The following is a 115,343-nucleotide window of genomic DNA, read 5'->3' as shown; positions in this document are numbered from 1 at the left end:
AAATACGGCAGTGGCACTGAACAAACAAGAAGAAATTATTCAGGATATTGTAAGGAATGAATCGATTTTGGAAGAATCTTTGAAAACAGCAAAAGACAAAGCACTCAATATTCAAATCGGAAATCACTTCCTATTTAATACTTTAAACGCTATTGCTGGTCTGGCTGTTAAAGAGAAAGCAGATAAAACCTATGAAGCAATCATTGATTTATCAAAGCTAATGCGATATACATTGAAGAATAACAGTTATTTTGTATATCTCCAAGAGGAAGTAGAATACTTAAAAAATTATATCAATCTGCAGCAGCTTCGATATGGAAACCGATTGAAAGTATATTTTAATGTGAGCGGTGATACGTCCCGGAAGAAGATTCCTTTTAATTGCTTGCAGCCTATTGTGGAGAACTGCTTTATTCATGGCTTCAAGAATATGAAGGAAGGTATGGAAATTAGAATTACCGCTGAAATGCAGGAGGACAAGCTGACACTTCAAATCATGGATAACGGCAGAGGCATGGATTCAGATTTGCAGAATTACGTATATGATAAACTCCAAGAGGATAAAAAACAGGGTTTCAGCGGTTTGATGATGGTTTATGAAAAGCTGGATCTGCTCTTTGAAGGACAATTTACTTTTTTAATAGAAAGTGAGTTGGGATTAGGGACTAGGGTAACAATAAGCCTTCCAGATAAAGTATCTTCAATGGATTCGCAGTAAGAAACCGATAAGGGGGGATAGTAGATGCGACGTGCAATCATTGCGGATGATGAAAGCTTAGCAGCGGAATTGATAAAGCATTTGCTTGACAAATATGGTTTACCGGTGAAAATCGTTGGAGAAGCTTCAGCAGGAGATGATGCTGTGGAAATGATCTATCAGTTAAAGCCGGATATTGTTTTCTTAGATATACAAATGCCTGTGTTAAGCGGTATTGAGGTTATGGAAAATATCAATGCTTCTTACCAGGGAACCATCCTGTTTGTTGTTATTACTGCTTTTAGTTATTTTGAATATGCGCAGGCCGCCCTGCGGCTGGGAGCGAAGGACATTCTGCTAAAGCCAATTGAGCCAAAGCAGTTTTTAGATACCATGGAGCGTGTCATAGGATATCGGTATACAGAGAATGAGGCTTTTAATGAATTTTTAGAATATATCCATCAACATTATCATGAGGCCATAGAACTGAACACCTGTGCAAAGCGGCATCATACCAGTATGAGCCATATCTCAAGAATGTTTCAGAAATATTTTCAGACGAACTTTACTGCCTATGTGAATCATCTGCGGATCAAAAAAGCACAGGAGTTTCTAAAAGAGACGACCTTATCCATACAGGAAATTGCTGATAAGGTGGGTTACAACAATTTAAATTATTTTTATAAGAATTTCAAGAAAGTTACTGGGATGACGCCCAATCTATACAGAGGAAAAGGCAGTTGAGTTTGTTGATAGTAAAAAAACAAGATGGCGGTTACGGACACGACGGCCATCTTGTTTTTTCGTAATGACTTATGTTTTTATATTGTTCAATAAAAGGATAAAATGGTTCATATAAATTAACAGAATTTTATGAAATAATAGTAATAATTATTTCCCGTATAAGGGTTAGCCATCGAGCTGAACACAAAAACATATTTTGAACAGGGAGGAATCTCTATGCTAAAAACGGTAAAAGAAAAGGATATGGAATTATATCAGATTGTACAAGAGGAATATGCCCGCCAAAAAACAGGAATTGAAATGATTGCATCGGAAAGCTACGTGCCGACGCAGGTGCTGGAGCTTCAGGGAAGTATACTGACCAACAAAACCATGGAAGGTTTTCCGGGAAGAAGATATCATGCCGGCAGCAAGGTAATCGACAAAATGGAGACTTTGGGCATTGAAAGGGCGAAGACCCTTTATGGTGCTGAACATGCGAATATACAGCCCCATTCCGGCTCTAATGCCAATCATTGTGTGTATACCGCCATCCTCAATCCTGGAGACACGGTGCTAGGGATGCGTTTAGACCAAGGGGGCCATTTAACCCATGGTGCAAAAGCCAATTTTTCGGGAAAGGTATATAATTTTATATCTTATGGTTTGAACCAAGACACCGAGTTGATCGATTATGAGGAACTCGAAAAGTTAGCGAAAACACATAAGCCTAAGCTGATTGTAGCAGGTGCCAGTGCTTATCCACGGTTTATCGACTACGAGAGAATGGGTAAGGCTGCACAAGATGTAGGTGCGTACTTTATGGTAGACATGGCCCATGTAGCTGGATTGGTTGCGGCAGGTGTACACCCCAATCCAGTGCCTTATGCTGACTTCGTGACTTCTACCACCACCAAAACCCTGGCCGGTGCAAGGGGCGGCTTTGTTCTTTGCAAGGGAAAATATGCTCAGGCATTAGATAAAGCTACTTTTCCTGGTGCACAAGGCTCTATGCATCTTCATATCATGGCAGCCAAAGCCTACACTTTTTATTATGCCATGTCAGAGGAATTTAAGGTTTGTATGGCGCAAGTCGTTAAAAATGCACAGAGGCTGGGCGATGTATTGCAGCAAAAAGGGTTTCGTATTGTGTCGGGAGGGACAGACAATCACTTGTTGTTAGTGGATTTAAGACCTAAAGGGTTAACCGGTGCCCAGATGGAGGCTGCATTGGAAGGCGTAGGGATTACGGTTAATAAAAATATGATTCCTTTTGATCCTGAAAAGCCTATGATAACCAGTGGTGTTCGAATCGGTACTACGGCCATGACTACTAAGGGAATGAAAGAAGTAGAAATGGAACAGATTGGGAGTATTATCAATGAAGTGGCAGAATCCTTAGGGAATAAAGATAAATTGGAAGCGATTGAAAAACGTGTCTTAGAGCTTGGAGCAAAATTCCCTCTATACCCTGGATATTTTGAAACCATGTAATTTGTGAAAGGGGGCAGGATGTATGAAAATAACAGAAGCGCTGATGAACAAATATAAGGATCGACTGACTGCAATCAGAAGGGATCTGCATATGTATCCGGAGCTAAGCTTTAAAGAATTCAGGACTACAGAGAAGATCAAGGCACTGCTGGAAGAACTGGATATTGATGTATTGGACATGGGCATAGAAACCGGCGTAGTAGGACTGCTCAAGGGCGCTGAAAACGGACCTACCATTGCACTTCGGGGAGATATAGATGCACTGCCGATTCAGGAGGAAAATGAAGTACCTTACAAATCTAAAATAGCCGGTGTCATGCACGCTTGCGGCCATGACACGCATACGACTTCTTTACTGGGTGCAGCAATGATTTTAGCGGAACTTCGCCACCAGTTAAAGGGAAATGTCAAATTTATTTTCCAACCGGCAGAGGAAATTAACAAGGGGGCAAAGCTGCTGGTAGAAAAAGGGGTTATGGAAAATCCTACAGTAGATGCTATTTTTGGATTGCACAATCATCCGGATATACCTGTAGGAAAAGTTGGGTTGAAGCTGGGAGGCTTGATGGCTGCAGTAGATACCATTCGAATAGAAGTGGATGGTGTAGGCGGGCATGGGGCGATCCCCAACAAGACCATTGATCCGATCTTAGCAGGCAGTGCAATTGTAATGGGACTTCAGAGCATCGTCAGCAGAAATGTCAATCCACTGGAGGCTGCCGTTGTATCGATTGGGACGATGAATGCGGGAATTGCAAATAATGTAATTCCGGAGAAAGTCATTATGACCGGTACGGTACGTTCTTTCAAAAAAGAAATACAGGAAAAATTGCCGGAACTATTGCGTAGGAGTATAGAAAACACTGCAGCGGCCTATGGTGCTTCTGCACGCTTAGATTATTTGTTTGACCTGCCTGCTGTTTTCAATGAAAGGGAAATGTACGACATAGGCAAAACGGTAGTATCTGATATCTGTGGTGAAAATGGAATGGTGGACCCAACCCCATCTATGGGAGGAGAAGATTTTTCTATTTATACAGAACTGGCACCGGGTTGTTTCTATTGGCTGGGAGTAGGAAATCCGGAGAAGGGCTGTATGTATCAATGGCATAATCCGAGATTTGATGCGGATGAGGATGCTTTGATTATTGGAAGCGCTGTATTAGCCCAATCAGCTATAAATGCGATGGAGCATTTTATAGACATAAAACAAAAGTAAAGGAGTTGAAAAAATGAAAAATGAAAAACCTTTATGGAAAGACCTAAAGCTTCATGGGATTGTTCTGGGGCTGACTGTGCTTACAGAATTTATCGGTACCCATCGGATCCCTTTAGGCCCAGGGGTGATCATGCTGTTTCCCATGCTCTATGCAATGATACTCGGTTTAATTCTATTCTTAACAAAGGTCGTAAATGAAGAGCAAGCCCATACAGCAGAGCCGATTATTATTATTTCTATTACCCTATTAATTGCAAAGATTGGCGTACTGATGGGACCCTCCTTGGAAAAAATTATACAAGCAGGACCTGCACTCTTACTACAGGAATTTGGAAATTTAGGGACGATTTTCTTTGCACTGCCCCTTGCGCTGATATTGGGCTTTAAACGGGAAGCTGTGGGAATGACCCACTCGATCGGAAGAGAACCAAATGTAGGACTTATTATGAATAAATACGGATTTAATTCTCCGGAGGGTAGAGGTGTAATGATGGTATACATCGTTGGAACACTCTTTGGAACTGTTTTTTTAGGCCTTATCGCAGGATTTTTAGCAAGTGCAACACCATTGCATCCATTGGCCTTCGCTATGGCTACCGGTGTAGGCAGCGGAAGCTTAATGTCTGCAGCATCCGGTGCCCTCACCAATGTATTTCCGGAAATGGCTGATGATATTTTGGCCTTTGCGGGAGCCAGCAATTTACTATCAACAGCAACCGGTCTTTATATGTCTATCTTTGTTGCACTGCCCCTGACCAATAAACTCTACAGCCTGCTAGAACCTAAATTGGGAAGATTAGGGAAAAACAAAGGAAAAGATGAATCTGCAGGTGAAGGAGGCGTACCGCTATGAAGTTGAAAGAAGTGCAGGAATGGATACTTTTACTATTCATTGTAGGCATATGTGCACTGCTGGGTAATTTTATCGGATATAAGCAGGCGATTGCTGCATCCATACCGGGGATGCTGATCCTAATCGGAATCAGTCTAGCCGGTATGATTTTAGCAAAAGTGATTCCCTTGAATATACCAAGTATAGCTTATATTGGAATCATAGGAATGCTGATTACGGCTCCTGGATTCCCATTATCCGGTGTAATTGTAGATTATACACAAAAGGTTCAATTCATGGCACTGGCTACACCGGTATTGGCTTATGCAGGGATTGCCATTGGAAAAAGCTGGGCAGATTTTACAAAGCTTGGCTGGAGGAGTATCGTGGTATCTTTGTTTGTTATGTTTGGTACATTTATAGGATCTGCAGTGATTGCACAATTTATCTTAAAAGGCCAAGGGATTATTTAAGTTGATAAAGCTCTGGAAAGCATAATTGCTGCCAGAGCTTTATTCGTAGGCTATAGGAAGGTGATGACCTATGGGTGGTTCTGGAAACACAGCGGGCAGACACAAGGCCTGCCCCTACCGGGATCTGGGAATGGAATTTAAATGTCTCTATCATACATCTATGTTGTTTTTAGCCTGCAGAATAGATTATAATTAGAGAAAGAAATGCTTATTTTATATCTGCTGCTTTATCTTTTTATTTGTATTTACAAGATGCAAATCCAAGATGAAATCCAGCATAGGTAGGAGGTGCCCTATCTATGCTTTTTTTAATTATTTTCATTAAAAGGAGAGAGGATAAGGATGGATCAAAAAATGCTTTTAGAAAGAGTCGAATCGCTATATCCCTGGTTAAAACAGGTACGCAGGGATTTTCACCAAAATCCGGAGCTGGGGATGGAAGAGTATAGAACAAGAGATAAAATCGCAGCCTATTTAAAGGAGATGGACATAGAAGTTCAGACTGGGATCGCCAATACCGCCGTAGTTGGTTTGATACGAGGGGGAAGTCCGGGAAAAACTATTGCATTAAGGGCAGATATGGATGCCCTGCCGATGCAGGATGAGAAAAGTGTGTCTTATAAATCTGCAGTAGATGGAAAAATGCATGCTTGTGGTCATGATGCCCATATGGCCATATTATTAGGGGCAGCCAAGCTGCTCAGTGAAATAAAAGATCAGTTAAATGGAAATGTGAAGCTGCTTTTTCAGCCGGCGGAAGAAACCGTAGGAGGTGCTAAGCCCATGATTGAGCAGGGAGTTCTGGAAAATCCTGCAGTAGACGGAGTCCTGGGACTCCATGTATCTACAGAGGAATATACAGGTCAGATCGGTATTCGCTACGGGCAGATGAATGCATCTTCAGACGGAATAAAGATTATTCTTCACGGGGAAAGTACCCATGGTGCATACCCCCATTCCGGTGTAGATACGATTGTTATGGCCGGACAAATCATCACATCGCTGCAAAGCATTGTGAGCCGAAACGTAGATCCCCGGGATTCCGCCGTAGTAACGATTGGTACAATCCAGGGAGGAACCAAACAAAATATTATTGCCAATCGTGTTGAGATGATAGGGACCGTTAGAACCTTAGACCCTGAAGTCCGAAGCAAGGTTATTGACCGAATTGAAAAGCTGGTCACACAGGTAGCCTCTGCAATGGGAGGAAGAGGTGAAGTACTTCGTGAGGAAGGCTATACAGCCCTGGTCAATGATGATCGTATGGTAGACTTGGTCAGAAATACAGGGAGAGGGCTTTTGGGGGAAGAAAATGTATTAGAGGTAAAACATGCTACCCTAGGAGTAGAGGATTTTGCTTATTTTGCAGCTGCTGTACCTGGGGCCTTCTTTAGGTTGGGCTGCCGGAATGAGGAAAAGGAAATCATATACGATGGGCATACCACCCTTTTTGATATTGATGAAGAAGCCCTTAAGACAGGCGTAGCCATGCAGGTAAGTAATGTATTCAGCTTTTTAGGGGAAGGGCAATAACATTTTTTATAATATGAAAATTCAAATAAAAGCAGGATTTTTATATTTTGTGGCGAATAATAATACATACAGAAAATAAACAGATAGAATAATTTTCGCAGCAGGAGGAAAAAACAGGCATGGAACCCTACGAAAAAAATACAATATATGTAGTAGGAGATGCAAAAACTGCAGTAAACAATCCCATTACACTTCAATTCAGTGCATATTTTATTGCCTTTGTGATTGATGCCGAGAATGAAATTATCATTGATGCCGGAGCATCGACTACCATAATGGTAACCAACCAATTTGTTCGATCCCTGTTTACCGGGTATTCGATGAAATTGGGCGCAGAACCAATGATTGAGGAAATCAACCGGCGATATCACGGATCTTCTCAAAAAGCTATGATCGTTGCATGGAAGGATGCTTATAAAAAATATCAACAAATTAAAAATCCAGATAGTTTTAAACCGATTGATTAAAGCTGCTTTGTTTTTTTACTTGTATAAATATTACAAGACCAGAAACAAAATCCAGCATAGAGTACTCTGCTTGAGGGGATTCTATGCTGTTTTTTAATTTTAAGAAAGGTTAGTGGTATGGATGAAGGGTGTTTGAGCAATCAGCTCAGCCAATAGATTCTATTTATAGTTATGGGAGGGGAAATTATGGTGAAAAAAAGTTTAGCACTTTTACTTGTGCTGGCACTTGTATTGGGTACACTTGCAGGGTGTGGTCCAAAGCAGCCGGCGGCAGAAGAAACACCTGCTGCAGAGCCGATGGTACTGCGGTACAATCTTGGTGATGACGTTAAGACGTTAGATCCACAGCTGAACAGTGTAATCAATGCGGGTATTATTCAAGTAAATACCTTTGAAGGATTGATGCGGCTGGATAAAAATGACAAGGCAATACCAGGCATGGCAGAAAAGTATGAGATTTCAGCAGATGGGTTAACTTATACCTTCCATCTGAGAGACGCCCAGTGGTCTGACGGCCAGCCAGTAAAGGCGCAGGATTTTGAATACGCATGGAAGAGAGGCCTAGATCCCAATACGGCTTCAGAATATGCGTTCCAGTTGTATTACCTGAAAAACGGGCAGAAGGCAAATGAGGGAGAATTAAGTATTGAAGAGGTTGGGGTAAAAGCCAAGGATGATAAGACCCTAGAGGTAATTTTGGAGTCCCCTACACCTTATTTCCTTGAACTAACCGCATTCTTTACTTTATTCCCTGTTAGAAAGGATATGGTTGAAAAGGATCCCGAAACTTGGTCAATGAAGCCGGAAACCTTTATTGGCAATGGTCCATTTAAAATGGAAAGCTACATAATGGGAGACCGTATTATTCTTGTAAAGAACGAAAATTATTATGATAAGGGCAGAGTAAAGCTGGATAAAATAGAAATGCTGATGATTGGTGAAGCATCTACCGGTTTAACGGCTTTTGAATCCGGTGACATAGACTATATTGATGATGTTCCTACACAGGAAATCGAAAGATTAAAGGCATCAGAGCCGGCTTTCAGCGTAGCGCCGTCTTTGGCTACCTATTTTTATGCATTCCAAACCGAGAAGGCAGCGGTAAATGATCCGAAGGTAAGAAAGGCTTTATCTTTAGCCATTGATAGAAAAGCTATTACAGAGAAGATTCTTAGGGGCGGTGAAATGCCAGCGGCAGGTTTTGTTCCTCCAGGACTTTTTGATGCAGAAGGAAAAGACTTCAGAGCAGTTGGTGGCGATTATGGAATTGATGTGAATGCAGCAAGTATTGATGAAGCCAAGGCACTATTGACAGAAGCCGGATATCCAGATGGAAAGGGCTTCCCAGAATTAGAGGTTATGTACAATACCAGCGAGACTCATAAGGCAATTGCTGAGGCCATTCAAGAAATGTGGAAAAAGAATTTAAATATCAATGTAAAACTTGCAAATCAAGAGTGGGCAGTATTCCAGCAAACCAGAACCGAAGGAAACTTTGTTGTTGCGAGATCCAGCTGGTTTGGGGACTATGCAGATCCAATGACATTCTTAGATTTGTGGACTTCTTATTCAGGGAAGAATAATGCAAAGTGGAAGAATGCTGAATTTGATAAGCTGATTGAGGGGGCAAAGAGTACTTCCGGCCAAGAGCGATTCAACCTGCTCTATGAAGCAGAAAAACTTATGATGGAAGATATGATCCTAATGCCTATTTATTATTATGTGGATATCTCTTTGATTAAGGATTATGTAAAAAATACGAGAAAGTCGATCCTAGGATATATCTACTTTGATGAAGCTTATATAGAAAAATAAAAAGAGACCGGGCGTGCATGCCCGGTCTGTTCTCTCAAAATAATAAAATTTGCTAAAGACTTAACAGCAGGAATAGAAAGTGATATAATGTAAGTGCGTGCAGTAAGTGCAAATCCTTTTAAATGGGTCTGTAAAAAACATTGTTTTGCTGCTTTATCTTTGTACTTATATCTTACCGGTATGAGCTTTAAGATGAAATCCAGCATAGGCATAGAAATAAAAATGCCTATGTTGGATTTTTTGTTTTTGTAGTAAGCTGTGTACCGGGAAGGGGAAGGGGATTATAATGAAAATTCAAAGTATTGAATTGAAGCATGTGAGTATTCCATTGAAAAAGCCTTTTAAAACTGCTTTAAGAACCGTACTTTCGGCAGAGGATACAATTCTGTTGATCCATACCGATGACGGACAGACAGGGTATGGGGAAGCACCACCAACAGCCGTTATTACAGGCGATACAAACGGGTCTATTCGGGGCGCAGTTCAAGAGAATATAGAGCATGCTTTAATTGGGGAAGAGATTGAAAATATTGAAAGAATTATGGGTAAACTGGATAAGGCTGTCATTGGCAACAGCAGTGCAAGGGCAGCAGTAGATATGGCTGTTTATGATTTGTTTGGAAAACGATATCAGGCACCGGTGTATAAGTTATTAGGGGGATACAGAGACCGGATAGAATCAGATATTACGCTGAGTATTAATGAACCGGAAGAAATGCGGGAAGATGCACTTCAGGCAGTTGCTCAGGGCTTTACCGCCATAAAAGTAAAAGTAGGTTGTGATATTGAAAAAGACATCCAACGGGTAAAGGCCGTAAGGGAAGCAATCGGCTACAATATTAAAATCCGCCTGGATGCAAATCAAGGCTGGCAGCCGAAGGAAGCCGTAAGGGGAATCCGAAAGCTGGAGGATGCAGGCTTAGAAATGGAACTGGTGGAACAACCGGTAAAGGCTTGGGATTTAGAAGGGTTGAAGTTCGTTACCGATAATGTGGAGACACAAATTATGGCTGACGAAAGTATGTTTAGTCCTTATGATGCTTTTAAAATCCTAAGCATGCGGGCAGCGGACCTGATCAATATTAAGCTGATGAAATGCGGAGGTATTCATCATGCGCTGAAAATCGTGGGGATTGCAGAAGCTTGTGGTGTAGAATGCATGCTGGGCAGCATGGTTGAGAGTAAAGTGGCTGTTACTGCAGCTGCTCATTTGGCAGGGGCAAAGAAAAATATTACAAGATTTGATCTGGACACGGTTTATCTTTTAGGAGAAAATCCTGTAGCAGGAGGCGTAGAAACCCAAGGTCCCATGTTAATATTGCCAAAGGGACCTGGGCTTGGAATTGAAGGGGTAAAGGGATTAATGGATATATAAAAACGGAAAAATAGAAGGCTGTATCCGCTAACGGGATACAGCCTTCTATTTTATCTTAGTATTCTTTTTACTTTCCGGACTGGCAGGAATGCCTTCAATGCCGAGTGCTTCTGTATATTCGGTAGTATCCTCATAAAACCGGAAGGTATCGATATAGTCTACATCCCGCTGCATACCCTCCGGCATGAGATAAGCATTCTGCGTTTTTTCCATGATAGGATAATCCTTTGAATTGTAAGTGGCATCAATCATATTTTGGGCTTCATTGGCACCAAAGTATGGTTTTTTATTTTCGGGCACATGATCATCTCCTTTTTGGGTTGGAACCATCTATAGTATCCCAAATTAGGAGAGAATTTATGTGGATTGAAACCGTATTTTTTAGAAGGCCGATACCACCGCACCTTCATATTTGTCTAGAATAAATTGTTTCACTTCTTCAGATTGCAGTACTTCTATCAATTTTAAAATAGCTTCACTGTCTTTATTATCCGGTCTTACCGTTACGATATTGGCATAAGGAGATTCACTGCCTTCAATGATCAGCGCATCTGCAGATGGGTTCAGCTTTGCTTCCAGTGCATAATTGGTATTGATAACTGCCGCATCTACATCTTCCAGCGTTCTTGGCAGCTGAGCCGCATCAATGGCCTTAAACTTCAAATTCCTTGGATTTTCAACAATATCTCTTTCTGTAGCTTCTAAACCTGCATCGGGTTTTAACTTGATCAGACCTTCTGTATCCAATAGAATTAGTGCTCTGCCGCCGTTTGTAGGATCATTTGGGATCGCGATCAGAGAGCCCTCCCTTAAATCTTCAAGCGTGCTAATCTTTTTTGAATATAATCCCAGGGGTTCTACATGAACCTTTCCAGCACTGACAAATTCCATTTTTTGCTCTCTGCTGAAAGCTTCCATGTAAGGAACATGTTGAAAGAAGTTCGCATCTAAATCTTTGCTATTTAGCGCTAGGTTTGGGTTAACATAGTCAGTAAATTCAACAATTTCTAATTCGATGCCTTGAGCTTCCAGCTGTGGTTTGATGAAGTTTAATATTTCAGCGTGAGGTACTGGTGTAGCACCTATCTTTAATATTAGGGTATCATCAGCATCGGCTGCAACAGGAGCCGGAGCGGGCGCTTTAGCGCAGCCTGTAAAGAGTAGAGCTGCAGTTAGTGTTAGCAATAGTACTGTGGATAAGATTTTTTTCATTTGTATTCCTCCTATTTTTTGTTAATCTGTTTTGCAATTCTATTTCCAGCAGTCTGAATCAACTGCACGAGAACAATTAATACTACCACGGTAGCCAGCATTACATCGGTTTGGAAACGGTGATATCCGTATCGGACTGCTAAGTCTCCCAAACCACCGCCACCGACGACACCAGCCATGGCAGAAAAGCTTATAATATTGATGAGTGTAATGGTCACGCCCAGAACAAGGGAGGACATGGCTTCAGGGATTAATACCTTTACGATAATTTGCATCGGAGTAGCACCCATAGCAATGGCGGCTTCTACTACACCCCAGTCAACTTCACGAAGGGCGCTTTCCACAATCCTTGCGAAGAAGGGGGTTGCTGCCACGACTAAAGGAACAATGGCGGCTGTTGTACCGATGGAGGTTCCTACTACCATTCTTGTAAAGGGAATAATAAAAATCATCAGAATAATAAAAGGCAGAGAACGCATGGTATTAATGGCATAGGAAAGTACATTGTTCAACAGCGGATTCGGCATAATATGATCTTGGTTCGTAATAATTAGAATAACCCCTAAAGGAAGTCCAAACAGTACTGTAAAAATGATAGCGGTAAATACCATATAAAGGGTCTCAAACAAGGAGGGTGTCAGCAGTGCGATCAAATCATTAAAACTATTCATTTTTAAGTACCTCCACCTTCACGTGATTTTTTTCCAGATAATCAACGATATCTAAAAGCTGGCGGCAATCTACCCCTGCTTCTACGATTAATTTTCCAATGGGTTTTTCCTGAATATATTCAATGGTCCCAGAGAGAATGTTGATTTCTACGTTGAAGTGCTTAATGATTCTAGAAATCACCGGTTCGCCGGCACTGCCCTCCGTAAAGGACAGACTGAGAATTTTACCATTCATCAAATGATTTGGCAGCTGGTGAATTTGCTCGACAAAATGTTTTGTAGCCTCGGTTCCGGGCTTGGAAAAGATATCAATGGTATTGCCCATTTCTACAATCATACCGCCCTCCAGGATCGCTACCCGATTGCAGATTTCTTTGATAACCTCCATCTCATGAGTAATGATTACGATGGTTAACCCCATGGTTTGGTTGATATTCTTCAGTAAAGATAAAATTTGTTTTGTTGTTTTTGGGTCAAGGGCGGAGGTGGCTTCGTCACAAAGCAGCACGTCCGGTGCTGAAGCTAACGCTCTTGCGATACCTACCCGTTGTTTTTGACCGCCGCTTAATTGGCTGGGATAAACTTGAGCCTTTTCCGACAACTCTACCAAAGATAATAGTTCGTTGACCCGGTCCCGGATAACCTGTTCCGGCGTGTGGGTAAGCCGTAGAGGAAAGGCAATGTTTTCGAAAACCGTTTTACTGTGGAGCAGGTTAAAGTTTTGAAAAATCATGCCGATTTTTTTCCGTGTATCCCTAAGCTCCGAAGCCTTTAAGGTAACAAGGTTAATGCCATTTACCCAAATATCACCTTCAGAAGGTTCCTCAATGCGATTAATGCAGCGGATCAAAGACGATTTTCCTGCACCACTGAGCCCGATAATGCCGAAAATATCTCCCTTCTCAACTTTTAGATTAATATCTCGAAGGGCAGTTACTTCATTTCTGCCTTTTTTATAGACTTTTGTCAAATTTTCAATGCGAATCATAACTTCACTCCTTTATAACTGTATCTGTTTATAACTATATTGAACTAAAACACTTTTCATGCAAAATATCAACCTATAGAATCCTAGATAAGCGATTAAAGCAAATAAAAAAAGCCTCTTCCACAGCGAAAGAGGCATAGGTATCTATGCGCATCTCTCATCTGTCAGTACGTATGTACCGCAGGAATTGGCACCGCTGCTTTAAAAGCCGGTTGCCGGGTTTCATAGGGCCAGTCCCTCCACCTCTCTGGATAAGAGCATATCCGAGGTATTCAATTGTTTTAATCAATTAATATTGAGTATAAATAGTTTTGAGGATAAAGTCAATAGATATTTTTAAAATTTTATTATGGATAAAGAGGATATACTAAATCAATATAGAATATATCCAGATAAAAGATAAATTTGAGGTGAGCAGAATGACCTATGAATCAAAGCTGAAAAACCCATTTACCGATGAATTGTTCGAGGCTGTATTATCACTTAAGGATATAGAAGAATGCTACAGATTTTTTGAGGATATCTGTACGATCAAGGAGATCCAAGCGCTTTCCCAACGGCTAAAGGTGGCAAAACTGCTCCGGCAAAATAAAACCTACAACGAAATAGAAGAAACTACAGGAGCGAGTACGGCTACAATCAGTCGTATTAATCGATGCCTTCACTATGGGGCAGACGGGTACACTACCATCCTGAATCGATTAGAAGGAAAAGAAGAGTGATTCAAGACTTCGTCAGTATCGGTATACAATACTGGCGAAGTTTTTTTATGCTTGTAAATACAACGGTTTTTACGGCAAACCTTTTCATAATGCATAATAATCATTAAAGATATAAAATTTTTTTAAATATATTGAATTGTATAAAAATGTAATGTACAATTAGATATATTTCCATTAAATGAAAAATATTTCCACTGAGTGGAAGAACGGGGGATATTCTTGAGAATTGTAGATAGGATGTTGGAGCTTTTAGATTTACTAAGCGATAAGGATGAGGGATACATGATTACGGAGATTAGTGAAATGCTGGATATACCGATCAGCAGTATCCACAGAATGCTGTCATCCTTAAAAAAACACGGATATATTATCCAAGACCAACAGACAAGAAAGTATCGGATGGGATTGAAGGTTTTAAGATTGGCTGTGAATATGCTCAATCATATGGATGTACGCGTAGTGGCGAGACGTCATATGGAAGACCTGTCGAAAAAATATGGTGAAATTGTATTTCTTACAATATTAGATGTAGATACCAAAAGTGCTATCTGTATTGATACAGTAACGCCTTTCAGTGGCTATAGCTTTTACGTTAAAGTGGGAAGTGAAATGCCCATGAATGCAGCTGTTTCTGCTCAAGTAATTCTTGCTTATATGGATGAAGATACAATCGATACAGTCATTGGTGCAAGGGAGCATAAACCATTTACACCCAACAGTCTTCTCGATTCAGAATTAATTAAGGAAAAGCTTTATGTCATAAGGAAAAAGGGTTACGGGATTTGTGATGAAGAACTTGAAATGGGTGTAAGGGCAATAGCGGCACCTGTCATGAATCTGCATGGGCAGGTAACCGCCAGCATTACAATGGTTGGGATCAAACTGGGAGAGTACATAGAAGAGAAAAAGATACAAGATATACAGGAAACCGCTGTGAATATTTCTCAGGCATTAGGATTTCAAAGAAAAAAGCAGATTAGTGTCTGATATTTATAGGCACTAAAAATAAAAATCAAATAAAGGGGAGAAAAAGTATGAAAAAGAGTTTGGTAATATGTATGGTACTCATTCTAATTGTTGGACTGTTAGGAGGATGTGGTGCGAAACAAACACCGGCAGCAGGAGATACAGGGAAAAAAGAACTGCCGGCGATAACCGTAAAGGTAAGCCATAATCAGCCTGAAAGCAGCTCTGAACATGCAGGAGCCGTTGCTTTTAAAGAAAAATTGGAAGCCCTAAGTGAGGGAAAAATTACAGTAGAAATATTCCCTGCATTGCAGCTGGGATCTATGCGGGAGCAAGCAGAAGCTGTGCAAATGGGTTCTCATGAAATAACCATTCAGCCGATTTCTGTAATGACACCTTTCGTAGAAGAACTTCAAATCGTCGATTTTCCATTCCTGTGGCCTTCTGCTGAAGTAATGTGGAAGGTGCTTGATGAAGAAGCAGGGGACAAGCTGTTGGAAAAAGCAGAAGCAAAGGGTTTTAAAGGATTTGGTTTCTGGGGATCCGGATTCAAGAATTTTACAACGAAGGGTAAGGAAATCCATATGCCTGCTGATTTTTCAGGTGTAAAGATGAGAGTTATGCCTTCGCCGCTATTATTGGCCCAATACAAAGCCTGGGGAGCAAATCCGGTTCCAATAGAATATGCAGAATTATATAATGCACTTCAGCAAAAAATTGTTGATGGTCAGGAAAATCCTATTTCTACTATTGCCATGAATAAATTTTATGAAGTACAGGACAACATGGTGATTAGTAACCATGGATATTTGGCCTATGTATTTGTAGCAAATAAAGGATGGTTTGAAGGTCTGCCGGAAGAATATAAAGAAATGGTTACGGCATCAGAAGAAGAAGCGAGAAAGGTTCAAAGAAAAGCCCTTGAAGAGAAAGAAAAACAGTTCTTAGAAGAAATCAAGCAGTCTAAAATAAATATTTATGAGCTTACACAGGAAGAAAGAGCAGCTTTCGTAGAGGCCAGCAAGCCTGTACATACTGAGTTTGCAGATACAGCAGACAAGAAAGAGATCCTTGAGTTGATTTATAGCAAGATTAATTAGTATACATAACTGAATGAAAGAAAAGAAGCAGAACAGAAATCTGAAATAACAGAATTCATGGGGCAGGAAAGCTGATAAGTATGAGCGTATACTCGTCAGCTTATCTGCTGCATGTTAGTGGAGGTGAAGTCTTGAAATTTTTAGATCGAGTGGAAGAGTTTTTTTGCGGAATGGCACTGCTTACAACCACCCTCATACTTTTTTTAAATGTTGTACTGCGGTATGTATTCAAGTCCAGCGCCAGTTGGGCTGAAGAGGTGATAAAATACTTGATGATATGGATTGCATTTATAGGGGGAAGTATATGCGTGAGAAAAGGAAAACATGTTAGCATAGACTTCTTTTACGAATTTTTATCCGTCAAAAATAAAAAAGTGCTTTCTGTTGTAGTACACCTCATTGCTACTGTATTTTGCGGTGTGATGTTTTTTTATGGCGTAAAGATCATTGATTTTGTTATGAAATCAGGACAGGTTTCTCCCGCACTTCAAATTCCCATGTGGATTCCTTATTTAGCGATTCCTCTCGGATTTATTTTAATGTTCTTCCGGTTTATTCAAGATTTGATTCGTATTTTTAAAGAAAATCCAGAGTCTCTAGATACGAGTGAGGTGAATTGATATGACAGCTGTATTAATGGGTTCTCTTATAGCACTTTTACTAGGAAGTGTTCCTATATTTATTGCTTTGAACTTAGCTGTTCTACTGGCTTTGATGCTCTTTACAGATATGTCTCCAATGATTATGATACAAAAATCCTTTGGAGGTATCGATAAATTTGCATTGATGTCTATGCCTTTTTTTATTTTTGCTGCAAATGTCATGGATACAGGAGGGCTGTCAGAACGGATTTTAAAATGGACGAGAAGCTTGATTGGAAGTGTAAGAGGAGGACTTGCCTTAACTACACAACTGGCCTGTATGGTCTTTGGTGCATTATCCGGATCCAGCCCGGCTACTGTCATTGCTATGGGAAAGCTAATGTATCCTGAACTGGTTAAGCAAAAATATCCTAAGGGATTTGCCCTTGGCCTTATTACATCTTCAGGATCTGTAGCACTCTTGATTCCCCCAAGCATAACGCTGATCATATATGCTACAGCAACAGGAACATCTGTGGGTGAATTGTTTATGGCTGGGATCGGAGCCGGTATTGTATATGGTATTGCAACAGTTTTCTATATTTTATATTATGCAAGGAAAAACAATCTTCCCGTAGATGAAAAATCCAGTATGAAAGAAATCATAGAGAATACAAAGGAAGCCGTATGGTCATTGGCTGTTCCTGTTATTATCCTTGGAGGCATCTATTCCGGCATTTTTACACCTACAGAGGCTGCCGGAATATCTGCAGTATATGCCATCTTTGTCGGAATGTTTATCTATAAAGAAATCGATTTGAAAAAGCTTTATGGTGTGTGTGTGCAATCTGCCGTAACTTGTGCCCAGGTGCTTATTCTTGTGGCAGGCGCCCAGGCATTCGGATGGTTTTTGACAGTGGCAAGAGTTCCCCAGATGGTTACTGAAAGTATTATAGAAAATATATCCTCGCCCATCGCCTTTCTGCTAATGATTAATTTTATTCTATTAATTGTGGGGATGTTTATGGAAGGCATTGCTGCCATTATTATTTTAGCACCCCTGTTTTATCCAATTGCAGTGCAAATGGGAATTGACCCGGTGCATTTGGGGATTATCATGGTAGCAAACCTATGTATCGGTAATTTTACGCCGCCTTTTGGATTAAACTTATTTGTCGCCAATGGGGTAACCGGCGTTTCTATTTCGAAAATTATACCAACGGTTTTAACTTTTGTATTGGTTAGCATCTTGGCTCTTTTGGCCATTACCTACATTCCCGATATTTCTCTGATGCTCCCCCGGTACATCTACCGTTAAATAAGGAGAGAGGCTATTATGAAGCTGGATATATCTCGGCTACAAAGAACCATAGACCAGATTAATGGGATAGAGACAACGCAGGAAGAGGGGGTTAACCGATTGGCATTAACCGATGGCGATATGAAGGCCAGGAGGTTATTTAAGGAGATATGCAGCAGTATAGGATTAAAGATTTGGGAAGATGAGATTGGGAATATTTGGGCTAGAAAAGAAGGGCTAGATCCTACCTTGCCGGCAGTCCTATGCGGCTCTCACCTGGATACGGTTCCCAATGGCGGGAGATATGACGGTTTATTAGGGGTCATGACTGCCGTTGAAGTGCTGCAGCTTATTCAGGAAAGAGAATTGGAGCATGATCATCCTATCGAAGTGGTAGTCTTTTCAATTGAGGAATCCAGCCGTTTTAATTTGTCCACTGTTGGAAGTAAGGCACTGACCGGAGAATTAAATCCATCCAGTCTGAAAAATTGCATCGACCAGCAGGGAAAGTCACTTTACGATGTGCTTCTGAAAAAAGGTTATTTTCCGGATGAAGTAGAAAAAATAAAAATAGACCCATCTCAATATAAGGCCTTTGTTGAGATGCATATAGAACAAGGACCGGTTCTATATAGAGAATCCATCGATATTGGTGTGGTTGAAGCAATCGCTGCCCCCATCCGGTTTCAACTGAACTTATTGGGAGAAGAGGCTCATTCTGGAGCCTGCCCTATGAAAATGCGGAAAGATGCTTTGACAGCAGCTGCAGAAATTATTCTGGAAATTGAAAAAAAGGGGATAGAAGAATCTGTCCATCAAACCGTTACAACCACTGGAATTTGTAGAGTTTTTCCAGGAGCAATGAATGTTGTTCCCGGTGAAGTAGACCTCTATGTGGATATTCGAGGAATTGATATCATGAGTATGATGCGTGCTGTAACGGATATTGTCCAAAAAGTAGAGGAGATCTGTAAAAAAAGACAAGTACAGCAGATTGTAAAGATTATCAGCCAAGAAAAGCCTGTACTTTTAAATAAAAGAATGATGGAAGCGGTTAAGGAGAACTGCCGGCGATTGGGACTTAGTCATAAGCAAATGGCTAGCGGCGCGGGCCATGATGCCATGAATATAGCTAAAATTCTTCCCACCGCTTTAATATTTGTACCCTGCGTAGATGGAATCAGCCATAACAAAAAAGAACGTGTAGAAGCCAGGGATATTGAAAACGGGTTAAGTCTTCTATACGAAACAATCCTTACATTGGCACAAAAAGATGAGGACTTGAACTTAGAAAAGGAAGCGGACGTATAGAATTAGATGATGATAGAAAGGGGATTCACATGAGAAAATTAATTAAGGGAGGTTGGCTGGTAGATCCTTCCCAAAATATTGATGAACCCATGGATATATTCATAGAAGAGGGGAGAATTGAAAAACTGGAAAAGGATATAGATGAACCGGGATGTGATGTAATTGATGCCCGGGGAAAGTACGTGACACCAGGCCTGATTGATATGCATGTTCATTTTCGGGAACCGGGATTTGAACAGAAGGAAACCATAGAGACGGGGGCAATGGCTGCAGTAGCAGGAGGATTTAGCACCGTTGTATGTATGCCGAATACCAATCCCGTTATAGACAACCGCAAAACCGTAGAATTTATTAAAGGTAAGGCATTAGGAGCGGCCTGCAATGTTCTTATGATGGGGAGTATTACAAAAAACCTTGACGGCAAAGAAAAGAGCCCTTATGCGGCATTGAAAGATGGAGGAATTGTTGGGATTACCGATGATGGGAAAACGGTCATGGATGCCGGTGTGATGCTTGAGGCGATGGAAGCGGCCAAAGCATTAGACCTGTTGGTAAGTGTGCATTGTGAAGATATTCATTTGGTATATGACCGGTCGATACATAGGGGAGAGGTTTCTGAACAACTCAATTTGTTGGGAATCCCGGCTATTGCGGAAGAAATTATTATACAGAGAGATTTAATGCTGGCAGAAACCACTGGCGGGCGTCTTCATATTCAGCATATTTCGACGAAGAGGGGGGTAGAACTGGTTCGCGAAGCTAAAAAAAGAGGCGTTCAGGTTAGCTGTGAAGCTGCACCTCATCATTTCCTGCTATGGGATGAAGCCATCTTAAAATATGGAACCAAAGCGAAAATGAGTCCTCCTCTTCGAACCAGAGAAGATGCAGAAGCAATTATTATGGGCCTATTAGAAGGGACGATCGATGTGATTGCTACCGATCATGCTCCCCACACAGAAGCAGATAAGAATCAAGATCTGGTGCATGCTGCAAATGGAATTATCGGTTTGGAAACAGCACTGGGAATTGCATTAACCGTATTGGTCCATCAACGGGGGATGTCCTTAGCATCTTTAATAGAGCGAATGAGTTGTCTACCGGCAAAGCTGTTGAATATTCCCAGAGGCACTTTGGCAAAGGGAAGTACTGCAGATATTACAATTATAGACATGCATAAGGAGTGGATTGTAGACGAGAATAAAATGCATTCAAAAGCGCGGAATATGCCATTCCATGGCTTGAAGCTGCGTGGAAAAGCTGTTTGTACAATGGTTGATGGCGTAGAGCAATACGTACAAGACTGGTAGGAGGAAAAGGGAATATGCATTTGTATAGAGGAATCGTCTTGGCGAATGACTGTATTGCAGAAATGTACTATCATATAAAAATACAATGCGCAGGATTAGCAAAGGAAGTGAAGGAAGGACAGATTATCTATATCCGGTGCGGCACTCTGGCAGATCCGCTTCTAAGGAGACCCTTTAGTATTTACAGATTTGATGAAACCGAAGGAATCATAGAATTTGTATATATCGTAAAAGGTAAAGGAACGGAAATCATCAAAACACTAAGACCGGGAAATGAAATAGATTTATTAGGGCCAGGGGGCAGATGCTATGAGCTTGCAGCAGGAGTAAAGGCAATCTGTATTATCGGCAGAGGTGTGGGTATTGCATCTGTTGTCTCAATTGCTGAGAAGGCAAGGAAATTAGGCATCCATGTTACGGCTATCTTGAGTGGGCGTACAGACAATGCAATCATTTCCAGAAAGCTTTTATCAGATATTGGATGTGACGTTATTGGTGTGAATGATCAAGAAAATACCAGCGGTCCGGAGAATGTAACACAGCTTTTGGAAGAGGCAGTAAACCGCTATGGGATTGGACAAATCTTTACCTGTGGATCTAATCGAGTAGGGAGGCTGGTACGGGGTATAAGCAGAAAATACAATATACCGGCCTATGTTTCTCTAGAGGAGAGAATGGCATGTGGAATAGGGATTTGCTATGGATGTGTATGTGAAACAAAAAACGGATACAGGACAGTGTGCAAGGACGGCCCTGTTTTTGCCATTGAGGAGGTTGTATTATAATGCAGAAACCAGATTTGAGGGTAAAGCTTGGAAGTCTTACGTTGCAAAATCCGGTCATGCCGGCCTCCGGAACCTTTGGGGTGGAAACCTGCAAATTGTGTGATATAAAAAAAATCGGAGCGATCCTTCCAAAGAGTGTAACCCTGCATCCCAGACAGGGAAATAAACCGCCCCGGGTAGCGGAAACAACAGGTGGAATGCTAAATGCAGTAGGAATACAAAATAAAGGCCTGGATTATTTTATAGAGGAAATACTTCCCTTTTATATGCCTTATGCAATGCCTATGATTGTCAGTATATCCGCCTACAGTGTTGATGAATTTAAAAGAATGGTAGAACGGTTGGAGGGTTTGGATGGGATTGCGGCTATAGAGCTGAACATATCCTGCCCAAATCTAGAAGCCGGGGGAAAAGCTTTCGGAATGAACAGTGGAGCAACCTATCAAATTGTAAAAGAAGTTAAAGCTTTGACAGGGAAAGTTATTATACCTAAATTGACACCGAATGTGGAAGATATTACTGTGATTGCAAAAGCTGCCGAGGAAGCAGGGGCAGATGCGGTGGCTTTAACCAATACATTTTTAGGAATGGCCATTGATATAAAAAGCAAAAAGCCAAAGCTGGGCAATATCATTGGAGGGCTTTCAGGACCTGCCATAAAGCCTATATCCTTAAGAATGGTTTGGCAGACAGCCCAGAAGATAAAAATACCGGTTATAGGGGGTGGCGGTATCCAAAATTGGGAAGATGCGATAGAGTACCTGCTGGCAGGAGCCAGTGCCATCCAAGTGGGCACCGCCAATTTTACCAATCCTAATAGTATGGTGGAGATCGTAGAAGGTATTGAGCAATATATGCTGCAGCATTCGATTAAGTCTGTAGAGGAGATTATCGGCGGATTGATGATCGGATAGAGAAGGGACACAGCCTGGGAATTCAGGATGTGTCCCTTTATTTTAAGGTTTACTTAGAGAAGAAATGCCTGAAAGCAATGACCGGGTGATAAAAAATCATTCTGGGTCCGCTAAAGCGCATAACTCTTTTGATTTGCTCTTTGCGGAGTTTCTGATAACAATGGGTGGGACATTGATTGCAGAAAGATTTCCTTTCGCCGTATCTGCAGTGTTCCAACCGTTTTAGTGCGTAGTCCTGAAGCTCCTGACATTCTCCGCAAAGCTGCTTTTGATGATGATTTTTAGCGCAATACACTTTGATCATACACATCATGATACGCTTTTCCTGTGCAATTCGACCCATTTAAGATGCCCTCCTGTTTTCAAAGGAATAAATTTTGTCTGCGATGCTCATGGTAGAGGGTCTGTGGCTGACCAGGATAATGGTCTTATTTTGACTATGCTCTTTAAGGGACTTTAAAATAATATTCTCATTTAAGCTGTCGAGATTACTGGTGGGTTCATCCAATAGAATGATTTTGCTGGGATGCAAAAAAGCTCTTGCCAAACCAATTCTTTGACGTTCTCCCCCCGACAGATGATCGCCTAATTCTCCTACTTTACTGTGAAAGGTATTTGGAAGCTGCATAATAAAATCATAAATGTTTGCTTTTTTGCAGGCGGCTATGATTTCATCCATTGTGGCGCTTCGCTTTGCAATACGCAGGTTTTCAAGAATGGTATCATTAAACAAATAGGTATCCTGGGTTACGTAGGCAATGGTATTTCTTAGGCTGGAGGTATTAATCGTTTTGAGTGTTTTTTTACCCATTTCAATCATGCCGGCCTGAGGATCATAAAAACGCATCAGCAGTTTTAAAAGCGTAGATTTACCGCTGCCGCTTTTTCCTGATATACCAATGATTTGATTTTTATTTAATTCCATACTTAGATGATCTAAAATAAGTTCATCGTCATAAGCAAAGTCCACTTTCCGGATGGATATATGGGTGTCTCCAACGGAAGTTCCAGTGGTAACCTCTTTAATTGCCTCTTTTTCTTCTAACAATGATAAAACCCGTTCACCGCTGGCGAAAGTCTGAAGCAGGTTGTTGGATAAGCTGCTAAGTGCCACCACAGGTCCGTAGGAGCTCATCAGGCAAAGAAGAGAAATTAAAAAGCCGGAAAAGGGGATCAGGCCTTGACGCGTTAGCTCAACCCCTGAAAAAAGCATTAATGCAGAAAACACTAAAATGGCTGATTCTGTTATAGCCCGTGTACGGCCTTCGTGAGTTTTTAGGTTTTCGGCACTTTTATTGGCTTCCATGCTCTTCTGATGAATAACTTTTTGACGGTGTTCTCCCTCATCAAAAAGAATCACTTCCCGCATACCGCGCAAGGACTCCAGAAAGTAGGAATTCATATCGCCAACCTGCTCACGGTATATCCGTCCATGCTCCCGGGCGGACTTAGCGGTAAAGACAGGGATTATGAAACCAATTGTACTATAGGCGGCAGCTGCAACCAATGTAAGCAGCGGAGCAGCCTTATAGATGATGAATAACATGACCGTACAGGTACTGACCGCAATCACGATAGGAGAGATGGTATGGGCATAAAATACTTCTAAAAGTTCTATGTCTGAAGTAATAAGCGCCACCAGCTGACCGCTGTCCTTTCCATCCAGTTTAGCAGGGGAAAGCCTTCTAAGGGTTTTGAATACTTTATCCCGGATAAATGCAAGCAACTTAAAAGCAATATAGTGGCCTGCGGATTGCTCTAAATAACGCAAGATTCCCCGGGAAACAGCAAAAACTAAAAGTAAAAGGGCTATTTGTGAAAGGGAGAAGGACCACTTTGCCACAGAGAGATTGAGAATATTTATGACGCCTATAATCCCCAATAGGGTAATGCCCGTTGCCGCAAGAAATCCTAAGGTTCCCATCAAAATGGTAATCATCATGATACCGGTAAAAGGTTTTACGAAGATAATGAGTCTTGCCATAATGCTGATTCCGCTTCTACGCACAATGAGTCCCTCCCGTATAAAGATCTTCTAAAGCTTTTTGTTTTGTATATAATTTGCTGTAGGTTCCGGCCCGCTGCAGAAGTTCATGGTGGTCCCCCTGCTCTACAAGGCGCCCCTCTTTTAAGACAAAAATAGTGTCACTGGCTACAACATTTGCAAGACGATGGGAAATAAGGATAACGGTCTTGACGCCGGATAATTCCATGATAATTTTATGAATGGTATTTTCGCTTTCGATATCAATGTTTGAGGTGGCCTCGTCAAATATGTAGATGCTTGCATCGTGTAAAAGTGCCCTGGCGAGGGCAAGTCTTTGCACCTGGCCGCCTGAAAGGTTAGAGGCATTTTCATGCAATATAAAATCAAGACCTCCCCTGGTCATAATAAAATCATATAGATTTACTTTTTTTAAGACATGATAAAGGTCTGTATCCGTAGCTTCTTTATTGGCTATTAGGAGATTTTCCCTAACAGTACCCTTGAAAAGATAGTTTTGATGCCGGATGATGCACATGTTTTGCATAATAGATTTCTCGGTATAGGCTGTGACCGGTGTATGGTTGATTTTGATCGAACCATTAAAATTCTTATGAAATCCCATTAAAAGAGCAGCAATGGTGGACTTGCCGCATCCGGATTCCCCTACAATTGAAATAAAGGAGTTTTGAGGAATGTGAAGTGAAATATCTTTAAGCACTTCTATTTCTGGGGTATAGCCAAAGCTTAGATTTGAAATTTCAATATCTCCATTGATAAAAGCTTGATCCCTTCCTTTTTCCATACCTGTATCAAGGGCTAACAGATTCATGATTTTTTCGGCTGCAGCCATTCCGTTCATGGCAATATGAAAAAAAGAGCCAAGAAGGCGGAGTGGAATAAAAAATTCACTGGCCAGCAGAATAAAAGTGACAGCCTGGGATAAAGTAATTGCTTGGCGGCTAAAGGCCATGAGCGTAAAAATGATGCCTACGGCAGCCCCTCCATAGGCAATAAGGTCCATTAATGTTACAGAATTGAGCTGCATTCTTAGCACGCTCATGGTTATTTTTCTGAAATTTTCTGCGTTTTCGTTCATTTTGTCATTGTAATAGGCATCATCCTGATAGATCTTCAGCGTAACAAGACCGCCAAGATTATCGATAAAGCCATCGCCCAGATCCGTATAAGAGGACCAATATTTATGGAAGAGTCTCTTGCTGATTTTATTGACCGCAATAATTGAAAGCGGAATGAGGGGCACACAAACCAGTAAAACAAGAGAGACCCTGAGATGGATGAAAGATAAAATGGAAAAAAGTGTTAGGGGTGCCAGAATGCTGTAAAAAAGCTGCGGTAAGTACTTGCTGAAATAAACCTCAATTTGTTCAACCCCTTCACCGGATATTTGAACAATATGGGAGGTAGACAGCTTTTCATCATAACTGATTCCCAGGTTTAACAATTTATTATAGATCAGTGTGCGCAATTTATTTTTCACTTCACAGCTTGCAATATGGGAATAGGCAGTGGACTTGATAATTGCAGCATACCTGATGCCTATGGACACAGCGATGAGTGTGAAAACAACCAGCATATCCACAGCAGTAATGGTGCCATGGAATAAACTTTCAATCAAATAAGCGATCGAAAAAACAGATGCGATATGAAACAATAAACTGATCCAATTTGCCAATACCGTAAGCACAATAAATTTCATACTGTCAGGTACCAGACTGATAAGCTTTTTATTCATCATGGGAAATGGAATACCTCCTTAGTCCTTGGCTAGTACCCCATCGCAATTAAATTCTAGGTTATCCCTGGTTAAATTTCCATATAGCTGCGTTGTCGTCGGTCGTAATATTGCTCGATATTGCTTCCTCCTCCGCCTTGCTCTATGAAAATTTTCCTCAGGGAATAACTCAAGTTTTAGCTGCGACGGGGTACTAGATTGTTTTAATTTTGAAAATAAAATAATAATACTTGCAAAGATATAAGAAACCGATAAACAATCGCATGGCTGTATGATCCACTAAAATCAGAGGGAAAAGCAGCATAAGGGATGCGGGAATCAGTATGGAAAATTTTGTCCGCAAGGACATTGCTCTGTTCTGTACGAAGTCATCCAAATGGTTTTTGTAAATCGAAGTACCGGTAAACCAGCGATGAAACCTTTCAGATCCCTTTGCAAAGCAAAAAGAGGTAAGGAGTAAAAAAGGAGTTGTGGGAAGAATCGGCAGAAAAATACCTATAACACCCAATGTAAGAGATATCATTCCTATGATCAAATAAATGATTTTCATAAAAAATCCTCCGAGTTTTATCTTGATTTTTTTAGGGTAAAGCCCCCGCCTCTAAGCGTTAGCGCAGGTGGGAATTTTAAATCAGGTGGAGTAGACTCTCCACCTGATTCCTCGATGTTTCAGCTTGCCGGAACGAGTTCACTGTTTTGATAATCTATCGACATCGCAGATTTTAAAAGAGTTTCTATAGTAATCAATCATACCCTCTTTTTTAAATTCTGCAAGTATTTTTGAGACGGCAGGGCGTGTGGCATTGAGATATTTTGCCATTTCAGCTCTGCTGAATTCAATGGTGAACAAATTTTGACCATTGTTATAGTAGTGATCGAGCAACAAAACGGCAACACGCTTGCGAAGGGAAAGGATACGGATGTAATCTACCTGGGCATTCAGCAAAAAACTTCGGTTTGCTACGGTTTTAATAATATTTTTAAAGAATTTGCCCCTGTAGCTGCTATTCTGTTTATCCATAATAAAAAGCCTTGTACCGTCAATATACAACAGCGTAGATTCCTCAACCGCCTCAATGCTGTAAGGGGTAGCTGTACGGCCTGAACATATAATATCTTCACCGAAAGTATCAAAGGTATCCAGTGTATGTATGGAGGCGATATCATCGGTTATGTGCCTTCTAATTACTTGTACTTTTCCCTTCAGAATAATGCCGATTCTGGAGAAGGCCTCGTTTTGAAGACATATACAATCTCTTTTACCATGTTTCTTGATGAAGGTATCCATACTGGATAAGGTTAAGGAGATTTCATCTATGGACATCTCATCGAACAAAGAAACATTTTGAAGGGCTTGGATATATTTCATCACAATACATTCACCTCATTAAAATATGTTTTATGTAAAGTTTTATATCTTTATCATATCTTTAATAAATTGAATTGTAAACGAATTTGAGAAATATTATCAAGTGAATTTGAGAAAAATTATCAAATGGTAATCCTGAATACGGAATGTATTCAAGTAGGTTGACACTGAGAAAGCAACATGGTACATTTGTATAGTTAGCTGTGACTAACTCTAAAATGTAAAAAGGGAGAGTGGTGATGATGAAGAGACTTTTGAGTGCGTGGCTGGTGTTCGTGATGGTATTAACCATGATTCCTGCTGCAGCTTTCGCAGTGGATACTGAACTTTTCGTACAAGGAGAACAGGATGGGGCTGAGTTGTCAGACCATGAGGAATCGGAAGAAGCCTCTGGCGGGACAGAACATGAAGCATCGGAAGAAGAGTCCGGCGAGGTAGGAGATGAAGCGCCGGAAGAAGAGGCTGGCGGGACAGAACATGAAGCACCGGAAGAAGAGTTCGGCGAAGCAGAAAGTGAAGTGCCGGAAGAAGAGGTAGAACATGAAGTGCCGGAAGAACAGACTGGCGAGATAGAAGTTGAAACGCCGGAAGAAGAAGCCGGCCTGCCGCCAGAAGCACCGGAAAGCATTGGGATGCAGTTGGCACAGGTTGGGATCATGCAAGTGGAGGCGGTGATAGATATAAACATACAAGCGCCGCCGGCAAAAACCACTTATACAGCAGGAGAGGAACTGGATCTTACGGGATTGACAGTAACCTTGAAAAAAGATGATGCATCGACAGAAGATGTGGCATTTGAAGATTTTGAAAGCAGGGAAATAACAACAGATCCCGCAAACGGAACAATGCTTGCAAAAGAAGATACAAAGATAACTATTATACATACTGCAAGCGGAAAGTCCGTTGAGCAGCTGATCGCAGTAAATCCTGCTGAAGAAGTCCTGGCAGACGGAAAATACAAAATAGACGTGAGAGCTTGGAATGCAACCAATGATGCCGCTTCCATGATGGCAGGCATGCTGGAGAAAGAAGCTGTCCTGGAGGTAGCCGGCGGGAAAATCTATGCAACCATCAAGTTTGTAAAAGCAGCGATCATGAATATACCTGTTACAGGAGAATCGGTACAGGAAGTTTGGCCGGAGCCTACAGGAACGCCGGTTGTAGGTACAGGCGTAAAGGGGACTGTCAACCCGGCAGAAGAAAGCCAGACCTTCAGATTTGAAATTAGTACCCTGGATATGCCAAGACTTGCAATGTTTGTGGGTGCCCCAATGAATTCCACGCAAACCATCCGGTTGAACTTTGATCAATCATCCATTGAACCTGACAGTACGGAAGCGGCTGTGACAGAAATCGCTGTTAAGACGGCACCAACAAAAACAACTTATACAGCGGGAGAGAAACTAAATCTTACAGGACTGGCAGTAACCTTGAAAAAAGATAATGGATCGACAGAAGATATAACATTTGCAGATTTCGGAAGCAAAGGCATCACAACGACGCCTGCAAACGAAGCAGTTCTTGCAGAAGAAGATATAAAAATAATGATTACCCATGCCGGAAGCGGGAAGACCGTTGAGCAGGTGATTACAATAAATCCTGCTGAAGAAGCCCTGGCAGACGGAAAATACAAAATAGACGTGAGGGCTTGGCATGCAACCAATGATGCCGCTTCCATGATGGCAGGCATGCTGGAGAAAGAAGCTGCCCTGGAGGTAGTCGGCGGGAAAATTTACGCAACGATTAAGTTTATAAAAACAACGCTCTATGGTCAAGTTGTTACGGGTGAAAGTGTAAAGGAAGTTTGGCCGGAGCCGGTGGGAACGCCGGTTATAGGTACCGGATTGAAAGGGACTGTCAACCCGGAAGAAGAAAGCCAGGCCTTCAGATTTGAAATCAGTACCCTGGATATGCCAAGACTTGCAATGTATACGACTTCTATACAAACGATCCGGTTGAATTTTGATGCGTCAACCATCGAGAAAATTGGAGATGCAGACCCTGAAGGGCCAAAGGAGCCGAATTTAGAAGGAATTCCTGCAAAGGAAATTGTGTCGCAGGGTGAAGCGGCAGTAATAGAACTGCAGGATATCGAAAATCTAGGAGAAGAGGAGATCATCGCTGTAAAGTTTAACCAATACACAGTGATCCTTCCGGTAAAGCTGTTGAAAGAGCAGTTGAGTGCTCCAAATGTGTTAGGTGTTCGGGTTGTAAAAGAAGCCGTTTCAGGAGCCATTAAAAACGATATGCAATCGGTACTGGCCTCAAAGGATTCTATTCTGGAAGATTTTGATTTAAAGCTGCAGAAAGTTTTTTCTAACGGAGTTTTAGAAGATGTCCATGAATTGAAGAACAGGATCAAAGTAGCCATTCAGCTAATCGATGAGTAAACCGAGGCGATCTCCAAAGCAGAAGCAGTAAAGCTGTACTATTACAACGCTGAGGCTAATAAATTAGAGGATATGCAGGCAAGCTTTGATATGGCAGCTAAAAAAGCAGTGTTTTATACAGACCATTTAAGTGTATATCTAATCGCAATCACAGAGAAAACAGAGGCAGGCGGCGGAACTGGAAATCCAAAGCTGGACCCGGAGAATTTACCGGATGGAAGCTATACACTGAATGCAAAAGCACTGAAGGAAAATTCAGAGGAACTATCTATGTGCGATGAGCTGATATGGGGCCGGCTTGGTTTAAGCGTATACAGCGGCGCTATGGAAGTTACCATGCTGCTGAAGGGAACGGAATACATACCGTTGAAAGAAGTAAAAGAGATTAAGTATAAAAATAAAGCCGGTTCATATGTGGAAGCCAGCTGGAGCTATGATGAGGGAAGCAACACCATTACTGCCCGGTTCCCAGTGGAGTCCATTACAAAACCGCAGTATATGCAGGTGTCCGTTCCTGCGGTAATGCCCCTGAAGCCGATATTCCGGCTGGTGTTTAATGTAAATTCCCTTCAAGAAGGCGGAAAAATGAATGATCCGTCCTCAATTGCAAATACAGTGAAAGAAATCACAATTACAGCAACTGCAGGGGAAGGCGGATCGATAGATCCGGAGGGAGAAGTCAAAGTCATTAAAGGCAGCGATCAAACCTTTACCATCCGGGCAGATGAAGGATATCAGATTAAAGATGTTTTGGTGGACGATAAGTCTGTAGGTGCAGTAGAAACCTATACTTTTGAGAAAGTAGAAAAAGAAGCCCGGATAAGTGTTATCTTTGAAAAGATTGAAGAGGTTTTAGTGCCTGTACTCCAGGAAGAAGAGCCGGAAGAAGAAATTGTTTTTACAGATATTCAGGGACACTGGGCTGAAAAGTTTATTCAACAAGTGGTGCGCAAGGGAATCTTTATAGGGACAAGTGAAGATACCTTCAGCCCCGATCGTTTTATGACCAGGGGAATGTTGGTGACTGTTTTGGGCAAGTTTCATGGTGCGGCGGTTGAGGATTATGAAGCCGATTCCTTTAAAGATGTAAATCCGGAGCAGTACTACGCAAAATTTGTGGAATGGGCTGTGGACGCAGGGATTGTAAAAGGAATTGGAGAAGATCAGTTTGGACCGGACCGTCCGATTACCCGTGAGGAATTGGCAGTTATGTTTGTAAATTATGCAAGATTTGCAGGAATCCGATTAGAAGAAATAAAACTTTCAGAAAGTCCGGAAGCAGATTTTGAAGATGAAGCTTTCATTAGTCCGTGGGCAAAGGACAGTGTTCGTCTAATGAAGCAATCAGGCCTGATGTCCGGAAAGACCAATAACCGGTTTGAGCCCCGGGGAACAGCTACCAGAGCGGAAGCTGCCATGCTGATTGCGAAGGTATTGGATGTTTTGGAAGGGCCTGCTGATGCAGAGATTGAAAAAGAGATTCAAGAAGATACAGAAGAATAAAATGCAAAAGCAATAATGCAGTAAAAGTAATGGATGCTTATTCACCGCATTTCTTATGTTAGAAATGCGGTGAATATATCATATGGAGAGAAACGGCAGAAATGATAGCGTATTTTGATAAAATGAGGGTAAAAACTTAAATTGAAAATACTGGATGATTATCCGTGAATAGATGATTTCTTCGACAGCAAATAAGAATAGAGGAGTGTGGTTCACTTGAAAAAAAGAATCTTTAGTTTTTTGATGGCTATAGCTGTAATTTTAGGGATGACAGGTGTGAATGCATTTGCACTGGAGGATGGTATTTATATGATTTCCAATACTACCTCCTATGTAAATCCGGATACCGGAAAAACCGATGACGGCGGTACGGATACTTCGATCGGAGAGGCGATGGCAAGAAATATGACCTATCCCGCAACCCTTTATGAACTCAAGGGGGGGAAACACTATATCACCCTGAGGATTAAAATGGTTTCCTATATTGACAATATACAGTTTAAAGTACAGGAAAAAAAAGGAGAGGGAAAAAATTATAAAGCAGTTTCCCATACGGTGGTAGGAGAGAACAAGGAAGCAGATACCAGGGACTACCGGGTGGAGATTCCGTCAATGGATTTGCGCATCAATGCAACTTTTTTTGTGGCACCGATGAAGCGGAATGTAACCTATTTTGTATCCTTTGATAGCACATCCGTAAAGGCCGATGATGGTACCTTCACAGGGAATAGCAAAAAGTCAGGGGGAAGCAGCAAAAATGAAACGGGGAAAATGCCTGCTGTAGTAGAAACATTAACGGGAGTTTCAGAAATTTCCCCTTCTAAGAGCGAAAAAAAAGAACCGGTAGAGAATGAAGTGGCGGCGGCAAACATAAAAACAGAAGCCAATAAAGAAGTTTCGGCTGGAGACGGACAGCAAACTGCAAACCTTAGTACAGTACCTGCTGCAGCAGATGAAAAAAAAGAGCTGGATTCTTCCAAAAGCGCAGTGGAAGGAGAAAAAAAGGACAGCATAGAAACAGCAGCAGGTAAAAAGGAAAAAAACGATGAAGCAGCTGCTGCCCAGTCTGCAGATCACACGGATGATCCTGAAAACGTAAATGCCCCCGGAGAAGAAACAAAGACACCCATAGTGGAAAAAGAGAGGGAAGAACTGGATTTATCTGGAGTACAAGGGCTGGCAGAGTTTGATGCAAAAGGAGAACCCGTAGAAAAACAGGAGGAGAAAAAGAGTAAAAATTTCGGAGTTCTGCTGGCGGCGGCCGCTATATTCTGTCCCGGTGCAGCTGTCTATTTTGCACGTGGAAAAAAATGGAATACATAAGCGGAGAAAGATCTTACAGCAATAGGGAAAAAGATTTCAGCCTCTTTGTGCTTTAGAAATGGAGTGGAAAATATGCGAAAATTAATAACAGGGCTTTTATGCATGTCGATGATACTGGTTTCAACCGGATGTGCCGTGAGATCTTCTTCGGAAAATGAAAATGATCCAGGAATAAGAATTATAAGTACATCGGCGGCCTTGTGCGTCATCCTGGAAAAATTGGATCTGGATCTGGTGGGTGTCCCGGAGACAGCTTTCCAACTGCCGGAAAGATATAAGGATGTTACGAAAGTAGGGCTGCCTATGACACCTGATCTGGAGATTGTTAAGGCGTTAAATCCAACTGATGTGCTTACACCCAATTCACTGCAATACGACCTGAAGCCTCAATATGAAAGTATCGGAGTGCCTTCTACCTTTGTAAATCTGATGAGTTTGGAAGGAATGTTTAAGAGTATTGAAGGCCTTGGGAAAAAATATAATAGGGTACCACAGGCTGCCGCACTAATCGAGGAATACAACCGTTTTATGGAAGACTACCATAAGAAGATTGAAGGCAAGGAGAAGCCGCGGGTTCTAATTTTAATGGGATTGCCAGGCACCTACATGGTGGCTACAGAAAAATCCTATGTGGGGAGTCTTGTCCGTTTGGCCGGTGGTGTAAATGTATTTGACAGTGAAGAGGCCCTTCTGAGTGTCAATACGGAGGCCTTGCTGCAGAAAGATCCCGATATTATTTTGAGAACAGCCCACGCAATGCCTGAGATTGTAATGGAATCCTTTGAAAAAGAGTTTAAGGAAAATGACATCTGGAAACATTTTAGAGCCGTACAGGAAGGGAAGGTTTATAATCTGAGCCATGAAATGTTTGGAATGAGTGCAAATCTGAATTATACGGAAGGACTCAACTATTTGCAGGAAATATTATATGAACAGGAATGAAGCTTACATGAATAAAAAACCAATGCTTTTTATCCTACTGGCAGTGATGCTGATGGGATTATTCTTTCTCGCAGTGAATACCGGCGGGATTAAGATTTCCTTTGCTGCATTATGGAAGGGCCTATTTATCGAATATAATAGGGATGTGGAGATCATTTTTGATCTGCGGTTTCCTCGAATTGTCATTGCCATGCTGTCAGGAGCGGCATTAGCCCTTTCAGGGGTATTGTTTCAGGCGGTGATGAAAAATCCGCTGGCAGATCCGGGGATTATCGGCATATCTTCTGGAGCAAGTTTTTTTGCAGTGATGGTAGGAACTTTTTTTCCCAGTCTATACTTTTTTACGCCATTGTTTGCTTTTTTAGGCGGAATTGCAGCCTGTGTTTTTGTCTATATCCTATCATGGAAGTCAGGGCTCAGCCCTTTGCGGATGATTCTCGTTGGGGTTGCAGTAAATGCTGTTTTTTCCGGTTTGATCGAAGCCCTTGGATTTATAACCGGCGGCAGGCAAAGTGCTGTTGCCGCCAGTATCAGTGCCGGTATTGCAATGAAAACATGGAAGGATGTTCATACCCTTGTAGGATATGTGATTTTGGGTGTTATTCTGGGATTTTGCGTATCGGGTAAATGCAATTTACTGGCCTTGGAAGACAAAACCGTCAGAAATTTAGGCGTAAGTGTAAACCGAGTGAGGCTGTTGGTATCAGCTGTAGCTGTTCTGCTTGCCAGCATTTCTACAGCAATTGTTGGCGCCATCAGTTTTGTTGGGCTGATTGTTCCACATATTGCAAGGCTTTTGGTTGGATCGAACCACAAAATACTGATACCTTTTGCAATTTTATTGGGAAGCTTTACGGTTTTACTTGCAGATACTGCAGGTCGTGTGATTGCTTATCCCTATGAGATACCTGCCTCGATTATTATGGCAGTGATTGGAGGCCCTTTCTTTATTTTTCTTCTTAGAAGGAGTGAGCAGACTTATGGAAATTAGAGATTTATCCTTTCAATATGAAAAACAGCTGATATTAAAATCCATATCGGCCCCTATTCAACGGGGAAAGATTACTACAATCATAGGACCAAACGGCTGCGGTAAATCAACGTTGTTTCACTTAATGACAAAAAACTTAAAGCCCTTAAAGGGAGGAATCTATCTAGACAATAAAAATATAAAAGACATCGGGTTAAAAGATTTCTCAAAAAAGGTTGCCATTGTACATCAATATAATACAGCACCAAGGGATATAACAGTAAAAACACTGGTGGCCTATGGGAGGACGCCTCATTTGCCTTTTTACAGGAAAATCAATGAAGAAGATGAGGCAATCATTGATTGGGCAATGAAAATAACGGAGATTGATAAAATGAAGGACCGGGAAATTGTGACCCTCTCGGGCGGGCAAAAGCAACGGGTGTTTATTGCAATGGCGCTGGCACAGAAAACAGATATTTTATTTTTAGATGAACCCACCACCTATTTAGATGTGCGGTATCAAATCCAAATCTTAGATTTGATACAAAGACTGAATAAAGATTTTGGGATGACGATTGTAATGGTTCTGCACGATATCAATCAAGCAATTTGCTACAGTGATGAGATTATCGGCTTAAAGGATGGGACGATTGTCGTTCAGGGAAGCACAGATCGTGTGATTAACAGGAAGACCCTCTATGATATTTTTAATATTCATTTAAAAGTATTAAAAGAAAAGGATAGAAAGTATGTAGTGCCTGTTTCAGAAGAAAAGGAGCTTTTATCCGGTTGATCAGAGACACAACGGATTGTTTTGATAGGATCGCTTTTTTATTGAGATTTTTTGCAAAAGTATGATAAGATGGACTTGTTTTAAAATAATTGTTATTAGCCTGTCGAACATTTGGTCTGATTGTAGGAGCGACCTTCGGACGTCAGCTTTTTCTTTGGCTGCCTGGATAAATCAATAGCATTTCATATAATAGAAGCGAACGACCAGAGGTCGTCCCTACAGTTTACCGATTCTGCGTGTTTGATAAAAATGCCAGGTTAATTTGAAATACACCATAAGAGGATAAGGATAGAAAAACTGGTGCAGGAGGATAACATGGAAATAAAAGAATCAGGTGAAAATTATCTGGAGACAATTTTGCTTCTGGAAAATAAAAATGGACATGTTCGTTCTATTGATATAGCCAATGAAATGAATTTTTCTAAACCCAGTATTAGCAGAGCTATGAGTATTCTTAAAAAAGCAGGGTTGATCACTGTAGAACAGGGCGGAAATATTGTCTTGACGCAAACGGGGAGAAAAAAGGCCAATGAAATTTATGGACGACACAAGCTTATTACACAATATTTAATGATTACTTTGGGCATTGATGAAGATACAGCGGTTCAGGATGCCTGTAGAATCGAACATGTGATCAGTCAGAAGACGATTGAGAAAATTAAAGAATTGCTAGAAAAACAACGGATTGAAAGTGAAGAAGAATCAAAAACCGTCAGGAGATAGAATTCCAGAATAAAAAAGAAAGTGAAATTTTTTCACTTTCTTTTTTATTCTGGAATTCTAACGATAAGGTTTTAAATTCAATAATTTGTCTACGGTTACAAATTCATATCCTTGCATTTTTAGTGTTTCAATCAGCTCTGGCAGGGCGGCTACCGTAGCAGCAGAATCCCCTGGACCGCTATGAAACAGTAGAATACCACCATTTCTTACATCCGGCAGTGTATTAATGAGTATTGAATCTACATTTCGATCACGCCAATCCATAGAATCAGCAGACCAGTTAATCACTTTATAGTTTAGATCTCTTAGATTTTCAATAACCCCATCGTTAATACCACCGTAGGGTGGACGCATCAATGCAGTTTTTAAACCGGTTACCTTTTCAAGGGCTTTTTCTGTTTGCTCAAATTCTGCAGCTAGTTGGGCAGAATCTATTTTTCGAAGATCAGGATGAGACCAGGTGTGGTTGGCAATCACATGGCCCTCTGCAACGATTCTTTGTACCTCTCGGGCATGGGTTTCCACTTTGCTTCCTATTAGGAAGAAGGTGGAAGGTACCTTATGGGCTTTTAGCACATCTAATATTTGTGAAGTGTAAAGGCCGTCAGGACCATCATCAAAGGTTAATGCAATTTTATTGGTAGTGGATGGGCCTCTGGAATAAAAGGTATCAGGGTATTTTGCACTCATATTCGATACAGTTCCCAGGAAAGTAGGCTCCGGTTGAGGAATCTGAGCTACCGGCAGTTTTAAAACCTGTCCTACGCGAAGCTGATTCCAATCGGTCAAGTTGTTTTCCTGAGCTAATATTGTCATGCTGATGTTCAGTTGTTGTGAGATTTTATACAGCGTATCCCCTGCCTTTACTGTATAGGTAGCAGGTGCTGTTGGAGCAGCCGGTACGGAAGTACCTGCACTTGGCGGAAGTGACAGAACTTGCCCCACGTGAACCTGATTCCAATCACTCAGATTATTCAGCTGAGCAATCGTTGCCATTGAAACATTAACTTTTTGTGAGATTTTGAAAAGTGAATCTCCCGATTGAACAGTATAGACACTTGGTTTTGATGCCGGTGGAACGATGAGCACTTGTCTCGGAAAAATGGCATTAGGATTTCTGAGATAACCATTTTTTGCAACAAGTTCTTGTATTGTTATGCCATATTTTTGAGCAATCATAAATAGCGCTTCTCCCGGTGCAACACGATGAACCCGATCTGTTTGTGCGAAAGCAGCTGTAGGAAATAGCGCAATGATTAATAGGATTGCAAGCATCCGCAGATTTTTCTTCATTGGGTTGCCCCCTTTCTAAAGACCAATATTTTAAATAACAAGTATCCATAATACGATAAAAATTAGGAAAAAGCTAGCTGTAAAAAGTGGAAATGCAGCTTGTGCGTAGTAAAACACTGGACCTAAACCGATAAAAAGATCCGTCTGATATCAAAAGCAATCTATGAGAGATTGAAATAAAATCAGAAAAGTGAAAATCGAAACAATATTTTCAAAAAATGTAAAGGAAAACGAAGGATTATGTGTAATGATATATTAGGAAAAAAACTACATACACGTCAGGTGGTGAAGCAATAAAGTCCTTTTGTATCGTACCTTTGGGCATAGCGATGAAAAATAAGTAGATAGGTGGGATAGAAGATGAGATTAGCAACGATTAAGAAAGATGGTTTAGAAACTGGCGGAATCATGCTGCCGCAGGGAATTATTCCAATTAGTGCGGTCAATCAAAAGTATGACAGGTCTTGGAACACTGAACTATTGGAACTAATTAAATCTGGCCAGCTTGAAGAGATAAACGACTGGTACTGCAATGGGGGAAGAGAGCAATTAGAAGCATTAGATGAAGCCATTATTCCTATGGACCAAGTTCAATTTGCCCCATTATACCGCCATCCAAGGAAAATTTTCGGGATTGGATTGAATTATGTAGATCATGCAGCTGATCTAGCAGAAAAAGCACCAAATACGGAACCCGCTAGCTTTTTTAAGCCGGATACAACCATTATTGGGCCGGGAGATGAGATTAAAATCCCGCTTCAATCTGAAAAAACCACTGCAGAAGCGGAACTTGGAATAATTTTCAGTAAAGAATGTAAGGATGTAGAAAGAGAAGGCTGGCTGCGTGTTGTTGCAGGATTTACTACGATTATTGATATGACAGCAGAAGATATTTTAAGAGTAAATCCCAGATACTTGACACGTTCAAAAAGTTTTGATACCTTCTTCAGTTTTGGACCGCAGTTGGTTACACCGGATGAAATTGAGGATGTTTTAAAACTAAAGGTAGCTACCGTGATCAACGGTCAGGTGCATGCTGAGAACTTTGTATCGAACATGACTTTTCCGCCGGATTTCTTAGTTTCATTTCACTCAAAGGTTATGAAAATGCTGCCGGGAGATATTATATCAACCGGAACACCCCGTGCGATACATATTAATCATGGGGATGTGGTAGAATGTTGGATCGATGGATTTGAACCTCTGGTAAATCCTGTTATAGATTTAAAAAAATAATAAGGCGAATGGAGGATTTATATGGATTTAGGATTAAAGAATAAAACGACCATTGTTATGGCATCCAGTGCGGGATTAGGGAAAGCAATTGCTATGGAATTTGCTAGAGAGGGAGCCAATGTAATGCTTTTCAGCCGCCTCCAAGATCAACTACAGGAGGCTCAGGCAGAAATCAAAGAGGCTACAGGGAATGAACCTTCCTATACGGTAGGAGATGTTACAAAATATGAGGATATTAAGATGCTGGTACAAAATACGGTGGATAAATATGGTTCCGTCTATGCCCTTGTGAATAATACAGGAGGGCCACCTGCAGGAACCTTTGATGCTTTTGGAGATGAAGCATGGCAGCAGGCTTATGAATTAACGCTATTATCTTATATTCGAGCGATAAGAGAAGTGCTTCCTTATATGCGAAAAAATGGTGGCGGAAGAATTATCAATTCTACCTCATCCTCTGCAAAGCAGGTGTTAGATAATTTGATTCTATCCAATACCTTCCGTGCAGGGGTAGTAGGATTATCTAAGACACTATCTCAAGAGCTTGGAAAAGATAACATCCTTGTAAATGTAATGGGCCCAGGAAGAATCGGTACTGCAAGAATTGCGCAACTAGATAAGATTCGAGCTGAAAAATCAGGGATCACAGTGGAACAGGTAGAAGAAGATACGAAGAAGATGATTCCTCTAGGGAGATACGGATCTCCTGAGGAATATGGTAAATTAGCAGCCTTCTTATGTTCTGAGGCGAATACATACATAACAGGCCAAACCATATTGGTGGATGGTGGGATGGTTAAAGCACTTTAAAGGGAAATACACTTTAATAAAAGACCTTATCTCTATTGTACGGAGATAAGGTCTTTTAGATCGTACATCTATATTATTTATTACATTATGAATATTAAAATTGAGTTTTGTGAAGATAGTATATTACATGGTAAACTGATATCTTTCGCCGTTAATGATCTGAGTACCAATAAAAACGGGTTTATTTTCAGTAGAGTAGGCGATAGATTTTATTAACAGGAGAGGAGAGCCCTTAGTTATTTTTAATAGTTGTGCTTCTTGCTGTGTGGCTCTGCATATTTCTATGGTCCTGCTGGACCTTGCAACTTCGGTTCCACTGCGCCTTTTCAAGATGTCAAACATGGAGTTATTGTCTAAATCTTCGTTGATCAGGAAGGAGTATGCAATAGAAAAAATATTCTTTTCAATGACAATAGGTTCATTGTCGACAAATCTCAAGCGTTCTATGTATAGAACCATTTCCCCTTCAGGTCTCTCAAGCCTGTCAAGGGCTTTTTTATCAGCTTCTATAAATTTACTCTCTAACAGTTGGCTTCCTGCAACCGTACCGTTTAAGCGACAGACTTCTGAAAAGCTGATAACGTCACTAAGATTTCTTGTATATTTTTGAGCAGCAACAAAAGTGCCTTTTCCTTGTTTTTTTTCAACAAAGCCTTCCTCTGCCAGTAGGTTCACTGCCTTCCTTGCAGTGATAATACTTACGTCGAATTCCTTAGCCAAATTAATCTCTGAAGGAATTTTTTCCCTTGGCTTTCTTTCACCGGACTGGATCTGCTTTTTGAGTGTTTCTTGCAATTGCTTATATAATGGTATCACATCATTTCTGTCTAGCATATAACTACCCCCTCTAATACTTATATAAACTATTATAACATAATAATAGGTGTGAATGAAATTACATATTATTGATTTATTGAAGATTATTAAAATTCAAAAGTGATTTCTAGTATAAATGAAACTAAAGCATTGGGAATACAATACTTTAAGTAAAAAGCTTATCATCAAGAGCCTGATTAAAAATAGAATTTAACAGAAAATTTACTAAATAATTGACAGCAGAAATATATTGTTATATACTCAGTATATAAGTTTATATACGTGCTTAGCAATATATGGAATGGCTTGTGAGATGGTTTTCGAAATTTAGCAGGGAGGTGTTTCTAGATATAAGGCTTTATCAACAAGGTTTGCCTCATTGAGTGGATAAGTACTGACTGATACATCATGTTAAATAGGCCATTGAATATATACATAATCTTATCTTTTTTCTTTACTTTTTTCGAAGCATGCCTAAAAAGCCGCTGGTATCAAAAATATTTTGCTACGACTTTTTCTTTTGCCTATCTTTAATTGTGTTTTTGAATTTTTCTGTATAACCTCTTGTTCGTTTTTCTATATAACAGTTTTTACATTTCGTCTAGGTCGGCCTCGGTTTTATTGTCTGATTTGCTGTAGTATAGCCAATATATTATAGAATTATTCAGTCGGAAATATGGAATTTAAAAATTGGATCTGAAGCTTTATAATAGACAGAATTTGATTCAAAAGCTTTCTGTGGGGGTGTTAAAAATGGATGATTCCAATGGTTTGGTAAAAAAGGTAGTGAAGAAGATCCATAACGTTGTAGATCAGTTTATAAGAGTCTTAAGCATCATTACCGGTTATATTGTAGGAATTTTTATGGTAATACTGTTTTTTCAGGTTGTCCTAAGATTCGTATTTAAGAACCCAATCTATGGTGCGGATGAGCTAGTCATAGCCCTAATGGTTTGGTCGATGGCCTTAGGCAATGCAATCGTCTATTGGCACAATGAGCATGCAGTAATAGAATTTTGTCTACAAAATTCACCATCCATTGTAAAAAAGATTATGCATCATGTGACAAATCTTGTAGTACTAACAACTTCCTTCGTATACATTCCTGGAGGACTTACTCTTTTTAGGATGCAGAAGAAACTCATACCGCTGGGAGGACTTTCATTCAGTAAAGCGTACTATTTTGCCCTTCCCATCGTTGTTATGGGGGTACTACTTGTAGCCTTGAGTGCTGTGAAGACTATAGAATATCTCATTTTGAAAGATGATAAGCTTATGATGCCGTCTTTTGGAGAGGGAGGTGTAAAGCTTGATTGATCCAATGTTAAAGTATTATTTTATAGTTTTTATATTTATGATTCTGGCACAAGTCCCCATTGCCTTTGCAATGACCACCTCTAGCGTGATGTATGCAGTGATCAATGGACAGAACTTTGTAATGTTCGCACAAAAATTTGCAAATGCGCTTTCAGATTTTAATCTCCTTGCGATTCCAGCGTTCTTATTTGTAGGTATATTCATGAATGAAATCGGTTTGACTGACAGGATATTTGTTGCAGCCGAAAAATGGATAGGCCACTTCACCGGAGGATTGGCCCATGCAAATGTAATAGCAAGTATGATCTTTGCAGGCATGTCAGGTTCAGCCTTAGCTGATGCAGGAGGCCTCGGGACTATAGAAGTAAAAGCGATGAAGGATGCAGGCTATGATGAGCATTTCTCAGTTGCAGTAACAGCAGCATCCTCTGCCATAGGTCCAATAATACCACCGAGTATAAACTTTGTTATATGGGCTTTTTTATCCCAAACTTCTACACTGGCCATGTTTCTTGCAGGTGTGGTTCCTGGGGTGCTTATGGGATTATCCATGATGATATGGATTGTAGTAGCTGTAAAGAAGTTTAAGATAAAGGCGCCCACTGTACAGAAGGCATCATGGGCAGAAAGGTTCGAATACTCTCTCAAGTCTTTACCGGCTTTAGGAGGTCCGATAATCCTGATAGGCGGTATCATGACAGGGATTTTTACACCCACGGAGAGTAGTGTAGTAGCAGGAGCCTACTGTGTAGTCCTTTCGGTGGTATATAAAAAGTTTTCGATAAAGATGCTGACCAGGACACTTACCAATACCTTGATCTCTTCTTCTATGGTAATGGCCCTGGCAGCTACGGGTTTGATTTTTAACTGGATGATCGTAACAAGTGGTTTGATCACATATATGACGAACATGATTTTGTCATTGGGAAATACATACCTGGTTTTACTGGCATTAAATGGAATCCTTTTGTTTATGGGCTGCTTCATAGGCTCTATGCAGGTTTTGATAATGATTGCACCGTTATTGATGAACCTAGCTGCAGCGCTTAATTTAAGTCTTATTCATGTGGGTGTTATAGCTGTGTTGAACTTGACACTGGGATTGATAACCCCGCCAATGGCGCCTTCACTGTTTGTAACTGCTAAGGCCACTGGTGTCTCTTTTGATAAGTCGCTTAAGTATACAGTACAGTTTTTAATTCCATTAGTAGTTACGTTATTGCTTGTGACCTTTATTCCAGGTATCACACTTTGGGTACCTCGCGTATTGGGCGCAATAAAATAAATGTTAAGGAAGAGGGGGAAAAATGAAAAGATTATTCATGATGCTTTTAGTTATTGCACTGGTATTGGGTACAATTGTAGGATGTGTACAGAATAATCCTACTACTGGCCAACCAGAAAACGGCACAGCGCAGGAAGCTCCTAAAAAATCACCAATGGTTTACAAGCTTGGAAATGCAGGAGCACTAGGTGAACCGGCAGCAATCGTATGTCAGCTATTCACCGATCTGGTAAATGAGCGATTAGAAGGTGAGGTAGTATTTGAATTCTATCCGGCAGAGCAATTAGGGAATGAGATCACCATGCTTGAAAACCTTCAGGTAGATCTTCAACAGGCTGTAATGACTGCCATTGATACACTTGGTACATATTCAAAGGACTTTAACATCATCTCCATGGCCTTTGCATTTGAAGACCACGACCATTTATTTAAATACTTGGAGTCAGATTTAGCAGATGCAGCTTTTAAGGTCCTTGAGGATCAAGGTATTCATGTAGTTAACTTCAATTTCAAGAAGAACCCAAGGATCATATTCGGTAAGAAGCCAATATATAGCCCTGATGACCTAAAGGGTGTTAAATTCAGAATACCAAATATACCAATTTGGGAGAAAAACTTTAGAACCATGGGAGCAGTACCCACAATTGTTGCATGGTCTGAGTATCCATTTGCATTGATGCAGGGGGTTGTTGATGCGGGAGAGTGTACAAAGGAAGCTTACTATTCCGTTAAACTTTTTGAGGCAGCACCTTATGTAGCAGAGGTTGATTATGCATTTCCACTGGAGGCCTTGAGTTTTTCAAAAACCGCCTGGGACAGACTTACTCCCGAGCAGCAAAAAATCATCGAAGAATGTGCTGAGATCGCAGCAGAAGAGTTCAATACAACAATCAATACAAAGTGGCAAGAAGATAAGAAAAAGCTCATCGAAGCAGGTGTTGAGTTTGTAGACTTTGACAAAGAGGCATTTATGGCTAAAATGGCACCGCTTGCCGGACAATTGGAATCAGAAGGATTCTGGGGTACGCCAGGATTATATGAGAAGGTTCAGGCTTTAAGATAAAAAGATTTAAGCTATATTCCCGCTGTTATGGCGGGAATATGGCTTAACAGGAAAAATGTGGGGTGTTTAAATTGCTTAAGGTTGTAGGGATCGGCGATAATGTATGCGACATCTATATTCACTCAAATAGGATGTATCCGGGAGGGCAGACCCTTAATTTTGCGGTGTATGCAAAATCATTGGGGGCAGACGCTTCATACATTGGTGTATTCGGTAAAGATGAAGTAGCAGAGCATATTATACATACGCTAGATTTGCTGGAAGTGGATCACCGCTACAGCAGACAATATGAGGGTGAAAATGGATATGCCGTGGTGAAGCTTATTGACGGGGATAGAGTATTCATTAAAAGTAACCGAGGAGGAATAGCAAAGGAAAAGCCGATTGTTTTAAACAATGAAGACATGGAATATATCAAGGATTTTGATCTGGTTCATACCAGCAATAATAGTTATTTTAATGACCAGTTAGACAGTGTTTATTCAGCGGGTATTCCTATATCCTATGATTTTTCATATAAATGGCAAGATTGGGATGTTACCAAGAAAATATGCCCCTATTTAAGCTATGCTTTTCTGTCCTGTGGAGAAAAGTCGGATGATGAAACGAAATCAATCTGCAAAACCATACATGATTTAGGATGTAAAACAGTTGTGGCAACGATGGGAAGCAGGGGAGCTTGGCTATATGATGGGGATTTGATGATATATCAAAAGCCTTTAATGGTGGAAGCCGTAGATACCCTTGGAGCGGGAGATTCTTTTGCGGCAGGATTCCTTATAAACTATTTGTACATCAAAAAGAATGTTATTGAAAAAGTTGAAGAAAAGGCAGCCGATAAGGAAAAAACATATAAATATGCGCTGAATCAAGCAGCAGAATTCGCAGCGAAGAGCTGTCTTGTAAAGGGTGCCTTTGGACATGGTATTTCGATACCGGAACCGATTCTTGAAAAAATTGGTTAAAGGAGGGTTATAGTGGCTCAAATAGAGAAGTCGCGCTTGGCTATAGGTAATTACCATTACGTTAGAATGAGCTTTGAATATTTTCTGGATTCAGCTGTAAATCTGAATATGAAAAATATTGAGCTATGGGCAGCAGCACCGCATTTTGATTTAGATACTTTAGATGAGAAGATATTAGCATCAAAGAAGAAAGCAATCGAGAGCAGAGGATTAAAGGTTGTCTGCATTACACCAGAACAGTGCTCTTATCCAGTAAACATCGCAGCAGAAGAAACAGCGCTCAGGGAAAAAAGTATTAAATATTTTAAAACTGCCATTGATGCCGCAAGAGAGCTTGATTCTCCATATGTTTTGGTAACTGCAGGTTGTGGATATTTTGACTCGGATGTAGAAGAGGCATGGCAAAGATCTGTTGCCTCAATGAAGGAATTAGTCAAATATGCTGAAAAAAGGGGTGTAATTTTAGCATATGAGCCATTATCTGTATTTTCTTCAAATATTGTGAATGATGTACATCATTTAAAAAAAATGCTGGACACGATACCATCAGATAACTTAAAGGGGATGCTGGATATGGGGCAAGCGGCACTTGCCAGGGAAGAGATCAATGATTATCCACGTATATTGGGTGATAAGCTTGTACATGTCCATTTACTGGATGCCACACCTATGGGCCACCTGGCTTTAGGTGAGGGGAATTTACCTATAGGAGAATATATCGATGCGTTAGAAGAAAATGAATATAAAGGCTTTTATACTTTTGAGTTTACGGCCCTGCAGTATAGGCATAAGCCTGAAGAGGCTGATAGAAAAAGTCTTGAATGGCTTAAGAAAAACAATAAGCTGAAAGAAGTGTAAAACATTAAAATATGACGCAATAAAGAAGGGTGATAGATATGAGCTATATGATAGGCGTTGACGTAGGAGGTACTTTTACGGATTTTTCAATATTTGATACAAAACAGGGTAAACTGTCTCATTACAAGCAAAGCTCAACTCCAGAGGATCCGTCTAAAGCGATCGTGAGCGGAATTCTACATGTTTTGACGGAGCATTGCATAAAGCCGGAAGAGGTTAGCTATCTTGCACACGGGACAACAGTAGCAACAAATGCCCTCATAGAAAAAAAAGGGGCAAAGACTGGATTAATAACCACAAAAGGATTCAAGGATTTGATGGAGATTGGATGGCAGAAACGACCTTCACTTTATGATTTGCTCAAAGAGAAGCCTGAAAGTCTTATTCCTCCTGGATTGAAATGCGAAGTTGAAGAAAGAATCCTGTATGATGGTACAATAGACACTGCACTGGATGAGGATGGCGTTAGAGAGGCAGCAAGATACTTGAAGGAACATGAAGTCAAGGCCATTGCGGTATGTACACTGTTCTCATTTATCAATCCTGTACATGAGCTTAGAATAAAGGAGATCATTAAAGAAGAGTATCCAGATGTTTACATTACAACCTCTTCGGAGCTCGTTCCAGAATTCAGGGAGTATTCAAGAATGAGTACAACTGTACTGAATGTATACTTAGGACCTGTAATGGAGAAGTATGTAAACCGATTTGAAAAATCAATCATGGATGCAGGTATAACAGTGGAACCCTACGTAACACAGTCCAATGGGTCCGTCATATCTATAGCAGAAACGGTGGATTGCCCAATAAAAACTGCAGTATCGGGGCCAAGCGCCGGAGTAATCGGTGCAAGCTACATAGCCAATCAATGCAAGATCGACAAGATTATAACCTTTGACATGGGAGGCACAAGTATCGATGTTAGCTTGATAGAAAACGGAAAAACGCAGCTTTCAAATGAAAGGCTAATAGAAGGATATCCAGCACGGATACCTATGATCGATATCGTGACCGTTGGCGCCGGTGGAGGTTCTATAGGCAGGATCGATGAGGGTGGAGCTTTGAAGGTAGGACCACAAAGTGCGGGGGCTACGCCAGGGCCAGCGTGCTATATGAGGGGCGGGGTGATTCCTACTGTAACCGATGCAAATATCGTTTTGGGAAAACTAAATCAAAAAAGGATTTTAGGTGGAAGAATGAAAGTTGATTTGCAGCTTGCTCAAAAAGCACTGACAGAACATATATGCAGCAAATCAACCCTTACTTTAAAGGAAGCTGCAGCTGGAGTGATTTCGGTAGTAAATTCTAATATGATACGAGCCATAAGAATGGTATCTGTTGAGCGGGGTTATGATCCTAGGGAATTTACCCTAATGGCTTTTGGTGGGGCAGGACCTTTACATGCATGTGAAGTAGCTCAAGAAATGGGAATCCATCATGTATTGATACCACCTTCGCCTGGAACGCTTTGTTCTTTAGGACTGCTTATGGCAGATACTAAGTTTGACATCAGCAGGTCGAATGTGATGATAGCAGATAAAAATAATATTGAAGCAGTGCAGAAGATATTCAGCCAGATGATAGAAGAAGGAAATGCCATGTTAGACAGGGAGCAAGTAGATGCAAGTGATAGAAGCTTCCATTGTGCGATTGAGTGTAGATACGAGAGACAAAACTATGAAATACCGATTGAGGTTGACGCGATCATGACAGAAGAAGTAATGAAGGAAATGATAGAGAAATTCCATAAGGAGCATTTTAAATCCTACGGATATTTTAACGAAAATATGAGAATCCAGATGGTTAACTACAGGGTCAGTGCAGTAGGAACCATAGAAAAGCCTGATCTAAGCGAAAAGGCTATCAATCCTGATGCCAAGGTGCCAAATGTCTTAGAGGTCAGAGATGTATTGTTTGAAGGTCAAAAAAACTATCTTCCAACCAATGTTTATCAAAGGAACGATATAGAGCCGGGTTGTACCATCGAAGGACCTGCAATCATAGAGCAGATGGATTCGACGACAATCATACCACCAAGATGGCTTGCATATACCGATGGATTCAATAATATCAGAGCATCCTTTCAGGGGGTGAAAAAGTATGAATAGAAAAGTAGATGCAGTAACAGTAGAGATTGTGGGCAATCTATTACTTTCTATAGCTGAAGAGATGGGAATCGCCATAATCAAGAGTGCTTACTCAACAAATATAAAAGAGCGTAGGGATATATCTACAGCGGTCTTTGATCCTGAGGGAAATATGGTTGCCCAGGCAGAGCACGTACCCATGCATTTAGGATCACTGCTGAGTATCATCAAAGAGGTATATAAAAAATATCCTATAGAAGAAATCAAAGCAGGAGATATGTTTATAGGCAATGACCCCTATAACGGAGGCGGAACACATCTTCCGGATATTACAATCGTTGCACCTGTATTCGAGAAACAAAAACTTGTGGGATGGGTTGCGAACCTTGCACATCACAGTGATGTTGGAGGAAAAGTACCTGGTTCAACCTCCGGTGATGCTGTAAGCATATATCAGGAGGGCATCAAAATACCAATTTCTAGAGTCTGTCAAAATGATCGTGTGAATGAGGAAGTCCTTGATTTTATTATGGCAAATAGTCGTATACCTAAAGAAAGATATGGAGACCTAAATGCGCAGATAGCTGCCAATAGAGTAGGGATGAGAAGACTCTTGGAAGCATATGAAGTATATGGTGATTTACTCATAGACAGTATGTATGAACTGCAGGATTATGCTGAGAGAAGATTAAGAGCAGGAATCGCAAAGCTTAGTGATGGTGATTATGAGTTTGCAGATTATATGGATGATGCAGGGGCAGCAAGTCCCGATCCAATCAAGATCTGTGTAAAAATAAGCATAAGAGGAGACGCTATGGACTTGGATTTTGCCGGAACCCATGAACAGGTTGAGGGCCCTATAAATGTAACCTATAACGGTCTTCTTGCTACAGTATTTTATGCTTTAAAATCATTGATTGATCCGGGAATACCCTCAAATGCAGGTATATACAGGGCTTTCAATATAATTGTAAAACCTGGTCTTATCATAAATGCTCAAAATCCTGCTCCAGTGGGTGCGAGAATTGATACCTGCATGCGTGTTGCAGATGTAATATTCGGCGCAATGGCACCGGCAGTTCCGGATAGGGCAATCGCAGGATGCAACAGCTCCTGTACAACTGCTGTATTCAGCGGAACAAACCCTAATGAAAAAGACCATTTCTATATATACCTTGAGACCATAGCGGGAGGGGCAGGAGCTACAAAACAAGGAGATGGACTTAACGGGGTTCAAGTACATATGACAAATACCTCAAATCTCCCTATAGAGGCTTTGGAGATGGAGTTTCCTCTTGTACTTGTAAGACAGTATTCACTGATCCCCGATAGTGGTGGAGCCGGAGAATATAGGGGAGGACAGGGGATTTGCAGAGAATTTGAAGCAAGATTCGATAATATTAATTTTACAGGCTTAGGAGACCGGCAGCTATTTGCGCCTTGGGGACTTAATGGTGGGGAGAATGGCAGTGGGGGAGCCTATTATCTTAAAAGAACCGACGGCACCACTGAAAGATTACCGTCAAAGTGCTCAGAGATCGTCATCAATGCAGGAGATAGGATAACTATAAAAACGCCTGGTGCTGGAGGATATGGTGAGGCTAAGAACAGAAAGCCGGAAGCCATCCTTACAGATGTTATAGAGAATAAGGTTTCTATTGAGAGAGCTTTCCAACTTTACGGACTGAAGATAGAAAAGATCGGTAATGAATATAGAATTGCAGAATAACTGATATTTAGATAATAATTGAAAAGGGAGAATTGGAGGCCAACTATGGAAGTAAAACAGATTATAAGCGAAGTAAAGGCAAAGCTTGATAATATAGGGGGGTTAAAACATGTTTATTTTGTGGCATGCGGAGGGTCGCAAGCCGCTATATTTGGAGGGTATTATCTTTTAAATAAAGAAGCTAAGACTTTTGGCGTATCAATATTCAACAGTAATGAGTTTGTACATGCTACACCAGCAATGCTTGACGAAAATTGCATTTGTGTTATATGCTCCCTGAAGGCAACTCCTGAAACTGTTGAAGCAGTAAAAACGGCAAACAAAAGAGGTGCTGTTACAATAGCAATGACAGGATTTCCAACTACAGATATGGCAAAAAACGGACAATATGTAGTGGTATACTCAAACGGGGAAAATCAGATTTATAGCCAAGGCAATCAGTCAAATGCTTTAAGGCTTGGGTTTGAATTGCTCAAACAATACGAAGACTATGACAAGTATGATGCCGCTATGGATGCATTCACTAAAGTAGACCAAATCATTGCGAAAGCAAAGAAATATATCGATAAAATTTCCATTAAATTTGCAGAGGAATACAAAGATGATGAGATATTTTATGTAATGGCTAGTGGTCCAGCTTATAGCACTGCCTATACGATGAGCTACTGCCATTTCATGGAGATGCAGTGGAAACATGCTGTACCCATGCATACAGGAGAGTATTTTCATGGACCTTTTGAAACTACAGATAAAAATCTTCCTGTAATATTACTGATGAGCGAAGGAAGCACAAGGCCTTTGGACGAAAGGGCACTGAAATTCCTTAATAGATATGCTGCAAGAGTTACGGTGATAGATGCAAAAGAATTAGGAATCAACATCATTGATGACAGTGTGGCGGAGTTCTTCAATTCTGTGATTATGATTCCTATCGAGCGCAGCATGGTTGCAAAAATGGCAGAGCTCAGAAACCACTCAATGGATCAGCGAAGATATATGTGGAAGGTTGAATATTAAAAATAATAAGGGACAAAAGACCAGAGAAGTTTTTCTTCTCTGGTCTTTTGAACTTTGAATATATAAATGCTGAGAGTAAACCCGTGTCTCAATACGATGAAAAGAGAGATACGGGTTTGTTTTGCCAAGTGCTATGCGTGTTTAAAGATGAAAAGTGAAAAAGAGTTAAAAAATTTTATTTGTATTTTGACGTTAATGAGTTAAATCATGATATTAAATATTTCGAAAAAATGGAATTAAGGGGGATGCAAAGAAAGTAATAGAGATATTAAAGGAAAATGAGAGAGAATGAAGAATACAATTATCATTTAGTATTTTGTTGAAACCAATTGTTAGTGTGGTGATTACTATGAGTGATGAGGTTAAAGTTAAAACGATGATGGATTTGATCACTGAGATCATGGAAATTATAAGAGCTATAGAGGCTCCGATAAGTTATAAAGATATTCTAGAAGAAAAATATAGTTTGATTTCTTTGAAATATAATGATTTTATTGAAAACTATCTTGATTTCAGAGAAATAGCTGACAATTTACATGATGGTATATATATTTCTAATGGAGATGGAAATACTGTCTTTGTCAACAAAGCATATGTTAGTTCAACAGGAATTCGTAAAGAAGAACTCATAGGAAGAAATGTTGGAGAGATTCTTAAGGAAGGCAAGCTGTATAAGGGTGCTGTGACCATGGAGGTAATAAAAAAGAGGGATGTGGTAAACTCCATTGGAACAATCTTAAAGACTAATAAAGAGGTTTTGGTAACAGGTAAGCCAATCTTTGATGAAAATGGGAATGTTAAGCTAGTAGTTATTAATAATCGGGATATAACAGAGTTAAATAATCTAGAGAAGAAAATTTCCAAGCTAAAAGAAGATGAAAGAAAGGCTATGGAGGAAATAAAATTTCTGCGCAGCAAACAGGTATCCAATAAAAAAACTATTTATACTAATAAACAGATGCAGTCGATTATGGAACTAGTAAATAGAGTGGCATCAACAGATGCTACGGTCTTAATTACTGGAGAATCGGGTACTGGAAAAGAAGTAATTGCTGATGAAATCTATTATCAAAGCAAGAGAAAAGATAAACCTTTTATTAAAGTGAATTGTTCAGCTATTCCCCAAGAATTGTTTGAATCAGAGCTCTTCGGCTATGAAGGAGGTGCCTTTACGGATGCAAAGAAAGCTGGTAAGCCTGGATTATTTGAATTGGCTGAAGAAGGGACAATACTCCTGGATGAGATAGGTGATATGCCCCTTAAGTTACAGAGTAAGCTGCTTCGTGTTCTACAGCAAAAAGAATTCATCCGTGTAGGAGGAAATAAAGCAATAAAGATGAATGTTCGAATTATTGCTTCTACAAATAAAGATCTTAAGCATGAGGTGAAAGAAAAACGATTTAGAGAAGACTTGTTTTATAGATTAAATGTTGTTCCTATCTATATGATGCCGTTAAGAGAAAGGAAGGAAGACATAGAAACTTTAACCAATGAATTTCTAAATCACAATAATAAAAAATATGGTAAACAAGTTGAGCTTACACATGCTTCCTTGAAAATGCTACAGGCTTATGAATGGCCTGGGAATATACGGGAACTTGAAAATTTGATTGAAAGAATGGTAATCATAAGCCAGGACAATACTATTAAAGAAAAGGATTTATCCTTAATCCTTGGCATTGAAAAAACAAACGCCTATGCAGAAGCATTTGAGGAAAATTTGAATATTAAAGAAGCAGTACAGAACTTGGAAAAAGATATTATAATAAAAGCCATAAAAAAATATGGATCCACAAGAAAAGCTGCGAAATATCTTGGGATAGACCAATCTACAATTGTAAAGAAATGCAAAAAAATAGGTTTAGTTATTAATGAAGTTTAATGAAGATCCGCAAGCGATGATTTTATTCATCACTTGCGGATTTTAATTAGGCCAATAGATAATAGGGATATTCATAGATATATGAGAGGAGTCATTTAGTTAGAAATATAACAATGCGCAGAATCGATGAAAAAAATCATCATTAAAACTATTTCCAAAGAATAACGTTTTCTATATAATCATTGAATCAGAAAACAATATGATTATATAGAATGCAATACATATCCCTGCTATTGATGAAAAATTTCATCAATAGCAGGGATATGTATTGTGGATATTTCTATTTATTAAGATATATTGTCTCTGATATGACTGATATTTCTTTCTTTAAAGGTTTTCTAAAACACTCTCGGATAAATGGCATGATGTTTGCTTTATATAGAGATGCGTATTAAAAAAACTAAAAGGAGGACAAAAAATGAATAAAACAATTATCACAGTTGCCACAACTGGGGCATGGCCATCAAAACAAGATAATCCAAATGTACCTTTAACACCACAGGAAATTGCAAATGATGTTTATGAGTGTTGGAAAGCGGGTGCGGCAATAGCCCACTTACACATGCGGGATGATAACGGCAAAGGCACCATGAGCAAAGAAAAGTTCGAGGAAACAGTTGCTTTAATAAAGGAAAAGTGTGACATCATCTTGAACTTAACAACATCGGGCGACCTAAACGCAACGGACGAAACGAGACAAGCGCACTTAAAATCTGTAAAACCAGAATTAGCTTCTTACGATTGCGGTTCTATGAACTGGATGCACAACAGCCTGTTTATTAATCATCCCAAATTTCTGGAAGAGCTTGGCCATACAATGCAGGAGTATGGTGTTAAGCCGGAGATAGAGATTTTTGATGCAGGAATGATTTATAACTCCTTTTATTACCAGAAAAAAGGTGTGCTAAAAGCACCCCTGCACTATCAATTCGTATTGGGCGCTGCTGGAGGTATGACAGCAACTATTGAAAACTTAGTATTTCTTAAAAACCTTATTCCAGAAGGCTCTACTTGGTCAGCCCTTGGAATCGGTAAAGGCCATATTCCAATCATGCTGGCAGCTATAGCTATGGGTGGGCATGTAAGAGTTGGCATGGAAGACAATGTTTATTTTGGACCTGGAGAACTGGCAAAGTCGAATGCACAGTTTGTTGAAAGAGCTGCAAATATTATCAGGGCATCATCGAAAGAGGTTGCAGCAGTAGAAGATGCAAGAAATATATTAGGTTTATAAGGAAAGAGGGTAGTAGAATGATCAAGAAAATAGCTGTATTAGGGGCAGGAACCATGGGACATGGCATTGCAGAAACCTTTGCGATGTATGGTTATTCTGTAAACCTTTTCGAAATCAATGATAACATAAGAACAACAGTTAAGAGCACAATCAGAACTGAGCTTCAATTCCTGGAAGAGAATGACTTCATCACTGAAGAGGCAATAGAAAGAGCCCTGGAAAATATCCAATTGTATTCAGAACTTCGGCCTTGTGTAGAAGATGTTGATTATGTAATCGAAGCAACTCCGGAGAATATTCAATTAAAACAAAATTTATTTAAAGAGCTAGATCAATACTGTAAAGCTGATACGATACTTGCCAGCAATACTTCCAGTTTGGCATTAGAAGACATTATGATGCTAATTGGCGAAGAACGAAAAAAAAGGACTATGGTATGTCATTGGTATAATCCTGCACATTTAATACCGATTGCAGAATTATCATTTTTCGGGAATACCACTGAAACTGTCTATAATGAAGTGGAAAACCTTTACAAAAAAATTGGGAAGCAAACGGTGAAGGTTTTGAAGGATGTACCAGGGTTGGTAGCAAATCGTATTCAACAAGGTGTAGCAAGAGAAGTATTCTCATTAATTGAAATGGGTGTTGCTGCGCCAGCTGATATCGATAAAGCACTTAAATTTGGTCCTGCATTTAGATATGCCACTACCGGACAATTAGAGGTGGCAGATTTAGGAGGATTAGATATATGGTGTACGGTAGGAGATAATCTGCTAAGTGTGATGGATGATAGAAAAGAGGCAAATCCAATACTACGTCAAAAAGTATCAGAAAATAAGTTGGGGCTAAAGTCAGGAGAAGGATTTTTTAGTTATCCAGCAGAAACGGTTGAAGAAATAAAGAAAAAATTCAATAAAAAATTAATCGTCCAGTTAAAAGCTTCGCAAAACTATATTGAATAAGGAAGGAGAGTAGATGAAAATGAGTAACAGCCTAGCCGATTCCAAAGAAAAAGGCTCATTATTTTGGAGGATTAGTAAAAAATTTCAATTTGCTGCCGATAAAATTATTCCTGATTCTTTTGTATTTTGTCTTGTCCTTACGTTAATTGTTTTTGCTTTGGGTATGGTTTTTACGGGAAATGGCCCACTATCCATGGTTAAACATTGGTATAATGGCTTTTGGACGCAAATGACCTTTGCTTTCCAAATGGCGTTTATGGTAGTTACATGTGCAGCTGCTGCTAAGGCCAAACAAGTAAAAAAGATTTTAATTAAAATCGCCAGTATACCCAAAACACCAGTTGGAGCAATGATATTATTAATGGGTTTTGGTTATGTATCAAGCTTTATTAACTGGGCATTTTGTACTGTGGTTACACCTATATTGGCAATGCAGCTATCGAAGCAGGTGAAAGGTCTTCATTTTCCCATGATGGTTGCCGCCGGTTATTCCACAATGATTTTAGGCCAATGCCTTGGACCATCAGCCTCAGTATATGCCCTAGTTGCCACAGATGGACACTTCTTGGCTGATAAAATAGGGGTACTGAATCAAGCTGTAACTGTATATAATCCCATGAACGTTACGTTGTTTACTATATTAGCAGTATTTACAATAGTACTGAGTATATTGACCAGACCGCCTCAGCATGAAATTGTAGAATATAAAACGGCCTTAGATGGTGTTGAAGAAATTGAAGCAGAAGAAGTAGTTACCCTAGCCGATAGAATGAATGGAAGTAAAATCATGATGTATTTAATTGGCTTTGCCGGATTGGCAATTATTGTTACAACTTTCATGGAAAAAGGTTTTCTTGGAGCCCTTAATATTAACTTTGTAATCTTTTTATTCGTTATATTAAACACTTTCTTATATAATTCTCCTAGAAAGTTTGTTGAGGCCTATAAAGACAATATGAAATTAGCAACAGAAATCATGATGCAATTCCCATTCTATGGAGGAATCGCAGGGATGATGGTTGATTCGGGATTTGGAACTGTTGTAGTAAATGGAATCATGAACATAGCCTCGGGAGCGACAATGCCAGTTTGGGCATATATTTCTGCATCTGTAGTAAACTTGTTTATTCCGTCACAGGGTGGACAGTGGATTGTACAAGGTCCATTACTCGTTGATGCAGCCCAAAGCCTTGATGCTAATATTCCCCATGTCATCAATGCATTCGTTTATGGTGATGAGGCAACAAATTTATTACAACCACTTTATGTAATACCTGCCCTTTCGGTTGTAGGTATGAAATTAAAAGATGTATGGGGATTTATGGCATTTATCTGGGCTTTCTGGACAATTATAACTATGGTTGGACTGATAGTGATACCTTTACTTGTATAGATGAAAGTCTTTTACAGAAAAATTGAGTAAAGTTTAACCTGTGCAGAAACAATAAAAAATATTATAGCGTTGCGAAGATAGCCTCGTATCTCCTAGTTGGCTTAAAGAGATACGGGGCCATTTTAACTTTTAAATAGAATTTACTCTTTCACTTTGCTTTTTAAATAGAAGTCGCTTGTGAGAGGAACGTTTGTTCTAATAAAATGTATGATTTTATTGTCAGGATGGACAAAATCCTATAGGATAGATAAGAGAGCAATGAATAGAAAGGAGTCTATCCATGGATTTAAGTTAAAAATATGTCTGTAGATTTACTTCATTGATGTTTAACGGAGGTGAAAACATTGAATAATGAAATAATACTTATTTCTACAACTTCTAATCTTACAGTGACAATTAAAGAGGTGCTTAAGAAGAGAAAGTTAGAATTTTCTGTTTACGAAGCTACTATGGAAGAGGCCTATAAAATATCAGAAGCGGCCATTGGATCAGGCACCAAAGTCGTAATATGCAGAGGTGGAACAGCCACCTATTTAAGAGATAAAGTTGGTGTTCCGGTTGTTGATATAAGACATGGTTTTATTGATATACATTTATCTGTTGAAAGTGCTAAAAAAATTTCAGATAAAATTGGGGTTATCGGTTTTAGAGATATTTGTGAAGCAGCAAGAGATTACAATCAAATAATGAAAACGGATATTCTTGTAACTGAGATCCAAAACCAAAATGAGATAAGAGAAAGATTAAAAGAGTATATTGATAATGGTATTAAGGTGGTTATAGGAGGATTCCAGCTGGCAAAAGCGGCAAAAAAATATAATATGCCTTGTGTAATGGGTCACGCTGACCCTGCTGCTATTAATCAAGCTCTAAACGAGGCTCTTCATGATTTGAAGATTGAGATAGAGAGAAAAGAAAAATATGAAACTATTAATTCTATATTAAACTGTACTTCGGAGGGAATTGTAGGGATTGAAAGAGATGGGCAAATTATTCATATCAATGAAATAGCAAAAAAGATTTTAAATTATAAAGAACAGCGAAATATAAAAGAGGTTCTGCCATCATCCTTACTTATAGATACAGCAAATACAGGAAGAGAGAATTTCAGTGAATTACTTAACGTTGGAGGCCAATCTATTGTAATAAACAGTGTCCCAATAAAAGTAGAAGACAAAACGATAGGGGCAGTTGCAACGATACAAGAAGAGAACAAGATTCAATCTATTGACAGGGAAATTCGTAAAAAACATTTAGGAAGCGGGCATGTTGCAAAAAAAACCTTCAATGATATTATTGGAAGATCAAGGGCTATAGACATAGTTAAAAAACGTGCTGCTAGATATGCAGAATCGGATAGTACAATATTAATAATTGGTGAGACGGGGACGGGAAAAGAAGTTTTTGCTCAAAGTATCCATAATTATAGTAACCGGAAAAGGCAGCCATTTGTTGCAATAAATTGTGCAGCCCTTCCGGAAAATATCTTGGAAAGTGAACTTTTTGGCTATGTAAAGGGAGCTTTTACAGGGGCAAGAAACGAAGGAAAAGCAGGTATCTTCGAGCTAGCCCATATGGGAACCGTGTTCCTAGATGAAATAAGTGAAGTTTCCACCGATGTACAAGTTAAGCTTCTAAGAGTAATTCAGGAAAAAGAAGTTTCTAGAATAGGCGATGATAAGGTTATTCCTATAGATGTCAGGATATTAGCCGCTAGTAATAAAAACTTAATGGAAGAGATTTATAAAGGCAATTTCAGAGAAGATTTATATTATAGGCTGGCTGTTTTAGAACTTGAATTGCCTCCATTAAGAGATAGAAAAGGAGATGTACAGGAACTAATATATTATTTCATTAAAGAAAAAGCTAAGGGAAATATGATCATAGCGCAAGACGCAATCCAAATGCTCTGTGATTATGATTGGCCGGGAAATGTAAGACAGCTTGCAAACATTATTGAAAGACTTACGGTTATCTGTGAAGGTGGAATCATTGACGGAGAAAAGACGGCAGAAGTACTGAAAAATATGACTTTTATCAAGCCGGATGCTAATAAGTCAAAAGAAAAACCAGCTTCCGAGACAGAAGCGAAACTTATAAATATCATTGAAATGCTCATAGGAGAGAGAAGAAATACGTCTGATATTCAAAAAACTTCTAAGGTTATAGAGAAGGAAGAAATATTTAATGATATAAGAAAAGAGGTTTTTCCAGAAATAAATCTCTTTGAACTCAATGCTTTTGCCCAGATAGAAGCTGAAATAATAAAAGAAGCCCTTGAAAAGACAGGCGGAAATAGAGAAAAAACTGCAGAATTATTAAGCATAAGTACAACAACGTTGTGGCGCAAAATGAAAAAGTTTAATCTATTATAGGATTAACAAGTGTGGTATCTTATCTCTGTCATTCTGACAGGGGTTTTTATTTTTTAATCAAAAATGGAATAGAAAAGTTTTTATAGTACATTATCTTCATTAACATGCAAATGCCAACGTTTTATTGGCTCAAAGGTATTTTGCATTTCAAAGGCTTTATGATTAATTTCAAAAACGAAATGAACGCATTTCAAAAACGAAATAAAAAATGAGAAATTGATAAATTATTCACTATATTTAGACGGAAAGCCTAAAAATACAGGAAAACCCTTTCTTTATACTTTTGGCATGACTATTGCTAATATATAGAATTGCAATAATATTTAGAGAGGTGATATGGATGAAAGTCGCTTTAGTTGGGATATTTCCTTCGGGGGCAAAAGAAATGTTTATGGAGTTGCTCCCAGCGGAGAAATTTCAGATTGAGATAGTAGATACTCAGGAAAAGTATGATAATCTAACGGATGCTGAGGTTATTATCTTAAGAATTTTTAAGATCAATAAAGAGGTGATTGAACGAAATAAAAACTTAAAGTTCATCCAAAAGTGGGGAGCCGGCTTTGATACAATCGACATTGAAGCGGCAGGAAAGAGAAACATTTATGTTGCAAATGCACCTGGTGCAAATGCCTATGCAGTATCAGAGTTAGCAGTAATGCATATTCTAGCAGTTTATAGAAATCTAATCCTGCAGCATGAGGCAATGAAAAAGGGTGAATGGACAAAAAATAGCTATACGGATAGATCCTATGGAATTTTAGGCAAAACGGTGGGTCTTATCGGTTGTGGAAGTATTGGTAAAGGCGTAGCAAAAAAAGTTCAAGCCTTCGGCGCTACAGTACAATATTATGATGCTTTTAGAATGAACGAACTAGAAGAAAAAAGCTTAGATATGAAATACGTAGAATTGGATGAATTATTAAAGACTTCAGACATCATCAGCTTGCATCTACCCTTAACAGAGGCTACAAGAAATTTGATTAATAAGGAAAAAATTGAGTTAATGAAACCTACTGCAATCATTATCAATACTGCTAGAGGTGGGATTATTAACGAAGAGGATTTGATAGAGGCACTTAAAAACAATAGAATATTAGGTGCAGGTCTGGACTGTATATCAAATGAGCCTGTACAGCCGGGAGATCCCATCCTGGAAGCACCTAATGTAACCTTAACACCTCATATTGGAGGAACATCTGCCGATCTTCTGGTTCATATGGTGCCACTAATGGCAGAGAATATCATTAACTTCGAAAAGCAGCAAGAAATTAAATACGTTGTGAACAAAGAATACTTTACAGCATAGGAGGATATAAAAATGGCTATAGGAAACAGAGTGTTTTTAAAAAGAGAATTACCCAGCAAAGAAATAGTAGAGGGCTTTAAATCAATTCCAGCAGCGAATGTTTGTGATTGTATGAACAGGGTCTATGCATTAAACCCGGAAATTAAATTGATGTCCAGTCCTAAAGAGGATATTGTGGCAGGCGTGGCAGTTACTGTAAAAGTAAGACCAGGGGATAATCTGATGATTCATCAAGCACTGGAAATGGCAGGGGAAGGTGATATAATAATCGTATCCAACGAGGGGGACAGAAGCCGTGCATTGGTTGGAGAAATCATGGTAGCTTATGCACAGTATACGAAAAAGATATCAGGACTTGTTTTTGATGGTCCTATCAGAGATATCGACACCATATCAAAAATGGAAATACCTGTATATGCAACAGGATATACGCCGGGTGGCCCATTCAAAGAGGGTCCGGGGGAAGTGAATGTACCAATAGCGATCGGCGGTGTACCTGTGAATCCAGGAGATATTATATTGGGAGATAAGGATGGTTTGATTGTCATCCCTAAAAATGATGCCGCAGCGCTTTTGGAAGATGCCAAAGTTTTATCTGCCAGTGACAGTGCTAAGGTGAAAGCGGCTAAAAATGGGACATCCAATAAACAATGGGTGGCAGACACCCTTAAAAAGAAAAACTGCGAAATTATAGATAACTATTATAGACCTTAGCAAATTGAGTGCTTTATAAAAAGCGCTCCACATAACTTAAAATATGAAAGGATGTTGTCAAATGAAAAAGATTTCAAAAATGGCTATTCTTGTATGGGCAATCGTTTTCGGATTAACTGCCTTGGTAGGGTGTACAAGTAAAACTCCAGAACCTAGTAAAGCTAATTCGTCTGGCCAAACTGCTCAAGGGGAAATCGAATGGCCGCAAAAGACAATCCAAGTGACTGTTCCTTACAACGCCGGTGGCGATACAGACATCTATGCAAGAATTGCAGCAAAATATCTCGAAAAAGAATTAGGACAAACAATCGTTATTATCAATACAGCAGGAGCTAGCGGTATGACTGCTGCAAGAAAGATTATGGGGGATAAGCCCGATGGATATAATGTGCTTTTCAAACATACAGCAGGTCTAATTACGGAAGCAACAGGCTTGGCGGATTTTTCATATACTGAAGACTTTGCTATTGGAGGAACAATCGTTGAAGATAGTACCTATACAGTAGTTGTTCGCAAAGACTCGGGCTTTAAAACATTACAAGATATGATCGATTATGCAAAGGCAAACCCAGGAAAATTAACCTACTCTACTGTACATGGTTCCGTAACCCACTATGTATCCGTACAGCTTGAAGAAGCAGCAGGGATTGATATCAAAGAGCTTGATGTTGGCTCTTCAAATTCAGATAGAATCGCTGCATTCCTTGGAAAACAGGTGGACGTTTTGACGGTTAACTATTCCACGATTAAGGATTATATCGAGTCCGGTGACTTTATTGTTATGGGTATTTTATCAGAGGAAAGAGTTCCTACGCTTCCAAACATTCCAACATTTATTGAGCAGGGCTATGATGTTACGGCGATTAAAACATACTCTTACTCTTTCCCTAAGGGTACAGACCCAGCGGTTATAGAAAAATTTGATGCTGCTTTAGCAAAAATTTCTCAAAATGCAGAATTTCAGAAAGAAATAGAATCCTTCTTTGGTGTAGCAAAGTATATGAACCCTACAGAAACATATAATTCAGAAAAAGAAATGATTCAACAGATCAAAACAGTAATGGAAGGCGCACTTTAGAAAGTTATATGTTGGGAGGAAAAAAAAGTGAGTGAAAAGCAAAAAGACATAGTATCCTCTATGATTTTTCTCATCCTCGGTGTTTCTGTATATCTATATAGTGGGACAATCAAAACTATTATTAAAGCAGATGTAGGTCCTGCCTTTGCACCGAAAATTGTAACCATGGGAATCATCATTTTGGCCGTAATAAAACTAGGGCTTTCTATCAAAAAGAATACTCCCGAATACACAAAAAAAACTACAAAGAATGAAAATACCCTAAACGGGCTACTTACAATAGTAGCCCTGGGGTTATATGTAGCTCTGTTTGATGTATTGGGGTTTGTTATTTCTTCTGCATTATATTTGTTTTTCCAGATGTGCTTGTTAATGAGTGCTGAAAAAAGGAATTATATTAAAATAGGTATCATTTCGATCGTAGTGCCTGTCTGTATTTATTTCCTTTTTGTAAAGGCATTTAATCTAATGCTTCCTACTGGCTTGTTAGGATAAATAGATAAAGAAAGGAAGGTGTTCAAATGATTTTGGAAGGTATTTTAGCGGTACTATTGTCGCCAGTATGTTTGCTGCTGATAACGCTCGGTGTAATTGTCGGAATCATTTTTGGTTCTATACCCGGTTTATCGGCTACAATGGCAGTTGTGTTATTTTTACCAATGTCCTTTGGAATGGAGCCTATTAATGGGATATCGCTTCTCATTGGATTGTATATCGGCGGGATTTCAGGTGGGCTTATCTCAGCGATCCTTCTTAAAATTCCCGGAACACCCTCATCCATAGCAACGGTTTTTGACGGCGGGCCTATGGCAGAGAAGGGTGAAGCGGGAAAAGCTTTAGGCGTAGGTATTTTATACTCCTTTATTGGAGGGATTATTAGTGTAATTGCCCTAATTTTTATATCCCCATCCTTGGCAGACTTTGCCCTTAAATTTACTCCTGTTGAATATTTTTCCATCGCTATTTTTTCTCTTACAATTATTGCAAGTCTTTCCGGAGATTCCATGATTAATGGTTTGATAAGCGGGTTGTTCGGGATTCTTATGGCCATGATTGGTATTGCACCTATTGACGGATATATGAGATTTACCTTTGGTATCCATCAACTCACTTCAGGATTTGATATTTTGACAGTTTTAATCGGGCTCTTTGCTGTAAGTGATATCATAAGATTTTCTCATCAAAAGGCTGCAGGCCAGAAAGGCCAAGTCACAGAATATAAAATTAAGGGCTTTGGGGTGTCTTTTAAAGAATTTAAAGAACAATTTTGGAATATGATCAGATCGTCATTAATCGGCCTAGGCGTTGGAATTCTTCCAGGGGTAGGCGGTTCAACATCCAGTATACTCGCTTACAGTGCAACAAAAAATGCGTCTAAGTATCCTGAAAAATTTGGTACAGGTATTATTGATGGGATAATTGCCTCTGAAGCCTCAAACAATGCCACCACAGGAGGTGCTTTAATACCTTTACTCACACTAGGTATTCCCGGGAACACTGTAACGGCTATGCTGTTGGGAGGGCTTTTGATTCACGGAATTTCTCCTGGTCCATTGATTTTCAAAAACAATGGTGTAGTGATGTATGCCATATTTACAGCGCTAATTGTTGCGAATATCGCAATGCTTATTTTTGAATACGCAGGACTTAAATATTTTGTAAAACTTATGGATATACCCAAAAATATTTTATTTCCTATCATCATGGTTCTTTGTGCAGTAGGGGCATTTGGAGGAAACAGTAGGGTTTTTGACGTATGGAGTATATTCATCTTTGGCGTCGTAGGGTATCTATTTATTAAAGCAAATATTTCTTCAACGCCCTTTATTATTGGATTTATTCTAGGACCTATTGCTGAGGTAAATCTAAGAAGGGCACTCATGGCAAGCGATGGAAGTCTGCTTCCATTTTTAACAAGACCCATTTCTGCCCTCTTTTTAATAGGTGCTGTAGTTTCGGTTGCATTGGTATTTAAGAAGAAGCTTAAGGAAAAAGATAGGGCTGTACCAGATGCTGTATAGTAAACAATAATTTCTTGAATGAATAAAGAGAAGCAGCTAAAAGGCTGCTCTCTTTTCAATGAATCCAGTCTAAAATATTGTGTGAGGAGTGTTTCCTGTAATGGATATCATAATCAAGAATGGTCGGGTGATAGACCCCTGTAATAAAATTGACAAAGTTGCTGATATCGCAGTAAAAGATGGAAAAATAGCAGGGATTGGGAGCTTTGGCAATATGGAAGGTGAAAAGATTCTTGATGCAAAAGGCTGTATAGTAACACCAGGACTAATTGACTATCATGTACACATCTATCCACTAACAGAAATCGGTATTCCTGCTGAGGCAACTTGTTTTTCTTCGGGAATTACTACGGTAGTGGATGCAGGAAGCTGTGGATGTGCGAATTACGAATATTATAGAGGCTTTATTAACAGCAGCAAGCTAAGAATCAAATGCTATCTAAACGTTTGTTCTGCAGGGTTAGTGACCGGTAGTTACCATGAAAATGTAAATCCTGCATATTTTAATAGAAAAAAAATCAAAAGGCTTTTTGAGAAGTATAGAGGAGAACTAATCAGTTTAAAGGTGCGTCTCAGCAAAGATGTGGTTGGAGATCTAGGAATAGAGCCATTGAAGGAAACGATTAAGTTGGCAGAGGACATAGGTGTTAACGTGGTTGTTCATAGCACCGACGTTCCTGTTACAATGACAGAATTGGTGAACTGTTTGAGAAAAGGGGATGTCGTTACCCATGCATATCATAATATTGGACATTCGATTATTGATGAAAATGGAAAAGTATATGACGAAATAAAAGCGGCGAGGCAACGAGGCGTTATTTTTGACGTGGCAAATGCAAGATACCATTTTGCATTTAAGGTTGCTGATGCGGCAATTAAAGATGGTTTCCTACCTGATGTAATCAGTACTGATCTAACAGTGAAAAGCCTTTATAAAAAACCACAGATATTTAATATGATGTTCTTACTCTCAAAGTATTTGAATATAGGATTAAGCATAAATGAGATAATAGAAAGATGTACAAGCGCACCAGCGCGTATCATAGGTATGGAAGGGGAGATAGGCTGCCTTAGTCCAGGAAGTTGTGCAGACATAGCTATTCTAAAGATCATTGAAAAAGAGGAATTATTTGAGGATTGGGAAGGCGGTAGAATGATCGGTAAGCAGCTGTTGAGAAATATGCTTACTGTACGAGATGGTGAAATCGTCTATAGAGACATAGAATTTTAAAATAAAGAAATAAATGGTAAAGTGTTTTTGCTGTTTATTTTTTTATTTAGATAAAAGGAAATTTTTGGATTCTCCTTAGTTATTTCAAAGAAAACAGTTGATTTTGGAACGGATTCATCAAAAGTAGCAGCATTGCAGTTTGCAAGGGTGGTAAGTGGTATTGTTTTTTATCCTACTATCATTGAAGCTCTGTTGGGTCTTATTAATGAACGTGTAATATCAGGGAATTTTACAACAGAAGCCTTTATATGATTAGCGACAAACATATAGTGCTAAAAATAGAAGGAGAGATCGTGAACATGAAAAAAATAAAATGGAGAAATCTTAAGTTAGGACTTAAATATATGGCTGCATTGTTTACTGCTGTTATGCTATTTGTTGCTGCCACAGGACTAGTATCTACCTACCTATTTCAAAATAGAGAAGCTGTGTCGGTTATTGAGGCTACTGCCGATAGGTCCGTTATGCTAACACATATGATGTCTCTGTTCATTACAAAACAGGCAATTGCTTCTAATTATGTTAATTCTCCACAGAACAGATTAATAGACGAATATGATAAAATAAAAAAAGAGTTTGAAGAGTTAGAAGCTCAAATGATACCTGTACTGGATACGTCAGAATTAAGACTTGATTTTGATATCATTAGCAAAAATAATAAACAAATAGATGATTATTTTAAAAGTGATATCGTTAAAAATATGGAACAAAATAATATAGAAGATGCCATATACGGACAGGTAAAAATAAGTGCGCTTTTAATTCCTACAACCCAGGTTTTTGAGAAGATAAGAGTTGAAGTAGATATGCAGCGGCATAAATCTCTGATGGATACATATAAAAAAATTGATGAATCGATTAAGATTTTAATCATATCAACTGCTCTAGCCACTGTAGTTGGAATTTCAATTGTCCTTTTAATCAGTAGAAGTATTAGTTCTCATCTAAATCAAGTTGTTAAAATGATGAGTAAAATTGCAAAAGGAGAGCTTGATTTAGAAGAAATCTATTATCAAGGGCGGGATGAAATCGGTCAATTGTCATCAGCAATGAATGAGATGTTGCATAGTTTGCGGAATATGATTCAAGAAATTGCTGTATCAGCTACAGATATAGATAATAGAACGGATAGTTTAAGATTAGTTGCCGTTCAGGTAAAACAGGGCAGCGAGCAAATAACTGTAACAATGGAGGAAATGTCAGCAGGTGTTGAGGCACAGGCAAATTCTTCGAATGAAATTGCAAACTCCATTTTTAATTTAGGAAAATTGATTATGAGAGCAAATGAAACTAGGGAAGAGTTAGAAAACTCATCAGAGGACATCATAGGTGTGGTGCAGAATGGAAATGTACAGATGAAAATCTCTGTTAATAATATGATTCATATAAATAGTATTATTGGAGATGCTGTTAAGAAGATAAAACAATTAGATGTTAACTCGAAAAAAATATCTACTTTGGTTCAAGTAATTAATTCAATTGCTGAACAAACAAATCTTTTGGCCCTGAATGCAGCTATAGAGGCAGCAAGAGCAGGCGAAGCGGGAAAAGGTTTTGCGGTTGTTTCGGAGGAAATAAGAAAGCTTGCGGAACAAGTTGGAGGTTCTGTAAAGGAAATAACGAATATTGTTTTAGGTATTCAAAGTGAATCAAAGTTAATGGCAGAATCACTGGAGAAAGGATATGGGGAGATAGAAAATGGAACTTATCAGATTAAAACTACCGGGGAAATCTTTGAAAGAATTAACAATGAAGTTATCACAATGACTGAAAAAATAAAACAAATATCTGAAAATTTAAATGAAATATCTGAAAATGGAAATGCTGTTAACGCTGAGATAGAGCAAATTACAGCTATTTCTGAAGAAAATTCTGCAGGCATTGAAGAGACTGTTGCTTCCATACAGCAGCAAAATAGTTCGATTGAAATGATTGAACAAAATACCTATTCATTACTGAATGCATCAAAAATACTAAAAGAAATAGTAAGTCAATTTCAATTGTAGCTTGGATTCATCGAGAACGCATAGTAATAAATATAAAAATAACATAAGAGATTTAATAAAAGCTCAAACTAGAGAGAAGCCAGTGCTGTTAAGCACCGGTTTTTTCTATTATATAACTTTAAAGGAACGTTTGTTCTGATAAAATGTATGATTTTATTGTCAGGATGGACAAAATCCTATAAGATAGATAAGAGAGCAAAGCGTAGAAAGGAGTCTATCCATGAATTTAGATCATTTAAATGATAAACAGAGAGAAGCAGTGCTGAAAACAGAAGGTCCGTTACTGATTCTAGCAGGTGCAGGATCGGGTTATCGTGACTTTTTTGTAAAAAAATACTTTACCCTTGAAAACGAGATATATAAACGAATTACGAAGACAACATATAAGGAATGCTACCTCATATGTTGTTTTTTAATTTGCATATTTTCAACGGGTCTAGATGATGCGAATAATATCATGACAAATAGACCTCATAAGTATTAAAATTGAGCGAATCAACGAATGAGATGATATTATTATATGAGGTGTTACCTCATATACAATAAAGGATTAAATAAGGAAATTAAAACAGATATGACAAGATAACGATTTTATTTGTTTTTGGTAGAATAGAAACCAAGCACAGCGGAAGTTAAAAATCCCTGTAAAAAATGGAAAAACTCCATTGCAAGCACCCCGGAAAAATACTATCCTTTTTAGTGACCAAACTGAAAAGGAGCATAAGGAGATGCTAACAATGGAGCAAATATATCGTATCAGAAATCTGAAGAAATTTGAAGGGAAAAGTTTAAGAAAGATAGCAGATATTACAGGTCATGACTTTGAAACAGTAAAGAAGTATGTTCAAAAGGCCAATTTTAATGTAGAAGTCCGCCCTAAGCAAGTCAGAACAGGAAAACTGTCCCCCTATAGAGACTTAGTAGTCAAGTGGTTGACTGACGATGAGAAGGCACCCCATAAGCAACGGCATACTGCCAAAAGAGTATATGATAGGCTGCGTGAGATCTATCCCGATGAATTCGATGTCTCAGAAAGGTCAGTAAGAAGCTTTGTAGCAAAGCTTAAGAAGGAACTGAAGATGGATACCAATGGCTCACTTCCACTTGCACATCCTCCAGGAGAAGCTCAAGTAGATTTTAGCAAAGCAAGATTTATCGAGAATGGAATTACATATGATGGTCATTATCTAAACATATCCTACCCACACAGCAATGGTGGACATACACAGCTATTCAAAAGCGAAAATCAAGTTTGCCGGTAATGGATATATCTCTTCCGGATACAGTTCCGGAACTTAATAGATTCACTCCAGATATTAACATCTATGATGAATTGATCACTTCCGGAGGATTAGGACTATGAACTCGGATGCCTTAATTAAACACTACTGCAAAGAACTTCGGTTTGGCAGAAACCTCTATGAGAACTATTCAAAAATTCAGGCTATGGATTATGCAGACTTTCTGGCACAGCTATTAAAGCTTGAACTGGAGAATAGAGAACTGACACGTAAGAATCGAAACTTAAAAGCTGCTGGTTTTGATGTTGAGGAAGAACCAATTTGAAAACGTGATGGATAAAAAGCGATTAATAATCGTAAGTACAGCGGAGTATAGATCTCTTTTGCGGTTATTTATTAAAGTTACAATTGTAACTTTGAATTCATATAGTTCTCATGATAATGCACAATAAGGCAAGATAGGATCAGTCGTGATTGAAAATACCCATCATCTAGTGGAATCATGATAATATTATTTATTTTATTTAGCTTATTGATAACTGTATTGCGATGCATATACATAACTTTAGCAGTTTTACTAATGCTTTTTCCATTAACTAGATAATGGAATAAGACGTCTCTAAGATTAGTATGATGCTTCTGATCATAACGATAGAGAGCAATAACAGAAGGGTGAATTAGGTAACCTAGATCATCATGGTGATGTTGCCGGATAAAGCTTTGTGCACATAAATTAATTATATAGTAAAAGCTATACTCCTCATATGAAAAGATTCGGTTTGATAGCTTATAATGTCCTAATGAATAAGATAAGTCAATTGTATCAGAGGCAATCAAATATAGAGTCCGTAGCATAGAATGATTTCTGGAAGCATTGCTAATGCCAGCATGTGCATTATAACGGATTAGTAAAGCATTAAACTGTTCATAGTCAAATTCTAATTTGCTAAAGGTACGTTCATTCTGTGAATACATAAGGATGATGTCATTTCGATAAACCGTAATATTTACTCTGATAAAGATTTTCTCTAATTCGCTGATAATATGTGGATATGGTATGTTTTCCTTATTCTGCGAAGGGTCAAATCGGATGACAATACAGCTTAGGAATGAATTCAGTGAATAAGGAAGCAGTTTTAGGCGAAGATCAAACTCAGTTGATTTGTGAAGATTGCCTTCCACTACATCACTAAAAAATGTAGCACATGCAGCATCTCGTTCTACCATGTTCATTTGTAAATCCACGACTAAACTTTTTATGATTTTAGAGAAATCCAAAATATAATAATATAAATCTAAAGAAGAATTATATGAAGTGGAAATAAAGAGTATAACCGCAATGACAATATCATTATAAACCATTTTGTAGAAATGATGATAATGTCCAGTATCTGGTGAATAATACAGCTTGTAATTATTATCTTCGAGATTAGTTTCAAATAATTCTTCTAATCTCTCAGTAGGCTGAAATGAAAAGCTTCCATTTTTAAACATCTCATCAGAATAATCATCTAAATGGTCTTCCCTGTCACTACCACATAGGACACGATAATCATGATCTAAAATGAAAATCAATGAATTAATCATGGAAGTTGCCAATTCAACTATCTGGGATAATGTTTTCCTATCACATATGGCCTGCATTAAAGAATAGCACCAGTACTTATAATCCTCAATAATGAAATTCAGACAATTATATAAATCAATTAGCTCTAAATCAGTCTGGATGATATTGTGCTGATGATATAAATCAAAGTCTACACAGTCTTTTTTTTGATAGGGTGAAATAGCTAAAAAAATCGTAATTGGGTGTGCAGTAGATGTAGTTTGTAATAATCTCAATGATGTAGTCCTATCAGAAATATAGAAATGATTCTTTGGGAGAGAAGATTGATTTTTTAGCAGTATGATACTTAGAATTTCCTCTAAATCGGTAAAGCCGATATTTTTTTTTATGATATGATTACCTAATTTATGTAGAATAAAGGAAATATTCAATGATCATCAAGCTCCTTTAGTTAATTAGTACAAACTTAATAATATATCTATTGTATAAGAAACGATAAGAATATTCAATGAATTATGCAAAACTTGTGCATTGTATCTATCAGGTCAGTAAAAAAATGTGCACTTAGTACACAAATAGCTGTAAACACAGATGTTTGTTGTTTTCCAGCAGGTTCGATGGTAAGATGATTTCTAAGAAAAAGAAAATCAATAAAAGAAATGGAGAGTGCTTTTATGAATGATCGAGTCAAGAGAATGAAGGATCGTCTAAGAATTAATAGATATCCATTATGTATTGAAAAGTTCCGTATTGCAAATGAAACTTTGGAAGTAACAGAAGGTATGCCCCAAATAATAAGACGCGCAAAAATTCATGCAAATGTTTTAGAGAACATCACTATTTTTATTGAGGAAGATGATCTAATTGCAGGGGCTGGTGCGAGTAAGCCCTTTGGATTAGAAATAGATTATGAATATGGAATATGGACACCAGACGAAGTAGAAGCCTTAAAGAGCGAGGTTTATACAATTGATCCAGAGGATGAAAAAGAGCTGTATGAACTAAATGATAAATTTAGTGGAAGCAGTTTAAATAGTAATCTGGTTAAAGCTATGGGAGAAATACTAGGGGAAGATGAGCGATTATGGCCTTTTATGAAATCTAGTGTAGTCTTGCCACCTTGGAAAGATAAAGAAGGTGGTTCGGGTGGTGGTTTTGCCCAATCTGGCATGGGGCTTGGACCTGGATTTTTTCTCGTAGTAATCGATTTTGAGAAAATATTGACTAAAGGAGCAAGAGCTATTATTGAAGAATGCAGACAAGAGCTTAAAAATCTAAGGTATTTTAAAAGAGATTCCATAGAGAAAAAGCATTTTTTGGAAGCTGTTATTATTGTATATGAAGCTTGGATTCGTTTTGCAAATCGGTACGCAGAACTTGCAGAAAAGCTTGCAAAAGAGGAGAACGATTTCCTAAGAAAGAATGAGCTACTTAATATAGCAAAAATCTGTAGAAAAGTTCCTGAATATCCTGCAGAGAGTTTTAAAGAAGCCATTCAATCTTTTTGGTTTACATTCCTATTAGCCTGCCCTTCACCAACTGCAGCAGCTGGAAGGTTTGATCAATATATGTATCCTTATTATAGAAAGGACATAGATGAAGGTAAGATCACCGATGAAGAAGTAATAGAGCTCATTGAACTTCTTCGTATTAAAGAAATGAAAATGAATCGTGTATCTGGAAAAGCAAACCGAAAGAAAAATGCAGGTATGGCAAAATGGCACAATTGGACATTAGGCGGTGTTAAAGCAGATGGCAGTGATGCCGCAAATGAACTGACTAGCTTAGTGATGAAGTCAGCGCTAGATACACAATTACCCCATTTTACTTGTACCTTGCGCGTACATAAAGATACCAGTCTTGATTTGATTGTTGAAGGATTAAAAGTAGTTCGTACGGGACTTGGAATGCCAGCATTTGTTGGAGATGAGAGTTATATCAAGTTTTTTGAAAAACATGGCTGTGCAACAGAGGATGCGAGAGATTATGCAATGACAGGATGCCTCGATGGCAACATACCAGCTTTGACAAGGACCCAGACAGCAATTATGTTTATTGTTGCAGAAGCTTTCGATATTTTTATGCACAATGGCTATTGTCCATTTTCAAAGGAAATGGTGGGTATTGAGACAGGCACAGTTACTGAGTTTAAAACTTTTGAAGAATATGAAAAAGCATTCTATAAGCAAATGGATTATCTGCTCCATTTGGCTGCAGAACGATGTAATGTAGAAATGATTTCTCAAAGAGCCCTTTTCCCAGATCCATTCAGATCATCTCTTATGAAGGATGGTATCAAATTAGGAAAAGACATGCTAAATCGTACCTTTGACTTTGATAATGCGGCATGCCTTGTTGCAGTAGGAGTTATTAATGTTGCTGATTCCATGGCAGCAGTTAAAGATTTGGTATTTGATAAAAAGAAATATACAATGTCCCAATTAATGGAAGCTTTAGAAGCAGACTGGATAGGTTATGAGCAGATGCATAAAGATTTTCTCCGTGTACCTAAATATGGTAATAATGAGGCCTTGCCGGATCTGATTGCAAGTAATATTTATCAGCAATATGCAAAATTATTGTCTACCATTGAACATGCATATGGAGGTTATGTTGTTCCAACCGCAATTTCGATTACTGCCCATCAGCCAGGTGGATTAGCCGTAGGAGCATTGCCGGACGGAAGAAAGGCTAAGACGATTCTTGCGGATGGAAGTATGTCGCCGATGCAAGGAAGGGACATGAATGGACCATTGGCTGTACTTCATAGTGCTATGAAGATTAATCAGGATGAATATCAAGCTACATTGTTGAATATGAAATTTCATCCTACTGCACTGCAAAGAGACGAAGATTTATACAAGCTAGCTTCTGTGATGAAGACATATTTTACAAATGGGGGGAAACACATCCAGTTCAATGTTATAGATCAAGAAACGCTCATTGAGGCACAAAAAAATCCAGATGACTATAGAGACGTAGTAGTTCGTGTAGCGGGCTATAGTGCATACTTTACAGCACTTACAAAGGAGGTGCAAGATGAAGTAATTAATCGTACAGGATTTAAAAATATATAAAAGTAGGGATAAGGAATTATAAAAATGGGGGGTTGTTTTATGGTACTGTGGATATGTTTGATAGCAATCGTTGTTTCTATTGTATTAGGTTGGAAGTTTAAATTTAATACAGGCATTCTTGCAATGGGATTTGCTTTTGTCATTGGCGTTTTCGCGATGGGTTTAAAGGTACCGCAAATTATTGCTTTCTGGCCAACAAATATCGTCTTCTTCTTAATTGCAATCTCGCTTTTTTTCACTTATGCTACTGATAATGGAACAATGGAATTAGTAGGGAAAAAGCTACTGTATGCAATGAATGGGAATGCTAAACTAATCCCTTGGGTAATTGCTTTAGTAAGCGCTGTGGTGGCATTTTGGGGAGCAGGTGCTTCTACACCGGCTATTGTGGGTCCACTAGCGTTTGCAATGGGACTTTCTGCAGGAATTCATCCAATTCTCCTTGCAGTTACGATCGGATCTGCTACCTTAATTGGTGGGGATAATCCTATCAATGGTTTTGGAGGCGTCATTTCTAAAAACTTAATTGAGGCAGCAGGTTATGGAGACAGTGCTTTTCAAATGGCATTAAATGTATGGGCCACAAGTGTTTTAAATCGAGTTTTAATAATAGCAATTGCATATGTGTTTTTTAAAGGATATAAGGCCAAAAAAGTAGCAGTGGAAAAACCAGAGCCATTTAATACGATACAAATGAAAACAATGATATTAATTAGTATAGCATTTTTACTTATGATTGTGCCTACCATTTTAAATACTTGGGTGAAAGGAAATACTTTGATATCTCAACTGGCTACATTTGCACAGCCACAATCGGTTATGATTATTGCAGCCATCTTAGCAGTAGTATTAAAGATTGGTGATGAAAAGCAAGTCATTAAAAAATTACCGATGAATCCTATCTTGATGATTGCTGGAGTTGCAATGTTATTAAGCGTAGCAAGAGAGGCTGGGTTAATTGATGCAATTTCTAGTATGTTGACAAATAGTGTACCTACATTTATGGTACCAGCAATGCTAGTACTATTCGCTTCATTCCTGAGTTTTTTCTCAAGCGGAACATCAGTAGTATGCCCATTAATGTATCCATTAGTACCCCTATTGGCTGAATCATTGAGCTTAAATCCGGTTATGATGTTTTCTTGCATCTTCATTGGAGCTATGGCTTCTGCCCTTTCTCCATTCTCGACAGGTGGAGCAATGGTAATTGCAGGATGTCCCGATGCCAAAGTTAAAGAACAATTAACAAATTGGATGATTCCAGTATCTATAGCTATACCTATACTATGTGCTATCTTAGCAACAATGGGTATGTTTGGTATCTTGACAATATGAGTTGATATTCAAAAACTAAGTTATTTTAGGACAAGAGGTTGGTTGATACCGACCTCTTGTTACATTTTGACGATGCTACCAACAGTCTTTTTAGAGGCGTACTACGTAGAAAATCTGTGACGTTAAACTCATATTAATATCGGGGCAATATAGTAAATGTAAATGTATTATGTTTGCGACATTCCAATGAATTAACTGATAAAGGAGTTGCAGTACAGCAACAAAAACAGAGTATGGAGACAGAAATATAAGCTTTATCAACAATCTAAAACTTGGCATCAAACTTGCAAATAGCTACAATGGAGAGTTGCTGAAGGGAGGTGAATTGAGGAAAAATGATATCTAAAATGAAAATGATCACTGTCTATATTATTGGTTTATTCTTTTATTCTTTAGGTGTTTGTATGATGACAAAGGCAATGTTAGGAATATCCCCTATCACTAGCGTTGCATATGTGTTTACTATGATAACAATGGCAAGCCTTGGTACTTGTATGTTCGTATTAAATATAATATTAGTTGCCCTTCAGGTCTTCTGGATGGGAAAAGAGTTTGATAAAAAACAATTGTTACAGATTGCTGTAAGTTTAATATTCAGTATATTTATTGATACATTAATGCCTTGGTTTTCTAGTGTAAATCCTTCGATTTTTTTATGGAAAATGGCTTTGCTCTTAGGATCCTGTGGTGTTATGGCCTTTGGAATAAGTTTGATAGTAATAGCAGATATAGTTATGCTTCCTGGAGATGGAGTAGCGAAAACCATTGCATATAAACTAAAAAAGGAGTTTGGAACTGCAAAAGTAATAAACGATTGTACAATGGTAACGATAACGGTACTTATATCATTGTTATTTCTCAGAAGAATTGAGGGTGTGCAAATAGGGACAGTACTGGCAGCAATATTTTTGGGCAATATAGCAAAAGTTTACATGAAATATTTAAGAAGACCACTGGAAAAATTCATGGGAATAGACGCTGAACTTTACGGTATTCAGGGTAATGAAAGTTAAAAATAGAGATAAAACAGTAGGTTTGATCAGTAAAAAAGAAAAGCTTACGTTCTCACATGTTAATTAATTAACTAACTATAAAAGGAGGCATACGAAATGCAATTTGCATTAACACCTGAGCAAAAGATGATTCAAAAAGTTGCACGTGAATTTGCAGAGAAAGAAATTGAGCCCTATGCGGCGGAGATCGATGAAACCGGTGAATATCCCATGGAGATACTAGAAAAACTGGGTAAGCTTGGTTTTATGGGTTTAGCCTATCCAAAGGAGTATGGAGGCTCTGGGGCAGGTTATGTAGCTTATGCCCTGGTAGCAGAAGAAGTAGCGAAAGCCTGTGCATCAACAGCCATGACTTTGGGAGGAAATGCTTCCTTAGCAAGCTTACCCATATACGCCTTTGGAACAAAGGCACAAAAAGAAAAATATTTAGTTCCAATGGTTAAGGGAGAAACAATAGGAGCCTTTGCCTTAACTGAAGCAAATGCAGGTTCTGATGCTGGAAATCAACAAACAACAGCGGTGCTGGAGGGTGATGAGTATGTACTAAATGGTTCTAAGATGTTTATAAGTAGTGCAGGAATCGCTCATACCTATGTTGTAACAGCTGTTACAGGGATAGTTGCAGAAAAAGGAAAAAAAATTATAAGTGCTTTTATTGTAGAAGATGGAACACAAGGATTTACCTTTGGTAAAAAGGAAAACAAAATGGGAATGCATGGTTCCTATACAAGAGAATTGATATTTGAAGACTGCCGTATACCGAAGGAAAACCTTCTAGGAAAAGAAGGAGATGGGTTTAAAATCGCAATGACATCATTAGATAGTGGTCGTATTGGGGTAGGTGCACTTTCCTTAGGAATAGCCCAGGCCGCCTTAGAAGAAGCCATAAAATATTCTAAGAGCCGTATACAATTTGGAAAACCAATTGCAAAACAGCAAATGGTTCAGGTGATGATCGCAGATATGGCAACTGAAATAGATTGTGCCAGAATGCTAGTACATAGAGCAGCATGGTTAAAGGATAATGGAATGCCATTTACCAAAGAAGGAGCAATGGCAAAACTGTATGCTTCAGAAACAGCAATGAGATGTGCATCGAGGGCTGTGCAGATTCATGGAGGATATGGTTATATGAGGGAATACAAAGTAGAGCGATTGTTTAGAGATGCTAAGATCTGTGAAATTTTTGAAGGTACATCAGAAGTTCAAAGAATTGTTATAGCTGGACAAGTTCTGAAATAATAGGAAGGAGATATGTTATGAAAATAATTGTTTGCATGAAACAAGTGCCAGATACCAATGATATAAAAATTGACCCCAAAACAGGAACAATGATAAGAGATGGGGTACCAAGCATCATCAACCCAGATGATAGAAATGGATTGGAAGAAGCTTTAGCCCTAAAAGATAAGCTGGGGGGAAGTGTTACCGTAATATCCATGGGACCTCCTCAGGCTGAAATTGCTCTCAAAGAAGCTTTAGCTATGGGAGCAGATGAGGCCATCCTTTTATCCGATAGAGTATTTAGTGGTGCGGATTCATGGGCTACTTCTTTAACCTTAGCCCTTGCTGTCAAAAAAATAGAAAACTATGATTTGATAATTTGTGGACGTCAGGCCATAGATGGAGATACAGCCCAGGTAGGACCTGAATTAGCAGAACACTTAGACCTGCCTCAGGTGAGTTATGTAAGAAAAGTAGTATCCGTTGATGCAGATAAAATCGTAGTAGAAAGAGCTTTAGAAGATGGTTATGAAGTAATTGAATGCCAAATGCCAGCCATATTAACAGCAGTTAAGGAATTAAATATTCCAAGATATCCGTCAATGGGAGGAATCGTGGAGGCATTTAGAAATAAATCAATAACTGTTTGGAATAATGAGGCGATCGGTGGCATTCCCCAAGAACTTGGTTTGAAGGGCTCTCCCACCAAGGTAAAAAGATCCTTTACACCATCGCTTAAAGGGGCTGGAAAAATGTTGGAAGGTACACCCAAAGAGGTTGTGAAGGTGTTAGTGCAAGAGCTTAAAGAAAAGCAGGCGATATAGAAGAATGGAGGGACTAGGACAAATGGATAATGAAAAAGTTGGAGTTTCGATACAGGATGCCAAAGGCGTATGGGTTTTTGCGGAACAAAGAGAAGGAAAGGTCATGAATATAGCCTTTGAACTATTGGGTGAAGGTTCAAAGCTTGCAAAAGATTTAGGAGTAGAGTTATCGGCTGTTTTAATGGGCGACAATGTAGATGGAAATATTAAAGATTTATTTGCCTATGGTGCAGATAAGGTTTATTTTGTAGAGAATGCAGAGCTAAAAGACTATAGAACAGAACCTTATACAGAAATGATGAATCAACTTATAAAAGAATATAAACCTCAAATTGTATTAATAGGAGCAACAAATATAGGGAGAGACCTAGCACCTAGGGTAGCTGGACGGGTAAGAACTGGTTTAACTGCCGACTGTACTCAATTGACTATAGATCCAGAGACGACGAATCTTCTACAAACAAGACCGGCATTTGGCGGAAACTTGATGGCAACGATTATATGTCCAGAGTCAAGGCCTCAGATGGCCACAGTAAGATCTGGGGTAATGAAAAAAAAAGAGCCGGACTACAATAGAACAGGGGAGGTAATTACTGCTTCATATGATAAAAGCACAAAAGTTAGGACAGTAGTAAAGGAAATTGTAAAGGAAGCGGGTAGAGCTGTTAATTTGGAAGAAGCGAAGATAATCATATCGGGAGGAAGAGGATTAGGCGGACCAGAGGGATTTGAAATATTGGAAAAAGCAGCAGAGGTTTTAGGTGGGGTAGTTGCTGCATCAAGAGCAGCAGTGGATTCAGGCTGGATATCTGCTAAACATCAGGTAGGGCAAACAGGAAAGACTGTTCATGCTAAAATATATATTGCATGTGGGATTTCAGGTGCTATTCAACATTTAGCAGGTATGCAAAATTCAGAATTGGTGATTGCAATAAACAAGAATCCAGCAGCACCAATAATGCAAATAGCAGATTATGGAATTGTAGGAGATTATAAAAATATATTACCTTTGTTAATTGAAGAAATTAAGTATGTTAACAGCTTATAATTTATATCTAGTATGCTAGCTCTTGTAAATATTTTTATGTCATGCATTCTCATTAATGTCAGGAAATAGGGAAATAGATTCTGAAGAATCTATTTCCCTATTTTTCTATTATATAAAAATAGGGGTTGTAGAGGATGAAATTCCCTGTCGCCTTTTTATATTTAAGTGAATTAATTATAGAATAACTAAATCAGGAAAGAAGTTTCAATTGAAAGACAATTTTGTCAAATGTTACTTTAATGAGTTGCAGGAATGCAACATAAATAAGTTGATAGATAAAAATGACTAACAGTAAAAATATGCCTGAAATCATAGGATCTGCATGAAGAGCTGTGTATAAAAGTATATAAACCTTGTTGATTTTAGTTGGCATATTAATTGCATTTATAAAGATAAAGTAATTTTGCTATATAGGACTACACTTGATCGGTTTTCATGGTTCTATGAGTAGTACTTACAAGTAGCTTATGGGGAAGTAATGATTAGATGAAAGGGGGATAAAGGGTGAAACACAGTTGCATAATTTCCAAGTAACTGACTTGAATCTATTTGTAAGAAGCTTTAGAAAATGAAATTTAATAGTGTGTATACCTAAAGCAACTAAAGATTATATGAAGGAGGTAGGTTTATGGTAACAGTAGTGGGTTTTATATTGCTATTAGCTGTGGTTATGGTACTAATTAAGGGTAGAGTTGCATTGCCAATCGTGTTTGTACTTTTTCCGGTAATTGCAGCGGTGATACTTGGTTTTCCTATGAGCGAAATAACAGGTTTTGTAGGAAAAGGACTTTCATCGGTTTTAAATGTTGCAGCTCTTTTTACTTTTTCGGTTACCTACTTTAGTATGATGAATGACGTGGGAATGTTTGATGTAATTGTTAAGAAAGTCATGCGGTATATGGGAAATAAAGTGGCATTAGCTCTTTTACTTGCTGCATTTGTAGCTACTATTTCACATCTTGACGGTTCAGGGGCTACAACAATGCTTGTAACAATTCCTACAATGCTTCCTATTTTTAGAAAAATGAAAATAAGACCGGAAGCATTACTCCTCTTTGCTTCTGCTGCCTCTGGTATTATGAACCTTTTGCCATGGTGTTCCTCTGTAATGCGTCTAAGCTCATCGACAGCACTGGATCCTCAGTTACTATGGAGAACAGTTTTTCCCCTTCAAGTTGTTGGACTTATCCTTGTATATGCTATGACAATTCCTATTGCAAAAATGGAGAGGAAAAACGGCGCAGGAATGAGCGATGAAGAATTTGAGATGCTTAAAACAGACATTGTAGGAGATGGGGGCGCAGCTTCTTTAGCAGGAGTTCAAGTAAATCAAAAACTTATTGCATTTAATATGCTTTTAACACTGGGGCTTATTGTTGTGTTACTTACAGGATTAATAAATGCTAATTTAGGATTTATGATGGCATTTGCTATTGGACTCTTTGTAAACTATCGGGATGTAAAAGTTCAAAATGGAAAAATAAAAGAGTTTGGCGGAAATGCAATGAATATGGTTATGGTAATTTTTGCAATTGGTGTGTTTTTAGGTATCATGCAAAATACAGGTATGATTGAAGGAATGGCCAATACAATTCTTGCATTTATTCCAGAGTCTTTAGGAGGAAGTTTAATATTTATTATAGCAATTTTCTCAGTACCCCTTTCAGTAATAATAGGAAGTGATGCAGTTTACTTAGTTCTAGCACCTATACTTATTAGTATAGCAGCTCAGTTTGGTGGTACGGCTATGAGTGTAGGTACTTCACTTTTGATTGGAGGAAGTATCTCAGCCAATATAACGCTTATCGGGCCAACGCCTTATCTTGCACTTGGACTAGCAAACGTTTCCATGGGGGATCATTTGAGATATTCATTTAAATGGATTTGGGGAATTGGAGTTATTCTTGCAATAATCGGAGGTTTTATTGGAATTATTCCATTTTAAGTGAGGTAGGTTTTAAAAAGTCATGTTCTTTTGCTGACTGACATTGTTAAAATCATCAATACCAGTCAGTAAAAAATTAGATAGGAGGTTACTATTTTGGATGCACGTCGAGCAGTAATTGAAAATGATGCATTTATGAGTCTTGCTAGTGCCTATAAGGAAAGAGAAAAAACAGCAGAGAAGTATAGAAACAAAGGGAAAAAAACAGTAGGCTGCATTGGCAGTGATGTACCTGAGGAATTATTTATCGCAGCGGACTATCTTCCTATTAGAATAAGTGCTGATTCTAGAATATCACTTGAAGATACAGATGAATATTTAGAGTATGCATTTGATCCTCTGGTAAGATCTCAATTTCAAAAAATAATTGATGGTACTTGTTACTCACTATTTGATTATCTTGTAATATCAAATTCAACAGATGTTTTAGTTCGTGTGAATTACTATTTAAGAGAAGTTCGTAGAATTGAGCCGGAAAAACTTATTCCCTCAATATATTTTTTAGATATACTATTTACTCGAGCAAGAATGTACCAAGTTTATAACTTTAATAAAATTAAAAAATTGAAAGAAACCATAGAAATATGGAATGGTAAGGAAATTACCAATAGAGCTATGAAAAATGCTATTGCAATATGTAATGAAAACAGAGAACTTCTTCGTCAAGCTGAAGCACTAAGAATATCCGATAAACCGAAATTGAGTGGTGTAGAAGCTTTACAGATAATAGGGTCATCTATGTATATGCCTAAGGAAGAGCATAGCAATATTCTTAAAGAATTATTAAAATCCAAAGAAGATTTCCCTGAAATTTCTGGACCTAGAATTTTTGTCACGGGAAGTACTCATGAAGATACAGCCTTTTATGAAATGGTAGAGGGAGCAGGAGCTATTATCATTGCAGAGGATCATGACTTTGGAAATAGACATTTTGATAAAAACGTTGAAACGACGGATGATCCAATACATGCCATTCTTAATAGATATATGTTAAGGATATTTAGCTCGAAAAAGGCCTTTGTTTCACAGCGAGTAGAAGCTTTAAAAGAGCAGATGACAAAAACAAAGCCAGATGGCGTAATATTCTTTATGCGTCAATATGATGATCCAGGCTCATGGGATTATCCAGAACAGGCCAAGATGCTCAAAGAATTAAATATACCTTCAATTCTTCTAGTTAAACAGCCATACGACATATCAAAGGCAGAAGAACTTAGAGAAAAAATAGATACATTTATAGAGGCATTAAAATAACAGGAAGGAGGAAATAGATGTGAATAAACAGAGTGGAGCACGTTCTGTAAAATCCCTAAAAGCTACCAGTCTTGCAAGTGCATATCAAAAAGAGTGGTTCCAAGGTCTAAAAGAGAGAGTTTCTAAAGGAGAACCATTTGCTTACTTAAACGCAGATGTACCTATGGAGATTTTCAGAGCAATGGATATTCCCTTTGTGGTAAATCAATGGTGGGCTGCTATATGCTCTGCGAAACAAATGATACCTCGCTATTTTGGATTCTTAAAGGAGCAGGGTTACAGGGATGATATTTGTCAATATTGTGCAACTGCATTTGCAGGTTCCTTTGATCCAAATCAGGAAGAAGGACCCTGGGGAGGACTTCCAAAGCCAACTATTGCAGTTACCCGTTTAACCTGTGATAACCAAGGAAAAATATTTGAGCAATTTGCCAAGAATTACGGTGCAGCCTTTTATCCTATCGAAAATACAATTCCTACCATCGCACCTGATAAATGGTGGGAAATGGCTCCGGATAGGTGGGAAGAGCTCTATGAGTCTGAACGTCTAGACTTAGCTGTAGAAGAATTAAAAGGATTAATACGTTTTCTTGAAATACAAACAGAGCGTATGTTTAATGAGGATAAATTATTAGAAGTCATGGAACTTACGAATCAGCAGGAAACGTACTATAGAAAAATTCGTGATTTAATAGCTGTAACAAAGCCTGCACCTGTTACAATTGCAGATACTGTCAATGCAGTCATGCAACCTCAATGGCAACGTGGAACGCAGTGGGCTGTTGGTCACGCCAAGGATTTTTACGAAGAAATAAAGGAACTCGTTGATAATGGACATAAGGCATGTCCTAATGAAAAAATTCGTCTCATGTGGATAGGTAGAGGACTTTGGTTTAATTTGGGCTTCTATCAATATTTTGAAGAAAAGTATGGGGCAGCTTTCATATGGTCTATGTACCTTGCTATGGGAGCAGATGCATATATCAGAAATAATTACCAAAAGGATCCACTGCGTGCCCTGGCAGCACGGTTCATTGGGATGGAAGATTTCCTACATATGCCTCCCTGGAATAATGAGTGGTTCTTAAGTGAGGCGAAAAAGAATGGAATTGATGGAGTTGTTTACTTAGTTCCTGAGAACTGTATGCAGGCTGTAGAAGGTTCATACTTCATAACAAAGCGGTTAGAAGATGCAGGGATACCTGTGCTGCAACTACGGGCTGATCCGGTTGACTCCCGCAAGTGGAATCAGGAAAGAATGACAGAGGCTGTAGAACAATTTATCACAAAAAGAATTTTGGGGGAGATATAATATGTTAAATAAAGGCGCTTTAGGAGGTATTAAAGTACTGGATCTTACACAATTTGAGTCAGGTACAGTATGTACAGAAACATTGGCATGGTTAGGAGCAGATGTTTATAAAGTAGAAAGACCTAAGAAAGGGGAACTGGGAAGGTATTCAGTTGCAGAACCGGATATAGATTCTGTAGGCTTCATCATCCTTAATATGAACAAAAAATCTGTTACCTTGGATATTAAAAGTTCAGAAGGCAAAAAAATATTGAAGGAATTGGTGGAAAAATGTGATGTACTGGTTGAGAATATGGGACCTGGCTCTATTGATAGACTAGGTTTTAGCTATGAAGATGCAAAAGCATATAATCCAAAAATTATTTATGCGCAAATAAAAGGGTTTGGATTGGACGGTCCATGGAAGGATTATCCTGCATTTAACCCAATTGCAGCTGCAGTAGGTGGAATGACAGCGATTACTGGTGACCCTGAAGGCCCGCCAATGCAGTCAGGACTAAATCTTGCAGACTCAGGAGCAGGATATATCTGCGCAATGGCTATTTCTGCGGCCCTATTCCAAAGAGAAAAAACTGGAAAGGGACAACGTATCGAAGTATCCATGCAAGATACAGTCATCGGATTTGGAAGATCTGCCTGGGAGCCTTATTACAGAACCGGTAAGCCAGCTCCTAGAGTAGGGAATGGAATGCCCCTTGAAGACGTGGCTCCAGCTGGAATGTATCCTTGCAAGCCCTTTGGGCCAAATGATTATGTACATATCTACTGTTCAAGACATCCTGGAAGCTTACAATGGGCAAGTCTATGTAAAATTATAGGCAGAGAAGATGCATTAGAAGATGAAAGATTAAAGACCCCAAGATCTCGTTATCAATACAAAGAAATAGTAGATCAGATGATAACAGACTGGACAAAACAGCATACAAAATACGAAGCAATGGATATATTATGCAAAGCAGATGTACCTGCAGGAGCAGCATTGGATACAGAAGATATTACAAAGGATGAATACTTAAGAAAGCGTGGTATGATGATTGAAGTAGATCATCCTCGCAGGGGAAAACTTGTAATACCTGGTTTTATACCTAGAATGTCTGAAAATCAGGTTGCGATGAAAGTTTCCCCTCAGTTAGGCGAAAACAATGAGGAAGTATATAAAGAGCTATTAGGGTATTCCAAAGAGGAGATAGATAATCTAAAAGAAGCAGGTGTTATTTAAAAAAGTTCAGTAAAGGGGGATTTGCTATGAAAGATTACTCTTTGATGATGGTTGGAGATTTGATACTAGATGAACCTGCACCCATTGAACCACTTTTTGATTACTGCAGACAAACCTTAAAAGAATCTGATTTTTTAATTGGTCATATTGAAGTGCCTCATACCACACGGGGAACTGAGAATAGTACCGATGTGCCTGCTCCTCCAGCCAATCCAGAGCATTTAAATGCAATGGTGGACCCTGGGTTTGATGTTGCAACGCTTGCAGGGAATCATTTTCATGATAATGGCATTTATGGGATTCAAGACACCATCGCCAAACTCAATGAACTGGGAATTGCCTCAACAGGTGCTGGGATGAATATTATGCAAGCACGAACCCCTGCAATTATTGAAAAAAATGGACTAACCCTAGGTGTTCTCAGCTATAATACCGTTGGTCCGAGAGAAAACTGGGCTACTTCAAAGAAGCCAGGCTGTGCTTATGTGAATGTATTGACCCACTATGAATTAGAGCAGGCTACCCCAGGAGCTCCAGGAACTCCCTATACATTCGTCCAGCCAGCAAGTCAAGAGCTAATGGAAGAAGATATAAAAAAACTTCGTTCTCAGTGCGATATTTTAGTAGTGTCCTTTCATAAGGGCATCGTACATACTCCTGCAGCACTTGCTATGTACGAAAGACCCTTATGCCGCGGGGCTATTGATGCGGGAGCAGATATTGTTATAGGTCAGCATGCACATATACTAAAGGGCATAGAAATATATAAAGGAAAGCCTATATACCATAATCTTGGAAACTTTGTTACAGTTACCTATGCATTGACACCTTCTAGCGCCAATGATAGCCCAGAAAGAATTGCATGGGCTCAGCGAAGAGAAAAACTTTTTGGTTTCAAGCCAGATCCAGAAACACCCCATTACCCTTTTAATCCCGAAAGCAGAAATACATTTATAGCAAAAGTTATGATTCAAGAAGATGGGCCAATAATTTCAGGACTAATTCCATGTCGTATTGATAAAAGTGGAGCACCTCATGTGCTTAATAGAGACAATGGTGGACAGGAGATCGTTGACTATGTAGAACAAATTAGCAAAGCTGAAAAACTTAAAATACAATTAGTTTGGGAAGATAACTGGGTCAGAATAATAGATAAAGCATGATTTATATCTAGAACACATTGATACTATAAAAAAGGGAATTTCTTAAATAAAAAAGAGATTCCCTTTTTTATTTTCATATGACATTTAGACGAATTGATCCTTATAGGAACCAAAGTTAAAACATGAGAGGTTGCAGATATACAACGATTTTACAGAATAAATTTCTAAAAGTCGCAAATAGACAACATAACTAAAAAAACGACAAATTTTCACAGTTGTAAATCACTAAAACCGTGAGTCATAAAACACTGACATAAAGAGACAAATGGATTAATTAGGCTATTGAAATTTTTTCTGTTTCTGATTGGCATAACAATTGCTTTATATATAGGTGTTGACCAAATAGCTTCAAAGCATTAAACAAATCTAGTACAAGGATGCTGACCTAACAAATTATTCTGAAAAGGAGGTGAGGTCGATGTCCGATAACCAAATGGAACAGGATTTAGAGATCGTAGCTAAGATGATTCCATATATTACACAACTGTTCGATGAGGAGCTTTCGTTTGCAGTTGCTCAGAATGGAAAGTACATTCATGTTGTGGAAAATGATAAATTAAAAATCCAAGCAAAGGTAGGGCGGCCACTTTTAGAAGGAGGGGCAGGGCTAGAAGCTTATAGAACAGGGAAGACGATAAAAAAGATAGTTTCTAATGAAGTCTATGGGATACCTTTTATATCCTATGCCATTCCTATAAAAAACATTGATAAATCGATAGTTGGTATTTTGCTTGTAGCTAAGAGTTTAAAGACTCGAAATCAAATTCTAGATATGGCAACTAAGTTGAATGACACAATTGTTAGAACAGATGAAATATTAAATGCTTTTTTTAAGAGTATCGAATCTGTGCTAGGGGACAATCTAAGAGTTTCTTCTCGAACAGAAGATGCTAGTGAAAACATTGTAAAGATGGATCGAATCTTAAAGTTGATTCAGCATGTGGGTAAGCAGTCAAATATGCTCGGATTAAATGCAACGATAGAAGCGGCAAGGGCGGCAGAGCATGGAAGAGGATTCGCAATAGTCGCTAATGAGATTACGAAGCTGTCTAAACTAAGCAATCAGTCAACTGACGAGATAAATGGCATTCTAAAAGAAGTGGATAGCTCTTTTGCCATGATAAAGGAAAGCGTTGATGATGTCCGTCTAGCATTGGAAAGCCAAGTGAGAAACTTTGAAGATGTTATTCAGATGATGCAAAGTATAAAAACGATGGTAGCTACTCTGAATCAGCTCTCAGAGAAACTGTAATGCAAGAGGAAGAAGGGAAAAAATAGAACCAGTATAATCTTTTGTTGTTATTTTTAAATGTATCGATCCTGCGACCGGTTACTTTCTAAATAGTATAAAATGTTGCAACGGAAAGACGAAAAGAGAGAGTATTAGGATGAAACACGAGTGTTATCAACAGTTTATTAGATTGGCACAAGTCTTGCTAATTAGATTATAACAAAAGCTAGGTTAATTCATTATATATAAAAAGTAAAAGTACATGATCAGTTAATTTTATCATGGAATTCAAAGGTTTTATATACTTCATCGGATAACGAACATGAAGCGTTAAAACTTGAATTATAGATTTGGTAGTTATAATTATTAAGGATTATATAGGTCCAGAAGGAGGAGAAATATGTCAAAGGGATATAAGGTAGGTGTAGTAGGTGCCGGTAATATGGGTGCTGGCATTGCACAAAAAATGGCACAAGAGGGGCTAAATGTCCATTTGGTGGATATGAACGAAGCATTTGTCGAGAGAGGAATCAGTATTATCAGAAAAATGTTGCAGCAAGGTGTAGACCGTAATGTATTTACTGCTGATCAGATGGAGGAGACCCTATCTAGAATTAAGGGAACTGTTTCTTACGAAGACTTAGCAGATATGGATTTAATAGTTGAAGCCGTTTTCGAGGATAAGACAGTCAAAGGGGAATTATTTAAAAGGTTAGATAAGATATGTGATGAAAAAACAATTCTCGCTACGAATACCTCAAGCTTTTATGTTTCTGAGTTAGCACAATGGACGAATAGACCAGATAGAGTAGTGGGAATGCATTACTTCTTCCATCCTGCCAAAAACCGTCTTTTGGAAGTAATTCCTCATGAAGGAACAAGTAAAGAAACCTTGCATAAGGCGCTATTGATTGGAAAACTCCATGGCAAAACGAATATTGTAGTTAAAGATGCACCAGGTTTTGCTGTTAACAGATTCTTTGTTCCATTCCTTACATCTTCTGTACGTATTTTAGAAGAAGGGATTGCCAACATTCCTACAATTGAAGACGCTGCTAAGAAAGCTTTTGCTATTGGAATGGGTCCTTTTGAGCTGATGAATGTAACCGGTATTCCTATTGCAGCACATGCATCCAATACTCTTGGTAATGAATTTGGAGACTTCTATGCTACTCCTGAATTACTCAATAAGCAGTCCGACTCTAAAGAGCTTTGGGATTTATCTGGGGAAGTAGATCAATCAAAGATTCAGGAAGTCATGGATTTTCTTTATGGAGCAGCATTAGGTGTGGCTTGTCAGCTGGTTGAAGAGGGGGTAGCCTCAATAGAAGACACAGACAGAGGAGCAAAGATTGGTTTGCGCTGGCGTTTCGGCCCCTTTGAACTAATGAACAGACTTGGCATTGAAAAGGTATATGATTGCGTAAAGGCAACTGGCAAGCGATATCCTAGCTTTAGAGTACCGAATATGCTTATAGAACAGTGTAAGTTAGGAAAACCTTTTGAGTTTAAACTTGTAGACCTTGAGATCAAGGGTGATATTGCCTACATCACAATTAATCGTCCTGAGGCAATGAATGCACTAAATCCAGTGGTAGTTGATCAGTTAGAAGAAAAATTTAGTGAGGCTGAAAGTAATGAAAATATCAAAGCTATTGCTATTCAGGGTGCGGGGAAAGCATTTATTGCCGGTGCAGATATCAAGTTTTTCATTGATAATATAAAAAATGATACCTTAGACAAAAATGTAATCTTTACACGAAAGGGACATGAACTCCTAAGAAGATTCGAGACTTCTCCTAAGCGTACTATAGCTGTAGTAGATGGATTATCCCTAGGAGGAGGAAGTGAACTGGCATTAGCATGCCAAACAATTGTAGCAACACAAACAGGGTCTTTTGGATTTCCAGAGACTGGAATAGGAATTTATCCAGGGCTGGGTGGAATGCTGAGAATGGCTCGTCATGTAGGCCCAGAATTAGCAAAGTATTATGTTTTTACAGGAAAAACACTCAAAGCTGAAAAGGCATACGAGATGGGTGTTGTGACAGCGCTTACGGACCCAGCGAAGCTAGAGGAGACTATTATAGAAGTTGCGAAAGCAGCACCCGGTGACAAATACAGGACTCGAGAGCTACCAGCATCTTTTAATAAAGAAAAGGCAGTCTGTGCAGGAGATAACCTAGAAAAAATCATGAACGGTGAGCTTCCAGCAGGTGTAGATGAAGAATTTGCGGCTAAGACAGTAAGTATTATTAATAAAAAAGCGCCTATTGCTTTACGGGTAGCCAATGAACTAATAGATGCACAAGCAAAGGTTTCTATTGATGAAGCAATTGAGTTAGAACTTGAACGTCTGGTAGAGATATTTTCTACAAAAGATGCATTGTCAGGTTTGACAGCACCTGTAGGAAAACCGCCTAAGTTTGAAAACCAATAAAGGATATGAAGGGTTAATAAGGAGGGGAAAAAATGTTTAAAAATGCATATATACCATATGGCGGCTATTATAGTACTCCATTTTGTAAATGGCAGGGCACCTTATCAAATGAAAATTCTGTAGAATTAGGGGCTAACACTAGCAAGCGATGGTTTGAAAGTAAAGGTTTTGATCCTAAAATCATTGATTATCTCTATTTAGGAATTACCATAGGTCAAAAAAGCTTTTTCTATGGAGCATCATGGGCAGCCCATATGATGGGCGCAACAGATATTCCTGGACAAACGATCATGCATGCTTGCGCAACCTCAACAGCTTCAATTTACAATGCTAGCCTAGCTGTTGAAACTGGTAATCTAGACACAGCATATTGTTTACTGGTAGACCGTACTTCTAATGGTCCCCATACCATTTGGCCTAATCCGAAGGGACCTGGTGGAGAGGTTATCGCTGAAAACTGGAACATGGACAATATTAATTGTGATCCTTCAACAGGATTAGGTATGTTACGGACAGCCGAGAATGTCGCAAAAGAAAACGGATTTACACGACAAGAGGCTGATGAGCTTACATTAAGACGATTTGAGCAGTATCAAGATGCCTTAGCAGAAGATCGTGCATTCCAGAAAAGATATATGTTTCCCATTGAACTCAAGGTTTCACGTAAAGAAAGCAGGCTAATAGAGGAAGATGAGGGGATAACAAAGACTTCAAAAGAAGGTCTGGAAAAACTGCGTACTGTCATGGAAGAGGGTATCCATACTTTTGGTTCACAGACTCACCCAGCAGATGGAAACGTAGGTATACTTGTTACTACAAAAGACCATGCAGCTAGACTGAGTAAGGATGCAACCATACCTATTCAAGTAATTTCATATGGTTATGCACGAACTAAGAAAGCATTCATGCCAGCTGCTCCAGGTCCAGCTGCTAAAATGGCCATTGAAAAAGCAGGACTAAAAATTAGTGATATTGTTACTATAAAGAATCACAATCCATTCATTGCAAACGACCTTTTCTTAGCAAAGGATTTAGGAATCGATGCAAAAAGCTTCAACAACTTTGGAAGTTCATTAGTATTCGGACACCCGCAAGGACCTACTCTAGGAAGATTATTTATTGAGGCTGTTGAAGAAACTGTTATGAAAGGTGGTGGATATGCCCTTGTTACAGGCTGTGCTGCAGGTGATTCGGCGGCAGCCCTGGTTGTAAAGGTTGGGTAAGGTGATGGAGAACTAGAGAAATGAAGTAAGTCAATGCAGTTTTCAGTTAGTTTGAAGTGAGATAAAACAATTGTACTTAGTGAATGGATAGTTGAATCTTCGTTTATTCATGAGCGTGTATTTGTTTACTTATCATCCAGTGTCGGACTGGATGAAATGATAAAAATATATATTTGGCAATAGACGATGATTCTTTATCCATTTCACCAATTAATAGAAAAGGGGGATTCAAATGAGTATTTTTGTCGTTCTTATGATTGTAGCAGTTATATTAATAGGTTATAAAACGAACATCAATTTTGGTATTTTTGCTATCGTTGCGGCATATATAATAGGTTCTTTTGCCCTGGGAATTGGGCCAGCAAAACTTACAGCGATGTGGCCTACTAGGATTTTCTTTTTGATTTTAACGATATCATTTTTCTATGCTTTTCCAATGTTAAACGGTACACTTGAGAAAATTGCTCTTAAAGTTGTATATGCAGGAAGAAACGTAGCCTGGTTTATACCAATTTTACTATTCTTGCTATCTTTTGTAATCTGTGGTATTGGTGCGGGTCCATATGCTTCAACTGCAATTATGACACCTATTGCAATGTCAATTGCAAGTCTAAGTGGTTTACATCCTTTTTTAGCTGCAATAACAGTTGCAACAGGTTCCATGGCTGGAGGTACAACGCCGATCAGCATCGGTGGAATCGTAATGAAAGGATTAATAGAACAGCTAGGATTTGCTGAGCAATCAGGAGTTTATGGAATAGGCATTATGGTGAACATCATAAAAGTAATGACTATAATATTCTTGCTAACATATGTTGTGTTAAAAGGATATAAAATTAAAGTTCCTACCATGGAGAAACCAGAGCCCTTTAACAAAATTCAAAGAAGAAATCTAGCAGTAATTATATTCGTTGCTGCAATTCTAATCCTACCATTCTTAGTTGATTTGATTGTACCAGGTATACCTATTATAAAAACACTTACTAAGAATGTTGATGTAGCATTTGTATCTATAATTGGCGTTATGTTATCTCTGATACTTAAACTTGGAGATGAGAGAAAAGCTATATCAAAAATTCCTTTAGGACTTTTAATAACTTTGTGTGGTATGGGAATGTTGATACAGGTAGCCGTAGAAGCTGGAACCGTAGAAATGCTATCGGCATGGATGTCAAATAATGTTTCATCAAGCTTAGCACCTGCAGCTCTAGTATTGGTTTCAGGATTGTTAAGTATTATTTCAAGTGGTTTAGCAGTAGTAATACCAACGCTTTTCCCACTGGTTCCAGGCATTTCATCAACACTGGGAATGAGTGCAGGAGTTTTATTCTCAGCAATAGCTATTGGGATGAATACAACTACAATGTCCCCATTTTCAACTGGTGGAGGATTAATACTAGGCGGAATCGAGGATGAGACTGAAAGAAAAAAAATGATTCAGTATATGCTTTTCTTTCCATTCATTATGATCGCTATAACTATACTACTTGTACTTTTAGGTGTTGTTAGATAAAGCACATAGTCATCCACCAGCTTTGCTGGTGGTATTTCTTTAACTGTATAAAGAGAGTCTAACATAATTTCAAAGATTTAATACAAACAACTGCAGAGTGAGCTATGATTGAATTATAAGAAAAAATAGATAATTTTGTCGAAGGAAAAGGGAATTAAAGCTCTTTGACTTTTGCAAGAATTCTAATAGTCTAAGGGGGCAATTTTATGGAGGAAATAGAATTAGTAAAAGGTTTCATTTTCAATGTACAGCACTATTGTATTCACGATGGACCTGGAATTCGGACAAACGTTTTTCTAAAGGGATGTCCACTAAGATGCCTCTGGTGTCAAAATCCAGAATCTCAAAGCACCCGAAAACAACTATTTTTTTTAAGCGAAAACTGTAGTACTTGTGGCAGGTGTGTTTCAATTTGTCCGAATCAAGCAGTTATAATTCAAGGGAATAAAATCAAAACAAATCGTCTCCTTTGCAAAACATGTGGTCAATGTGTGGATGTTTGTAGTCGTGAAGCAAGAAGTATAGTAGGCGAATATATTACTGCTGGAGAAGTTTTTAGAAAGATTGAACAAGATAAGATATTTTATCAAGGCTCTGGTGGTGGGGTTACCATAAGTGGTGGAGAACCATTTGCCCAACCAGAATTCACAAAAAGTATCATTAAACTTTGTAGAGATGCACAAATACATACAGCTATTGAAACTAGCGGGTATGCAAGGTGGGAAGTTATACAAGAAATCTTACAATATGTGGACTTAGTGTTGTATGACATAAAACACATGAAATCAAGTGATCATAAACAACTCACTGGTGTATACAATGAGTTGATATTAGAAAATGCAAAGAAGATTCATCATGATTTAAAAGTTCCACTTATAGCAAGAGTGCCTATTATACCAGGATATAACGATTCCCTGGAAAATATCAGAGAGACTGGTGAATTCGTATCCTCACAGCTTGGAAAATCGGTTAAGGTACATCTACTGCCTTTCCATAGATTAGGTGAATCCAAGAATGAAAGATTAGAGTGTAGAGCAGGATCCTTTGATAGCTCGCCGCCATCTGAAGTACATATGGACAAACTTAAGAAAATCATTGAAACCTTTGGTTTGAACGTTCAAATAGGCGGATAGAACAATGTAAGAGAAAGGAGAATATTAGAATGAATGAAAGAGTGAAAAGACTTAGAGAAAGCCTGAGGGTGGATAAATTTCCAATCTGTAGTGAGAAAGCATATCTGATAATGGAGTCTTACAAACAGAATGAAGGGTTATCGAATATTTTAAAAAGAGCAATTGCCACTGCCTATTATCTGGACAATAAGACAATTTTTATTGAAAAGAATGAGCTTATTGTTGGAAACGTAGCCAGCAGGTCTATGGGTATGGAAGCCGGTTCTCTTGGACCAACATGGCCAGAGGAGGATCTTGAAGAGTTGTTACAAGGAAATTTATCAATAGATGATGAAGATAGAGTTAAGCTTCGAAAAATGGATGAATATTGGATTGGAAAAAGTAGGACAATGGATGAGCGGCAAGGACAATTCTATGACAATGAAAGATTATGGCCATTCATAAAAAAAGGATTTCTATGTCCGCCCTGGCAGCGAAAAGATCAAGGGAGAGGTCAAGGTGCTGCAGGTGTTGGCTGGGGTCTTGGAATCGGATTGAGTCTTATTTTGCCAGACTATGAAAAAGTGATAAAAGAAGGTTTAAATAAAGTTATTAAAGATGCTGAAGAAGAATTGAAAAACTTAAAATATGTTGATGCGGATAGTGTGACAAAAGGAGATTTTTTACGGGCTACCATTATCGCTTTTAGTGCAATTGTTAGACTGGGGAATAGATTTAGTTCTTTAGCAAGGGAAATGGCAGCAAAGGAAGAAGATCCTGTACGTAAAAAAGAATTAGAGGAAATCGCTCAGATATGCAGTTGGATACCTGGGAATCCAGCTAGAACATTTAGAGAAGGGATACAGGCATTTTGGTTTTATTGGATGATGGTTGCCAGTGGTACGACTCCAGGTGGGCGGTTTGACCAATTTATGTATCCTCTTTATAAGAAAGACAAAGAAAATGGAAATATCACAGATAACGATGTGTTAGAATTGCTGGAATGTTTAAGAATCAAAATTATGCAGCTTAATTTTGTTGGTGGGGGAAAAGGGCAGCGAGAAAAGTGGGCTGGAATGGCAAGATGGCATAATTTTGTTATCGGCGGTGTTACGCCCGATGGACAGGATGCAACAAACGAATTATCATACCTGCTTTTAGAAGCTGCTAGAGATTGTCAAACACCTCATCCTACAATTACTGTAAGAGTTCATGAGAGAACTCCCGAAGAGCTAATGAAGAAATCTTTAGAAGTAATTAAAACGGGTATAGGAATGCCAGCTTTTATCTCCGATGATTCATATATTGCATTCTTAACCGGTGAAGGTGTAAGCCTTGAAGATGCCAGAGATTATGCTATTGCTGGTTGCCTTGACGTAAACCTTCCTGGAAAATCACGTATTAATGCATTTGGTATGTTTATCATACCGCTAGTATTAGAAATAACAATGAATAATGGTGAAGACCCGAAAACTGGAGAAATACTCGGGCTAAAGACTGGAGAGTTAGAGAGCTTTCAAACATTTGAAGAGTTTTTCCATGCATTCAAAAAACAACTGACCCACTTTATGGGGCTTGTAAACGAAGAGCACAATATTTTATTACAAGCTCAAAAAGAGTTGTTTCCAGATGTTGTGCATTCAGCATTGATGCACGATGGGATTAAAGTAGGAAAAGATGCACTAAATCGCAGGCTGCCTTTTGAGAATGGCTCAGCTTTAAATATGGTTGGCATGATCAATGTAGCAGATTCGCTTGCAGCGGTAAAGAAGCTTGTATTTGATGACAAGAAAGTAGCTATGGGGGAATTAAAAAAGGCAATAGATGCAAACTGGGAAGGATATGAAGAAATTCACAAAATGTGTCTAGGTGCTCCTAAATATGGCAATGGAGACCCTTATGTGGATTTGATCGCTAAGGAACTATTTCAATACTATGCAGATACAGCACATACCTTTCATTCAATTTACAATGCAAAAGTGCTACCTACTGCCATATCTATTACAGCACACGCACCTGGAGGAGCTATTACAGGGGCAACTCCTGACGGCAGAGTTGCGGGACAAACCTTTGCAGATGGTTCTGTTTCTCCAGAGCAGGGATTTGATAGGCAAGGTCCAACTGCGGTTTTAAGAAGCGCCATGAATATTGATCAAAGACCTTATCAGGCAACCTTACTGAATATGAAAATTCACCCCTCTACTTTAAGTACTGAAGTAGATGCAAAAAAGTTATCTGATATGATCAAGGTATATTTTAAGAATGGTGGAAAGCATATACAGTTCAATGTAACGAATAAAGCGGTACTGCTAGAAGCTCAAAAAGATAAAGAAAAACATAGAGATTTGATCGTAAGAGTTGCAGGATATAGTGCATATTTTGTTAATCTGACTCCAAAAGTGCAGGAAGAAATTATAGCACGTACGGAACATTCATTCTAAACACCATAAACACTATTATGTTAAATATTTCATCATGCTCGCCTAAATTGGTTAGTTTCAGACATCAGAATTATAATTATATAATAGGGGAAGAAGCTTATGAACATTCTATTGCTTTGCTTAGTAGTAATCATAGGTGTTATAGTGCTAGGACAGAAAACTAAGATTAATATTGGACTTTGGGCTCTGGCTGCTGCTTATATATTCGGTACATTTGTATTAAAGATAAGCCCTTCTGATCTCATCAATGCATGGCCAACAAAAATATTTGTACTGCTTTTTTCTGTAACATTTTTCTATAGTTTTGCAGTGACGAATGGTACTTTAGAAAAAATGGCCTTGGTAGCTGTATATTCATCTAGAAAGATACCATGGGCCATACCAATAGTGCTTTATATTTTGGGATTCGTAATATCTGGTATTGGAGCTGGTGATGCAGCTACAGTTATGTTAATACCCATTGCAATGTCCATAGCAAAAATAACAGGCATGAATTATTTCTTAGCAGCAATAGCGACGCTATCTGGAGTGAGTCCTGGAGGATTTTCACCTATTAGTACAATAGGAGTTTTTATAAGAGGATTAATGGAGGACGTTGGAGGGTACAGCCCAGAGTTGGCAGATGCCTTTGGAACAAGAGCAATGTTCCAAGCAATCTTGTTATTCTTTGTAGTGTTTGCTATTGCATATATTGTGTTTAAGGGGTATAAAATTCAAGTCCCAGATTTAGTTAAACCAGAACCCTTTGATAATAAACAAAGAGTTACACTGATGATTATCGCTTGCTTCGTCCTAGTTTTAGTTTTACCATCCTTACTAGATGCTTTGGTTCCTGGAGTACCGTTTATCATGCTTATGAAGAAAAATATAAATGTAGCCTTTATAGCCTTTATAGGGTCGATAGCAGCATTATTACTAAAAGTTGGGGATGAGAAAAAAGCTTTTGCGCGTGTTCCTTGGCATGTGCTCACCTTACTTTCTGGTATGGGTATGTTAATTTCAGTTGCTACTAAATCAGGGGCGGTTGAATTGTTATCGAATTATGTATCTAATAATGTGTCATTTGTTATGGTACCAATTATGCTTTCCATCTTTGCAGGTATCTTAAGTCTGTTTGTTAGTGGTTTTATTGTTAATATGACTTTCTTTTCACTTGTTCCAGGCCTTGCACTCGCATTAGGATACGATCCAGGACTCTTGTTTGCAACAATTGCAGTGGGCGGATTAGCTACAAGTGTATCCCCATTTTCCTCAAGTGGTGGACTTGTTATTGCTAGTGTTGAAGACGAAGAAAAAAGTAATATGATGTTTAAGTATTTATTGACGATGCCTTTTATCAATATAACTATTTATATTATTCTTATACAGCTAGGGATCTAGTATAGGATTATTCATGATGATGGCACTGCATAGAAAGGGGTAATTGAATGTCTGAACGAATAAAAAAGTTAAAAGAAAATGTAATGAAGGATACCTATCCAATTAGTATAGAAAAATTAAAAATTGTATTAAAGACAATTGAAGAATCATCTGGAGATCCTAAAATCCTATCTCGTGCAAAAATTATTGCTAGTGTCATGGATAACATGCCCATTTTCATACAAGAAGGGGAATTAATTGTTGGGAATGGTTCAAGTAAACCATGTGGTCTTGAAATTGAGGCTGACTATGGAATTTGGGATGAAGAAGAAATACAGGGACTAATGGATGATGGTTTTGAAGTAACAACAAAAGATGCATCAGACCTAAAAGAGTTAAACAAGAAAAATAAGCCCGTAACACTAGTGGATACCATGAACCATGTAATTAAGGGAAATGAACGTCTAAAATCCTTTATGCGCTCTGGTATGATCTTACCTCCATGGAGGGAGAAGGGAGCCGGTGGTGGGGGCGGATATGCCATGTCGGGCTTAGGTCTTGGACCAGGTTTGCATCTAATATGCGTTGATTATGAAATTCCATTAAAAAAGGGATTAAACGCTATTATCGAGGAATGCAAAGAATCTTTAGAGAATATTCGCTTTTTTGATAGTGACTCCTATGAGCGTTCTATAACCTTACAAAGCATGATTATTGCACTAGAGGCAATGATACGACTGGCCTGTCGATATGCAGAATTAGCAAATAAACTGGCTTCAAGGGAAAAAGATCCACAGCGCAAAAAAGAGCTGGAAGAAATCGCTCGGATTTGTCGCAATGTTCCTGCAAATCCCGCAAAGACATTTAAAGAAGCTATTCAGTTTTTCTGGTTTATCTTTCTAAGTATTAACCCTTCTCCTACAGCCAGTATGGGAAGATTAGATCAATATTTATATCCATACTATAAAGCAGATATGGAAAAGGGAATTATTAGCGACGAGGAAGTCTTAGAATACCTGCAGTGTCTCCGTTGTAAAGATATGGAGTTAAACCGTATTTCCGGTAAACAAAATAGGCTAAAGAATTCGGGTATGGCTAAATGGCATAATGCTACCATTGGTGGTGTAAAACCTGATGGCAGCGATGCAAGCAACAAGCTTACGGAATTACTTATCGATGCAGCATTAGCTTGTCCAGTGCCACATCACACACTAACGCTTCGTATAGCCGATTCAACTCCTGATTCTGTGATTATTAAGGGGTTAAAAGCAATACAACAAGGATTAAGTATGCCTGCATTTGTTAGTGATCAATCCTATGTTAGATTTTTTCAGCGTAACGGCCTTCCGATAGAAGATGCACGAGACTATGTGATGACTGGCTGCTTGGATGGAAATATACCGGGAAGAACGAGAACGATTGCATGTGGCATGTTTATTGCTCCAATGGTTTTGGATGTTTTCATGAATAATGGAATAGATCACAAAACAGGATTGAAAATACTTCCAGGCATGGGGGATCCTAGCCAATATAAGACTTATGGAGAATTTAATACGGCATTTAAAAATGCCCTAGCTGAAGCAATAAAATTGGGGGCAGAAAAAAGTAATATTGAGAATATTGTCACTAGAGAAATGTTCCCTGATCCAATTCGGTCAGCTTTCTTTAGAGATGGAACTAAAGTAGGACTAGATTTCCACAGACGTAGATTTGATTTTGAAAACAGTGTAGTTATGAATCCTGTAGGAATGATAAACCTAGCAAATTCCTTAGCTGTAATTAGAAAACTTGTCTTTGAAGATCAGATATTGACCATGGGTGAACTGAAAAAGGCCCTTGATGCGAACTGGATAGGCCATGAAGATTTACATAAAAAGTGCTTGGAAGTCCCTAAATTTGGAAATGATATAGACTATGTCGACTTAATTGCTAAAGATTTATACCAATACTGGGCTGAGATAACGGAAACGATTGATGCATCCTATGGTGGAAAATGTGTGCCAACTGGAATTTCTGTAACTTCTCATCAACCTGGTGGGCTTCTATGCAATGCAACTCCTGATGGACGTAGGCATAAAGAAATTCTAGCAGATGGCTGTGTATCACCTGCCCAAGGACATGATGTAAATGGGCCTACTGTATCTCTTAGAAGTGCCATGAAAATAGATCAAATGGCATTTCAAGCAATGTTATTAAATATGAAGTTCCATCCTACTGCACTTAAGAGTGACGAAGATTTAAAGAAACTGGCAGCTTTAGTGAAAATCTATTTTAGAAATGGCGGCAAACATATTCAATTTAACGTTGCAGATGTAGAAACTTTACGGAAAGCACAATTGGAACCTGAAAACTATAGAGATCTAGTTGTCCGCGTTGCAGGTTATAGCGCATATTTTGTACAACTGTCTAAGGAAATGCAGAATGAAGTAATTGAAAGGACAGAACACGTTTATATCTAACTTTAACCTCTTTGCAACATTTGTATAGAAAAGGGGTATATAACAATAATAAAAAGGTCTGTCAGAACAATTGACAGACCTTTTTGCATGAGTTAATGAAGTATTTTTCACATATAGTATTGTAATCTTTTCATATTTGAATAATTCCTTAAATGCGGGAACTTCTGATTTTATTTTTTCTCATATGCTTTGAGCTTACGATACAACACGGATCTATGTATTCCCAATTGTTTCGCAGTCTCATTGATACGACCATCGCACTGATTCATAACATATGTTATGTATTTTTCTTCAATGGCTTGAATGACCTCATCTAATGTACCACTTAAATCTAGCAGTTTGAAAACATCTATCTGGGTCGCCTCATCAGAAGGAAACGTAGGAATAGATGTTAGATGTTCAGTGGACGGAAGATGTATACTGTTAACGACTCTTCTCTCAATATCATTTTTCAGTTCTCGTACATTTCCTGGCCAGTTATGACGCTGCAATCTACTCAAATCCTCGGGAGTTAACCGAAAATCTATTCCATATTTATTGTTGAAGGTTTCTAAGAACTTAGAAGTTAAAGCCAAAATATCCTCTGGTCGTTTTCTTAAGGGAGGTATGATAAGGGGAAATACATTGAGTCGATAATATAAGTCCTCTCTAAAGAGTTTTTCTTCAGTCATTTTCTTTAAATCCTTATGAGTTGCTGCGATGAGTCTAAAATCAATGATTCGATTAGTATGGCTGCTAATCCGTCTTACTTCTCCCGTTTCTAATACCCTAAGCAGCTTTGATTGTAGCGCTAAAGGTAATTCTGCAATTTCGTCAAGAAACAGCGTCCCCCCGTCAGCAGCCTCAAAAAGCCCCATCTTTCCTTCGTTAGTAGCACCCGTAAAGGCACCTTTTTCATATCCAAAGAGCTCTGCTTCTACCAGATGTTCGGGAAGGGTTGCACAGTTTACAGCAATAAAGGGACCGTTTGCCCTTTTACTATAACGGTGTAAATATCTTGCTAAAACTTCTTTTCCAGTTCCGGTCTCTCCATTTAAGATTACAGTTACATCTGTTTGAGCCACAGCATTCGCAGATATTAACAACTTTTTCATGGAGATGCTTTCAGCAATAATCTCATCTGTATTTAAAACATAGCTTCTTAAATAATCTATCTCTCGTTTTCTCTGGTTATCCTGATTTTTGTTATCATTATAAATAAATTTCTCCATCAACTCCTTGGGTCTGGCAGAAGTAATTACAAAGTCTACATTTCCAGATTCATCTAGAATAGGTGTACTGGTGGAGATTAGAGCATAATTTAATCGAGTTTTAATCAAGCCACTAACAACCTTTTTCTGTGCCACCGCCTCCATGGTATAGGTTTTATCATAGTAAGATTTATGAACAAGATCATTTACATTAGCTTTTAATAATTCGTTCAATGACATATTCAACGTAAGTGCTGTTGTGGAATTAGATAGGAGGATATTTCCCTGTTGGTCGGTCACAAATATCGGATCAGGTAAATTATCAAAAATCTGATGAAATCTTTTCTCGTTTATTTTATTATCGGATTTTTTCCTTTTTATTATCGGTTTATCGGGCATGGATAAAGATCTCCTTTCTAAAATGTAATGCAATAAAGTAGAAGAGACAAATGGTTGGAGTATGAGAAAATAAAAAAATTGCAGACTTCGCAGGGAAAATGTTTCTACATTTAAATTTATCTTTAGAATTTTCAGTATTGATATTATATTATATCATTTTATTTATATAAGAGGGAGGATAAATTCATTAAACTTCTTGTTCAAGTGAGGCAGTACAAAATTTGGAGGGGGATAAAAAGATATTTACAATGTAGCAATCATACAACAAAATGCAGTATTCTTTGTTGGTTATGTTGTAATCATACGACAAATCTTGATGAGGACTCCTTTAAAACAAGTATTATCAGTAGATATAGGTCTTGGCATGAGTATTGCTAGTATAGTATGTAAATTATGAAAAGAGGTGGTTCGCATGCCAAAATTTATTACTGCTGATGAGGCAGCTGCCTTAGTTAAAGATGGTGCAACAGTTGCATTAAGTGCCATGGGTTTAGGCGGATGGCCAGAGGAAATTGCAGAAGCGATTGAAAGGCGGTATATAGAAACAGGGTTTCCTAGGGATCTGAATATTAAGCAAGGGTCTGCTACCGGTGACTGGAAAGAACGGGGTGTAACGCGCTTTGGACATGAAGGATTAGTTAAAAAGTGGACAGCGGCACATATTGGTTCAGCTGCACAAATGAATGCTTTAGTTCAAGCCAATAAAATTGAAGCACACTGTTTACCCCAAGGGGTGATAGTAAATCTTTGGAGAGAAATAGCAGCGAAAAGACCGGGCTTAATTACAAAAGTCGGATTACAAACATTTGTTGATCCTCGTATAGATGGTGGAAAAATGAATTCTGTAACAAAAGAGGATTTGGTGAAACTGATTGAGATTGAGGGAGAAGAGTGGCTATTCTATAAATCATTCCCCGTGGATGTAGCATTAATAAGAGGAACCACTGCTGACGAAAAAGGCAATATAACTATGGATCGAGAAGGTTTTATTAATGAAGCATTAGCAGTGGCTGAAGCAACAAAGAATTCAGGAGGCATCGTTATCGCACAAGTTGAGTTCTTAGCTAAGGAAGGAACCCTTCACCCTAAGCAGGTAAAGGTACCAGGTGTATTGATAGATTATGTTGTTATCGCAGAAAAACAAGAATCTTGCTGGCAGACAGAAGGTCTTTATTTTGAGCCATCTTTTGCAGGGGACATCAAGATACCCCTAAATGCAATTCCGAGAATACCTTTAGATGAAAGAAAGATTATTGCGAGACGTTCAGCGATGGAATTAAAAGAGGGTATGATTGTAAACCTTGGATTCGGAATACCTGCGGACGTTGCTGCCATAGCAGCTGAAGAAAAGATTTCAGATAGAATAACATTAACTACTGAAGCTGGAGCTTTTGGTGGAATACCTGCGAGCCCTCCAAACTTCGGAAACTCGTACAATGCCGAAGCAATGATTGATCACGGTGCAATGTTTGATTTCTACGATGGTGGTGGATTAGATATTACGTATCTGGGATTAGCTCAAACAGACAGGCATGGTAATATTAATGTAAGTAAATTTGGAAAAAGGCTGACTGGGCCTGGAGGTTTTATTAATATATCCCAAAATGCAAGGAAGGTAGTATTTTGTGGTACATTTACTGCAGGTGCAGAAGTGAAGGTCGAGAATGGGAAACTGATCATCATTAAGGAGGGAACGAAAAGAAAATTTATCAGTCAAGTAGAACAGATAACTTTCAGTGGTAAATATGCAACAAGTACGCATCAGCCTGTACTATATGTCACAGAACGTGCAGTTTTTAAACTAGAACAGGGAGAAATGACTTTAATAGAGGTAGCTCCTGGTATAGACATTCAAAAAGATATTTTAGCGCATATGGACTTTATGCCAACAATATCTGATCAGATAAAAGAAATGGATGCCTCAATATTTCAGCATGAGTGGGGTGGACTGCAGCAAATGATTAAGTCAACTATTGCGTCTAATGAATTAGAGGTTAAGAAACTTGCATAAAGGAAACGAGGATAAGAAAATGATTACAAAAGGCATCAAGAAAAAAACAACAACTACAAACAATATTCCGAATAGCATTTTGCTTATAGCCTATACTTTTATTGTGCCGATACTGATTGTTCTGGTAAGGCCTTTAGAAATGAGTATTCGGCAGAGCCTTTTATTGGCGTGCTTACTTCTCACAATAACTTGGTGGACAACTAATGTAATTAAGAAAAATTATGCCTCTTTATTCTTACTAGGAACCTTTCTAATCGAAGGTTCCTCTACTTTAAGAACAATTTTTAGGTTTCCATTATCATCGAATTTTTTTGTAATTGCTTGTTCTTTTTTATTGTCTCAAGGAATCGTCAATTCAAATGTTGCAAATCGGATATCGAAGAAAATTTTAAATAGATATGGAAGAACTCCTTATCAATTGATTGCCTTATCTTTTATACTGAGCTTTATCATTAATTTTTTAATACCACAGCCCTTCTCTAGAGTGATTTTAATAGCAGGCATATATACTCAGTTTCTCAGTCAAATGAATATTAGTAGCAGAACAAAGGAGATATTACTTTACAGCATATTTGTTGCATCCACTTCTACATCTATGCTTTTTATTAATGGAGACATTGTTTTAAATAATTCAGCCCTAGAATTTGGAAGAATTTCAATAGGGTGGATAGAGTGGGCAGTAAACATGGGATTACCATCTCTTTTAACCACTTTGATAATGGGGATTAGTTTTTGCATAGTTTTTAGAAGAGACCTTAAAGAAAGTTTATTTATAGAGCCAGAAGGAGGCTGGGAGGGAACGAAGCCGAGTGATAAGGAGAAAATAGCTACTTTGATTATGGTAGTCGTGGTTCTACTCTGGGCTACAGAGACTTATCATCATATCAATTCTGCTGTAGTTGCAATTATAGGTACCCTAGCTATGTTTGTTTGTGGGATTTTAGGATGGAAAGATGTAAAGCGCGTTAACATAGATCTTTTACTATTTCTTACAGTTGCTTATGCCATTGGGAGTGTGCTTAATGAAAGCGGAATTGCTCATATAATTTATGGTAATCTGGTTAATATTTTTCCAAAAGAATACTCACCATTATATATGTTAATTATAATTCTTACTGTGATGGGACTCCATATGGTTTTAGGAAGCTCGATCACTACGCTTTCTGTAGCCGTACCTGGTTTAATAGAGTTGACAAAAGGTAAAATGGAGGCAGTACCATTAGTTTTATTAGCTTATATTATTGTAAATATTCATTATTTACTTCCCTTTCACCATGTTACTATTATGATAGGTGCTGGAGAATATTATACAACAAAAACAGTCTTTAGGTATGGACTTGTTCAAACCATGATTGTTTTGATGGTTGCTTTTATGATATATATACCATGGTGGAGATTAATAGGTATATTATAAAGGTATTCTTTTTAAGCTTAGCATTAAATACTAATACTAGTATATAGAGCAAGAGTAGGTTAATAAAAAAACGGGACATGGGGGGAGACTCCTAGTCCCATTTTTTATTTGTATTATTTATAGTGAGAAGTTGATTATAAAAAGAACGCCCGTTCTAATAAATGTATGATTTTATTGTCAGGATGGACAAAATCCTATAAGATAGATAAGAGAGCAAAGCGTAGAAAGGAGTCTATCCATGAATTTAGATCATTTAAATGATAAACAGCGGGAAGCAGTGCTGAAAACAGAAGGTCCGTTACTGATTCTAGCAGGTGCAGGATCGGGGAAGACGAGAGTTTTGACCCACCGTATTGCTTATTTAATAGAAGAGTTGGGAGTATATCCGGGAAATATACTGGCCATTACCTTTACCAATAAGGCAGCTAAAGAAATGAAGGAACGTGTTGAGGCACTCTTAGGACAGCAGACAGAGATTTGGGTCAGTACCTTTCACTCCGCCTGTGTGAGAATACTGCGAAGAGATATTGAAAAAATAGGATATACGAGAGACTTTGTTATTTACGATGCAGCAGACCAGCAAAATATCTTAAAGGATTGCCTCAAAGAATTAAATGTGAATGATGAGTTATTTCCTGTGGCAATGGTGCAAAATAAGATCAGTGATGCCAAGGACCGCATCCTGACGCCACATGGGTTACTCAAGGAAGCAGCAGGGGATTTTCAATTAAGTAAAATCGCAGAGATTTATGAGCTGTATCAGAAGAAGCTCAAGAAAAACAATGCATTAGATTTTGATGATCTGATTTTTAAGACGGTAGAACTGTTTCGTAATGAACCTAAGGTGCTCAGCTTCTATCAGCACAAATTCCAATATATCATGGTAGATGAGTATCAGGATACCAACCAGATTCAGTATACTTTAGTACATATGCTGGCAAATATGCATAAGAACTTGTGTGTGGTAGGGGATGATGACCAGTGTTTGATCGAAGGTATGCCAGTAAGCACACCAACAGGAGAAGTTCCCTTAGAGGAGCTTGATGCAAATTCTGAGATTATCTGTGCTTCAGGACAAAGTGAAATCCTAACTGGCACTGTTGAAAAGAAACACTGCAAGGCCTATCAAGGTGTTATTGTCAGGATCAAGACAAAAAGCGGAAAAGAAATCAAAGGAACACCTAATCACATTGGCTTCGCCCGTTTAAATCCACAGGTAGGCGTTTATTATGTGTATTTAATGTATAAAAAAGGATATGGCTATCGAATTGGACAAACGCAGGGAGTAAGAAGCAGAAAAGGCGAGATAGCTAATGGTATGGCAGTAAGATTAAACCAGGAGCATGCAGACAAAATGTGGATTTTGAAGACATGCTTTCATAAAGAAGAAGCAGCTTTTTATGAACAACTATATTCTGTGAAGTATGGCATACCTACCACTGTATTCCATGATAAAGGTAGAAATATGGCGATCACACAGAACTATATTGATCAGATTTTCAAGGAGATTGATACGGAAAAAGCAGCTGTCCGATTAATGGAGGATTTGATTATATTTGAAGAATATCCGCATCATTTACCCAATGCGGTTATCAGAGGGAAAACTGCAAGAAGAGTCATCAATGTGACTGCTTTTGGCGGAAGAAAAGCTGGTGTTGAAAGCGGATGGCATAGTCACAGAATCAGTTTGAATACAACAGGAGATGAATTGAAGGAAAGATTTAGACCAGAATTCCCAGTAAGAGATGGAAATAGAAATACGTGGCGCGTAGAGACTGAACGAGTAGAATATGATGAAGCAGTTCATTACGCAAGGAAACTCGAACAAATAGAAGAAGCATTCGATATTGTGAAAAAAGCAAGGTTAACGGAGAATAAAAGTTACTACTATATGCCATTGGCACATATGAAACCTACTATGAGTATTCCTGTATTTGATAATGGGAAAATAGTAGAAGATACTATCGCAGAGGTTGAATTTATTGATTATAATGGCATGGTCTATGATCTATCTATACCACATCTTAGACAATATGTTTGTGGTGGAGTTGTTGTCCATAATTCAATTTACAGTTGGAGGGGGGCCGATATCCGGAATATCCTGAATTTCGAGGATGATTTCTCCAATGCTGCAGTGATTAAGCTGGAGCAAAATTACCGGTCCACGCAGAATATATTAGATGCTGCAAACTGTGTCATTAAAAATAACCGGGGCAGAAAAAGTAAAGTACTGTGGACATCTAATCGTGTAGGAGACCGCATACGTTACTACAAGGCAATGAATGAACATGAAGAGGGTCAATTTATTGTAAGTCAGATTCAAGAGATGTATGAGTCGGAAGGGCGTAATTACGGAGAATTTGCCATATTGTACAGGACCAACGCCCAATCCCGGGTACTGGAAGAAATGCTGATGCGGGCAGGGGTTCCCTACAGAATATTCGGTGGTTTAAAGTTCTACGCACGAAAAGAAATCAAGGATATTATTGCTTATCTGCGATTGATTCAGAACTCTGTAGATGATCTGAGTGTAAGACGGGTTATCAACGTGCCAAAGCGGGGGATCGGAGATAAGACTATAGAGAAGCTGGAGCAGCATGCAGCGCGAACGGGCGAAAGCCTCTTTAGTGCGATGCTGGAAGCTGAAGAGCTGGGAGATTTTTCGAGACGGGTCCTTGCCGGATTTAACAGCTTTGCTTCATTAATCATGAAGTTTAGTGAAGTAAAGAATGAAATGGGTGTATCGGAGCTCATATCCAAGGTTTTAGAGGAATCAGGATATATTGAAGAACTGCAGAAAGAAAATACCATGGAAGCCAATTCCCGGATAGAAAACCTTCAGGAATTTCTGTCTGTGGCGTTGGAGTTTGAAAAATCCACAGAAGAAAATACCTTAGAAGAGTTTTTAGGGACCATTTCCTTAGTTTCGGATATTGATCAAATGGAGGATCAGGAAAATGCTGTGGTATTGATGACGCTCCATAGTGCTAAGGGACTGGAATTTCCCATTGTATTTTTAGCGGGAATGGAGGAAGGTATTTTTCCTATCTCTAGAGCGATGTTCAGTGATCATGATTTAGAGGAAGAGAGACGCTTATGCTATGTGGGGATTACCCGGGCAAGGGAAATACTGTTTCTAACCCATGCATTGGTACGTACACTCTATGGTAGAACGAACTATAACAGCATATCCAGGTTTATTAATGAGATCGCTGAAGACTATATCGATATGGATAAAAAGGAAGAAGCGAAGAAACAAGAGCGGATATTGGCTCCTGGTGCAGGCATCTACAGAGGAGTCAGTATGGAAGCAAAAATGAAGCCTGTGGAAGGTACGGACAGCAATGAGATTAAGCCTGGAAGCAAGGTTCGCCATGAGAAATTCGGTCTAGGGACAGTGATTTCTGTAAAGGGCAGCGGAGAAAAGGCAGAGCTCACCATTGCCTTTGACAATGCAGGGATTAAAAAGCTGGTGTTGGGATTTGCACCGATTAAATTATTAGGGTAAATAAGGAGGATTTTCATGGAGTTCAAAGAAGCCAAGGAGAAAGCTGCTGATTTGAAGGAGCAGCTTGAATATCACAATTATCGGTACTATGTGCTGGATGCACCTGAGATCAGTGATTATGCATACGATCAAATGATGCAGCAGCTTATCGCCCTGGAAGAACAATTTCCTGGGTTAGCTACCCCTGATTCTCCTACCCAAAGAGTGGGGGGGGAGGCCCTCAGTGAATTCCAACAGGTAGTCCATAGTGTCCCCATGTTAAGCTTAGATAACAGCTATAGTCATGAAGAGTTGAAAGAGTTCGACAAGCGCATCCGCAAAACCATTCAAGAGGAAATCGAATATGTTGTCGAATACAAGATTGACGGTTTGTCGATTGCGCTGCGTTATGAGGATGGAAGATTTGTACAGGGTGCTACCCGGGGAGACGGCTACATTGGTGAGGATGTGACACAGAATCTTCGTACCATTAAAAGTATCCCTTTGAAATTAAAAGAAGAAATTGATCTGGAAGTTCGGGGAGAGGTATATATCGCCCGGGACAAATTTGCAGCTTTAAATAGAAAACAAGAAGAAAAAGGTGACACGGTTTTTGCAAATCCACGAAATGCAGCAGCGGGCTCCCTGCGGCAACTGGATTCCAAAATAACCGCCCAAAGGCCTTTAGACATATTTATCTTCAATATCCAGCAAGTGGATGACCATATATTTGAAAAGCATACGGAAGGATTGGACTATTTAAAAGATTTGGGTTTTAAGACCTCGCCTTATGAAGTGTGCAATCAGATTGAAGAAGTAATCGATCTCTGTGAGAAATGGGCTGTTAAAAGAATGGATTTGCCTTTTGATATTGATGGCTTGGTCATCAAAATAAACAGCCTGCGTCAAAGGGATGCCTTAGGCATAAAATCAAAGAGTCCGAAGTGGGCTATTGCGTATAAATTTCCTGCTGAGCAGCAAAAAACCACTGTACAGGATATCATCGTTCAAGTGGGAAGAACAGGCGCATTGACACCTACGGCGATACTGGAGCCTGTGCGGGTTGCGGGGTCGGTGATCAGCCGTGCCACGCTGCATAATGAAGATAATATCCGAGAAAAGGATATTCGGATAGGGGACAAGGTCATCATACAGAAGGCTGGAGACGTGATCCCGGAAGTTGTACGTGTAATTTTTGAAGAACGCACCGGTGAGGAGAGAATCTTTGAAATCCCTAAAGTTTGTCCCGAGTGTGGAGCGGAAACGATAAGGTTGGCAGGGGAGGCTGTTACCCGATGTATGAACAGTGCCTGTCCGGCCCAATTGCGGCGAGGCATTATTCACTTTGTTTCCCGGGATGCAATGAACATTGATGGATTAGGAGAATCTATTGTCACGTTGCTGCTGGATCAGCACCTGATCCAAGATGCTGCTGATCTATACTATTTAAAGAAGGAAGCATTAGTACCCCTAGAGAGAATGGGGGAAAAGTCAGCACAAAATTTGATCGATGCGATTGAAAAGTCAAAGGGGAATGATTTGGACCGGGTTATATTCGGGTTAGGTATCAAGCTGGTGGGGGCCCGTGCAGCAAGCTTATTGGCGGAAGCCTTTGGCAGTATGGATGATTTCATCCATGCCGGTTACGAACAAATTATCTCAATTCCTGAGATCGGAGACAAAATGGCGGAAAGCATTCGAAATTACTTTCTGGAAGAGCGGAATCTAATGGTGATTGAAAAGCTCCGGAGAGCTGGCGTCAACATGGAAGTACAGAAAAAGGCACTGAAGGCGGAAGAACAAAAATTAGAAGGACTTACCTTTGTCATTACAGGTACCTTATCGAAATATAGACGTAATGAAGCCAAAGAAATGATAGAACGGTTGGGGGGAAAAGTTTCCGGCAGCGTCAGTAAAAAGACGGACTATGTACTGGCAGGAGAGGAAGCGGGATCTAAGTTGGAAAAGGCGTTGGAATTAGGTGTTTCTGTTCTGGATGAAGCAGCCTTTGAGACCATGATCCAATAAAGAATAAAATAAAAATTCCAGGAGACCTAGAAAAAGGAGAATGGTTGATATATAATCTACTATAAATACTTTTTTGATGAATAATCATGCAAGGAGGGGTAGAAATGACCATCAGTATTAAAGATGTTGAGCAAGTAGCGAACTTGGCACGATTGGCTTTTTCAGAAGAAGAAAAGCAGGATTTTGCAGATAAACTGAATGCGATCGTCGGATATGTGGAGAAGTTAAATGAGGTAAATGTGGAAGGGATAGAACCCACCTATCATGTATTGCCTTTATTGAATGTTCTGCGTGAGGATATCACTCAGCCATCCATGGAAAGAGATAAGGTATTAGCCAATGCGCCGGATGCGCAGCAAGGCTGTTTTAAAGTGCCTAAAATAATGGAATAATTATTAAAATGATATGTATATCCATTCCGAAGAAGGATTTGGAGAATATGGGGTAAAGGAGTGTAAAGTATGGATTTGCTTCAATGCACTGCCCATGAGATTCGTGATCTGCTTAGAAAAAAAGAAGTCAGTTCAAAGGAACTCACAGAGGCAGCTTTAGATAGAATCGACAAAGTTGACGGGACACTAAAGGCTTTTTTACATATCAGCAGGGAAAGTGCTTTAACCTGGGCGGAGGAAGTGGACAAGCGATTTAGTGAAGGCCAGGAAATGAGTGATTTGGCAGGAATCCCCATGGCACTCAAGGATAACATGTGTACAGAAGGACTGCCAACCACTTGTGCTTCTAAAATACTGCAAAACTTTGTTCCTCCTTATAATGCAACGGTGACGGAAAAACTATATCAGCAGAAGGCGATTTTGATGGGCAAGACCAACATGGATGAGTTTGCCATGGGCTCTTCGACGGAAAACTCTGCCTTTAGCAAAACAAAAAATCCATGGGATATCCAGCGGGTGCCGGGAGGCTCTAGCGGAGGTTCCGCAGCAGCCGTTGCAGCTGGAGAAGTATTTTATGCCCTCGGGTCCGATACAGGAGGTTCTATCCGGCAGCCTGCATCTTTTTGCGGGCTCATAGGATTAAAGCCTACCTATGGTCTTGTTTCACGGTATGGATTGATTGCCTATGCTTCTTCCTTGGATCAAATCGGCCCTTTGACAAAGGACGTAGAAGATTGTGCCTTGGTGCTCAATGGGATTGCGGGACATGATTCGATGGATTCTACTTCAGCGGAAGGAAAGGCTGTAGATTATCGGAAAGCTTTAATCTGTGATGTAAAGGGATTAAAAATTGGAATCGCAAAAGAATATTTCGGAGAAGGGATTGAGGAAGGGGTTAAGAAAAGTGTTTATGCGGCTATTGAACTTTTAAAGTCCCTAGGTGCGACATACGAAGAAGTATCTTTACCCCATACCCAATATGCACTGCCAACCTATTATATCATCGCTTCATCTGAATGCAGTTCCAATTTAGCACGATTTGATGGAATTCGCTACGGATACCGTACCGAATCCTTTGACAATTTAACGGATTTATTTGTTAAGACGAGAAGTGAGGGTTTCGGAGAGGAAGTAAAGCGGCGGATTATGCTGGGAACGTATGCCCTAAGCTCCGGTTATTATGACGCTTACTATAAAAAAGCATTGCAGGTTCGAACTTTAATCAAGCAGGATTTTGATAAAGCCTTTGAAAAATTTGATGTACTGATTGCACCGACTACACCTACGCCAGCCTTTAGACTAGGGGAGAAGACCGATGATCCGCTGCAAATGTACATGTCTGATGTATGTACGGTGCCTATTAACATTGCTGGGATTCCGGCTATTTCTGTACCCTGCGGCTTCATAGAGGGAATGCCCATTGGAATGCAGATTATGGGCAAGCATTTTGATGAAAGCACCCTGCTGCGGGTAGCCTATACCCTGGAGCAGCATACAGCCTATCATAAAGAAAGACCTGTTTTATAATAAAAGAAAAATTAAAAAATACGTCAGCAAAGGCGTATTTTTTTATGCGTATAATTATACAAGGAAATAAAGAAATGGATGAAACAAGAACACAAAAAATCTCCATTGTATAAACGGATGTATCTAAACTACGGACAAATTTACATTTTGACCGTCAACTTGTTAAGGATTCTTAAAAATAAAATGGACAAAATCAATTGCATAACCTATGAATATCGTTTTATAATATTACATATCTTTTATGTTTCAATAAAATTATAAATAAGAATTAAATTGTAGATATGAAATAGATGTGAAAGTTTCCTGCAAAAAAAGAAAAAAAGGAAAACGATACCATTTCTGAAAGTAAGTGTAATCAATGCTTTGGTGATTTGTTACAAATATTTAAATTTACGATTCGTTTGAATCGGTTGAATTGTATAGAAAATTCAGCTATTATGATAATTAGGAACAGACGAGCAGAATTTACCAATCACATTTTGAAAAATAAGACAGAAAATAAAGCGTGTCTTGTTTTATTTATTGAAAAGGCAATATTAAAATTTTTTAACAATAAATAAAAAGTTTTAGTAATGCCTTTATCATTTTGATAAGGACACGGATTTGGGAGGGATGCCTAATTAAGCTGTAAGGTTTTATTGCAAATTTTAGAAAGGAGAGTGAGTTGTGTGGGAAGATTTCTTGTGAATAGAATGGTTTCGATGATTATTACGCTATTATTAGTTATTACCATTACTTTTTTACTAATGCACGCGATACCTGGCGGACCTTTTACGAGGGAAAAGGCGTTGCCGGTAGCAGTTATCAAGGCTTTGGAGGCCAAGTATAAGCTCGACCAGCCGCTATGGAAGCAATATGTTGATTACTTAGGAGGAATTGTGCGCCTTGATTTAGGACCTTCATTCCAAAAAGTAGGGGTTACTGTGAATGACTTAATTCGGGAAGGGTTCCCAGTATCTGCAAAGGTTGGATCATTTGCCGTATTAATGGTTGTTGGATTGGGCATACCGATGGGTATGGTTTCGGCATTAAAACAAAACAAATGGCAGGACCAGGTAGTGCGGTTTATAGCTACCCTGGGCATTACCATTCCGGGCTTTGTAATGGGGACGCTGATCATCTATATTTTTAGTGCCAAACTAGGATGGATTCCATCATTTGGTTTAAAAACACCTAAGCACTATATCGGCCCGGTCATTGCACTAGGAGGATATTCTTTATCCTTTGTGGCGCGGCTAACGCGATCTAGTATGCTGGAGGTGTTGCAGCAGGATTATATACGTACTGCAAGGGCAAAGGGATTATCAGAATTTGTGGTGATTGCAAAACATGCCCTTCGAAATGCATTAATCCCTGTTGTAACTTATATTGGACCGTTGATTGCAACGATTCTAACAGGCGGTTTTGTTGTAGAGAGAATCTTTGCAATTCCGGGAATGGGGAAACATTTTGTGGAGAGTGTTGGAAACCGTGACTACACGGTATTAATGGGTATGACTGTATTCTATGCTTTGTTCCTAGTCATTATGGTATTAATTGTAGACTTGTTATACGGACTTATTGATCCAAGAATCAAAGTTGAGGAATAGGAGGGAGTTATGAATATGGAAAGTTCAAAAAGCATTCCTCGGACGATGTGGGAACCTATTCACGCAGAAGATCGAGAAAAGGAAAAGATTGTTCGTCCCAGCATGACCTATTGGCAGGATGCCTGGAGAAGACTCAAAAAAGATCCAATGGCCATGTGGGGTTTGATTACCATATTAATCATTATTGCCATGGCTATCGTTGGGCCCATGATGAGCAGCATAACCTACTCTGATCAGGATCTGACCAATATTAACGAAGGTCCTAGTGCAAAGCACTGGTTCGGAACCGATAGTCACGGAAGAGATTTATACATTAGGGTATTATATGGTGCCAGAATCTCATTGACGGTGGCAATGGTGGCAACGATTGTAAACTTCTTTATCGGTGTTTTGTATGGTGGAATATCCGGTTATATGGGCGGTAGAGTCGATAATATTATGATGCGTATCGTGGATATTATCTTTACTATTCCACCGACCCTTTATGCTATCGTATTAATGGTTGTTGTAGGACCAGGGCTAAAGAGTATTATGATTACCTTAGGGACGATTTACTGGGTAAATATGGCCCGAATTGTAAGGGGGCAAATATTAGCGCTAAAGGAACAAGAGTTTGTACTGGCAGCAAGAACGCTTGGTGCCAGCACTTGGAGGATTTTGATACGTCACTTAATTCCTAATGCCATGGGGCCCATCATTGTTACGGCAACCATGTTAATTCCCGGAGCGATTTTTACCGAATCATTCCTTAGCTTTATCGGTTTAGGGGTTTCTGCTCCGATGTCCTCATGGGGGACACTGGCATCGGATTCATTGGGGGGGCTCCGTTCCTATCCTTATCAATTGTTTTTCCCGTCAGCAGCAATCTGTTTAACGATGTTGGCGTTTAACTTCCTAGGTGACGGTTTAAGAGATGCTCTTGATCCACGCCTGCGCAAGTAGAAAAGAGGGGTGACGAAGATGAAAAATGAAAAATTGTTAGAAGTAAAAAATCTGAGAACCTCCTTCTTTACACATGTTGGGGAAGTAAAGGCCATAGGAGGCGTTAGTTTTGAATTAGACAAAGGGGAGGCTATCGGCATCGTAGGAGAGTCAGGCAGTGGTAAGAGCGTAACCTCTCTTTCTATCATGAGACTTCTGCAATACCCAGGAAAGATTGTTGAAGGAGAAGTGATTTTTAAAGAACAGGACCTTGTGAAAAAAAGTGACAAAGAGATGCAGACCATTCGAGGAAATGAGATTGCTATGATTTTTCAGGATCCAATGACTTCACTAAATCCCGTGTACACCATTGGGGACCAGATCATGGAGGCAATTCGTCGCCATCAAGGGCTCAGTAAAGCCGAGGCCAAAAAGAAGGCTATTGAAATGCTCAGACTGGTAGGGATTCCATCGCCTGAAAAACGAGTGGATAATTATCCTCATGAGTTCAGCGGCGGAATGCGTCAAAGAGCCATGATTGCCATTGCACTTTCTTGTGAACCTAGTTTATTGATTGCTGACGAGCCGACAACGGCACTGGATGTTACAATACAAGCACAGATTTTGGAATTAATGAAGGATTTAAAAGAAAAGATCAATACTTCCATTATGTTGATTACGCATGATCTGGGTGTTGTAGCCGATGTGTGCAGTCGAATTATTGTAATGTATGGCGGTCTTATTATGGAGGAAGGAAAGACGGAAGATATTTTCTATAATCCAAAGCATCCCTATACCATGGGACTGTTAAAGTCTATCCCACGTCTGGATCTTGGGGGTAAAAAAAGGCTGGTACCTATCGAAGGTTCTCCGCCTGATCTGCTGAAGCCGCCAAAAGGATGTCCTTTTGCAGCAAGATGCCCTTATGCTATGCGGGTTTGTATAGAGCAAAGACCGGAATATACTTTTGTGAGTGAAAACCATCGGGCTGCCTGCTGGTTGTTACATGAAGATGCTCCTCATGTTGAAGTTGAGACTGGTGTAGTAAGGAGGAGAGCATAATGAATGTAAATAATAACGAGATATTATTGGAAGTCAAAAATCTAAAAAAATACTTTCCTGTCCGTAAAGGATTCTTTGGTGGGGAGACACAGTATGTTCAAGCTGTAGACGATGTAAGCTTCTATATCCGAAAGGGAGAAACTTTAGGGCTTGTAGGTGAATCCGGCTGCGGAAAGTCTACTACGGGAAGAACCATTATCAGACTCTATGATCCCACGGCTGGGGAAGTGATTTTCAATGGTGCCGAAATTGGAATGATGAAAGAAAAAGAAATGCTTCCTTTTCGTAAAAAGATGCAGATGATTTTTCAGGATCCTTATGCTTCCCTTAACGCCCGTATGACGGTTGGAGACATTATTGGTGAGCCGCTGGATATTCATGGATTAGCGTCAGAAAAGGAA

General features: G+C 38.9%; 93 protein-coding genes and 1 riboswitch (2 of these 94 only partly in view). Of the genes, 80 read left to right on the top strand and 13 right to left on the bottom strand.

Features of this window, described 5'->3' with window-relative positions:
- The 10 genes from Gferi_RS09975 to Gferi_RS09925 all read left to right on the top strand — a co-directional run.
- Positions 1-718 carry the final stretch of a histidine kinase gene (locus Gferi_RS09975; RefSeq protein WP_069976018.1) on the top strand. 869 nt of this gene lie to the left of the window's left edge, so only the last 718 of its 1,587 coding nucleotides appear in the window; the start codon falls outside the window, past its left edge; the stop codon is at positions 716-718.
- Between the two features lie 24 nt (positions 719-742).
- Positions 743-1,441: a response regulator transcription factor gene (locus Gferi_RS09970; protein ID WP_069976017.1), complete on the top strand. Its 699-nt coding sequence runs from the start codon at positions 743-745 to the stop codon at positions 1,439-1,441.
- Between the two features lie 216 nt (positions 1,442-1,657).
- Positions 1,658-2,914, top strand: a complete 1,257-nt coding sequence (locus Gferi_RS09965; protein WP_069976015.1) for a serine hydroxymethyltransferase — start codon at positions 1,658-1,660, stop codon at positions 2,912-2,914.
- Between the two features lie 22 nt (positions 2,915-2,936).
- The gene (locus Gferi_RS09960) at positions 2,937-4,133 is read left to right on the top strand and encodes a M20 metallopeptidase family protein (protein WP_069976013.1); all 1,197 of its coding nucleotides are present in this window, start codon (positions 2,937-2,939) and stop codon (positions 4,131-4,133) included.
- Between the two features lie 13 nt (positions 4,134-4,146).
- Entirely contained in the window at positions 4,147-4,986 is an 840-nt protein-coding gene (locus Gferi_RS09955; protein ID WP_069976011.1) for a DUF3100 domain-containing protein, read from the top strand.
- Positions 4,983-5,438, top strand: coding sequence for a hypothetical protein (locus tag Gferi_RS09950; RefSeq protein WP_069976009.1), 456 nt, complete (start codon positions 4,983-4,985; stop codon positions 5,436-5,438). Before Gferi_RS09955 ends, Gferi_RS09950 begins: the two co-directional genes overlap by 4 nt.
- Positions 5,439-5,780: 342 nt before the next feature.
- Positions 5,781-6,971, top strand: coding sequence for a M20 metallopeptidase family protein (locus Gferi_RS09945; RefSeq protein WP_069976007.1), 1,191 nt, complete (start codon positions 5,781-5,783; stop codon positions 6,969-6,971).
- Positions 6,972-7,090: 119 nt separating this feature from the next.
- Complete coding sequence (locus tag Gferi_RS09940; protein WP_069976004.1) at positions 7,091-7,438, top strand: DUF3870 domain-containing protein; 348 nt, start codon at positions 7,091-7,093, stop codon at positions 7,436-7,438.
- 186 nt (positions 7,439-7,624) lie between these two features.
- Positions 7,625-9,253 carry a peptide ABC transporter substrate-binding protein gene (locus Gferi_RS09935; RefSeq protein ID WP_069976002.1) on the top strand — a complete coding sequence of 543 codons (1,629 nt, stop codon included), beginning with the start codon at positions 7,625-7,627 and terminating at the stop codon, positions 9,251-9,253.
- A gap of 286 nt (positions 9,254-9,539) precedes the next feature.
- Positions 9,540-10,628 (top strand): mandelate racemase/muconate lactonizing enzyme family protein, encoded by a 1,089-nt coding sequence (locus tag Gferi_RS09925; protein ID WP_069975998.1) that lies wholly within the window; start codon positions 9,540-9,542, stop codon positions 10,626-10,628.
- Between the two features lie 45 nt (positions 10,629-10,673).
- On the opposite strand, the gene Gferi_RS09920 is transcribed toward Gferi_RS09925, so the two are convergent.
- The 4 genes from Gferi_RS09920 to Gferi_RS09905 all read right to left on the bottom strand — a co-directional run bounded on the left by Gferi_RS09920 (position 10,674) and on the right by Gferi_RS09905 (position 13,499).
- Positions 10,674-10,928: a hypothetical protein gene (locus Gferi_RS09920; RefSeq protein WP_156782362.1), complete on the bottom strand. Its 255-nt coding sequence runs from the start codon at positions 10,926-10,928 to the stop codon at positions 10,674-10,676.
- An 81-nt stretch (positions 10,929-11,009) separates the two neighbouring features.
- Positions 11,010-11,840, bottom strand: coding sequence for a MetQ/NlpA family ABC transporter substrate-binding protein (locus Gferi_RS09915; RefSeq protein WP_069975994.1), 831 nt, complete (start codon positions 11,838-11,840; stop codon positions 11,010-11,012).
- Between the two features lie 11 nt (positions 11,841-11,851).
- Positions 11,852-12,511 (bottom strand): methionine ABC transporter permease, encoded by a 660-nt coding sequence (locus tag Gferi_RS09910; protein WP_069975992.1) that lies wholly within the window; start codon positions 12,509-12,511, stop codon positions 11,852-11,854.
- Positions 12,504-13,499 carry a methionine ABC transporter ATP-binding protein gene (locus tag Gferi_RS09905; RefSeq protein WP_069975990.1) on the bottom strand — a complete coding sequence of 332 codons (996 nt, stop codon included), beginning with the start codon at positions 13,497-13,499 and terminating at the stop codon, positions 12,504-12,506. Before Gferi_RS09905 ends, Gferi_RS09910 begins: the two co-directional genes overlap by 8 nt.
- Before the next feature lie 154 nt (positions 13,500-13,653).
- Positions 13,654-13,757, bottom strand: a riboswitch (SAM riboswitch).
- 161 nt (positions 13,758-13,918) lie between these two features.
- Between Gferi_RS09905 and Gferi_RS09900 the strand changes: the two genes are divergently transcribed.
- The 9 genes from Gferi_RS09900 (at position 13,919) to Gferi_RS09860 (ending at position 22,485) form a co-directional block, all read left to right on the top strand.
- Positions 13,919-14,221 carry a YerC/YecD family TrpR-related protein gene (locus tag Gferi_RS09900; RefSeq protein WP_069975988.1) on the top strand — a complete coding sequence of 101 codons (303 nt, stop codon included), beginning with the start codon at positions 13,919-13,921 and terminating at the stop codon, positions 14,219-14,221.
- Positions 14,222-14,440: 219 nt separating this feature from the next.
- Positions 14,441-15,208, top strand: coding sequence for an IclR family transcriptional regulator (locus tag Gferi_RS09895; RefSeq protein ID WP_069975986.1), 768 nt, complete (start codon positions 14,441-14,443; stop codon positions 15,206-15,208).
- Positions 15,209-15,255: 47 nt separating this feature from the next.
- Complete coding sequence (locus tag Gferi_RS09890) at positions 15,256-16,287, top strand: TRAP transporter substrate-binding protein (protein ID WP_207645814.1); 1,032 nt, start codon at positions 15,256-15,258, stop codon at positions 16,285-16,287.
- Positions 16,288-16,418: 131 nt separating this feature from the next.
- Positions 16,419-16,907 carry a TRAP transporter small permease gene (locus Gferi_RS09885; protein ID WP_207645813.1) on the top strand — a complete coding sequence of 163 codons (489 nt, stop codon included), beginning with the start codon at positions 16,419-16,421 and terminating at the stop codon, positions 16,905-16,907.
- Between the two features lies 1 nt (position 16,908).
- Positions 16,909-18,186 (top strand): TRAP transporter large permease, encoded by a 1,278-nt coding sequence (locus tag Gferi_RS09880; protein ID WP_069975982.1) that lies wholly within the window; start codon positions 16,909-16,911, stop codon positions 18,184-18,186.
- Positions 18,187-18,204: 18 nt separating this feature from the next.
- On the top strand, positions 18,205-19,479 hold the full coding sequence (locus Gferi_RS09875; RefSeq protein ID WP_069975980.1) for a Zn-dependent hydrolase: 1,275 nt from the start codon (positions 18,205-18,207) through the stop codon (positions 19,477-19,479).
- A 29-nt stretch (positions 19,480-19,508) separates the two neighbouring features.
- Positions 19,509-20,786: a dihydroorotase gene (locus Gferi_RS09870; protein WP_069975978.1), complete on the top strand. Its 1,278-nt coding sequence runs from the start codon at positions 19,509-19,511 to the stop codon at positions 20,784-20,786.
- Between the two features lie 14 nt (positions 20,787-20,800).
- Positions 20,801-21,571 carry a dihydroorotate dehydrogenase electron transfer subunit gene (locus Gferi_RS09865; protein WP_069975976.1) on the top strand — a complete coding sequence of 257 codons (771 nt, stop codon included), beginning with the start codon at positions 20,801-20,803 and terminating at the stop codon, positions 21,569-21,571.
- Positions 21,571-22,485 carry a dihydroorotate dehydrogenase gene (locus Gferi_RS09860; RefSeq protein WP_069975973.1) on the top strand — a complete coding sequence of 305 codons (915 nt, stop codon included), beginning with the start codon at positions 21,571-21,573 and terminating at the stop codon, positions 22,483-22,485. The genes Gferi_RS09865 and Gferi_RS09860 overlap by 1 nt, the downstream gene beginning before the upstream one ends.
- A 49-nt stretch (positions 22,486-22,534) precedes the next feature.
- Here the strand turns inward: Gferi_RS09860 and Gferi_RS09855 are convergent, their stop codons facing one another.
- From Gferi_RS09855 to Gferi_RS09835, 5 genes are all read right to left on the bottom strand, one after another.
- Positions 22,535-22,828 carry a nitrous oxide-stimulated promoter family protein gene (locus tag Gferi_RS09855; RefSeq protein WP_069975971.1) on the bottom strand — a complete coding sequence of 98 codons (294 nt, stop codon included), beginning with the start codon at positions 22,826-22,828 and terminating at the stop codon, positions 22,535-22,537.
- Entirely contained in the window at positions 22,829-24,493 is a 1,665-nt protein-coding gene (locus Gferi_RS09850) for an amino acid ABC transporter ATP-binding/permease protein (protein WP_069975970.1), read from the bottom strand.
- Positions 24,486-26,228 (bottom strand): ABC transporter ATP-binding protein/permease, encoded by a 1,743-nt coding sequence (locus Gferi_RS09845; RefSeq protein ID WP_069975969.1) that lies wholly within the window; start codon positions 26,226-26,228, stop codon positions 24,486-24,488. Before Gferi_RS09845 ends, Gferi_RS09850 begins: the two co-directional genes overlap by 8 nt.
- A gap of 190 nt (positions 26,229-26,418) precedes the next feature.
- Entirely contained in the window at positions 26,419-26,775 is a 357-nt protein-coding gene (locus Gferi_RS09840) for a YbaN family protein (RefSeq protein WP_069975967.1), read from the bottom strand.
- A 138-nt stretch (positions 26,776-26,913) separates the two neighbouring features.
- Positions 26,914-27,594 (bottom strand): Crp/Fnr family transcriptional regulator, encoded by a 681-nt coding sequence (locus Gferi_RS09835; RefSeq protein ID WP_236932757.1) that lies wholly within the window; start codon positions 27,592-27,594, stop codon positions 26,914-26,916.
- A gap of 239 nt (positions 27,595-27,833) precedes the next feature.
- On the opposite strand from Gferi_RS09835, the gene Gferi_RS09830 reads away from it, so the two are divergent.
- The 7 genes from Gferi_RS09830 to Gferi_RS09800 all read left to right on the top strand — a co-directional run bounded on the left by Gferi_RS09830 (position 27,834) and on the right by Gferi_RS09800 (position 36,241).
- The gene (locus tag Gferi_RS09830) at positions 27,834-29,984 is read left to right on the top strand and encodes an NEAT domain-containing protein (protein ID WP_069975963.1); all 2,151 of its coding nucleotides are present in this window, start codon (positions 27,834-27,836) and stop codon (positions 29,982-29,984) included.
- Between the two features lie 90 nt (positions 29,985-30,074).
- Complete coding sequence (locus tag Gferi_RS09825; RefSeq protein ID WP_169832979.1) at positions 30,075-31,487, top strand: S-layer homology domain-containing protein; 1,413 nt, start codon at positions 30,075-30,077, stop codon at positions 31,485-31,487.
- A 216-nt stretch (positions 31,488-31,703) separates the two neighbouring features.
- A complete protein-coding gene (locus Gferi_RS09820) occupies positions 31,704-32,810 on the top strand; it encodes a heme-binding Shp domain-containing protein (RefSeq protein WP_069975959.1) in 1,107 nt (368 codons plus the stop codon).
- A gap of 72 nt (positions 32,811-32,882) precedes the next feature.
- On the top strand, positions 32,883-33,752 hold the full coding sequence (gene isdE / locus Gferi_RS09815) for a heme ABC transporter substrate-binding protein IsdE (protein WP_069975956.1): 870 nt from the start codon (positions 32,883-32,885) through the stop codon (positions 33,750-33,752).
- Entirely contained in the window at positions 33,739-34,743 is a 1,005-nt protein-coding gene (locus Gferi_RS09810) for a FecCD family ABC transporter permease (protein WP_330389645.1), read from the top strand. The genes isdE and Gferi_RS09810 overlap by 14 nt, the downstream gene beginning before the upstream one ends.
- Complete coding sequence (locus tag Gferi_RS09805; protein ID WP_069975955.1) at positions 34,733-35,518, top strand: ABC transporter ATP-binding protein; 786 nt, start codon at positions 34,733-34,735, stop codon at positions 35,516-35,518. The genes Gferi_RS09810 and Gferi_RS09805 overlap by 11 nt, the downstream gene beginning before the upstream one ends.
- Positions 35,519-35,833: 315 nt before the next feature.
- On the top strand, positions 35,834-36,241 hold the full coding sequence (locus Gferi_RS09800; RefSeq protein ID WP_069975954.1) for a metal-dependent transcriptional regulator: 408 nt from the start codon (positions 35,834-35,836) through the stop codon (positions 36,239-36,241).
- Positions 36,242-36,298: 57 nt separating this feature from the next.
- Here Gferi_RS09800 and Gferi_RS27560 read toward each other — a convergent pair whose 3' ends face one another.
- Entirely contained in the window at positions 36,299-37,534 is a 1,236-nt protein-coding gene (locus tag Gferi_RS27560; RefSeq protein ID WP_083273479.1) for a LysM peptidoglycan-binding domain-containing protein, read from the bottom strand.
- Between the two features lie 360 nt (positions 37,535-37,894).
- Between Gferi_RS27560 and Gferi_RS09790 the strand changes: the two genes are divergently transcribed.
- Entirely contained in the window at positions 37,895-38,770 is an 876-nt protein-coding gene (locus Gferi_RS09790; protein WP_069975953.1) for a fumarylacetoacetate hydrolase family protein, read from the top strand.
- 21 nt (positions 38,771-38,791) lie between these two features.
- Positions 38,792-39,580, top strand: coding sequence for an SDR family oxidoreductase (locus Gferi_RS09785; protein WP_069975952.1), 789 nt, complete (start codon positions 38,792-38,794; stop codon positions 39,578-39,580).
- Between the two features lie 123 nt (positions 39,581-39,703).
- Here Gferi_RS09785 and Gferi_RS09780 read toward each other — a convergent pair whose 3' ends face one another.
- On the bottom strand, positions 39,704-40,414 hold the full coding sequence (locus tag Gferi_RS09780; RefSeq protein ID WP_069975951.1) for a GntR family transcriptional regulator: 711 nt from the start codon (positions 40,412-40,414) through the stop codon (positions 39,704-39,706).
- A gap of 735 nt (positions 40,415-41,149) precedes the next feature.
- On the opposite strand from Gferi_RS09780, the gene Gferi_RS09775 reads away from it, so the two are divergent.
- The 23 genes from Gferi_RS09775 (at position 41,150) to Gferi_RS09665 (ending at position 68,488) form a co-directional block, all read left to right on the top strand.
- Entirely contained in the window at positions 41,150-41,713 is a 564-nt protein-coding gene (locus tag Gferi_RS09775; RefSeq protein ID WP_069975949.1) for a TRAP transporter small permease, read from the top strand.
- Complete coding sequence (locus tag Gferi_RS09770) at positions 41,706-42,998, top strand: TRAP transporter large permease (RefSeq protein ID WP_083273478.1); 1,293 nt, start codon at positions 41,706-41,708, stop codon at positions 42,996-42,998. Before Gferi_RS09775 ends, Gferi_RS09770 begins: the two co-directional genes overlap by 8 nt.
- A 22-nt stretch (positions 42,999-43,020) precedes the next feature.
- On the top strand, positions 43,021-44,061 hold the full coding sequence (locus Gferi_RS09765; RefSeq protein WP_069975948.1) for a TRAP transporter substrate-binding protein: 1,041 nt from the start codon (positions 43,021-43,023) through the stop codon (positions 44,059-44,061).
- A 71-nt stretch (positions 44,062-44,132) separates the two neighbouring features.
- On the top strand, positions 44,133-45,026 hold the full coding sequence (locus Gferi_RS09760) for a fructoselysine 6-kinase (protein WP_069981372.1): 894 nt from the start codon (positions 44,133-44,135) through the stop codon (positions 45,024-45,026).
- A 12-nt stretch (positions 45,027-45,038) separates the two neighbouring features.
- Complete coding sequence (locus Gferi_RS09755) at positions 45,039-45,884, top strand: sugar phosphate isomerase/epimerase family protein (RefSeq protein WP_083273477.1); 846 nt, start codon at positions 45,039-45,041, stop codon at positions 45,882-45,884.
- A 38-nt stretch (positions 45,885-45,922) separates the two neighbouring features.
- Entirely contained in the window at positions 45,923-47,992 is a 2,070-nt protein-coding gene (locus Gferi_RS09750) for a hydantoinase/oxoprolinase family protein (RefSeq protein WP_069975947.1), read from the top strand.
- Complete coding sequence (locus Gferi_RS09745) at positions 47,985-49,700, top strand: hydantoinase B/oxoprolinase family protein (RefSeq protein WP_069975946.1); 1,716 nt, start codon at positions 47,985-47,987, stop codon at positions 49,698-49,700. The genes Gferi_RS09750 and Gferi_RS09745 overlap by 8 nt, the downstream gene beginning before the upstream one ends.
- Before the next feature lie 45 nt (positions 49,701-49,745).
- Positions 49,746-50,717 (top strand): SIS domain-containing protein, encoded by a 972-nt coding sequence (locus Gferi_RS09740; protein ID WP_069975945.1) that lies wholly within the window; start codon positions 49,746-49,748, stop codon positions 50,715-50,717.
- Between the two features lie 349 nt (positions 50,718-51,066).
- Positions 51,067-52,599, top strand: a complete 1,533-nt coding sequence (locus Gferi_RS09735) for a sigma-54 interaction domain-containing protein (RefSeq protein WP_069975944.1) — start codon at positions 51,067-51,069, stop codon at positions 52,597-52,599.
- Positions 52,600-53,017: 418 nt separating this feature from the next.
- The gene (locus tag Gferi_RS09730) at positions 53,018-53,833 is read left to right on the top strand and encodes a BKACE family enzyme (protein WP_069975942.1); all 816 of its coding nucleotides are present in this window, start codon (positions 53,018-53,020) and stop codon (positions 53,831-53,833) included.
- A gap of 17 nt (positions 53,834-53,850) precedes the next feature.
- A complete protein-coding gene (locus Gferi_RS09725) occupies positions 53,851-54,798 on the top strand; it encodes a 3-hydroxyacyl-CoA dehydrogenase family protein (RefSeq protein ID WP_069975940.1) in 948 nt (315 codons plus the stop codon).
- Between the two features lie 19 nt (positions 54,799-54,817).
- Positions 54,818-56,191, top strand: coding sequence for a short-chain fatty acid transporter (locus tag Gferi_RS09720; RefSeq protein ID WP_069981370.1), 1,374 nt, complete (start codon positions 54,818-54,820; stop codon positions 56,189-56,191).
- A 344-nt stretch (positions 56,192-56,535) separates the two neighbouring features.
- Entirely contained in the window at positions 56,536-58,566 is a 2,031-nt protein-coding gene (locus tag Gferi_RS09715) for a sigma 54-interacting transcriptional regulator (protein WP_069975938.1), read from the top strand.
- A 340-nt stretch (positions 58,567-58,906) separates the two neighbouring features.
- Positions 58,907-59,872: a 2-hydroxyacid dehydrogenase gene (locus Gferi_RS09710; protein ID WP_069975936.1), complete on the top strand. Its 966-nt coding sequence runs from the start codon at positions 58,907-58,909 to the stop codon at positions 59,870-59,872.
- Positions 59,873-59,884: 12 nt separating this feature from the next.
- Entirely contained in the window at positions 59,885-60,586 is a 702-nt protein-coding gene (locus tag Gferi_RS09705; protein WP_069975934.1) for an RraA family protein, read from the top strand.
- A 61-nt stretch (positions 60,587-60,647) separates the two neighbouring features.
- The gene (locus Gferi_RS09700; RefSeq protein WP_069975932.1) at positions 60,648-61,664 is read left to right on the top strand and encodes a tripartite tricarboxylate transporter substrate binding protein; all 1,017 of its coding nucleotides are present in this window, start codon (positions 60,648-60,650) and stop codon (positions 61,662-61,664) included.
- Positions 61,665-61,691: 27 nt separating this feature from the next.
- On the top strand, positions 61,692-62,159 hold the full coding sequence (locus tag Gferi_RS09695) for a tripartite tricarboxylate transporter TctB family protein (RefSeq protein WP_069975930.1): 468 nt from the start codon (positions 61,692-61,694) through the stop codon (positions 62,157-62,159).
- 26 nt (positions 62,160-62,185) lie between these two features.
- Complete coding sequence (locus tag Gferi_RS09690; protein WP_069975928.1) at positions 62,186-63,685, top strand: tripartite tricarboxylate transporter permease; 1,500 nt, start codon at positions 62,186-62,188, stop codon at positions 63,683-63,685.
- Positions 63,686-63,785: 100 nt separating this feature from the next.
- Positions 63,786-64,916, top strand: a complete 1,131-nt coding sequence (locus tag Gferi_RS09685; RefSeq protein WP_069975926.1) for a metallo-dependent hydrolase — start codon at positions 63,786-63,788, stop codon at positions 64,914-64,916.
- Between the two features lie 299 nt (positions 64,917-65,215).
- Entirely contained in the window at positions 65,216-66,922 is a 1,707-nt protein-coding gene (locus Gferi_RS09680) for a methyl-accepting chemotaxis protein (RefSeq protein WP_069975924.1), read from the top strand.
- Positions 66,923-67,142: 220 nt separating this feature from the next.
- A complete protein-coding gene (locus Gferi_RS28655) occupies positions 67,143-67,406 on the top strand; it encodes a UvrD-helicase domain-containing protein (protein WP_069975922.1) in 264 nt (87 codons plus the stop codon).
- 253 nt (positions 67,407-67,659) lie between these two features.
- Positions 67,660-68,184 carry a winged helix-turn-helix domain-containing protein gene (locus tag Gferi_RS09670; RefSeq protein WP_069975920.1) on the top strand — a complete coding sequence of 175 codons (525 nt, stop codon included), beginning with the start codon at positions 67,660-67,662 and terminating at the stop codon, positions 68,182-68,184.
- Positions 68,185-68,281: 97 nt separating this feature from the next.
- Positions 68,282-68,488 carry a hypothetical protein gene (locus Gferi_RS09665; RefSeq protein ID WP_069975917.1) on the top strand — a complete coding sequence of 69 codons (207 nt, stop codon included), beginning with the start codon at positions 68,282-68,284 and terminating at the stop codon, positions 68,486-68,488.
- A gap of 77 nt (positions 68,489-68,565) precedes the next feature.
- Here Gferi_RS09665 and Gferi_RS09660 read toward each other — a convergent pair whose 3' ends face one another.
- Positions 68,566-70,161 carry a PucR family transcriptional regulator gene (locus Gferi_RS09660; protein ID WP_069975915.1) on the bottom strand — a complete coding sequence of 532 codons (1,596 nt, stop codon included), beginning with the start codon at positions 70,159-70,161 and terminating at the stop codon, positions 68,566-68,568.
- 243 nt (positions 70,162-70,404) lie between these two features.
- On the opposite strand from Gferi_RS09660, the gene Gferi_RS09655 reads away from it, so the two are divergent.
- From Gferi_RS09655 to Gferi_RS09565, 19 genes are all read left to right on the top strand, one after another.
- Positions 70,405-72,807, top strand: a complete 2,403-nt coding sequence (locus Gferi_RS09655) for a pyruvate formate lyase family protein (RefSeq protein ID WP_069975913.1) — start codon at positions 70,405-70,407, stop codon at positions 72,805-72,807.
- 39 nt (positions 72,808-72,846) lie between these two features.
- The gene (locus Gferi_RS09650) at positions 72,847-74,142 is read left to right on the top strand and encodes an SLC13 family permease (RefSeq protein WP_069975911.1); all 1,296 of its coding nucleotides are present in this window, start codon (positions 72,847-72,849) and stop codon (positions 74,140-74,142) included.
- 335 nt (positions 74,143-74,477) lie between these two features.
- Positions 74,478-75,155: a YczE/YyaS/YitT family protein gene (locus Gferi_RS09645; RefSeq protein WP_069975910.1), complete on the top strand. Its 678-nt coding sequence runs from the start codon at positions 74,478-74,480 to the stop codon at positions 75,153-75,155.
- 96 nt (positions 75,156-75,251) lie between these two features.
- Complete coding sequence (locus Gferi_RS09640) at positions 75,252-76,397, top strand: acyl-CoA dehydrogenase (RefSeq protein WP_069975908.1); 1,146 nt, start codon at positions 75,252-75,254, stop codon at positions 76,395-76,397.
- 17 nt (positions 76,398-76,414) lie between these two features.
- Positions 76,415-77,203, top strand: coding sequence for an electron transfer flavoprotein subunit beta/FixA family protein (locus Gferi_RS09635; RefSeq protein ID WP_069975905.1), 789 nt, complete (start codon positions 76,415-76,417; stop codon positions 77,201-77,203).
- Between the two features lie 22 nt (positions 77,204-77,225).
- The gene (locus tag Gferi_RS09630; protein WP_069975903.1) at positions 77,226-78,251 is read left to right on the top strand and encodes an electron transfer flavoprotein subunit alpha/FixB family protein; all 1,026 of its coding nucleotides are present in this window, start codon (positions 77,226-77,228) and stop codon (positions 78,249-78,251) included.
- A 628-nt stretch (positions 78,252-78,879) separates the two neighbouring features.
- Positions 78,880-80,196, top strand: a complete 1,317-nt coding sequence (locus Gferi_RS09625) for a CitMHS family transporter (RefSeq protein ID WP_069975900.1) — start codon at positions 78,880-78,882, stop codon at positions 80,194-80,196.
- Positions 80,197-80,292: 96 nt separating this feature from the next.
- A complete protein-coding gene (locus Gferi_RS09620; RefSeq protein WP_069975899.1) occupies positions 80,293-81,450 on the top strand; it encodes a 2-hydroxyacyl-CoA dehydratase subunit D in 1,158 nt (385 codons plus the stop codon).
- Positions 81,451-81,469: 19 nt separating this feature from the next.
- Positions 81,470-82,762: a 2-hydroxyacyl-CoA dehydratase subunit D gene (locus tag Gferi_RS09615; RefSeq protein WP_069975897.1), complete on the top strand. Its 1,293-nt coding sequence runs from the start codon at positions 81,470-81,472 to the stop codon at positions 82,760-82,762.
- A 1-nt stretch (position 82,763) separates the two neighbouring features.
- The gene (locus tag Gferi_RS09610; RefSeq protein WP_069975896.1) at positions 82,764-83,981 is read left to right on the top strand and encodes a CaiB/BaiF CoA transferase family protein; all 1,218 of its coding nucleotides are present in this window, start codon (positions 82,764-82,766) and stop codon (positions 83,979-83,981) included.
- 26 nt (positions 83,982-84,007) lie between these two features.
- Positions 84,008-85,144: a CapA family protein gene (locus tag Gferi_RS09605; RefSeq protein ID WP_069975894.1), complete on the top strand. Its 1,137-nt coding sequence runs from the start codon at positions 84,008-84,010 to the stop codon at positions 85,142-85,144.
- 418 nt (positions 85,145-85,562) lie between these two features.
- A complete protein-coding gene (locus Gferi_RS09600) occupies positions 85,563-86,396 on the top strand; it encodes a methyl-accepting chemotaxis protein (RefSeq protein ID WP_069975892.1) in 834 nt (277 codons plus the stop codon).
- 379 nt (positions 86,397-86,775) lie between these two features.
- A complete protein-coding gene (locus tag Gferi_RS09595) occupies positions 86,776-88,815 on the top strand; it encodes a 3-hydroxyacyl-CoA dehydrogenase/enoyl-CoA hydratase family protein (RefSeq protein WP_069975890.1) in 2,040 nt (679 codons plus the stop codon).
- Positions 88,816-88,847: 32 nt separating this feature from the next.
- Positions 88,848-90,038 carry a thiolase family protein gene (locus Gferi_RS09590; RefSeq protein ID WP_069975889.1) on the top strand — a complete coding sequence of 397 codons (1,191 nt, stop codon included), beginning with the start codon at positions 88,848-88,850 and terminating at the stop codon, positions 90,036-90,038.
- Positions 90,039-90,270: 232 nt separating this feature from the next.
- Positions 90,271-91,551, top strand: a complete 1,281-nt coding sequence (locus Gferi_RS09585) for an SLC13 family permease (RefSeq protein ID WP_083273471.1) — start codon at positions 90,271-90,273, stop codon at positions 91,549-91,551.
- A gap of 206 nt (positions 91,552-91,757) precedes the next feature.
- Positions 91,758-92,684: a glycyl-radical enzyme activating protein gene (locus Gferi_RS09580; RefSeq protein WP_069975888.1), complete on the top strand. Its 927-nt coding sequence runs from the start codon at positions 91,758-91,760 to the stop codon at positions 92,682-92,684.
- A gap of 29 nt (positions 92,685-92,713) precedes the next feature.
- The gene (locus Gferi_RS09575) at positions 92,714-95,104 is read left to right on the top strand and encodes a glycyl radical protein (RefSeq protein ID WP_069975886.1); all 2,391 of its coding nucleotides are present in this window, start codon (positions 92,714-92,716) and stop codon (positions 95,102-95,104) included.
- 99 nt (positions 95,105-95,203) lie between these two features.
- Positions 95,204-96,484, top strand: a complete 1,281-nt coding sequence (locus tag Gferi_RS09570; RefSeq protein ID WP_069975885.1) for an ArsB/NhaD family transporter — start codon at positions 95,204-95,206, stop codon at positions 96,482-96,484.
- A gap of 47 nt (positions 96,485-96,531) precedes the next feature.
- Positions 96,532-98,922 (top strand): pyruvate formate lyase family protein, encoded by a 2,391-nt coding sequence (locus Gferi_RS09565; protein WP_069975884.1) that lies wholly within the window; start codon positions 96,532-96,534, stop codon positions 98,920-98,922.
- 170 nt (positions 98,923-99,092) lie between these two features.
- On the opposite strand, the gene Gferi_RS09560 is transcribed toward Gferi_RS09565, so the two are convergent.
- A complete protein-coding gene (locus tag Gferi_RS09560; protein WP_069975883.1) occupies positions 99,093-100,511 on the bottom strand; it encodes a sigma-54 interaction domain-containing protein in 1,419 nt (472 codons plus the stop codon).
- 412 nt (positions 100,512-100,923) lie between these two features.
- On the opposite strand from Gferi_RS09560, the gene Gferi_RS09555 reads away from it, so the two are divergent.
- The 10 genes from Gferi_RS09555 to Gferi_RS09510 all read left to right on the top strand — a co-directional run.
- Entirely contained in the window at positions 100,924-102,522 is a 1,599-nt protein-coding gene (locus Gferi_RS09555; protein ID WP_069975881.1) for an acyl CoA:acetate/3-ketoacid CoA transferase, read from the top strand.
- Between the two features lie 19 nt (positions 102,523-102,541).
- Positions 102,542-103,936 (top strand): SLC13 family permease, encoded by a 1,395-nt coding sequence (locus Gferi_RS09550; RefSeq protein ID WP_156782361.1) that lies wholly within the window; start codon positions 102,542-102,544, stop codon positions 103,934-103,936.
- A 238-nt stretch (positions 103,937-104,174) separates the two neighbouring features.
- Complete coding sequence (locus Gferi_RS09545; RefSeq protein ID WP_069975879.1) at positions 104,175-107,444, top strand: UvrD-helicase domain-containing protein; 3,270 nt, start codon at positions 104,175-104,177, stop codon at positions 107,442-107,444.
- 15 nt (positions 107,445-107,459) lie between these two features.
- Positions 107,460-109,451 carry an NAD-dependent DNA ligase LigA gene (gene ligA / locus Gferi_RS09540; protein ID WP_069975878.1) on the top strand — a complete coding sequence of 664 codons (1,992 nt, stop codon included), beginning with the start codon at positions 107,460-107,462 and terminating at the stop codon, positions 109,449-109,451.
- A gap of 104 nt (positions 109,452-109,555) precedes the next feature.
- Positions 109,556-109,843, top strand: coding sequence for an Asp-tRNA(Asn)/Glu-tRNA(Gln) amidotransferase subunit GatC (gatC, locus tag Gferi_RS09535; protein WP_069975877.1), 288 nt, complete (start codon positions 109,556-109,558; stop codon positions 109,841-109,843).
- 69 nt (positions 109,844-109,912) lie between these two features.
- Entirely contained in the window at positions 109,913-111,370 is a 1,458-nt protein-coding gene (gene gatA, locus Gferi_RS09530) for an Asp-tRNA(Asn)/Glu-tRNA(Gln) amidotransferase subunit GatA (protein ID WP_069975875.1), read from the top strand.
- A gap of 668 nt (positions 111,371-112,038) precedes the next feature.
- Entirely contained in the window at positions 112,039-112,959 is a 921-nt protein-coding gene (locus tag Gferi_RS09525; RefSeq protein WP_069975873.1) for an ABC transporter permease, read from the top strand.
- A gap of 9 nt (positions 112,960-112,968) precedes the next feature.
- Complete coding sequence (locus Gferi_RS09520; protein WP_083273470.1) at positions 112,969-113,901, top strand: ABC transporter permease; 933 nt, start codon at positions 112,969-112,971, stop codon at positions 113,899-113,901.
- An 18-nt stretch (positions 113,902-113,919) separates the two neighbouring features.
- Positions 113,920-114,942 (top strand): ABC transporter ATP-binding protein, encoded by a 1,023-nt coding sequence (locus Gferi_RS09515; RefSeq protein WP_069975871.1) that lies wholly within the window; start codon positions 113,920-113,922, stop codon positions 114,940-114,942.
- Positions 114,942-115,343 carry the start of an ABC transporter ATP-binding protein gene (locus Gferi_RS09510; protein ID WP_069975869.1) on the top strand. It continues 582 nt past the right edge of the window, so 402 of the gene's 984 nt are visible here — the first part of the coding sequence; it begins with the start codon at positions 114,942-114,944; the stop codon falls past the right edge of the window. The genes Gferi_RS09515 and Gferi_RS09510 overlap by 1 nt, the downstream gene beginning before the upstream one ends.

This window comes from Geosporobacter ferrireducens (genome assembly GCF_001750685.1).
Classification (GTDB): Bacteria; Bacillota; Clostridia; order Peptostreptococcales; family Thermotaleaceae; genus Geosporobacter; species Geosporobacter ferrireducens.
The sequence above is the reverse complement of the archived record's forward strand: the minus strand, read 5'-3'. Positions and strand labels throughout refer to the sequence as shown.

Coding starts and splice junctions, on each gene's coding strand:
- Gferi_RS09915 (WP_069975994.1), bottom strand. CDS start 11,840: ATGAAAAAAATCTTATCCACAGTACTATTGCTAACACTAACTGCAGCT.
- Gferi_RS09805 (WP_069975955.1), top strand. CDS start 34,733: ATGGAAATTAGAGATTTATCCTTTCAATATGAAAAACAGCTGATATTA.
- Gferi_RS09800 (WP_069975954.1), top strand. CDS start 35,834: ATGGAAATAAAAGAATCAGGTGAAAATTATCTGGAGACAATTTTGCTT.
- Gferi_RS09790 (WP_069975953.1), top strand. CDS start 37,895: ATGAGATTAGCAACGATTAAGAAAGATGGTTTAGAAACTGGCGGAATC.
- Gferi_RS09635 (WP_069975905.1), top strand. CDS start 76,415: ATGAAAATAATTGTTTGCATGAAACAAGTGCCAGATACCAATGATATA.
- Gferi_RS09925 (WP_069975998.1), top strand. CDS start 9,540: ATGAAAATTCAAAGTATTGAATTGAAGCATGTGAGTATTCCATTGAAA.
- Gferi_RS28655 (WP_069975922.1), top strand. CDS start 67,143: ATGAATTTAGATCATTTAAATGATAAACAGAGAGAAGCAGTGCTGAAA.
- Gferi_RS09870 (WP_069975978.1), top strand. CDS start 19,509: ATGAGAAAATTAATTAAGGGAGGTTGGCTGGTAGATCCTTCCCAAAAT.
- Gferi_RS09690 (WP_069975928.1), top strand. CDS start 62,186: ATGATTTTGGAAGGTATTTTAGCGGTACTATTGTCGCCAGTATGTTTG.
- Gferi_RS09640 (WP_069975908.1), top strand. CDS start 75,252: ATGCAATTTGCATTAACACCTGAGCAAAAGATGATTCAAAAAGTTGCA.
- gatC (WP_069975877.1), top strand. CDS start 109,556: ATGACCATCAGTATTAAAGATGTTGAGCAAGTAGCGAACTTGGCACGA.
- Gferi_RS09580 (WP_069975888.1), top strand. CDS start 91,758: ATGGAGGAAATAGAATTAGTAAAAGGTTTCATTTTCAATGTACAGCAC.
- Gferi_RS09625 (WP_069975900.1), top strand. CDS start 78,880: ATGGTAACAGTAGTGGGTTTTATATTGCTATTAGCTGTGGTTATGGTA.
- Gferi_RS09945 (WP_069976007.1), top strand. CDS start 5,781: ATGGATCAAAAAATGCTTTTAGAAAGAGTCGAATCGCTATATCCCTGG.
- Gferi_RS09705 (WP_069975934.1), top strand. CDS start 59,885: ATGGCTATAGGAAACAGAGTGTTTTTAAAAAGAGAATTACCCAGCAAA.
- Gferi_RS09515 (WP_069975871.1), top strand. CDS start 113,920: ATGAAAAATGAAAAATTGTTAGAAGTAAAAAATCTGAGAACCTCCTTC.
- Gferi_RS09880 (WP_069975982.1), top strand. CDS start 16,909: ATGACAGCTGTATTAATGGGTTCTCTTATAGCACTTTTACTAGGAAGT.
- Gferi_RS09600 (WP_069975892.1), top strand. CDS start 85,563: ATGTCCGATAACCAAATGGAACAGGATTTAGAGATCGTAGCTAAGATG.
- Gferi_RS09550 (WP_156782361.1), top strand. CDS start 102,542: ATGATTACAAAAGGCATCAAGAAAAAAACAACAACTACAAACAATATT.
- Gferi_RS09825 (WP_169832979.1), top strand. CDS start 30,075: ATGGCAGCTAAAAAAGCAGTGTTTTATACAGACCATTTAAGTGTATAT.
- Gferi_RS09720 (WP_069981370.1), top strand. CDS start 54,818: ATGAGTAACAGCCTAGCCGATTCCAAAGAAAAAGGCTCATTATTTTGG.
- Gferi_RS09595 (WP_069975890.1), top strand. CDS start 86,776: ATGTCAAAGGGATATAAGGTAGGTGTAGTAGGTGCCGGTAATATGGGT.
- Gferi_RS09570 (WP_069975885.1), top strand. CDS start 95,204: ATGAACATTCTATTGCTTTGCTTAGTAGTAATCATAGGTGTTATAGTG.
- Gferi_RS09780 (WP_069975951.1), bottom strand. CDS start 40,414: ATGCTAGACAGAAATGATGTGATACCATTATATAAGCAATTGCAAGAA.
- Gferi_RS09560 (WP_069975883.1), bottom strand. CDS start 100,511: ATGCCCGATAAACCGATAATAAAAAGGAAAAAATCCGATAATAAAATA.
- Gferi_RS09645 (WP_069975910.1), top strand. CDS start 74,478: ATGATATCTAAAATGAAAATGATCACTGTCTATATTATTGGTTTATTC.
- Gferi_RS09605 (WP_069975894.1), top strand. CDS start 84,008: ATGAAAGATTACTCTTTGATGATGGTTGGAGATTTGATACTAGATGAA.
- Gferi_RS09935 (WP_069976002.1), top strand. CDS start 7,625: ATGGTGAAAAAAAGTTTAGCACTTTTACTTGTGCTGGCACTTGTATTG.
- Gferi_RS09970 (WP_069976017.1), top strand. CDS start 743: ATGCGACGTGCAATCATTGCGGATGATGAAAGCTTAGCAGCGGAATTG.
- Gferi_RS09810 (WP_330389645.1), top strand. CDS start 33,739: ATGAACAGGAATGAAGCTTACATGAATAAAAAACCAATGCTTTTTATC.
- Gferi_RS09900 (WP_069975988.1), top strand. CDS start 13,919: ATGACCTATGAATCAAAGCTGAAAAACCCATTTACCGATGAATTGTTC.
- Gferi_RS09610 (WP_069975896.1), top strand. CDS start 82,764: ATGTTAAATAAAGGCGCTTTAGGAGGTATTAAAGTACTGGATCTTACA.
- Gferi_RS09960 (WP_069976013.1), top strand. CDS start 2,937: ATGAAAATAACAGAAGCGCTGATGAACAAATATAAGGATCGACTGACT.
- Gferi_RS09585 (WP_083273471.1), top strand. CDS start 90,271: ATGAGTATTTTTGTCGTTCTTATGATTGTAGCAGTTATATTAATAGGT.
- Gferi_RS09910 (WP_069975992.1), bottom strand. CDS start 12,511: ATGAATAGTTTTAATGATTTGATCGCACTGCTGACACCCTCCTTGTTT.
- Gferi_RS09565 (WP_069975884.1), top strand. CDS start 96,532: ATGTCTGAACGAATAAAAAAGTTAAAAGAAAATGTAATGAAGGATACC.
- Gferi_RS09785 (WP_069975952.1), top strand. CDS start 38,792: ATGGATTTAGGATTAAAGAATAAAACGACCATTGTTATGGCATCCAGT.
- gatA (WP_069975875.1), top strand. CDS start 109,913: ATGGATTTGCTTCAATGCACTGCCCATGAGATTCGTGATCTGCTTAGA.
- ligA (WP_069975878.1), top strand. CDS start 107,460: ATGGAGTTCAAAGAAGCCAAGGAGAAAGCTGCTGATTTGAAGGAGCAG.
- Gferi_RS09685 (WP_069975926.1), top strand. CDS start 63,786: ATGGATATCATAATCAAGAATGGTCGGGTGATAGACCCCTGTAATAAA.
- Gferi_RS09630 (WP_069975903.1), top strand. CDS start 77,226: ATGGATAATGAAAAAGTTGGAGTTTCGATACAGGATGCCAAAGGCGTA.
- Gferi_RS09725 (WP_069975940.1), top strand. CDS start 53,851: ATGATCAAGAAAATAGCTGTATTAGGGGCAGGAACCATGGGACATGGC.
- Gferi_RS09765 (WP_069975948.1), top strand. CDS start 43,021: ATGAAAAGATTATTCATGATGCTTTTAGTTATTGCACTGGTATTGGGT.
- Gferi_RS09940 (WP_069976004.1), top strand. CDS start 7,091: ATGGAACCCTACGAAAAAAATACAATATATGTAGTAGGAGATGCAAAA.
- Gferi_RS09590 (WP_069975889.1), top strand. CDS start 88,848: ATGTTTAAAAATGCATATATACCATATGGCGGCTATTATAGTACTCCA.
- Gferi_RS09650 (WP_069975911.1), top strand. CDS start 72,847: ATGGTACTGTGGATATGTTTGATAGCAATCGTTGTTTCTATTGTATTA.
- Gferi_RS09555 (WP_069975881.1), top strand. CDS start 100,924: ATGCCAAAATTTATTACTGCTGATGAGGCAGCTGCCTTAGTTAAAGAT.
- Gferi_RS09745 (WP_069975946.1), top strand. CDS start 47,985: ATGAATAGAAAAGTAGATGCAGTAACAGTAGAGATTGTGGGCAATCTA.
- Gferi_RS09740 (WP_069975945.1), top strand. CDS start 49,746: ATGGAAGTAAAACAGATTATAAGCGAAGTAAAGGCAAAGCTTGATAAT.
- Gferi_RS09905 (WP_069975990.1), bottom strand. CDS start 13,499: ATGATTCGCATTGAAAATTTGACAAAAGTCTATAAAAAAGGCAGAAAT.
- Gferi_RS09730 (WP_069975942.1), top strand. CDS start 53,018: ATGAATAAAACAATTATCACAGTTGCCACAACTGGGGCATGGCCATCA.
- Gferi_RS09845 (WP_069975969.1), bottom strand. CDS start 26,228: ATGATGAATAAAAAGCTTATCAGTCTGGTACCTGACAGTATGAAATTT.
- Gferi_RS09835 (WP_236932757.1), bottom strand. CDS start 27,594: ATGAAATATATCCAAGCCCTTCAAAATGTTTCTTTGTTCGATGAGATG.
- Gferi_RS09655 (WP_069975913.1), top strand. CDS start 70,405: ATGAATGATCGAGTCAAGAGAATGAAGGATCGTCTAAGAATTAATAGA.
- Gferi_RS09865 (WP_069975976.1), top strand. CDS start 20,801: ATGCATTTGTATAGAGGAATCGTCTTGGCGAATGACTGTATTGCAGAA.
- Gferi_RS09855 (WP_069975971.1), bottom strand. CDS start 22,828: ATGGGTCGAATTGCACAGGAAAAGCGTATCATGATGTGTATGATCAAA.
- Gferi_RS09680 (WP_069975924.1), top strand. CDS start 65,216: ATGAAAAAAATAAAATGGAGAAATCTTAAGTTAGGACTTAAATATATG.
- Gferi_RS09955 (WP_069976011.1), top strand. CDS start 4,147: ATGAAAAATGAAAAACCTTTATGGAAAGACCTAAAGCTTCATGGGATT.
- Gferi_RS09665 (WP_069975917.1), top strand. CDS start 68,282: ATGAACTCGGATGCCTTAATTAAACACTACTGCAAAGAACTTCGGTTT.
- Gferi_RS09700 (WP_069975932.1), top strand. CDS start 60,648: ATGAAAAAGATTTCAAAAATGGCTATTCTTGTATGGGCAATCGTTTTC.
- isdE (WP_069975956.1), top strand. CDS start 32,883: ATGCGAAAATTAATAACAGGGCTTTTATGCATGTCGATGATACTGGTT.
- Gferi_RS09775 (WP_069975949.1), top strand. CDS start 41,150: ATGGATGATTCCAATGGTTTGGTAAAAAAGGTAGTGAAGAAGATCCAT.
- Gferi_RS09890 (WP_207645814.1), top strand. CDS start 15,256: ATGAAAAAGAGTTTGGTAATATGTATGGTACTCATTCTAATTGTTGGA.
- Gferi_RS09575 (WP_069975886.1), top strand. CDS start 92,714: ATGAATGAAAGAGTGAAAAGACTTAGAGAAAGCCTGAGGGTGGATAAA.
- Gferi_RS09840 (WP_069975967.1), bottom strand. CDS start 26,775: ATGAAAATCATTTATTTGATCATAGGAATGATATCTCTTACATTGGGT.
- Gferi_RS27560 (WP_083273479.1), bottom strand. CDS start 37,534: ATGAAGAAAAATCTGCGGATGCTTGCAATCCTATTAATCATTGCGCTA.
- Gferi_RS09710 (WP_069975936.1), top strand. CDS start 58,907: ATGAAAGTCGCTTTAGTTGGGATATTTCCTTCGGGGGCAAAAGAAATG.
- Gferi_RS09670 (WP_069975920.1), top strand. CDS start 67,660: ATGGAGCAAATATATCGTATCAGAAATCTGAAGAAATTTGAAGGGAAA.
- Gferi_RS09545 (WP_069975879.1), top strand. CDS start 104,175: ATGAATTTAGATCATTTAAATGATAAACAGCGGGAAGCAGTGCTGAAA.
- Gferi_RS09735 (WP_069975944.1), top strand. CDS start 51,067: ATGAGTGATGAGGTTAAAGTTAAAACGATGATGGATTTGATCACTGAG.
- Gferi_RS09965 (WP_069976015.1), top strand. CDS start 1,658: ATGCTAAAAACGGTAAAAGAAAAGGATATGGAATTATATCAGATTGTA.
- Gferi_RS09860 (WP_069975973.1), top strand. CDS start 21,571: ATGCAGAAACCAGATTTGAGGGTAAAGCTTGGAAGTCTTACGTTGCAA.
- Gferi_RS09750 (WP_069975947.1), top strand. CDS start 45,923: ATGAGCTATATGATAGGCGTTGACGTAGGAGGTACTTTTACGGATTTT.
- Gferi_RS09875 (WP_069975980.1), top strand. CDS start 18,205: ATGAAGCTGGATATATCTCGGCTACAAAGAACCATAGACCAGATTAAT.
- Gferi_RS09520 (WP_083273470.1), top strand. CDS start 112,969: ATGAATATGGAAAGTTCAAAAAGCATTCCTCGGACGATGTGGGAACCT.
- Gferi_RS09830 (WP_069975963.1), top strand. CDS start 27,834: ATGATGAAGAGACTTTTGAGTGCGTGGCTGGTGTTCGTGATGGTATTA.
- Gferi_RS09950 (WP_069976009.1), top strand. CDS start 4,983: ATGAAGTTGAAAGAAGTGCAGGAATGGATACTTTTACTATTCATTGTA.